This window comes from Rhodothermales bacterium (assembly GCA_041391505.1).
Lineage (GTDB): Bacteria > Bacteroidota > Rhodothermia > Rhodothermales > JAHQVL01 > JAWKNW01.
In genome coordinates, this window is sequence record JAWKNW010000012.1 from 1 (window position 1) to 115,343 (window position 115,343).

At 64.7% G+C, this 115,343-nt stretch carries 88 protein-coding genes and 1 pseudogene (1 of these 89 running past the window's edge); 50 read left to right on the top strand and 39 right to left on the bottom strand.

Annotated features, from left to right (window positions below):
- The 10 genes from R2834_12725 to R2834_12770 all read left to right on the top strand — a co-directional run.
- Positions 1-1,132, top strand: a 1,132-nt coding sequence (locus R2834_12725; protein MEZ4701193.1) for a hypothetical protein, incomplete at its 5' end; no start/stop codon positions are given.
- A gap of 258 nt (positions 1,133-1,390) precedes the next feature.
- Positions 1,391-1,666, top strand: coding sequence for an acyl carrier protein (locus R2834_12730; protein MEZ4701194.1), 276 nt, complete (start codon positions 1,391-1,393; stop codon positions 1,664-1,666).
- Positions 1,667-1,669: 3 nt separating this feature from the next.
- The gene (locus R2834_12735; GenBank protein ID MEZ4701195.1) at positions 1,670-3,226 is read left to right on the top strand and encodes an amino acid adenylation domain-containing protein; all 1,557 of its coding nucleotides are present in this window, start codon (positions 1,670-1,672) and stop codon (positions 3,224-3,226) included.
- Between the two features lie 2 nt (positions 3,227-3,228).
- Positions 3,229-4,380, top strand: a complete 1,152-nt coding sequence (locus tag R2834_12740) for an acyl-CoA dehydrogenase family protein (GenBank protein MEZ4701196.1) — start codon at positions 3,229-3,231, stop codon at positions 4,378-4,380.
- A gap of 205 nt (positions 4,381-4,585) precedes the next feature.
- Positions 4,586-5,398: a hypothetical protein gene (locus tag R2834_12745; GenBank protein ID MEZ4701197.1), complete on the top strand. Its 813-nt coding sequence runs from the start codon at positions 4,586-4,588 to the stop codon at positions 5,396-5,398.
- 216 nt (positions 5,399-5,614) lie between these two features.
- Entirely contained in the window at positions 5,615-5,755 is a 141-nt protein-coding gene (locus R2834_12750; protein ID MEZ4701198.1) for a hypothetical protein, read from the top strand.
- Positions 5,756-5,812: 57 nt separating this feature from the next.
- Positions 5,813-7,153, top strand: coding sequence for an SGNH/GDSL hydrolase family protein (locus R2834_12755; GenBank protein MEZ4701199.1), 1,341 nt, complete (start codon positions 5,813-5,815; stop codon positions 7,151-7,153).
- Positions 7,154-7,243: 90 nt separating this feature from the next.
- On the top strand, positions 7,244-7,660 hold the full coding sequence (locus R2834_12760; protein ID MEZ4701200.1) for a hypothetical protein: 417 nt from the start codon (positions 7,244-7,246) through the stop codon (positions 7,658-7,660).
- A 629-nt stretch (positions 7,661-8,289) separates the two neighbouring features.
- Positions 8,290-9,831, top strand: coding sequence for a hypothetical protein (locus tag R2834_12765; GenBank protein MEZ4701201.1), 1,542 nt, complete (start codon positions 8,290-8,292; stop codon positions 9,829-9,831).
- A gap of 71 nt (positions 9,832-9,902) precedes the next feature.
- Positions 9,903-12,515, top strand: coding sequence for a hypothetical protein (locus R2834_12770; protein MEZ4701202.1), 2,613 nt, complete (start codon positions 9,903-9,905; stop codon positions 12,513-12,515).
- A 41-nt stretch (positions 12,516-12,556) separates the two neighbouring features.
- Here the strand turns inward: R2834_12770 and R2834_12775 are convergent, their stop codons facing one another.
- On the bottom strand, positions 12,557-13,213 hold the full coding sequence (locus R2834_12775; GenBank protein ID MEZ4701203.1) for a class I SAM-dependent methyltransferase: 657 nt from the start codon (positions 13,211-13,213) through the stop codon (positions 12,557-12,559).
- Between the two features lie 527 nt (positions 13,214-13,740).
- Between R2834_12775 and tnpA the strand changes: the two genes are divergently transcribed.
- From tnpA to R2834_12805, 6 genes are all read left to right on the top strand, one after another.
- A complete protein-coding gene (gene tnpA / locus R2834_12780; GenBank protein ID MEZ4701204.1) occupies positions 13,741-14,196 on the top strand; it encodes an IS200/IS605 family transposase in 456 nt (151 codons plus the stop codon).
- A 163-nt stretch (positions 14,197-14,359) separates the two neighbouring features.
- Positions 14,360-16,345: an FG-GAP-like repeat-containing protein gene (locus R2834_12785; protein ID MEZ4701205.1), complete on the top strand. Its 1,986-nt coding sequence runs from the start codon at positions 14,360-14,362 to the stop codon at positions 16,343-16,345.
- Between the two features lie 69 nt (positions 16,346-16,414).
- Positions 16,415-17,461, top strand: a complete 1,047-nt coding sequence (locus R2834_12790) for a hypothetical protein (protein ID MEZ4701206.1) — start codon at positions 16,415-16,417, stop codon at positions 17,459-17,461.
- A gap of 12 nt (positions 17,462-17,473) precedes the next feature.
- Complete coding sequence (locus R2834_12795) at positions 17,474-18,319, top strand: HAD-IIA family hydrolase (GenBank protein MEZ4701207.1); 846 nt, start codon at positions 17,474-17,476, stop codon at positions 18,317-18,319.
- Positions 18,320-18,365: 46 nt separating this feature from the next.
- Positions 18,366-18,989, top strand: a complete 624-nt coding sequence (locus R2834_12800; GenBank protein MEZ4701208.1) for a methyltransferase domain-containing protein — start codon at positions 18,366-18,368, stop codon at positions 18,987-18,989.
- Between the two features lie 63 nt (positions 18,990-19,052).
- On the top strand, positions 19,053-20,012 hold the full coding sequence (locus tag R2834_12805) for an alpha/beta hydrolase (GenBank protein MEZ4701209.1): 960 nt from the start codon (positions 19,053-19,055) through the stop codon (positions 20,010-20,012).
- A 121-nt stretch (positions 20,013-20,133) separates the two neighbouring features.
- Here the strand turns inward: R2834_12805 and R2834_12810 are convergent, their stop codons facing one another.
- Positions 20,134-20,634, bottom strand: coding sequence for an SRPBCC domain-containing protein (locus tag R2834_12810; protein ID MEZ4701210.1), 501 nt, complete (start codon positions 20,632-20,634; stop codon positions 20,134-20,136).
- A 15-nt stretch (positions 20,635-20,649) separates the two neighbouring features.
- Entirely contained in the window at positions 20,650-21,009 is a 360-nt protein-coding gene (locus R2834_12815; protein ID MEZ4701211.1) for a metalloregulator ArsR/SmtB family transcription factor, read from the bottom strand.
- 391 nt (positions 21,010-21,400) lie between these two features.
- On the opposite strand from R2834_12815, the gene R2834_12820 reads away from it, so the two are divergent.
- Both R2834_12820 and R2834_12825 read left to right on the top strand, forming a co-directional pair.
- Positions 21,401-22,204, top strand: a complete 804-nt coding sequence (locus R2834_12820; GenBank protein ID MEZ4701212.1) for a ZIP family metal transporter — start codon at positions 21,401-21,403, stop codon at positions 22,202-22,204.
- Between the two features lie 123 nt (positions 22,205-22,327).
- The gene (locus R2834_12825) at positions 22,328-22,708 is read left to right on the top strand and encodes a VOC family protein (protein ID MEZ4701213.1); all 381 of its coding nucleotides are present in this window, start codon (positions 22,328-22,330) and stop codon (positions 22,706-22,708) included.
- Between the two features lie 29 nt (positions 22,709-22,737).
- On the opposite strand, the gene R2834_12830 is transcribed toward R2834_12825, so the two are convergent.
- Complete coding sequence (locus R2834_12830; GenBank protein ID MEZ4701214.1) at positions 22,738-23,598, bottom strand: hypothetical protein; 861 nt, start codon at positions 23,596-23,598, stop codon at positions 22,738-22,740.
- Positions 23,599-23,860: 262 nt separating this feature from the next.
- On the opposite strand from R2834_12830, the gene R2834_12835 reads away from it, so the two are divergent.
- From R2834_12835 to R2834_12860, 6 genes are all read left to right on the top strand, one after another.
- Positions 23,861-24,583, top strand: coding sequence for an alpha/beta hydrolase (locus R2834_12835; protein MEZ4701215.1), 723 nt, complete (start codon positions 23,861-23,863; stop codon positions 24,581-24,583).
- 84 nt (positions 24,584-24,667) lie between these two features.
- On the top strand, positions 24,668-24,817 hold the full coding sequence (locus tag R2834_12840; protein MEZ4701216.1) for a hypothetical protein: 150 nt from the start codon (positions 24,668-24,670) through the stop codon (positions 24,815-24,817).
- Positions 24,814-25,737 (top strand): NAD(P)/FAD-dependent oxidoreductase, encoded by a 924-nt coding sequence (locus R2834_12845; GenBank protein MEZ4701217.1) that lies wholly within the window; start codon positions 24,814-24,816, stop codon positions 25,735-25,737. Before R2834_12840 ends, R2834_12845 begins: the two co-directional genes overlap by 4 nt.
- Before the next feature lie 20 nt (positions 25,738-25,757).
- Entirely contained in the window at positions 25,758-26,681 is a 924-nt protein-coding gene (locus R2834_12850) for a T9SS type A sorting domain-containing protein (GenBank protein MEZ4701218.1), read from the top strand.
- A 151-nt stretch (positions 26,682-26,832) separates the two neighbouring features.
- Positions 26,833-27,045, top strand: coding sequence for a hypothetical protein (locus R2834_12855; GenBank protein ID MEZ4701219.1), 213 nt, complete (start codon positions 26,833-26,835; stop codon positions 27,043-27,045).
- Positions 27,046-27,088: 43 nt separating this feature from the next.
- A complete protein-coding gene (locus R2834_12860; GenBank protein MEZ4701220.1) occupies positions 27,089-27,298 on the top strand; it encodes a Txe/YoeB family addiction module toxin in 210 nt (69 codons plus the stop codon).
- Between the two features lie 409 nt (positions 27,299-27,707).
- On the opposite strand, the gene R2834_12865 is transcribed toward R2834_12860, so the two are convergent.
- On the bottom strand, positions 27,708-28,877 hold the full coding sequence (locus R2834_12865; GenBank protein MEZ4701221.1) for a hypothetical protein: 1,170 nt from the start codon (positions 28,875-28,877) through the stop codon (positions 27,708-27,710).
- A 62-nt stretch (positions 28,878-28,939) separates the two neighbouring features.
- Positions 28,940-30,100: a hypothetical protein gene (locus R2834_12870; protein ID MEZ4701222.1), complete on the bottom strand. Its 1,161-nt coding sequence runs from the start codon at positions 30,098-30,100 to the stop codon at positions 28,940-28,942.
- Positions 30,101-30,247: 147 nt separating this feature from the next.
- Here R2834_12870 and R2834_12875 point away from each other — a divergent pair, with 147 nt between their 5' ends.
- Together R2834_12875 and R2834_12880 are read left to right on the top strand one after the other, a co-directional pair.
- The gene (locus R2834_12875; GenBank protein ID MEZ4701223.1) at positions 30,248-31,564 is read left to right on the top strand and encodes a hypothetical protein; all 1,317 of its coding nucleotides are present in this window, start codon (positions 30,248-30,250) and stop codon (positions 31,562-31,564) included.
- 1,373 nt (positions 31,565-32,937) lie between these two features.
- Positions 32,938-34,326 carry a DUF4038 domain-containing protein gene (locus tag R2834_12880; GenBank protein MEZ4701224.1) on the top strand — a complete coding sequence of 463 codons (1,389 nt, stop codon included), beginning with the start codon at positions 32,938-32,940 and terminating at the stop codon, positions 34,324-34,326.
- 235 nt (positions 34,327-34,561) lie between these two features.
- Here the strand turns inward: R2834_12880 and R2834_12885 are convergent, their stop codons facing one another.
- Both R2834_12885 and accC read right to left on the bottom strand, forming a co-directional pair.
- A complete protein-coding gene (locus R2834_12885) occupies positions 34,562-36,859 on the bottom strand; it encodes a cation:proton antiporter (GenBank protein ID MEZ4701225.1) in 2,298 nt (765 codons plus the stop codon).
- Positions 36,860-37,178: 319 nt separating this feature from the next.
- Positions 37,179-38,678 carry an acetyl-CoA carboxylase biotin carboxylase subunit gene (gene accC, locus R2834_12890; protein MEZ4701226.1) on the bottom strand — a complete coding sequence of 500 codons (1,500 nt, stop codon included), beginning with the start codon at positions 38,676-38,678 and terminating at the stop codon, positions 37,179-37,181.
- A gap of 172 nt (positions 38,679-38,850) precedes the next feature.
- Between accC and R2834_12895 the strand changes: the two genes are divergently transcribed.
- From R2834_12895 to R2834_12905, 3 genes are all read left to right on the top strand, one after another.
- Complete coding sequence (locus R2834_12895; protein MEZ4701227.1) at positions 38,851-39,786, top strand: J domain-containing protein; 936 nt, start codon at positions 38,851-38,853, stop codon at positions 39,784-39,786.
- Between the two features lie 359 nt (positions 39,787-40,145).
- On the top strand, positions 40,146-41,294 hold the full coding sequence (locus R2834_12900; GenBank protein MEZ4701228.1) for a histidinol-phosphate transaminase: 1,149 nt from the start codon (positions 40,146-40,148) through the stop codon (positions 41,292-41,294).
- A 23-nt stretch (positions 41,295-41,317) separates the two neighbouring features.
- Positions 41,318-42,448, top strand: coding sequence for a hypothetical protein (locus tag R2834_12905; GenBank protein MEZ4701229.1), 1,131 nt, complete (start codon positions 41,318-41,320; stop codon positions 42,446-42,448).
- 9 nt (positions 42,449-42,457) lie between these two features.
- On the opposite strand, the gene typA is transcribed toward R2834_12905, so the two are convergent.
- Positions 42,458-44,272, bottom strand: a complete 1,815-nt coding sequence (gene typA / locus R2834_12910; protein MEZ4701230.1) for a translational GTPase TypA — start codon at positions 44,270-44,272, stop codon at positions 42,458-42,460.
- A 287-nt stretch (positions 44,273-44,559) separates the two neighbouring features.
- Between typA and R2834_12915 the strand changes: the two genes are divergently transcribed.
- The 8 genes from R2834_12915 to R2834_12950 all read left to right on the top strand — a co-directional run bounded on the left by R2834_12915 (position 44,560) and on the right by R2834_12950 (position 51,686).
- Positions 44,560-45,132, top strand: coding sequence for a hypothetical protein (locus R2834_12915; protein MEZ4701231.1), 573 nt, complete (start codon positions 44,560-44,562; stop codon positions 45,130-45,132).
- 14 nt (positions 45,133-45,146) lie between these two features.
- On the top strand, positions 45,147-45,578 hold the full coding sequence (locus R2834_12920) for a cytochrome c (GenBank protein ID MEZ4701232.1): 432 nt from the start codon (positions 45,147-45,149) through the stop codon (positions 45,576-45,578).
- The gene (locus R2834_12925; GenBank protein MEZ4701233.1) at positions 45,575-46,654 is read left to right on the top strand and encodes a cytochrome c peroxidase; all 1,080 of its coding nucleotides are present in this window, start codon (positions 45,575-45,577) and stop codon (positions 46,652-46,654) included. The genes R2834_12920 and R2834_12925 overlap by 4 nt, the downstream gene beginning before the upstream one ends.
- Complete coding sequence (locus tag R2834_12930; GenBank protein ID MEZ4701234.1) at positions 46,651-48,867, top strand: ATP-binding protein; 2,217 nt, start codon at positions 46,651-46,653, stop codon at positions 48,865-48,867. The genes R2834_12925 and R2834_12930 overlap by 4 nt, the downstream gene beginning before the upstream one ends.
- 97 nt (positions 48,868-48,964) lie before the next feature.
- On the top strand, positions 48,965-49,456 hold the full coding sequence (locus R2834_12935; protein ID MEZ4701235.1) for a hypothetical protein: 492 nt from the start codon (positions 48,965-48,967) through the stop codon (positions 49,454-49,456).
- A complete protein-coding gene (locus R2834_12940; protein MEZ4701236.1) occupies positions 49,456-49,890 on the top strand; it encodes a hypothetical protein in 435 nt (144 codons plus the stop codon). Before R2834_12935 ends, R2834_12940 begins: the two co-directional genes overlap by 1 nt.
- Positions 49,891-49,917: 27 nt before the next feature.
- On the top strand, positions 49,918-51,246 hold the full coding sequence (locus R2834_12945) for a sulfatase (protein ID MEZ4701237.1): 1,329 nt from the start codon (positions 49,918-49,920) through the stop codon (positions 51,244-51,246).
- Between the two features lie 146 nt (positions 51,247-51,392).
- Positions 51,393-51,686 (top strand): 4a-hydroxytetrahydrobiopterin dehydratase, encoded by a 294-nt coding sequence (locus R2834_12950; GenBank protein ID MEZ4701238.1) that lies wholly within the window; start codon positions 51,393-51,395, stop codon positions 51,684-51,686.
- Between the two features lie 362 nt (positions 51,687-52,048).
- Here R2834_12950 and ruvA read toward each other — a convergent pair whose 3' ends face one another.
- Together ruvA and R2834_12960 are read right to left on the bottom strand one after the other, a co-directional pair.
- Complete coding sequence (ruvA, locus tag R2834_12955) at positions 52,049-52,648, bottom strand: Holliday junction branch migration protein RuvA (protein ID MEZ4701239.1); 600 nt, start codon at positions 52,646-52,648, stop codon at positions 52,049-52,051.
- A 51-nt stretch (positions 52,649-52,699) separates the two neighbouring features.
- Complete coding sequence (locus R2834_12960; protein MEZ4701240.1) at positions 52,700-54,370, bottom strand: NAD+ synthase; 1,671 nt, start codon at positions 54,368-54,370, stop codon at positions 52,700-52,702.
- A 190-nt stretch (positions 54,371-54,560) separates the two neighbouring features.
- Between R2834_12960 and R2834_12965 the strand changes: the two genes are divergently transcribed.
- A complete protein-coding gene (locus tag R2834_12965; GenBank protein ID MEZ4701241.1) occupies positions 54,561-56,048 on the top strand; it encodes a Gfo/Idh/MocA family oxidoreductase in 1,488 nt (495 codons plus the stop codon).
- Positions 56,049-56,136: 88 nt separating this feature from the next.
- On the opposite strand, the gene R2834_12970 is transcribed toward R2834_12965, so the two are convergent.
- A complete protein-coding gene (locus R2834_12970) occupies positions 56,137-56,571 on the bottom strand; it encodes a hypothetical protein (protein MEZ4701242.1) in 435 nt (144 codons plus the stop codon).
- A 658-nt stretch (positions 56,572-57,229) separates the two neighbouring features.
- Here R2834_12970 and R2834_12975 point away from each other — a divergent pair.
- Positions 57,230-59,935 carry a discoidin domain-containing protein gene (locus tag R2834_12975; GenBank protein ID MEZ4701243.1) on the top strand — a complete coding sequence of 902 codons (2,706 nt, stop codon included), beginning with the start codon at positions 57,230-57,232 and terminating at the stop codon, positions 59,933-59,935.
- A 54-nt stretch (positions 59,936-59,989) separates the two neighbouring features.
- On the opposite strand, the gene R2834_12980 is transcribed toward R2834_12975, so the two are convergent.
- Both R2834_12980 and R2834_12985 read right to left on the bottom strand, forming a co-directional pair.
- Positions 59,990-60,859, bottom strand: coding sequence for a sugar phosphate isomerase/epimerase family protein (locus R2834_12980; GenBank protein ID MEZ4701244.1), 870 nt, complete (start codon positions 60,857-60,859; stop codon positions 59,990-59,992).
- Positions 60,860-60,883: 24 nt separating this feature from the next.
- A complete protein-coding gene (locus R2834_12985; protein ID MEZ4701245.1) occupies positions 60,884-63,529 on the bottom strand; it encodes a hypothetical protein in 2,646 nt (881 codons plus the stop codon).
- A gap of 234 nt (positions 63,530-63,763) precedes the next feature.
- Between R2834_12985 and R2834_12990 the strand changes: the two genes are divergently transcribed.
- Positions 63,764-64,891 (top strand): hypothetical protein, encoded by a 1,128-nt coding sequence (locus R2834_12990; protein MEZ4701246.1) that lies wholly within the window; start codon positions 63,764-63,766, stop codon positions 64,889-64,891.
- A 24-nt stretch (positions 64,892-64,915) separates the two neighbouring features.
- On the top strand, positions 64,916-66,142 hold the full coding sequence (locus R2834_12995; protein MEZ4701247.1) for a hypothetical protein: 1,227 nt from the start codon (positions 64,916-64,918) through the stop codon (positions 66,140-66,142).
- 12 nt (positions 66,143-66,154) lie between these two features.
- Here the strand turns inward: R2834_12995 and R2834_13000 are convergent, their stop codons facing one another.
- The 14 genes from R2834_13000 to R2834_13065 all read right to left on the bottom strand — a co-directional run bounded on the left by R2834_13000 (position 66,155) and on the right by R2834_13065 (position 81,232).
- Positions 66,155-68,347, bottom strand: coding sequence for a hypothetical protein (locus tag R2834_13000; GenBank protein MEZ4701248.1), 2,193 nt, complete (start codon positions 68,345-68,347; stop codon positions 66,155-66,157).
- Between the two features lie 177 nt (positions 68,348-68,524).
- Positions 68,525-69,574: an endonuclease/exonuclease/phosphatase family protein gene (locus R2834_13005; protein MEZ4701249.1), complete on the bottom strand. Its 1,050-nt coding sequence runs from the start codon at positions 69,572-69,574 to the stop codon at positions 68,525-68,527.
- Positions 69,575-69,824: 250 nt separating this feature from the next.
- Positions 69,825-71,048 (bottom strand): serine hydrolase domain-containing protein, encoded by a 1,224-nt coding sequence (locus tag R2834_13010; protein ID MEZ4701250.1) that lies wholly within the window; start codon positions 71,046-71,048, stop codon positions 69,825-69,827.
- A gap of 169 nt (positions 71,049-71,217) precedes the next feature.
- Positions 71,218-71,817 carry an FtsX-like permease family protein gene (locus R2834_13015; GenBank protein ID MEZ4701251.1) on the bottom strand — a complete coding sequence of 200 codons (600 nt, stop codon included), beginning with the start codon at positions 71,815-71,817 and terminating at the stop codon, positions 71,218-71,220.
- Positions 71,818-71,834: 17 nt separating this feature from the next.
- Complete coding sequence (locus R2834_13020) at positions 71,835-73,856, bottom strand: ABC transporter permease (GenBank protein MEZ4701252.1); 2,022 nt, start codon at positions 73,854-73,856, stop codon at positions 71,835-71,837.
- On the bottom strand, positions 73,849-76,485 hold the full coding sequence (locus R2834_13025; protein MEZ4701253.1) for an ABC transporter permease: 2,637 nt from the start codon (positions 76,483-76,485) through the stop codon (positions 73,849-73,851). The genes R2834_13020 and R2834_13025 overlap by 8 nt, the downstream gene beginning before the upstream one ends.
- Before the next feature lie 7 nt (positions 76,486-76,492).
- Entirely contained in the window at positions 76,493-76,834 is a 342-nt protein-coding gene (locus R2834_13030; GenBank protein MEZ4701254.1) for a PadR family transcriptional regulator, read from the bottom strand.
- Between the two features lie 159 nt (positions 76,835-76,993).
- Positions 76,994-77,482, bottom strand: a complete 489-nt coding sequence (locus R2834_13035) for a GNAT family N-acetyltransferase (GenBank protein MEZ4701255.1) — start codon at positions 77,480-77,482, stop codon at positions 76,994-76,996.
- 35 nt (positions 77,483-77,517) lie between these two features.
- Positions 77,518-77,907 carry a VOC family protein gene (locus R2834_13040; GenBank protein MEZ4701256.1) on the bottom strand — a complete coding sequence of 130 codons (390 nt, stop codon included), beginning with the start codon at positions 77,905-77,907 and terminating at the stop codon, positions 77,518-77,520.
- A gap of 54 nt (positions 77,908-77,961) precedes the next feature.
- Positions 77,962-78,456: a DUF1772 domain-containing protein gene (locus R2834_13045; GenBank protein MEZ4701257.1), complete on the bottom strand. Its 495-nt coding sequence runs from the start codon at positions 78,454-78,456 to the stop codon at positions 77,962-77,964.
- 75 nt (positions 78,457-78,531) lie between these two features.
- Positions 78,532-78,975, bottom strand: a complete 444-nt coding sequence (locus R2834_13050; protein ID MEZ4701258.1) for a DUF5990 family protein — start codon at positions 78,973-78,975, stop codon at positions 78,532-78,534.
- 321 nt (positions 78,976-79,296) lie between these two features.
- Positions 79,297-79,473 (bottom strand): hypothetical protein, encoded by a 177-nt coding sequence (locus R2834_13055; GenBank protein MEZ4701259.1) that lies wholly within the window; start codon positions 79,471-79,473, stop codon positions 79,297-79,299.
- 115 nt (positions 79,474-79,588) lie between these two features.
- Positions 79,589-80,185 carry a YdeI/OmpD-associated family protein gene (locus R2834_13060; protein ID MEZ4701260.1) on the bottom strand — a complete coding sequence of 199 codons (597 nt, stop codon included), beginning with the start codon at positions 80,183-80,185 and terminating at the stop codon, positions 79,589-79,591.
- Between the two features lie 237 nt (positions 80,186-80,422).
- Complete coding sequence (locus tag R2834_13065; protein ID MEZ4701261.1) at positions 80,423-81,232, bottom strand: DUF4097 family beta strand repeat-containing protein; 810 nt, start codon at positions 81,230-81,232, stop codon at positions 80,423-80,425.
- A gap of 320 nt (positions 81,233-81,552) precedes the next feature.
- On the opposite strand from R2834_13065, the gene R2834_13070 reads away from it, so the two are divergent.
- The gene (locus tag R2834_13070) at positions 81,553-84,234 is read left to right on the top strand and encodes an ABC transporter permease (GenBank protein ID MEZ4701262.1); all 2,682 of its coding nucleotides are present in this window, start codon (positions 81,553-81,555) and stop codon (positions 84,232-84,234) included.
- A gap of 53 nt (positions 84,235-84,287) precedes the next feature.
- Here the strand turns inward: R2834_13070 and R2834_13075 are convergent, their stop codons facing one another.
- From R2834_13075 to R2834_13085, 3 genes are read right to left on the bottom strand one after another with little or no spacing between them, the layout of a single operon-like run.
- Complete coding sequence (locus R2834_13075) at positions 84,288-85,073, bottom strand: hypothetical protein (protein ID MEZ4701263.1); 786 nt, start codon at positions 85,071-85,073, stop codon at positions 84,288-84,290.
- A gap of 57 nt (positions 85,074-85,130) precedes the next feature.
- Complete coding sequence (gene feoB, locus R2834_13080) at positions 85,131-87,359, bottom strand: ferrous iron transport protein B (protein ID MEZ4701264.1); 2,229 nt, start codon at positions 87,357-87,359, stop codon at positions 85,131-85,133.
- Positions 87,360-87,387: 28 nt separating this feature from the next.
- On the bottom strand, positions 87,388-87,606 hold the full coding sequence (locus tag R2834_13085; GenBank protein ID MEZ4701265.1) for a FeoA family protein: 219 nt from the start codon (positions 87,604-87,606) through the stop codon (positions 87,388-87,390).
- A gap of 373 nt (positions 87,607-87,979) precedes the next feature.
- On the opposite strand from R2834_13085, the gene R2834_13090 reads away from it, so the two are divergent.
- Positions 87,980-90,604 carry a DEAD/DEAH box helicase family protein gene (locus tag R2834_13090; protein ID MEZ4701266.1) on the top strand — a complete coding sequence of 875 codons (2,625 nt, stop codon included), beginning with the start codon at positions 87,980-87,982 and terminating at the stop codon, positions 90,602-90,604.
- A gap of 129 nt (positions 90,605-90,733) precedes the next feature.
- Here R2834_13090 and R2834_13095 read toward each other — a convergent pair whose 3' ends face one another.
- Positions 90,734-92,908: a hypothetical protein gene (locus R2834_13095; protein ID MEZ4701267.1), complete on the bottom strand. Its 2,175-nt coding sequence runs from the start codon at positions 92,906-92,908 to the stop codon at positions 90,734-90,736.
- Positions 92,909-93,308: 400 nt separating this feature from the next.
- On the opposite strand from R2834_13095, the gene R2834_13100 reads away from it, so the two are divergent.
- From R2834_13100 to R2834_13115, 4 genes and pseudogenes are all read left to right on the top strand, one after another.
- Positions 93,309-93,866 (top strand): hypothetical protein, encoded by a 558-nt coding sequence (locus R2834_13100; protein MEZ4701268.1) that lies wholly within the window; start codon positions 93,309-93,311, stop codon positions 93,864-93,866.
- A 56-nt stretch (positions 93,867-93,922) separates the two neighbouring features.
- A complete protein-coding gene (locus tag R2834_13105) occupies positions 93,923-94,693 on the top strand; it encodes an SDR family oxidoreductase (GenBank protein ID MEZ4701269.1) in 771 nt (256 codons plus the stop codon).
- Between the two features lie 103 nt (positions 94,694-94,796).
- Positions 94,797-94,913 (top strand): annotated as a pseudogene (locus R2834_13110) (transposase).
- Between the two features lie 16 nt (positions 94,914-94,929).
- Positions 94,930-95,649 (top strand): pseudouridine synthase, encoded by a 720-nt coding sequence (locus R2834_13115; GenBank protein ID MEZ4701270.1) that lies wholly within the window; start codon positions 94,930-94,932, stop codon positions 95,647-95,649.
- A gap of 101 nt (positions 95,650-95,750) precedes the next feature.
- Here the strand turns inward: R2834_13115 and R2834_13120 are convergent, their stop codons facing one another.
- From R2834_13120 to R2834_13140, 5 genes are all read right to left on the bottom strand, one after another.
- A complete protein-coding gene (locus R2834_13120) occupies positions 95,751-98,564 on the bottom strand; it encodes a PKD domain-containing protein (GenBank protein ID MEZ4701271.1) in 2,814 nt (937 codons plus the stop codon).
- 478 nt (positions 98,565-99,042) lie between these two features.
- The gene (locus R2834_13125) at positions 99,043-101,493 is read right to left on the bottom strand and encodes a PKD domain-containing protein (protein MEZ4701272.1); all 2,451 of its coding nucleotides are present in this window, start codon (positions 101,491-101,493) and stop codon (positions 99,043-99,045) included.
- Positions 101,494-101,974: 481 nt separating this feature from the next.
- Positions 101,975-104,476, bottom strand: coding sequence for a PKD domain-containing protein (locus R2834_13130; protein MEZ4701273.1), 2,502 nt, complete (start codon positions 104,474-104,476; stop codon positions 101,975-101,977).
- Positions 104,477-104,746: 270 nt separating this feature from the next.
- Positions 104,747-106,429, bottom strand: coding sequence for a CRTAC1 family protein (locus R2834_13135; GenBank protein ID MEZ4701274.1), 1,683 nt, complete (start codon positions 106,427-106,429; stop codon positions 104,747-104,749).
- Positions 106,430-106,442: 13 nt separating this feature from the next.
- Positions 106,443-107,879, bottom strand: coding sequence for a tetratricopeptide repeat protein (locus R2834_13140; GenBank protein ID MEZ4701275.1), 1,437 nt, complete (start codon positions 107,877-107,879; stop codon positions 106,443-106,445).
- Positions 107,880-108,007: 128 nt separating this feature from the next.
- On the opposite strand from R2834_13140, the gene R2834_13145 reads away from it, so the two are divergent.
- Positions 108,008-110,569, top strand: coding sequence for a M14 family metallopeptidase (locus tag R2834_13145; protein MEZ4701276.1), 2,562 nt, complete (start codon positions 108,008-108,010; stop codon positions 110,567-110,569).
- A gap of 88 nt (positions 110,570-110,657) precedes the next feature.
- Here the strand turns inward: R2834_13145 and R2834_13150 are convergent, their stop codons facing one another.
- Complete coding sequence (locus R2834_13150) at positions 110,658-111,653, bottom strand: tetratricopeptide repeat protein (protein MEZ4701277.1); 996 nt, start codon at positions 111,651-111,653, stop codon at positions 110,658-110,660.
- Positions 111,654-111,750: 97 nt separating this feature from the next.
- Complete coding sequence (locus R2834_13155) at positions 111,751-113,688, bottom strand: serine/threonine-protein kinase (GenBank protein ID MEZ4701278.1); 1,938 nt, start codon at positions 113,686-113,688, stop codon at positions 111,751-111,753.
- Between the two features lie 179 nt (positions 113,689-113,867).
- On the opposite strand from R2834_13155, the gene R2834_13160 reads away from it, so the two are divergent.
- Together R2834_13160 and R2834_13165 are read left to right on the top strand one after the other, a co-directional pair.
- Entirely contained in the window at positions 113,868-114,686 is an 819-nt protein-coding gene (locus R2834_13160; protein ID MEZ4701279.1) for a hypothetical protein, read from the top strand.
- A gap of 487 nt (positions 114,687-115,173) precedes the next feature.
- Positions 115,174-115,343, top strand: the start of a protein-coding gene (locus tag R2834_13165; GenBank protein ID MEZ4701280.1) for a 2-phosphosulfolactate phosphatase. Its footprint extends 514 nt past the window's final position; 170 of the gene's 684 nt are visible here — the first part of the coding sequence; the start codon lies at positions 115,174-115,176; the stop codon falls past the right edge of the window.

Sequence of the window (115,343 nt, forward strand, 5' to 3'; positions counted from 1 at the left end):
CTTCACGACGGTGGCGAGCCGAACGGGTTTGATGGCGCTGGTGCTGGTGGGCGTGGGCATGCCCCAGGTCTACGAGCGCGCCGGCGAGCAGGCGGCCGAAGTCGTGGTCTCGCTGCAGTCGACCCACCTCAACGCCCGCGACCAGGACATCGCCGACCGCGGGTACTACGAAGGCCTGATGGATGCGCGCGGCTACACGTCGCAGCTGGCCTGGGCCGCCGAAGTGCAGCGGCCGGACAACTGGAAGGCCACGATGAACTCCGAGGCCATCCGCCGCGGCGAAGGGCTCCTGGTGTACGAACTGATCCCGAACTACGACGGGATGGAGAAAGAGGCGCCGTTCCGCACCAACCAGTGGGGCATGCGCGACAAGGAGTACACGAAGGAGAAGCCGGAGGGCGTCTATCGGATCGCGATGCTGGGCGCCTCCTACGAGCAGGGTTCGGGCGTCACCGAGGAGGAGACCTACGAGGCCATCGTCGAAGCCCGCCTCAACCAGAATTTCGCCGGCGGCGCCTATGCCGGCTACGAGATCCTCAACTTCTCGGTCGGCGGCTACAGCCCCGTGCAGAATCTCGTGGTGGCCGAAAAGAAAGCGTTCGACTTCCAGCCGGACGCCGTCTACTACGCCATCCACTCCACCGAAAAACGGCGCATGCTGATGCAGATCGAGCGCATGATCAAGCAGAAGCGGGCCATCGAATACCCCTACCTGAGCGAGCTGTTCACCCGTCTCGGCGTCAAGCCGGACATGCAGCAGTCCGAACTGCGCCGGCTGCTCGATCCGCACGGTGAAGAGATCTTGAAATGGAGCCTCGAGGAGCTAAACCGGAAATGTATCGAGCGCGGTATTCCGCTGGTGGTCCTCTACGTTCCGACCACAGAAGAGATTAACGGACTCGATCCCGAGCGCGCACCCGATCTGATCCGCATTCTGGAGGAGACGGGCATCCCGACGCTCATGATCGACGAACCCTACCGGGGACGCACCGCCGATGAGGTGCAATTGCGACCCTGGGACACGCATCTGAGCAAAATCGGACATGAAGTGGTTGCCGATCGCCTGTACGACGTCCTTGTCGAGCACAGCGACGAATTGAAGCTCGGCGCATCTCCCCAGACCGCGCGCTGACGGGCCTCACGTTTTAAAGAAACGGTCATCGACCGATACTCACAACCAGTATGATCGGTCTACAATGCACGATACGGCGGCCTGTTTTGAACCTCGCTCTAACGTGAAATGATGGCTAAACCGGCGTACCGACACGTCGCGCCGGCGTCTCGATGACGTGATGCAAGGTCGTTTTTGCGCATCCTCTGACAGACACCAACCCTGACGAATCCCTGTTTTATTAGTTCACCATCACGCAATAACCATACGGAGTTTACCATGGCTGCAGCGAATATCCAGCAAGCGCATATCGACGAAATCACCGAGCCGGTGAAGCGTTTTATCCTCGATACGTTCTTGCCCGGCGAAGACCCGAGCGCGCTCGAATACGACACCCCGCTCATCTCCGGCGGCATCATTGATTCGATTTCCACCCTGAAGCTGGTAACGTTCCTCGAAGAAGAATTCGACATCCAGGTCCAGGCCAACGAGATGAACTCGGACAACCTCGACACCCTGGAAGAAATCACGTCGTTTGTTCTCTCGAAGAAGTAAGGCATGCAGACCCATCACGACACCCTGCACGGCCTGCTCGAGCGTTCGGCGGCTCGCCGGCCCGGGCACACGGCCGTGGAAGATCCCGAGCGGGATAACGCGGTCTCCTATGGCGATTTCAACGCCAACGCAGACCGCCTGAAAGAGGCGCTGGCCCGCATCGGCGTACAAAACGGCGACCGTGTAGGCATCTACGTGCCGAAGTCGATCGCGTCCATCACGGCGGTGTTCGGCATCCTGAAATCGGGGGGCGCCTACGTGCCCGTCGATCCCGGGGCGCCGCCACGCCGCAACGCGTTCATCTTCCAGGACTGCGCCGTCAAAGGCATCGTCGTGGCCAACGACCTCATCGAGGGGCTGAAGGCGGAGTTCGACGACAGCTACACCCTCACGGTCGAGCCGCTGTCTTTCCTGGATGGCTTCGCGCTTCCGGTGAGCCTGGTCGCGGTCGCGAAATCCGGCGACCAGCCGGCGCAGCCGTCCATCGAGAACCTGTCGTACATCCTGTACACGTCGGGCTCGACGGGCAAGCCGAAGGGCGTCATCCACACCCACGCCAGCGCGCTGAGCTTCGTGCGGTGGACGTCGGAAACGGTTGGCTTCACGGAAGACGACCGGTTTTCGTCGCACGCGCCGTTCCACTTCGACCTGTCGATCCTGGACATCTACGTGCCGATGCTGCACGCCGGCACGCTGATCCTCATCGGCGAGGAGCTGGGCAAGACGCCGGCGCGTCTCGGCCCGATGGCGGCGGAGCGCAAGATCTCGGTGTGGTATTCCACCCCGTCGATCCTGCGCCTCCTGGTGGAGTACGGCAACCTGGAGAGCCACGACTTCAGCGCGATGCGGGTCGTATTTTTTGCCGGCGAGGTCTTCCCGATCAAGCACCTGCGCGCCCTGCTCGAGCGGTGGCCGCATCCGGAGTACTACAACCTCTACGGGCCGACCGAGACGAACGTCTGCACCTACTACAAGCTGCCGGCGACGATTCCGGACACCCAGGTCGATCCCTTCCCGATCGGCCCCGTCTGCGAAAACGACCGGGCGATCGTCGTCGATACCGACAACACGATCGTGCCCGTGGGCGAGGAAGGCGAGCTGCTGATCACCGGCGGATCGGTGATGCAGGGCTACTGGAACCTGCCCGAGCGTTCGGCCGAGGCCTATTTCGTGGATGCGGAGGGTACGCGCTGGTACCGCACGGGCGACATCGTCCGCGAGGAGGAAGGCGGCGTGTTCATCTTTGTCGGCCGGCGCGACCGCATGGTCAAGCGCAACGGCTACCGCGTGGAACTCGGCGAAATCGAGGCCGCGCTGTATCGGCACCCGGCGGCCACCGAAGCGGCGGTCGTCGCATTGCCGAACGCCGAAAACGGCACCCTCATCAAGGCGTTTTTGAGCTGGTCGGACGGGAAGCCGCGCGGCATTATTGAAATGAAGCGATTCTGCGCGGAAAACCTGCCGAAGTATATGATTCCGGATCGATTCTCGTCGCTGCCGTCCCTGCCGAAGACGTCGACGGACAAGATTAATTATCAGGCACTCAAAGAGCTCGATTAATAATGGATGTAGCACCCACGAAGGAGCACAAGCAGCTTCAGAAGGAGATTGTAGCGTTTGCGAAACAGCAGCTGAAGGATGCCTCGTTTGCCGAACGCGACCGCGGGCACGTGTTTTCCCGCGCGCTGTGGCAGGCGTGCGGCGCGCAGCGCATCCCGGGGCTCGTCGTGCCGGAAGCCTATGGCGGCAAGGGGTATGACGCCCTCGGCACCGCCATGGCGCTGGAAGGGCTGGGCCTCGCCATCGAGGACCAGGGCCTGTTGATGGCGCTGAGCACGCATCTGCTTTCGTGCCAGGTGCCGCTCGTGGCGTTCGGGACGGAGGCGCAGAAGCAGCGCTTCCTGCCCGGGCTGAGCGACGGCAGCCGGATCGCCACGAGCGCGATGGCCGAGCCGGTGGGTTCGAGCTGGAGCGACCTGGCGACCACCGCCGTGGCCGACGGCGACGGCTACGTTATCACCGGTGAAAAGACGCTGCTGACGAATGCGCCGGTGGCCGATGTGGTGATCGTGTATGCCGTCACGGATGCTGAAAAAGGCGCGGAAGGCGGCATAACAGCCTTTGTGCTGGATGTCGAAACCGCCGGCATCCAGCGTGGGCCGGCGATGGACACGATGGGGCTGCACACCGCCGAGGTGGGGAGCCTGGTGTTCGACAACGTCCGCGTGGACGCCGGCGCCGTCCTCGGCCAGGTGGGCGGGGGCGTGGCCGTGTTCGACCACGCGATGACGTGGGAGCGGAGCCTGCTCTCGGCCGGCCAGGTCGGCCAGATGCAGACGATGCTCGATCAAACTATCGCCTATGCGCGCGCCCGGAAGGCCGACGGCAAGGCGATCAGCAAATATCAGTCGGTCTCCCACAAGATCACCGATATGAAAATGCGCGTCGAGGCCGCGCGGCTCCTCACGTACCGGGCCGCATGGACGCTCGACCAGCGCCCGAAAGAGGCGGCGCTTTCGGCGTCGGTCAACAAGGTTTTTGTGAGCGAAGCGTATGTAAAAGCCTCGCTCGATGCCGTCCAGATCATGGGCGGCAAAGGGTATCTGGCGGCTTCGAATATGGAGCGCCTGGTGCGGGACAGCATCGGGGGCACCTTCTATTCGGGCAGCAACGACGTCCAGCGGTCCGCCATCGCCGCCGAGCTGGGTCTTTAGGAGGGCCGGGCCGATCGTCGGTCACCCTCCATCTCCCATCGTTCCGCGCCAAAACCGCATCGCCCCTTGCGCCAATTGGCGACGGTACAGTTGGGTCGATATCCGTACGGCCGCGCTACGCGACGTGGCTATACTGGGATCTCGTCTTTTTTCCCATAGCGCAAGCCGCCTTCGCGTACTATCCCACGTCCAGGGCCCCTAAGCCATGATTGGAAAACTAGCAGATTCGACCGCCGCTCCGCTTGCCGGCGTCTCGTTTATCGAACAGGTCAAGGCCTCCGGGTTGAAGTTCGTGGTGGTTACCGCCCAGCTCGCGCTGGTGCTCTTCGCCATCCGGATTTTCGAGATTGAAAACGGATTCGGGTTTCAGCACCTCCTGCCGATCATCTTCGGCGGTTTCGTCATCCACGCCTGGCTGCCGGAGCGGTGGCGCCAGCCGTTTTTCGTCGGCCTCACGCTGGCCGGCATCTGGCTGCTTTTCGGGGTGATCGGCGGTTCGTGGCTGATCGTGATCGGGCTGCTGCTCATCGCGCTCGCCCACCTGCCGGCGCCGATGTGGATCCGGATCACGCTCATCGTCGGCGTCTCGGCGGTGCTGACGGCATTCCGGGCCGGCTGGGTCGAAACGACGTGGTCGGGCGGGATCATCGCCGTGCTGGGCTCGATGTTCATGTTCCGTATGGCGCTCTACCTCTACGACATGCGCAACGAGAAGAAGCCGGCGACGCTCTTCGAGCGGCTGAGCTACTTTTTCCAGCTTCCGAACATCGTGTTTCCCTTCTACCCGATCGTGGACTACATCACGTTCCGGCGGACGTACTACGACCGTGACGCGTACGAGATCTACCAGAAGGGGGTGTTGTGGATGCTCCGTGGCGTGATCCACCTGCTGATGTACCGGGTGGTGTACTACTACTTCACGCCGGCGGTGGAAGACATCCAGGGTCTGGGGGGCGTGGTGCTCTTCATCGTGAGCGCGTACCTGCTGTATCTGCGTGTTCGGGTCTGTTCCACCTGATCGTGGGGCTGATGTGCCTCTTCGGCTTCAACCTTCCGGAGACGCACAAGCGCGCTACTTTCTGGCCTCGAGCTTCAACGACTACTGGCGCCGGATCAACATCTACTGGAAGGACTTCATGATGAAGCTGTTCTTCTACCCGGTGTACATGCGGGTGAGGAACTGGGGCAACATCCCGGCGCTGGTGTTTTCGACGGTGGTGGTGTTCGCGTGCACGTGGCTGCTGCACTCGTACAGTGGTTCTGGCTTCAGGGACTTTCCGCTGACGACGGTGGACGGGTGTACTGGGGCGTTCTGGGCGTGCTGGTGGCGATCAACTCGGTGTGGGAGTCCGGTGAGCGGAACGAAGAAGGGTAAGAGCCTGAGCAGAAGGGGTGGACGCTGCGCGGAGCGCGGAAGCTGTCGCTGAAGACGGTGTCGACGTTCGTGTTTCTGGGATTGATGTGGTCGTTCTGGAGCAGCGACTCGAGCGAGTGGGTGAGCGTGATGAAGCAGGCGGGGACGAGCGGCGCGGGTGAGTGGCTGCTTCTGCTGGGCGGTCTGGCGGGTCTGTACGTGGTGCTGGTGGTGCTGGACGTGCTGGAGGCGAAGGGCTGGAGTCCGTTTTTCGAGGAGCGGGGGATGAGCTTCACGACGGTGGCGAGCCGTACGGGTTTGATGGCGCTGGTGCTGGTGGGCGTGGGCATGCCCCAGGTCTACGAGCGCGCCGGCGAGGACGCCGCGTCCGTGATCGCTTCGCTCCAGGGCAGCCGGCTCAACGCCCGGGATCAGGCCCAGCTGGAGCGGGGCTACTACGAGAACCTCATGTCGAACGACAGCTACACCTCGGGCCTGTTCGGCGCGCAGACGCAACAGGAGCAGGAAGGCTGGGAGGAGATCTACGAGACGGACGCCGTCGACCTGCGCGAGGACATCCGCCTTTGGTCGCTCCGGCCCAGCGTGCACATGCAGTTCAAGCATGCGAACCTGAGCACGAACCAGTGGGGCATGCGCGATCAGGACTATACCCGTGAGAAGCCGGAAGGCGCTTACCGGATGGCGTTGCTGGGCGCTTCCTACGTGATGGGCGCCGGCGTGGCCGACGGCGAGACGTTCGAGACGCTGGTGGAAGACCGCCTCAACGCCCGGACGGGTGCGGACTCGGCGGCGACGTATGAAATCCTCAACTTCTCGGTCGGCGGCTACGGCCTCGGGCAGCAGGTCGCCGTCCTCGAGAACGAAGTTTTTGCCTTCGCGCCCGACGCGGTGCTGTATGTGGTGCAGCCCGAAGAGGTGCGCCGCACGATCGAGCGGTTGCTGCCGGCGGTGCTGGACGGCAAGCAGATCGACGTCCCCTACATCCGCCAGATCCTGGACGAGCTGGGCGTCACCTCGCAGATGGATCGCCCCGAGGCGCGCCGGCTGCTCTTCACGCGCGGCGAGGAGATGGTCGAGAAGGGCTATGCCCGGATCGCCGAACTGAGCCGCGAGCATGGCGCGGTGCCGGTGCTGGTGTGCCTGCCGAACACGCGCCGGCCGTTCGAGGACAACGAGATCGTCTTCCTGCGCGGTCTCGCCGATCGCCTCGGTCTGCGGTTTGTCGATCTGCGGACGGCCTACGACGGGCACGACGTAGAAGGCCTGGTCGTCGCGCCGTGGGACGCCCACCCGAACCGCGAAGGCCACCGGTTGATCGCCGACGTGCTGTACGATCAGCTGCTCGCGCAACCCGATCTGCAGGCGGGCGCCCCGATGCAGACGAGCGCCGGCCAATAATGGAGGGCTCTGGCGTCCTGCGTCCGCGTTTCGCGCATACATCCCAGGCACGCCCATCCTGACCCGAACCCCTTATCGTCACGAACGATCATGTTGAAGTTAGCCAAAGCCGTAGTCGAAAGCATGGGCGGCGCGTCGCCGCGGGCCATGGCGCTGTCGCGCCAGGCGCCGGCGCTTGCGAGCGAGCTGCAGCTCGGCAAGATGGTGGTCGTCACCGTCCAGCTCGCCCTGGTGCTCTTCGCGATTCGGCTGTTCGGCGTCGAGGAGACGACCGGTTTCCACCGCATCCTGCCCGTTGTTCTGGGCGGCTTCGTCATCCATGCCTTTTTGCCGATCGGCTATCGCCAGCCGTTTTATGTGCTCCTCACGTGGGTGAGCATCGTGGCGGTATTCGGCGGTTTCAACGCGGTGTGGCTGATCGGCCTGTCGCTGGGCCTGATCCTTCTGGCGCACCTTCCGATCGACTACCAGGCGCGCATCGCGCTGATCGTGGTGGCCGGCACTTGAGGCTGACGGTGATGATGGCGGGCTACTACGACGTCGTGGTCGACGGCGATCCTGCCGATCCTGGGCTCGATGTTCATGTTCCGTATGGCGCTCTACCTCTACGACATGCGCAACGAAGAAGAAACCGGCGACGCTCTTCGAGCGGCTGGGCCTACTTTCAGCTTCCGGGCCCTCGTGTTTCCCTTCTACCCGATCGTGGACTACATCACGTTCCGAGCGGACGTACTACGACCGTGACGCGTACGAGATCTACCAGAAGGGGTGTTGTGGATGCTCCGTGGCGTGATCCACCTGCTGATGTACCGGGTGGTGTGCTACTACTTCACGCCGGCGGTGGAAGACATCCAGGGTCTGGGGGCGTGGTGCTCTTCATCGTGAGCGCGTACCTGCTGTACCTCTGCGTGTTTCGGGTCTGTTCCACCTGATCGTGGGGCTGATGTGCCTCTTCGGCTTCAACCTTCGGAGACGCACAAGCGCTGCCCTGCTGGCCTCGAAGCTCAGCGACTGCTGGCGCCGGATCAGCATCTACTGGAAGGACTTCATGGTGAGCTGTCTTCTACCCGGTGTACATGCGGGTGAGGAACTGGGGCAACATCGGCGCTGGTGTTTTCGACGGTGGTGGTGTTCGCGTGCGTGGCTGCACTCATTGCCAGTGGTTCTGGCTTCAGGGAGACTTTCCGCTGACGACGGTGGACGGGGTGTACTGGGGCGTTCTGGGCGTGCTGGTGGCGATCAACTCGGTGTGGGGAGTCGGTGAGCGGAACGAAGAAGGGGAAGAGCCTGAGCAGAAGGTGGACGCTGCGCGGTGCGCTGGAAAGCTGTCGCTGAAGACGGTGTCGACGTTTGTGTTTCTGGGGTTGATGTGGTCGTTCTGGAGCAGCGACTCGGTGAGCGAGTGGGTAGGCATGATGAAGCAGGCGGGGACGAGCGGCGCGGGCGAGTGGCTGCTGCTGCTGGGCGGTCTGGCGGGCCTGTACGTGGTGCTGGTGGTGCTGGACGTGCTGGAGGCGAAGGGCTGGAGTCCGTTTTTCGAGGAGCGGGGGATGAGCTTCACGACGGTGGCGAGCCGTACGGGTTTGATGGCGCTGGTGCTGGTGGGCGTGGGCATGCCCCAGGTCTACGAGCGCGCCGGCGAGGACGCCGCGTCGTTCATCGTATCGCTCCAGGAGTCGCGGCTCAACGCCCGCGACGCCGCGATCGAGGAGCGGGGCTATTATGAGGGGCTGATGGACAACCGCGGCTACACGTCGCAGCTGTCGTGGTCGCAGCAGCAGCAGGCGCCGGAAGAGTGGGCGCCGATCATGGAGTCGGATCTCGTCAAGCCGGGTGAGGGCGTGCTCATGTACGAGCTGCTTTCCGGGTACACGGGCGAGTTCAAGAACGCGCCGTTCGTCACCAACGAATGGGGGATGCGCGACCGGCCCTACCGGCTCGAGAAGCCCGAGGGCGTCTACCGCATCGCGCTGCTGGGCGCATCCTACGAGCAGGGCGCCGGCGTGGCGGACTCGAGCACCTACGAGAACGTGTTGGAAGACCTCCTGAACGCCGGCGAGCCCGGGCGTTACGAGGTGATGAACTTCGCCGTGGGCGGTTACAGCCCGCTGCAGAACGTGCCGGTGGCCGAAAACAAGGTCTTTGGCTTCCAGCCCGACGCCGTGATGTACGCGCTGTACTCGACCGAAGAGCGCCGGATGCTGATGCAGCTGGAAAACATCGTGCAGGAGGGCCGCGACACCGGCTATCCGTTCCTGCAGGAGCTGATCGTGAAGTCCGGCGCGAAGGCCGGCATGGAAGCGAGCGAGATCCGCGCCCGGCTCAAACCCTTTTCGCAGGACATCCTGCGCTGGAGCTTCGAGCGGATCGGCGAGGCCTGCCGGGCGCACGGCGTCACGCCGATCGCGCTCTTCGTGCCCACGACGCGGGAGACGGGCGGCATTGACCCCGAATGGTACGGCATCCTCAGCAAGATGGTGGAGGACGCCGGCTTCACGCTGATCAACATGGAAGGCGCGTACGGCAAACACAAGACCGATGCGGTGCAGCTCGCCTCGTACGACCAGCACCCGAACGTTCGCGGCCATCGCCTGATCGCCGAGCGGATCTACAACGAATTAAAAGCGCGCCCCACGCTGGTCCCCCTCGCGGCGGACACGCCCGTCGCGCAGGAATGATCTTTACCCCCCATGTGCGCCCATCGCACAGGAACTGAATAAGGCCGCGCAGGCCGTAACGAAATAGAGTCATGCTGAAGCAAGCAAAAACGGTAGCTGACAGCGCAAGCGGCGCCTCCGCCGGCAATGCCTCCTTCCTCGCCCAGCTCGCGGCGATGGCGCGGCCGATGAACCTGGTGCAGTTCGCCGTCGTGACGCTGCAACTGGGCCTGGTGTTGCTGGTCATCCGCCTGTTCAAGATCGAGGAAAGCAGCGGTCTGCAGGACCTGCTGACGCTCGTCTTCGGCGGCTTCGTCGTCCACGCCTGGCTGCCTCGCACCTGGCGGATGCCGTTTTTCTTCGGCCTGACCGTCGCGGCTATCGTCATGGTCTTCGGCGTGGCGAACGGCGCCTGGCTCGTCGGCATCTCGCTCGGCATGATCGGGCTCGCGCATCTGCCCATCCCCTACTGGATGCGCGTCACGCTGCTGAGCGCCGTCGGCGTCGTGCTCGTGCTCTTCCGAGGCGCGTGGCTGACCGCGCCCGAACCGATCGCCATCACGCTCGCGATCCTCGGGTCGATGTTCATGTTCCGCATGGCGCTGTACCTGTACGACATGCGCAATGAGAAGAAAAAGGTGTCCATCTGGGAGCGTCTGACGTATTTTTTCCAGATGCCGAACATCATCTTCCCCTTCTATCCGATCGTCGATTACATCACCTTCCGGCGGACCTACTACAACAAGGAAGACATCACGATCTACCAGAAAGGCGTGCTGTGGATGTTCCGCGGCGTCTTTCACCTGATCATGTACCGGATCGTCTACTACCACATGAGTCCGTCGGTAGCGAGCATCCAGGATCTGGGCGGCGTGCTGCTCTTTATCGTTTCAAGCTACCTGCTCTATCTCCGCATCTCGGGCCTCTTCCACCTCATCGTGGGGATGATGTGCCTCTTCGGCTTCAACCTGCCCGAGACGCACAAGCTGTATTTCCTCGCTTCCGGGTTCAACGACTACTGGCGGCGCATCAACATCTACTGGAAGGACTTCATGATGAAGATGTTCTTCTACCCGGTGTTTATGCGGGTGCGCCACTGGGGCGAGACGACCGCGCTGGTGTTCTCGACCATCGTGGTGTTCGCCTGCACCTGGCTGTTGCATTCGTACCAGTGGTTCTGGCTGCAGGGCGCGTTCCCGATCACGGTGGTGGACGGCGTCTACTGGGGCGTCCTCGGGGTGATGGTGGCCATCAACTCCGTCTGGGAAGCCAAGAGAGGCAAGAAGGGCAAATCGCTCAGCGCGAAGGGATGGGATTTCGGCGCGACGGCGCGGCTGGCGCTCCGCACGGTGTCGACGTTCGTGTTTCTCGGCCTTATGTGGTCGTTCTGGAGCAGCGACTCCGCCGGCGAGTGGTGGACGGTCATGAAGCAGGCCGCCAACAGCCCCGCCAGCGAGTTCGGCCTGCTCGGGCTGGCGCTGTTCGGACTGTTCGCCATCCTCGTGCTTTATTTCTACCTCGAGCATCGCGGCTGGAGCTTCGTGTTCGACGAGCGGAAGACGTCGTTCATGCGCACCGCCCTGTTCACGAGCGCCGGCATCATCGCGGTCTTCCTCGTCGGCCAGCCGACGGTGAACCACCAGCTGGGCCTGAAGCCGGCGGCGTTCATCGCATCGTTGCAGGCGGACCGCCTCAGCATCCACGACGACGAGGTCCAGGAACGCGGCTATTACGAGCAGTTGCTGGACAACCGCGTCCACATGTCCCGCCTCTGGGAGAGCCGCGACAAGCGTCCGGCCGACTGGAAGGGCATGGTGCCCGCCGGCGTGGCGCAGGAAACGAACACGCTGCTGTTCGAAGAGCTTTTCCCGTCGATCAAAACCGTCTTCAAGCGCGCGCCGCTTTCGACGAACCAGTGGCGGATGCGCGACCAGGAGTACACGCTGGAGAAGCCGGCGAACACGGTGCGCATGGCCATGCTCGGCAAGTCGTACGAAATGGGATGGGGCGTAAAGAACAACCAGGTGTTCGAGCAGGTGGCGGAGGATCATCTCAACGCCGAGTACAGCCCCGAGAGCGGACTGAAGTATGAGATGATGAACTTCTCGGTGGGCGGCTACACGGTGATCCAGTACGTGATGATCGCCGAGGAGAAAATGCCGAAGTTCGATATCGACTACGCGTTCATCACGACGCACGCCGGCGAAGGCAGCCGCACGGTCACCAACCTGTTGAAGATCTACAACGACGGGGTCGCGCTGCCTCCCGATCTCCAGAAGTTCATCGACGACGCCGGCGTGACGCGCGACATGGTGCATTCCGAGCAGCAGCGCCGGCTCGACCCGCTCGAGGATGCCCTCGTGCGCTGGGGCTACGACAGGATCCTCGCCTCCTTCCGCGAGCAGGGCACGACGCCGGTCTGGCTCTTTATCCCGCGTACGCTCGGTCACCGCGAAAACGGGAAGGAAAACAAGGAAGAATACCAGCGCTGGAGCCAGATCGCGCGCGATGCCGGCTTCGAGCACATGTGGTCGCTGATCGGCGTGTTCGACGAGTACACCGACGAGAGCCAGATCCAGCTCGCGCCGTGGGATACGCACCCGAACGCGCTGGGCCACAAGCTGCTCGGCCAGCGGTTCTTCGAGGAGCTGAAGGCGCACCCGGAGGTGCTGATGCCGGCACAGGCCGGCGAGGCGACCGAATGAACGGTTGAGACCTGGACGATAAAGGCGCGCCAGACGCGCCTTTATCGTTTCAGCGCCATGGTCATGCCATCGGCGATGGGGACGAGGCACAGATCGATGCGCTCGTCCCCTTTCAGTTTGCGGCTGAGGCGATCGATGGCGCGGGTGTCTTCATCTTGGATGTCCAGCACCCGTCCGCGGCGCAGCATGTTGTCGAGGGCGATCAGTCCGCCGGGGCGGAGGAGCTGGAGGCAGCGCTCGTAATAGGCGTCGTAGCCCGACTTGTCGGCGTCGATGAACGCGAAATCATACGTGCCGGCCTGGCCGGCGGCCAGGAGGGCATCGAGCGTGTCGACGGCCGGCGCGAGGTGGAGGTCGATTTTGTGCGCCACGCCGGCTTCTTCCCAGAAGGGGCGGCCGACGCTCGTGTACGTTTCGCTGACATCGCACGCCACGAGCCGGCCATCGTCGGGCAGCGCCAGGGCGACGCCTAGAGCGCTGTATCCTGTATAGACGCCGATCTCGAGCGTGCGTCGGGCCCCGAGCATTTTCACGAGCAGCTGCATGAACTGCACCTGCTCGGGGGCGGATTGCATCGCGGCGTCAGGTTGCGTGGCCGTGGCCTCGCGGAGCCGGCGCATGACATCCGGCTCGCGCAGGGAGACATCGAGCAGGTAGGCGTGGAGTGCTTCGGAGAGGTTGTGGGTGCGGTTGGACATGGCGTCGTCTGGATGGGTGGAGGGCGTTAAGATAGGGAATATCCGCCGGCCGCTCCCATGCTTCGCCTGGAGGCCTCGGCAATGCCCCCGGTGTGGCGTGCCATACTAGGTGCGCTGCCCCCCACGCTGAAGCGTGGGGAAACGACGCCCTCATCGATTGCGCGGGCGAAATGGTCTGCGCGGCAGCATAGCCGCACCGTTGAAGCATGCCTGAGCCCCCATGCTTCAGCGTGGGGGCGTCGTTTTCATTTCCACTAGCGACCAATCTTAGCCATGGAGGTCTCAGCGAGGCTTCTAGCGTTCCCGCTTCACCCAGGTGCCTCCTAGTCCTAGTCGCCCCGGTGTGGAGATCGCCCGACGAGTTGGGTTGCCTCCATGCTTCAGCGTGGGGGCGCTGTTTTCGCCCCGAGCACGCAATCTTTGTCATCGAGGCCTCGGCGCAAACGCCTCAAACGCATCCGACGAGGTATGCCGCGACCCCAAAATGTGTCTGGAAGGATAAAGCCGCACCCCATCCTCCCAACATCATGGCGCACGCCTATTCCTGCCTCTATTACCATGTCGTCTTCGCAACCAAATATCGGGAGCCGCGCATCTCGGCGCGCTTCGAAAGACACGTCTGGGCCCTGATCGCGGAGGCCGCTCGATCCAACGGACTCACGCCGATCAAAATCGGCGGCGTCGATGATCACGTCCATGTGCTGGTCCGTGCGCCGGCCCGGATGCCTCCCAGCGAGGTGGCCCGATTCGTCAAGGGAGGGTCGTCGATAACGATCAAACGCGTCATCCCGGAGTTGAGTGATTTCGCGTGGCAAAAGGGGTACAGCATCTTCTCTGTAGGCCGGCCCGGCCTGACGCGTCTCGTCCGATACATCGCCAACCAGCGTGCGCATCACGGGAAACGCCGCTTCGAACAGGAATACCTCGCCATCCTCGAAGCCAACGCCATCCGGCCCGACGATCCGGGGGCCGTTTTCGACTAGCGCACGGTGCGGCCTCATGCCGGCTCCAGACGACGTTGCGCCGGACGGTTATGCGAGAATGGCGGAATTGTTGTAGGTTCTACGCATTCCATCTTGCCCCCGCTCTCGTGCCCCGGTTCGGCCGGGGCCGCTCGCTATCGTTCACCAATCCCGACCGACGCCGATGAATCCCACGTGGCGCCTGATCTGTCTGTCCTTCCTCCTGTTGCCCCTCGCCGCGCATGCCCAGCAGTTCGAGCGCGCATTCCCCTCCGCCATAACGGATCCCGAAACCAGTTCCAGCGGCGGGAGCTGGGGCGACTACGACGGCAACGGCTACGAGGACCTCGTCGTCACCAACTGGTTTTCCCAGCAGAACATGCTGTTCGCCAACTTCGGGCAGGGCGAATTCAAATGGATCGAGGACGCCTTCCCGAAACAGGACGCCGGCGAATCCGCCAGCAGCCGGTGGTTCGACTCGGATAACGATGGGGATCTGGATCTGCTCATTACCAACCTCAACCAGCCCTCCTTCTTCTACCTCAACAAGGAAGGGACCCTCGTCAAGGTCACCGACAACGGGCTCATTTCCGAAAAGGACAACTACCGGTTTTCGGGGATCGCCGACTACGACAACGACACCGACCTCGACGTCTTCTTCAGCACACCGGGCGACTTCCCGAACGTGCTCATGCGCAACAACGGCCCCGGCGCGTTCAAAAGCTTTCAGGATGGCGTCGTCGTCAAGGATTTCGGCGACTCGGCCGCCGTCTGCTGGGGCGACGCCGACGACGATGGGGATCAGGACCTCTTCGTCGGCAACCTCATCAACCAGAACGACTACCTCTACTGGAACATCGGCAACCTCGAATTCGAGAAGGAACTCGAATCGCCCATCGTGAACAGCGGCGGCATCACGCTCAGTTGCGCATGGGTGGATGTGGATAACGACGGCGACCTCGACCTCTTCACCACCAACCAGGCCGGCAGCAACCGCCTCTTCATCAACAAGGGCGACCGCCAGTTCGAGCCGGTCCTTAACGACCCCCTCGTGTCGGATCGCATCGGCGGATACGGCTCGGCGTGGGCGGACGTCGAAAACGATGGCGATCAGGACGTGTTCGTCGCCGTTCGAGAAGGCACGAGCCGGCTCTACCTCAACCTGGGCGGCGCCTTCGAGCCGGCCCTCAAGGAGCCCATCTCGTTCGACAAGGGGACGTCGGTCTCCGGCGCCTGGGCGGACTACGACCGCGACGGCTATCAGGATCTCTTCGTCGCCAACGACGGCGAGGCGAACTTCATGTACCGCAATACCGGCGGCAAGAACAACTGGATCAGCCTCCGCCTCGTCGGCGACATCTCGAACGACTGGGGGATCGGCGCCCGCGTCACCGCCATCGCGACCATCAACGGCAAGGAGGTGCGGCAGCGCCGCGATGTGAGCAGTGGGTCGGACTACAGCCAGAGCAGTCTGCGCGTGCACTTCGGCCTGGGCGACGCGAAGGTGGTGTCGACGCTCGTCGTGGAGTGGCCGTCGGGGATCGTCAACAAATACGAGAACGTGCCCGTCAACCAGTATGTGGATGTGATCGAGGGCGACGACACGCCGCTCCCGGTGTCGCTCGTGGCGTTCCAGGCCCTGGCGGACGGCGAGGCGATTCTTCTGAGCTGGCGGACCGCCGGCGAGCAGAACAACGCCGGCTTCGAGGTCCAACTCGCCGGCACCGGCGCCTTCGAGGCCGCCGGCTTTGTCGCCGGCGCCGGGACCACCGCCGAACCCGCCGCCTACAGCTACCGGATCGACGGCCTGGCGCCGGGCCGGTATCGGGTGCGCCTGAAGCAGATCGACTTCGACGGGGCCTTCGCGTATTCCCCCGAACTCGGCGTCGACCTGGCTCCCGACGCGGCGCTCCGTGTGGAGCCGGCGTACCCCAATCCGTTCAACCCGTCGACCACGGTGCGTTTCGTCCTCCGCGAGGCGGGGCCGGTGCGCGCCGATCTCTACGATGCGACGGGCCGGCTGGTGCGCACGCTGTTCGACGGCGCTGCCTCCGCCGGCATCCAGCAGCAGCTGGAGGTGGACGGCAGCGCATTGCCCAGCGGCCTCTACCTCGTTCGCGTGGCCGGCGGCGGGCAGGCGACGTCCACGCCGATCCTGCTCGTCAAATAATCTTCCCCTCGATTGCAGACGGAAGGCCGGAGATTTCTTAATCTTCCCCTCCGCAAAAAGCAATCGAACATGTCTCAGATAGATTTTTTCAGCATCGTGCGCGAAGCCTGGAACGCGTACGATCCCGCGGCGCCGGCACTGACGATCGAAGACATCAGCGCGCAGGTCTCCACCAATCACGTCTACAAGGTCCAGCTCTCCAGCCGGCGTTTTGTCGTGGGCAAGGTGTCGTATTTCGGCAAATACGAGCACTTCCGCGAGGATCATACGATCATCAACCGCCTCGCCAAGACGATCGGCCCGCCCTATACCCGGCTCCTCGCGCGCGCGCTCCGGCGCAACGGCGAAGTGTTCACGTACCGGCACCGGGATGCCGAGCACGATGTGTGGGTCGTCTTCTACAATCCGGTCAGGATCCGGAAGCGGTTCCCGAGGCGGCTGGAGCCGGCGGAGATCGAGCAGTTCGCCCGCGAGATGGCCCAATTCCACCGGGCCTGCGCCGAGGCGACGCCCGAACTGCCCCCTTCGTCGAAAACGCTCGAATGGGATATCCGGGAACTCCTGGCGTTGGTGACGACAGAAGAGTGGGAGCACGCGTCCAGCGCCGACCTGGACACGATCAAGGAACAGTGCCGGCTTTTTCTTGGCAACGGCGAAGCCTGCCATGCCGATTCGTTCCTGAAGATGCCCGTGTTCGTCGACTGGAACATCGGCAATTTTTCGCTCGACCAGCATGGCCGGCTGTACAGCCGGTGGGATTACGACTGGTTTCGCATGGCCCCGCGGATGCTCGATTTTTACTTTTTCAGCCGCGTGGTCTCCGATATCGGCGACCGGACGACGTTCAGCTATGTGGTCGATACGTTGATGGAGCCGCGGTTCATGCTGTTTCTTCGGGCCTACCACCAGGTCTATCCGCTCACGGCAAACGAGGTTCGGTTCCTGAAAGAGGCATACCGCTTTTTCATTCTCAACTATGTCGTAAAATACGGCCGGCACTTTTTTAGGCCACGCTACGCCGAACAGCTCCAGAATGAAGCTTTTACACGTTATTTTCCTGAAGTCGATGTGCGATTCGACGCCGATCCCCTGCTAAAGGGTCTGTCTTTACTCTGACCTCATGTGCTCATGCAACGATGCGCGTTTAAAACGCTGGCGCTCGACTACAAGGTGATCTTTTTTGATGCCTACGGGGTGTTGAAAAACTATCGTGGGATGACGCCAGGGATCAAGGCCACGTTCGATTACCTCACCGAGCGCGACATCGAGTTCTTCGTCCTCACCAACGACGCCTCGCGCGGGCCGGCGGAGCTGGCCGAGGTCTACCAGCGCGCCGGCATCACGCAGATCGACGAACAGAAGGTGGTCTCCTCGGGCATGCTCGCGCGCGATTACCTGCGCTTCAAGGTGCGCACCGGCGTGATCGCGTATCTCGGCACGCCGGCGTCGGCCCACTACATCGAAACCATGGGCCTCGAGGCCATCTCCATCAAGGATCTGGATCTCAACGATGCCGACCAGATCAATGCCCTGGTGCTGCTCGACGATGAGGGGTTCGACTGGAATCATGACATCAACAAAGCCGTTAATCTGCTTCGACTCCGCAATATCCCGGTCATCGTCGCCAATACCGACGCCTCCTACCCGGTCGCCAGGGGCCAGATCGCCGTGTCGATCGGCGCCGTGGGCGACCTCCTGGAACGCGTCGTCCGGCGCACCTTCATTCGATTCGGTAAACCCGAGGCGCAGATGTTCAATTTTGCGTTCGAGCACGTGCAGAAATACCGTCAGGTCACCAAAAACGATATCCTGATGGTGGGCGATACGTTATCTACCGACATCATGGGCGGCAATCATTTCGGCATCGACACCGCGCTCGTTCTCACCGGCAATACACTGCCGCACATGGCCGATATCCTCATCGAGTCGACGGGCATCGTGCCGGATTTCATCTGCGACTCTGCGGTCATTTGAGCGGAAAGACGATGCGCAGCGAACGACATAGTGCGGGTGTTTGCCGATGATGTGGTACGATGTCTTCTCGCATGTCTACGACCTCGCGCTGGAGCCCCTCTACCGGGACGCCCGCCGGCAGATGGCGAACGCCCTCGGCCCGCGGCAGGGCGATACCGTCCTCGACCTCGCCTGCGGCACCGGGCAGAACTTCCCGTATATCGCGCCGTGGCTCGGCGCGCGCGGCCGCCTCATCGGGCTCGACGAATCGAAGGGCATGCTCCGCAAGGCCGCGCAGCGCGTCGAGCGGCACGGGTGGGGCAACGTGCTCCTGACCGAGCAGGACGCCCACCACGTCAGCCGGGGCGGCCTGCAGCTGGCCGTCGGCGATCAGTTCACCATCAACAGCGCCGTGTGCGCCCTCGGGTTCTCCACCTTCACCGATTGGGGGCACGTCCTGGAGCGCACCGTCGACCTTCTCCCCCCCGGCGGCCGCATCGTCTTGCTGGATGTGTACGCCGAGCGGCGCGTACCCCAGACCTGGCTCGTCGAACAGATCGCGCGGGCCGAGCTGAACCGGCAGGTGTGGATGGAGCTCAAAAAGATGGTCCGCGTCTTCGAATGGCGCTACCTGCAGGGCTCGCCGCACCTGTACGGCGGCCGGATCTATCTGGCGATCGGGGAAAAGTAAAAACATTACCTTACATTGCATCTGTAATCGTATCGTCAACCACTGCCTCCACCGGGCACCGTCATGAACCGGTCCTCCCAAAAATTCCTGGCCACACGGTTGGCCATGCTGGCCACCGCATTCCTGTTTGCTTCGTCCGCCGCCGCGCAGGACGGGACCATCTACCCGCTCGATGCGCCTCCCGAGCCCAACGCAATTCCGCTCGGTACGGGGGGTGTCGAGGGACAGACCGCGCCCGAGTCGTGGTTTCGTCAGTGGGGAGACCCGATGGCGCGCAACATCTCCGCGGCCACGTTGACGCCCTTTCTCCCCAAACCGGGTACGGCCAACGGGGCGGCCGTCATCGTGGCGCCCGGCGGGGGCTTCATGTGGCTTTCCATGGGCAATGAGGGCTGGGAAGTCGCGCAGGCACTGGCGGACCGCGGCGTGGCCGCCTTTGTGCTCAAATACCGGCTCCGGCCAACCGTGGCGTCGCTGGATGAGTTCAGCGCGTGGATGAACCGCCCCCGTCCGGCGCCGGCGGCGGATACGGCCGCCACGTCCGGACAGGAGGCGCCGCCGAGACCGCCTGCGGCCGATTTATCGGACCAGCTCGAGGATGCCGAGGCCGCCTACGCGATGCTTGTCGCACGGGCCGACGAATGGGGGGTCGACACCACCCGGATCGGCATGATCGGCTTTTCCGCCGGCGCCGGCCTCACCATGCACAGCACGCTCCACTCCAGGACCATGGACCTGGCGTTTATCGGCCCCATCTACGGCGGGATGGGCCCGGTCGATGTGCCGGCGGACGCCCCGCCCATGTTCTCGGTGATCGCTTCGGACGACTTCCTCTTCCGCGGCCAGTTCGGCGTGGTGAAATCCTGGTACGATGCCGGCCGGCCGGTCGAGTTTCACCTGTATCAGAATGGCGGCCACGGGTTTGGCCTCGGCAATCCGAATCGCACCAGCAACCGCTGGTTCGACGCCTTTACGCACTGGCTGGAGGTGAACGGTTTCCTGGCCGGCGGGTCGACGGAGTAAAGCGCGTAGGGGCGCAGCTGCGCTGCAAACGACAGCGTGAGGAGCCTTCTCCCTGATCCACAAAAATCAGGGCGACAGGGCTACTTGAACAAACACCCCTCGCGCTCCCCGCGTGCGCTCGTTATGCCTCATCTGCAACCTCAGCGAGCAGCGCATCGATCTGGTTGATCGCCAGGGTCGCGCCTTCCTCGACGCCCATCGCCAGCACCTTCTCCAGGTCCTCCAGCGCGGTGTACGTGCTGGTATACGTGGCGCGGGTGCCGGTTGGGATGGCCTCGAAGCGATAGGCGCACCGGGCACTCGGCATCGCCTGGATGTGGTTGAAGTCGGCATCCGCGAATCCGTCTTCGAAGCGGAAGCTATGAGGTTGGTCGACGTCCGTGATCACCCAGAAGCCGTGGAATTTCTGGCCTTCGGGGCCTGTCATGTAGTAGGTCGAGCGTTTCCCCGGTGTGAGATCGTGGTCGACAAACGTGGCCGGGTAGGTCGGCGGGCCCCAGACGCGCTCCAGCTGGCGCGCGTCCGCATACAGCGCCCAGATGCGCGCCGGCGGCGCGGCAAACTCGGCCACGATGGTGAGGGTGAGGTTTTCGACATCGCGGATGATGTTGACTACAGGCATAGCGGGTTTCCGGATCTAGGGGTTGGAAGATGGATTCTGCGTGTTTCGGGCTTCTTCCTCAAGCAGTTGATCGATGCGCATGACGCGGCCCACCCAGATGGCCTCCAACTCGCGCAGGAGGGACTCGGCGGAGCGGATGGCCTCCACGTTGCCGCTGGCGAAGGCTTCGCGCCCCTGCCTGCGCTTGGTGATGAGGCCGGCGCGGACGAGCACGTCCACGTGTTTCTGGACGGCCGCGAAGCTCATGTCGTAAGCGCCGGCGAGGGTGGTGATCGTGTGTTCACCCGACAGCGTGCGCCGCAGGATATCCCGGCGCGTCCTGTCCGACAGGGCGTGGAAAAGCCGGTCCGTGCGATCTTCGATGGAAGGAGTCATGCCTGTAATATACAACCATTTGGTTGTAAGTCAAGGGGCGATGGGAAAGAACGTGGGACGGCATGGTGGATTCCCGTCACACGCAGCAGGGCCATCGCATTCTCGTCGTGGCCGTGAGCGTACGGGAGTTTGGGTGCATGGGGGCATTTTTTACCGCAAAACCTCCCATACCCCCATACTTCCATACTCCCAGACCGGGCGATGCTCACGTTTGAAGAGCATGCGATGGCCCTTTCACACGCAGCGGTCGCCTTGCCCGGCTCTGCCCCTGGAGGTATTTTGACGGGATCGCCCACCAGATCGAGCAGCCGGCCTTCCCGGGGCATCTCGTGGAGCGTTGAACTCGCCGGGCGTGGCGCCACCGCGCCCCCTTGTACCCGTTATCGAATCCATGGACGCGCTGAGCCCCATCATGCAGGCTTTTCTGGCGACGTTGTTCACCTGGGGGGTGACGGCGGCGGGGGCGGCGCTCGTGGTGTTTACGCGGTCGGTAGATCGCAGGGTGATGGATGCGATGATGGGGTTCGCCGCCGGCGTGATGATCGCGGCCAGCTTCTGGTCGCTGCTCGCACCCGGCATCGAGATGGCCGAACACCTGGGCAGCACGCCGTGGCTGGTCGCCGCGGTCGGCTTCATGGGGGGCGGCATCTTTATGCGGCTGGTGGATGTGATCCTGCCGCACCTGCACCCCGGGAAGGATATGACGCATCCCGAGGGCATCAAGACCTCCTGGGAGCGAAGCACGCTGCTGGTGCTCGCGATCACGCTCCACAACATCCCGGAAGGGCTCGCGGTGGGCGTGGCCTTCGGCGCCGTCGCGGCCGGATTGCCCTCGGCGACGCTCGGCGGCGCCGTCGCGCTCGCCATCGGGATCGGACTCCAGAACTTCCCGGAAGGAGCGGCCGTGTCGTTGCCGTTGCGGCGGGAAGGGATGGGCCGGGCCAAGAGCTTCCTGTTCGGGCAGGCGTCCGGACTCGTCGAACCCATCGCCGGCGTTCTCGGGGCCGCGTTCGTCATGCGGATGCAGAACGTGCTGCCCTATGCGCTGTGCTTCGCCGCCGGCGCGATGATCTTCGTGGTCGTGGAGGAGCTGATCCCGGAATCCCAGCGGGTGGACGCCAACATCGACATCGTCACGATGGCGACGATGGCCGGCTTCGCGGTGATGATGGTGCTCGACCTGGCCCTGGGTTAAGAGCCGGGCGTCCTCGCCCGGCCCCCTCCTCGGACCTCCCGCACGTCGTTGGATCCGGAATCACGTTCAGGATACGGCCCTTTTCGAACGATTTTTCAGACAGAACCTGACCTACAGACAGCCATGGCATTCAAACCAGAAGGATACAACTCCGTCTCCCCGTACCTGACGGTGAACGGCGCGCAGCGTACCATCGACTTCCTCGTCCACGTGTTCGGAGCCGAGGCGCTACGAATGATCCCCGGCCAGGAGGGCAAAATCGGCCACGGCGAGGTCCGGATCGACGACACGGTGCTCATGTTCACGGATGCCGTCGAAGGCTGGCCGGCGAACCCGAGCCACGTGCACATTTATGTAGAGGATGTCGACGCGATTTTCGCGCGCGCCGTGGACGCCGGCGCCACGGTCGTGAAAGAACCGGTACAGGCCGGGGATATCGATAAACGCGGGGGATTTATGGATGCCGGCGGCACCACGTGGTGGGTAAGCACCCAGATGGAATGACCGGATGGCCGCAGATCCGGCCGGCGCGGCTATTCCCGGATGTACAGTTTCCCGCCGGCGTTGAGCCCGCCCCCCTGCATCGTGAAGTCGTAGATCGCCTTCCCCCGGTTGCTGTCCACGATCAGCGCGTTGCCGATGACGGTGTACGTCCCCTCCGCGTTGCCGCCGCCGAAGGATGACGCGGTGGTCGTCGAAGCGTCCGGGCTGTAGTGCGAGCTGCTGGCGGACACCTGTGAGGACGACGACATCTCGAACCGCCCCTGCCCGTCGAACCAGACGGTCTCCTCATAGGCAGACGAATACGACCCGCTGTTGGCGATGCTGGACGAGCGGTTGCTCGCGTAATACGTCCACCGGCCCGCGAGTTCGGTGATGGCGTTGCGGTTGACGGTGGGCGCATCGATGCGGGCCGTCGCCACCATGCCGTCAAGCGCGGCCCTGGCGCCGGCAAACGTGTTCGGGTAGGCCAGGACGAGCATCCCCAGCGTCGTGTTCTGGTCGCTCAGCACCGTGACGGAGCGCCCGAGGACGCGCTGCCGGGTGGAGGCGAGGAACAGGTCGTACTCGCCGGCCACGACTTGGCGTCCCGAAACAGCGGTTTGCTGCAGCAGCGACGTCGGCTGCCCCTGGAGCCCGAGCGCCGAGCCCAGCGCGATGAGGTCGTTCTGGATCTCCGCCGGCGTGGCGCTGATGCCCGGGGCGACGAAGAGGCGGGCGCTGGCGTCCGGGTTGACGAAGACCCGCAGCCGGCCCTCGGCCCGCTCGAGCGACCAGCCGGCGGGGATCTGGTACCGGACGTTCCAGCCGGCGACGTTTTGGGTTTCCTGGGCGAACACGGAGGTGGCGACGAGGCCGAGCGCGAGGAAGGCGTATGCGAAGCGGTAATACATGTTGGTATCCTGTTCGATGCGATGTGGGTGGCTGGTAAATGCAGAAGCCGGCTTGCCGCTCAAAAAGGATAATCGTCCCGAAAAGTAGGGCGTCGCGGGTGGGATGCGGGAATCATCAGGGCAGATCGGTACGTTTGCCCTGTGTGAAGGATTTGGAGTAGGGTGCGCCGTACTTCATTACACGTCTTAGAGAACACGCATGCCCACGCCGTATGCTCCAGCGCGAACGACCGTTTCGGGGCGGACCGTTCGCGTCGCCGACATGGATCTGTATTACGAGGAGTACGGCGTCGGTGAACCGCTGGTGCTCCTCCATGGGTTCGGCGGCTGCACCCAGAACTGGCATCCCTTCACGGCCGAGCTCTCGGCGCATCATCGCCTGATCGCGGTGGACCTGCGAGGGCATGGTTATTCCACGAATGCTGGGAATACGTTCACGCATCGCGAAGCGGCAAAAGACGTATTCATGCTGCTGGACACGTTGGGGATCGCGACCTGCTCGGCGATCGGTATGAGTACAGGCGGGATGATCCTGCTTCATATGGCAACGAGCCAGCCGGCGCGAATCGATGCGATGGTCCTGGTCAGTGCGACGACCCACTTTCCCGACCAGGCGCGGGCCATCATGCGCTCAGCCTCGTTCGACACCATGCCGCGCGACGTCCGGGAGATGTATCTGGAATGCGCGAAACGCGGTGATGACCAGGTGCGCCGGCTCATCGCGCAATTCAATGCCCTGGGCGATAATTATGATGACATGAATCTCACCGCGCATGACCTGTCGGCGGTCACGGCGCGCATACTGGTGGTGCACGGGGATCAGGACAGGTTCTTCTCCGTCGCTATCCCCGAGGCCCTGTGTAACGCTATCCGGGACGCCACGTTGTGGATGGTCCCCGGCGGCGAACACGCCCCCATCTATGACCCCGCGGTCCCGTTCACCGCGACCGTCCTGCGGTTCCTCGGTCGGACCGGCGGCACTTAGCCGGCAGTGGTCTAACCCACCTTCCGGAGCCGATGCCCGCACGTTCCGGGCACGCTGCCAGACATGCCAACACCCGTAATCACCATGCCAACACCTCGTGAATCCCCGGTCAAGGACGGCGACGCCTGCCGCGTGATCGCCGGCACCCACGCCGGCAAGTCGGGCATCGCGCGCGACATCAACACGAGCAAAACCAGCGCGGTGACGATCACCGCCGTCCTGACCTATCCATGACCACCGATCCATCCCTCTTCGACGCCATCGTCATCGGTGGCGGACCCGCTGGCCTCAGCGCCGCGCTGACGCTCGGGCGGTCGCGCCGCCGGGTGCTGGTCGCGGCGAGCGGACCGGCCCGCAACGCGCCGGCGGAGGCCTCCCACAACGTCTTCACCCGCGACGGGACGCCCCCTGCCGAACTGCTCCGCATCGGCCGCGAGCAGCTCGCGCCGTACGATGTCGTCCTTCGCGACGAGTGGGCGGTCCGCGCCGTGCGGATGCGGGACGTGTTTGTAGTGGCGTTCGCCGGCGGCGCCCGGTTCGAGGCGCGGGGACTCGTGCTGGCCACGGGCGTGCGCGACATCCTCCCCGCGGTGCCGGGACTGTCGGAGCTGTGGGGCCGCGGCGTGTTCCATTGCCCGTATTGCCACGGCTGGGAGGTCGCCGGCCGGCCGCTCGGAGTCTACGCCAGGGGGATGGATGTCGCCCGTACGCTTCACCTCTGCATGCTCGCCCGCGGGTGGTCCGGCGACATCGCCCTGTTCGCCGACGGCCCGGCGGGGCTGCCGGCCGAGGAGCGGGCGCTTATCGAGCGGAACGGGATCGTCGTGCGCGAGGAGCGTGTCGAGCGGTTGATCGGCCGGGGCGGCGAGCTCGAAGCGGTGGTGCTGGAAGGCGGCGTGGCGGTGCCCCGGGGCGGACTCCTCGTGGCGCCGGCGCAGGAGCTGCGGAGCGACATCCCCTACCAGCTCGGGTGCCAGATGACGGCCGATGCCCGGGTGGAGGCCGAGCATGGCGTCCAGACCGGCGTGCCGGGCGTGTTCGTCGCCGGCGACATCGCTCCGGGGATGCAGTCGGTAGTCGCGGCGATGGCGAGTGGGACGTTGGCCGGCGCGATGCTGAACCACTATCTCCTGGAGAAGGAGTTCGCTGGGTAGGCGGACGCACGACCAACGCTATGCGACATCTTCTCATCCATACCCTGCTCCTGCTGTTCGCCCTCCCGCTCGCGGCGCAGGACACGATTCAGCCTGACACGCTCGACTGGCACGGCTACTACCCGCTCGAAATCGGAAATGTCTGGGAGCTGCGCTTCGATGGGGCCTTTCTCAATCTCGTGCGGCGGCAACGCATCGAGGCCGACACGCTGGTGGCCGGCCACCGGTGGTTCGTTCAAACCGAGTTCGTTGGGGGCGTTGAGTTCGGTCAGGATGTCGCCCGATACGACACACTCCTCCTGCGCTACGACGAGCCGTACGGCCGCGTCCTGGCGCGGCGGCCGGCCAACGGCGAAGAGTGGGATTACACGTGTGACCTCTCCGGCGACTTCGGGGCCGAGGTCTCGTGCGGGGCGGACCTGGACGAGTATGTGTATTCCGTTCCCTTCGAGGGAGGATATGTCACTGATCCGAACTACGATTATCCCCTGGTTGTTGGAGACGACACGATCGCATTTGCAGCGGTCAAAGGTAGTCGGGTCACGGGTGGATCGGGCCTCATCGGCTACTATCACGGCGTGGGGCCTCTGCCGACGTGGGGCGATGACGGGTACGGCGGTACGATCGCGTTCAGCTATCTTCGCCTGGGCGGCGTGGAGTATGGCAAAGCTACCGCATTTGTTGGCATCGAGGAGGTCCCGGAACGTGTGCCGCCCCACGTGTCTGTATACCCCAATCCGGCGCGCGAGAAGCTGTGGATTGAAGCCGGCGAAGGGGTGCGATCGATATCCCTGTACGACAGCCAGGGCCGGCTGGGGTTGCGGCGTGGTGCGTGCGGGAGTCCGTGTAAAGTTGACCTCGGGGCGTTGGCGCCGGGGGTATATGGGGTGGAGGTGGAGTTGGAGTCCGGGGAGTTGGTGAGGCGGGGCGTGGTGGTGCGGTGAGGGATCGAACGGGTGCCGGCGGCGTCTCTCAGGGTCGCGACCCGACCGACCATGCAAGATGGAATCGTCCCCAGCGGCCCGTCCGTGACCAAACTTTCCAGGAGGGTGATCGTTCACCCGAAAAACTCCTCTTATGAGGGCCTCAACCGCCATGAGCACAGCCGACGTTCAATACATATCCGACGAGCATGGTGACCTGAAGGGCGTCATCTTGCCGATTGCGCTCTGGAGAGAAATTCTCGCTGAAATCGAGACCCATCACCTGCTTAAGAGTGATGCCATGAGGAAACGGCTTCTTGAAGCGCGGGAGCGGCAGGAAGGAGTTCCGTTTGAAACGGTCCTCGTTCAACTCGGGCTAAAATGAGAAGCGTCGAGTTTGATGCGAATGGATTTGAGGATCTTGCGGGGTGGATACAACAGGATCGATAAACGGCTCTCCGAATCGTAAGCTGATTACGGAAATCCAGCGTACCCCGTTTGAAGGTACCGGAAAGCCGGAGCCGTTAAAATTCGAGTTAAAAGGATGTTGGTCAAGGCGCATCACACATGAGCACCGTCTGGTGGATGAGGTGATTGATGATCGCATCCGGATACTGGCGTGTCGTTTCCATTATTGACTGGCGGGAGGATAGTCCTCTATTTCCGAATATATCGATCCAACGCTACCCATCGCCGGCAATGATTGGCGATAATTCAAGACGAGCATCTTACCGAGCCCTCACCGTAGTCGTTCTACTCCTAACATTGGCTACCACCCTTTCGGCCAAGGCGCAGACCTCATCCGTCCAGTTCCCCCTCTGCCTCAGCGAAACCTGACGCTACCTCGTCGACGCCGCCGGCGAGGTCGTGCTCGACAGCCTACCCATTTTCCCCGGGCCTTGAGGCGCTCGGCGTGCCTCGGTTGGGAGCCAGGCCGTGTCTGTAAATGTGTTAGGGTATACCTGTGCGTTGAATGAACCCTCCAAAAGCGTAGGATTACGCATCAAGTTCGGGATACGGCTCGGTCTGAGGCATTTCAGGCGGAGCCTAGAACGACAAGGCCACCGTATCATCGAGCCGCGCGATGATACCCCAGCCGTAAAATGAATTGGCCAGGGCGATCATCACCTCGTTTTCTCCGACCTGTAAAGGCAACATGACGGACGTGTTCTCGATCGTACACCGCCCACGCGGCTCCTTCATGCCGGGCAAGCCATAATAATTGGTGTCGACATGGAGCAGCCGGCCGTTGATAAATACCCAGACCTCGTCGCTGAAGCCGAGGTCGAGCCGGCGCTGCTGGATAGTGTCGGAGGTGAGCGTGGTTTTTAGCCACACGAGGCGCCGGCTCTTACCGATCGGTGCGCCAAACGGCCGGCTCAGATTGACCAGCGCGCGATGTTCGGCCTCGATGGGAGTCCAGCGGGCCGAGCTATCCGGCAGGTCGGAAATCAGGGGACTCCCGATCATGCGCGGCACATCCAGCACGAGGTTGCGCTCGATCGGAAAATCCCGCGGCTCAGACACCAGCCAGTCGCGCAGATACCGTGGATCGTTTATCGTGGGGTCATAACCGGCCATGGCCGGCAGGCCTTCGGTGGCTCCCGGCCGAATCACCATATTGGCAAAGATGGCATTTCCGCTCAGCGAAATACGCCCGGAATCTCGCACGCCCTCCAGGATAGGTACGTGAAGGGCCGGCTTGGTGAGATCGTTGACATAAACGACCATCTGCTTTCCGGAGATCACCAGCTTCACGTGATTCCACCCTTCGCGCGTAATCGTCGCGGCCGCCTGGTAATCGTCGGTCAAATCCCACAGGCTCATCGAATCCACGACCGTGGCGTATTGCAGCGTCGTGCGCGACTGCGGGCTCACGGGCCAGAAGGCGCGGATATAGAAGTGCTCCGACTCCGAGCGGTCCTCGGACTCCCTGAAGTTGATGCCGACGAACCCACGGTCGTTTAATTCCACATCGAACGCGATCGTGCCATCCGAGAAATGGACATCTTTCAGAAACAGCTGTGCGCTCCCGTCTGCGCCACGCGCCGCCGGCATCGACCGGTGCGTGATAAACGCGACGCGTTCGGGCTCGGCATCCCAATAGGCGGAGGTCAAGGGTATCCTTATCTCACCCTCCTGGGCATAGAGGGGGGCAGCCTGATAAACCAGAACAATCAGAAAGGCAACGTTCTGTATGATGCGACGGTGTTGCATGGTGATTGGTGGAAATCGAGTTCTGAAGTAGACGGAGTATCGCTAACCGCTTGGCCCGGCGCTTAATCGGCCGTTATGCCGTCCATATTGTCCAGCCTGGCCATAATCGCCCATCCGAAGAAGCTGTTGGCCACGCCAATAAGGAGTTCGTTTTCGCCCGCCGACAGCGGCAGCGTAAACGTCGTGTCATCTATCGATATCTGTCCGAATGGGTCTTTCATGATGGGGTGGCCGTAGAGGTTTTTGTCGACATATACCAGGCGCCCGTTCACCAGGACCCATACCTCATCACTAAAACCGAGGCTCATCTGCCGCGATTGATCGGCCCGAGAGGTAATCGTTTTTTTGAGCCAGACAACACGTCGCGCCTCGTTTCCACCAAAACGTCGACTCAGGTTGACCAGGCCATCACGCTCGGCGTTTATGGTCTCCCACACGGTCTCGTCGGAGGGTAAGTGTTCGCTATAGATGCTTGCCCCCGATGCGCTCACCAGTTCGCGGCCCGGCGGCAATGCGACGGGCTGCGTCACTTCCCACGAATGCAAATAGCGGTGATCGTACCGGGTCGGATCGAACCCGGCCTCCGGCGACACGTCCGGCGTGTCACCGGGCTCAATCACAAGATTGGCGAAAATGCCGCCGCCTTCGAACGCAATACGTCCAGCCGAGGCTTCGCCGGCGAGTTGAGGGACAACGAGGGTGGGGTCCGTCTCGCTGTTTACAAAGACCTGCATGTGCCGGTCTGCGACGACCAGTTTGATGTGATTCCACCCCTCCTTGTGCAATACCGCCGGGCCCTGATAGCGAGGATGTAAATCCCATAACGCTACCCCTTTGGTGAGGGCGGTATATTGGACCGCATCGGGGCCGGTTGGGTCATCGGCGCGATAGGTACGGAGATAAAAGAGGTCTGAATGCTGTGCATCCGCGCGCCTGAAATGGATGGCGGACAGGAAAAAGTCGGTGAGTTCGACGTCAAAATGGATCGTTCCATTCGTGAATTCGACGTCTTTCAGAACGACCTGCGCACGGTTCGTGAACAGTTCGCCGGCCCCGCCTCCTCGGATTTTAATGGCGGGAACAGCATTGTGCGTAATAAACTCGGCCCTTCCCGGCTCAGCGTCCCAGTACGCAGCGGTCATGGGGACCTTCGTTACACGGTCTTGTCCGAACAGGATGGAAGCCGGCATCAACAAGACGGCGAAAACGATGACTGTTTTCATGGGATATCGGTTTGTGTTCAATGAAACGTTCCACACCTTTTTTGTGTACGCCTCGTAAGGAACTGCCAGCCACGTGAGCGATGCCAGCCAGGTCGTGTACAAGTTGGTGCAAGTTGGTTCAAACCGGCCTTTTAACGCGGAAATCCTATGAGACAGGATGCATTCGTCGAACAGGAGCGAGCGCTCGAATGCTGCAAGGCGCAGGTTGAACAACGGCTGGGTTGGGGCGATTCGGCCCGGTGGACGTCCCACGAATTCGAAGAGCTGAGCGTCCGCATCCAGGACCAAACCGGCCGCGTCATCAGCGCGACGACGCTGAAGCGGCTCTGGGGAAGGGTGACGTACACCAGCCGCCCGAGCCGGCATTCGCTGGATACCCTCGCGATTTTTCTGGGGCACAGCGCTTGGCGCGGTTTTGCCGACACCCTCGTGCCGGCGGCCACGGCACCGGCATCGCCAAGCGCCCCGATCCCCTCACGCTTCGAACCATCCTCTCCGGCTCACCGCCTGCCCAGAACGGCGCTGTATCTTTTCGGCTCGATAGCCCTGCTGGGGGCGGCGGTGGTTGCCTGGTCCGGGTTGGCCGGGTCTCCCGAGAAACCCCGGGCCGTAGACCCATCCGAGGTCGTTTTTAGCAGCCGGCCCGTGACGCAGGGTCTCCCCAATACCGTGATTTTTGAATACGACGTGCAGGGCGTCCGGGCGGACAGCTTCTTCATCCAGCAGTCCTGGGACAATCGCAGGCGCGCCCGGGTATCGCCTGAGGGCCAGACCTTTACCTCTACCTATTACGAGCCGGGCTATTTTAACGCGAAGCTTCTCGCCGACAGCGTCGTGCTTGCAGAACATGGGTTGCATATCACTACCGACGGCTGGATGGCCCTCGTCGAGGTCGAACCGGTGCCCATCTACGTACAGGAAGCCTTTACACCCGGTGAGGATTATCTGTCGGTATCCTCCGACTGGCTGCGCGAACGGGGGATTGATGCCGGCGAAAAACGCCTCACGGTCAGCTACTACAACGTGCGATCGTTCGGTCCCCTGCACATGGATCGGTTCTCGCTGACGACGACATTGCGCCACGGCATGGAAGACGGCCGATATCCCTGCAAACACACTCAGATCGTGGTTATCGGGGAAAGAGGGGCTCTGATGATTCCCTTGAGCATCCCGGGTTGTGTCGGCGACCTGGGCCTCATGCTCGGGGACGTGTATCTGGACGGCTCGACAAACGACCTCTCCGCGCTGGGTGCCGACCTGTCCACCTGGCAACGGACGCGTATCGATGTTTCCGGGCGGGACGTGCGTATCCAGGTCGGCGCCAATCCCCCCTTTAACGCGCGCTTCTCGATGGACGCGGGGCGTGTGGTCGGGCTCCGCATCCGCTTCGAGGGCACGGGAGCAATCGACGAGGTGACGCTGCAAGACCCGGAAGGACGGGTCGTTTACGAAGAATCGTTTTGATAGCGTAAGTGCCTGGTAAAGTCCATCACGCCCTCATCGGCCGCGTGATTTCATCGCGTTCGAACCGGAACGTGATGCACCGAGCTAGACGAAGCACGCAGCAGCGATCGCCGGGTGGTTGCAGGATTTTTAGCACGCTACCGCGCATACCCTTCGGAGGCGACTCCTTGAGGCCCCCTTTTCGAAGTCGCGCGTTGGACCGTATCCTTCAGACGCCCGCAGGGGTGCCCCTAAGGAACGCGTACAAATCCTCGCTGCGATGAACCCATTCGCCATTCTCTCCGCACTTATCCTCCTGGCTACCTCAACGCCAGCGATTGCTCAGTCACCGGCGCAATTCCCCCTCCGCCTCAGCGATACCGGACGCTACCTCGTCGACGCCGCCGGCGCGATGCGTGAGAAGAAGGGGTTATCACTTGCAGAACCGCTTTGAACCAACTTGCGTTACACTCAGACTTCAACGAATGTCCTCTGCGATCATGGAAAAGGTAAACGTCACCGTAGCGCAAGCCCGTCTTTCGGAGCTCATCGAGCAGGCCGCTCGCGGAGAGGAAGTAGTCATTTTGCGAGGTGACGGGGCTTCCTTCCGGATTGTCCCCGTGGTAGAGGTGAAGCCGCGACCGCGCTTCGGGAGCGCCAGGGGACGCATCGTGATGGCCGATGACTTCGATGCGCCACTCGAAGACTTTGACGCGTACGCTCCATGAAGTTGCTGCTCGATACGCACAGCTTTTAATGGTTTGTAGAAGGCAGTAACAGGTTAAGTTCTACTGCGCGTTCGCATATCGAGAACCCCGACAACGAGCAATTTCTGAGCATAGGCAGTCTCTGGGAGATCGCCATCAAGGCTGGTCTGGGCAGGATAGCGGTGTCGATGACGATGAGCGAGTTGATCGAGGAAGAGGTCCTCGGCAATGCGATTTCTATCTTGCACGTAGAGGGACGTCACCTGGACGTATTGAGGCACCTACCCTTTCATCATCGGGACCCTTTCGACCGCCTTCTCATCGCCCAGAGCCTCAGCGAGGGTATGCCCATTGTGGGTAAGGATGCAGAATTTGGGAGATATCCGGTTTCTTTGTTGTGGTGAGAACCAAGGCGCGAGGCGTCACCTGCACCACACATCTCTGAGCCTTCCGCAAAAGATGGGACGCCGGCAAGTCCGGCTCCGAGCGTTACGTCCAAGCGAGTCGAGGCGGACGCGATGCCCTCCAAGATGCTCGAGAGAAACGTGTCTGTTGTGACAGACGGGAAGGGAATAGCCATCCTGAAACGGTTTCGGGTTACGCTGCGCTAACCCGACCTACGGATTGGCGCTGGAATCGGGGGATGCTGTGCGGTACTTTCTGGCGAATCGCATAACCCCGCTCGCCATGCTTCCACTCCGTTCGATTCGCCGGCTGTCCGCCGCGCTCGTTTGCACCCTCGTCTTCGCCTCCGCCGCGCCGGCGCAGACGCCCTTCCCCCTCCGCCTCAGCGACACCGGACGCTACCTCGTCGACGCCGCCGGCGCGCCGTTTCTCATCAAGGAGTTCTCCGCCTGGGGCCTCCTCCAGGCGATCTCCGAGGAAGAGGAAGCCGCCTACCTCGACAGCCTAAAGGCAGAGGGCTTCAATGCGGTCATGACCAGCGTTGTCAGCAATGCGCCGAGCCAGATGGGGGGCAACCCGCCGTACTGGCAGGGTGTGCCGCCGTTCACGGTCGAGTGGGACTTCTCCACGCCCAACGAGGCCTATTTCGCGCACGTCGACCGCTTCCTCCGCATGGCCGAGGAGAAGGGCTTTTTCGTGATGCTGGTGCCCTGTTACCTCGGGTACCCCGGCGATGCCTCGCAGGGGTGGTGGAACGAGATCCGTGGGCCGGCGAACACGCCGGAGAAGCTGCGCCGCTACGGCGAGTTCCTCGGGAAACGCTACGCCGGCACGCCCAACATCCTCTGGATCCTCGGCGGCGACAACGATGCGAAGGGCGAGGACGAGCCGTACATGCGCGCGATGGTCGCCGGCATCCAGGCGCACGACCCCGACCACCTCTGGACGGGCCACTTCGACAGCACGTCCGGCACCCCCTGGAGCACCGACAACCCGCTCTATGCGGAGATGATGGACATCGACGCGTTCTATGTCTGGAAAGAGATCTCCCTGGGCGATCGCGGGCCGCAGTACGTGAGCGAGCTGGACCGGTACCGGCGCGGCAAGATGATCATCCAGATGGACCAGAGCTACGAGCACGACGTCCCTCACTACGCCGACAACGAGAACCCCCAGTGGATCCGGCGCAAGATGTACGGCGGCCTCCTCAGCGGCGCCGCCGGCACGTCGTTCAGCTCCGGGACGCTCGACAACCAGGCCTACTGGTTCAAGAACTGGCAGGACGTCATGGACACGCCGGGCATGAAACGGGTGGCGGACGTCTTCCGGCTGTTCGACCGACTGCCCTGGCACGACCTCGTCCCCGATCGCACCACCGACGTCATCGTCGAGGGCCGCGGCACGTTCGGGAGCCTAGACTACGTACCCGCCGCCGGCACGCCCGACGGGCGGTTCTACGTCCTGTACCTCCCCTCCGGCCGCACCTTCTACGTCAACATCCAGGCGATGAGCGGCAAAACCATGCGCGTGCACTGGTACAACCCGCGCACCGGCCGCTCCATCCGCATCGGCCACGTCGGCGCCGGCGACACCCGCTTCGGCATCGTCGCGCCCGACGATCAGGACTGGGTGATGGTGTTCGACAGCGTCGAGTCGTTTCAGATGCCCTGAAGGATTAGCGATTAGCGATCAAGGATAAAGGATTTGGGAGGGCTTTTCCTGGCCCCAAACGCCGCCAAAAATCCTTGATCGCTAATCCATATGAGCAAATCGCTAAGCCCCCAATCGAGTTGGGTGCCTGCCCCCGGCTTGACCGGAGGATGACGTGGAAGGTGCATCCGTCAGTTCCCCGCTGTCTTTAAACATTAAACCTCGATCATTGAACACTGAACCTGCATGCGCAGGTTCAGCCCGCCGTGACTCGTTCGCTGGACGGCGCCTCCGAGGCAAACCGCCGGCGCGGGGCGGACAGCACGAGCATCCGGAGCGCCTCGGAGTCCGCGGCGGCCTTCCAGTCGGCCTCGAAGCCCGCGCGCTGGACGATCTGCGCGATGGCGGACAGGGCGCGTAGGTGGGTCGTCCGCATGTCCGGCGGGCCGGCGAGGACGAACACCGTGTGCACCGGCTCCGGGTCGCCCGGAAACAGGATGCCCTTGTGCGAGCGGGCGATCACGATCTCGAACGTCGGCGCGTGGTCGATCATGATGTGCGGGATGGCGAGGCCCGGCAGCAGCACCGACGGGTGATGCTGCTCGCGCTGATGCAGCCAGGCGGTTACGGCCTCGGGCGTCGCGCCGAGGCGCGGTGCGAGCACGCCGCCGACCATCGAAAAGAACCCGTCGAGGTCGATCTCGTGGACGATGTCCAGCACCGGGCAGTCGATCGCGAGCCGGTCGAACCGGTCGCTTTCGGCCGCCGTCGATTCGTCGTGGAGCAGCGTCATGATCCGGTCGCCGGCCTCGAGGGCGATGCCGCTGTGGAACGGCATCACGGCCGCGCCGCGCTCGACAGCCAGCGGCAGATAGGTGTCCTCGGGCAGCACGGCCTGCACCAGCGCATCGCCGGCGATCGGCCGTTCCAGCATGACGGGCGAGGTACGGACCATGCCCTGGTCGATCCGGTAATCCCACCGGGTCAGGTCGCGCGGCCCGCCGAAGAGGGACTGGATGCCCAGGTGATCGGTCAGGGCGACGTGCCCGTCCGCGTCGCCGCTGCCGACGATGCTGACCTCCGGGATGCGGAACACCTCGCGCGCCATGCGGGCCACGAGGGCGTTGACTTCGGGGTTGGCGGTCATGACGAGGCAGCCGCGCGCGCCGCCCGCGCCGGCCTCGCTCAGGACGTCCTCATCCAGCGCATTGCCCTGTATCGCCAGCAGGCCGTCCGCGCCGGCGGCGTCGCAGTGCGCCGGGTTCCGGTCGATGAGGCGGACGGGGTGGGAGCGGGCCAGCAGCTTGCCCAGCGCGCGGGCGGAGGGGCCGGCGCTGACGATGATGTAGCCGCTCCGCTCCCCGCTCGTGCGGACGAGTTCGCCGCGGCGCTGCAGCCAGTCGGTGCCCCACTTCAGGAAGACGGGCACGGTGGCGGTGGTAAAGATGGCCATGAACACGAGGATGGAGAAAATCTCCTGGCTGATGAGGCCTGCCGCGAGGCCGATCTGGGCGACGATGATCTCGACCGCGCCACGCCCGTTCATGCCGGCTCCGATGGTCAGCCCCTCCCGCCAGCCGTGGCCCGTCGGCAGGTAGAACAGCGCGGTGCCGGCGATCTTGCCCACCGTGGCGAGCACAACGATGATGGCCAGCAGGCCGAGGTTCGTCGTGAAGACCTCCAGCGAGACCGCAAAGCCGGCCGTGACGAAGAAGATGGGCGCCAGGAGCCCCAGCGACACGACGCGCACGCGATCCACCAGATCCTTCGCCATGGCGCGCCCGAGCGCCTGCTCGCGCAAAAAGAGGCCGGCCATGAAGGCGCCGAGGATGCCGTGCATGCCGGCGACTTCCGCCAGCTCCGCAAACAGCAGGACCACCAGTACGAAGAACATAAACAGCGCCGGGCCTTCCATCGATTTGAATCGCCGGAGCTGCGCCCCCACCCACGGAAAGACCTTCAGGCCCGCCAGGATCACGACGGCGAAGAAGACCACCGCCTTGAGCACGACGATCGACAGCGCCCCCACGCTGAGCGCGTTCGTGTCCGCCACCCCCATCAGGCCGGCGAACAGGATCAGCGACAGCGTGTCGGCGATGAGCGCGCCCGCCATCATCACATGCGCGATGCGGGTGTCGAGCAGCTGGAGGTCGACGAGGATGCGCGATTTGGTCGCGAGGGAGGTCACCCCGGCCGCGATGCCGACAAAGACGCCGGCCATCGCCGTCCCCCCCGCCCATACCACCGCCAGGTAGGCCAGCACGAAGGGCGTGATGAAGCCGCCTATCGCCGCCAGAAAGCCCCCCATGGAGGCCTTCTTCAACTCGCGCGGATCGATCTCCATCCCGATGTAAAACATCATAAGCAGGATGCCGACCTCGGCCAGTACCGCGAGCGCCGGGCCGCCGTCGAGCCACCCGAGGAGGGGCGGGCCGAGGACGATGCCGGCCAGCAGTTCGCCCAGGACGGACGGGTAGCCGAAGCGCGACGCCAGGATGCCGGCCAGCCAGGCGGCGAGGAGGACGAACAGCAGGTTGAGAATCGAAAATTCCACAGGCGTTTCGGGTAGGGCGCGCGCCGGGCGTCTGCCGGCGGTTCACATGGAGATACGTATCCCATGCGTCCCGGGGCGGTCGTGGTGACCAGGCGCTTGCGCGTTCAGGGGAAAGGCGAACGAAAAGAAGCGGGTGGGGCGTCGGCGTGGAGCGTCAGCCCCTGCGTTCGTACACCTGCAGAAGCCCGAGCCATCCCGCGTGGCGGCAGTGGATGGCGTAGATGTGCGATGGCGTTATCCGGCGCGTGCTGATCATGAAGGGGTCGGTGCGTTGGACACGTCAGGTAGCCAGAAGGTATGCCACCGCCCCGCAAAGGTTTCAGGTTCGGCCGCGGCGCGTCCAGGGGGATGGGGCCTCCGATGCCGGCGCGGACCGGGGCGCCGGCTTCTTCCGATGCGCCAGCGCCGCCGCCGCCAGCGCCGCCACGTCGTCCGGCACGCGGTCTATGGTCGCGAGCGCCTCGGGCGTAAAATGATCCGGGACGAAGTGCGTCGAGAAGCGGCCCGAGCGGAAGGCGTCGTGCTGCATCACGTAGCGGCAAAACGGGATGGTGGTCTCGACGCCGGCGATGCGGTACTCCGCGAGCGCCGCGTCCATGCGCGCGATCGCCACGGCGCGCGTCGGGCCGTAGGTGATCAGCTTGGCGATCATCGGGTCGTAGTAGATCGGCACCTCGCCACCCTCCTCCACGCCGGCGTCGACCCGCACTCCCGGGCCCGAGGGGGGGCGATGCACGCGGAGCGGGCCGGGGTCCGGCAGGAACTGCTGCGCGGGGTCTTCGGCGTAGATCCGGCACTCGACGGCATGGCCGTCGATCGCGAGGTCGTCCTGCGTGTATCCGAGCGGTTCGCCCTCGGCGATGCGGATTTGCTCGGCGACGAGGTCCAGCCCGGTGATGCATTCGGTGACCGGGTGTTCGACCTGGAGCCGCGTGTTCATCTCCATGAAGTAGAAGTTGAGGTCGCGGTCCACCAGAAACTCCACCGTGCCGGCGCTGACGTAGTCCACCGCCTGCGCCGCCCGAACGGCCGCCTCGCCCATGCGGGCGCGGACGTCGGGGGTGAGGATGGCCGACGGGGCTTCCTCGATGACTTTCTGGTGCCGGCGCTGGATCGAGCACTCGCGCTCGAAGAGGTGGACGGTGTTGCCGTGCGCGTCCGCCAGCACCTGGATTTCGATGTGGCGCGGCTCGACGATGTACTTCTCGATAAAGACGCGCGGGTCGCCGAAGGCCGAGCCGGCCTCGCGCTGGGCCGTCTCCAGGGCGGCGCGAAATTCCCCGGACGCCGTCACCAGGCGCATCCCTTTTCCGCCGCCGCCGGCCGCCGCTTTGATCAATACAGGATAGCCGATGCGTTCGGCGAGGTCTTCCGCCTCGGCGGGGTCCGCGATGGCGTCCGGACTGCCCGGGGCCATCGGAACGCCGGCCTCCTGCATCAGCGCTCGGGCGGCCGTTTTGTCGCCCATGGCCCGGATCGCCGGCGGCCGTGGACCGATGAAGCGGATGCCGGCGTTTTCGCACGCCTCGGCAAAAGCAGCCCGCTCCGAAAGGAAACCATAGCCGGGGTGGATGGCGTCCGCGCCGCTGGCCCCGGCAGCCGCGATAATTTTTTCGATGACCAGATACGACGCCGCGGAGGGGGCGGGGCCAATGCCATAGGCTTCGTCGGCGAGCTGGACGTGCGGGGCCATTCGATCGGGTTCGCTGTACAGCGCAACGGTTCGAATGCCGAGCTGCCGGCAGGTGCGCAGAATCCGTACGGCGATCTCGCCTCGGTTGGCGATGAGCAGCTTCCGGATTTTTTGATGATGCGCCAAAGTTCGGATTTCTTTTTGCTGGAAGTTAGCCGATGAACACCTGATCAGACGGTACGCTCGAGGATGCGTTGTCCGATAGGTCGGTCCGTCCAGATTTTTGCTCCCCTCTGGATCGAAAGCAAGGCTGAAAGGTAAGCGTTCAACTAAAGATATGGCGACTTGGGCACCGACAATGTCGGAGAAAAAGGATTACTATAAAATTCTCGGGGTACACGAGCGAGCCGCGCCTGAAGAGATCAAGAAAATGTACCGGCAGCTGGCTCGTGAGTACCATCCGGACCGTAATCAAGGGCGGTCCGATGCCGAGGAACGCTTCAAAGCGGTCCAGGAAGCCTATGATATCCTGTCCGACCCGCGCAAGCGCCGCATGTACGACCACCAGCGGCGCGAACCGATCGAGTCCTTCGAGGCGCCGAACGGCGACTCGTTCTACCGCCAGGCCGACGGGTCGTACGTCCGGCGCGAACGCCGCCGGCCCGCCCAGCCGCCGCAGGAATCGCAACCCTACACGAACGGCGCCCGTCCTTCGGGCGGCGTGAGCGGTTTTTTCAGCCGGCTCTTCGGCGGCGGCGAAGAGGAAGCTCCCCCGGGCGACAAACGGGGTAAACTGGATCTCGACACGCGACTTCGACTCTCCTTTACCCAGGCCCTCAAGGGCGGCAAGACCGAAGTCACGCTTCCGCATGGCGAAACCGTGCGCATCAAGATTCCCCGCGGCGTCCAGTCGGGTTTCAAGATTCGCCTCAAGGAGCGCGGTCGCGTCGGGTCGACGGCCATCGGCGACCTCTACGTCACCTTCGAGGTCGAACCGCACCACTTCTTTCGCCGCATCGGCGACGATCTGCACATCATCTGCACGATCAATCCCATCGAGGCCATGCTCGGCATCACCCGCAACATGGTGAACGCCTACGGCTCGCAGATCAAGCTCAAGATTCCCCCGGGCGCGCAGCCCGGCTCCAAGCTGCGCCTGAAAGGCCAGGGCGTGAAGACGGAACAGGAGACGGGGGATATGTACGTGCAGATCGATATCCGCGTGCCGGAGAACCTCTCCGTGCAGGAGCGCGAAATCCTTCGCGAGGCGGCGCGGAAGGTCAACCTGATCTGAGCCGGCGATCCGCTCGCGCGTGCGGCTCGGGATGGGGGAGACTGGGATGCAGCATGCGGGATGCAGGTTCACCGATTGAGGGCACGATTTTCTGGAAAAATCCTGCATCTTGCATCCTGCATCCCAAGAGCGTCCCGCCAATGTTGGGATGCAGGATCACGGATCAAGGGCACGATTTTCTGGAAAAATCCTGCATCTTGCATCCTGCATCCCAATAACGCCTCGCCAATGTCGGTACTATAAAAATATTTAGGACAAAAAGCGCTTTCATGTAATTTGTTTAATATGATCGCCTTTTATCTGTAAAATAGTGCCATTATATTGCGCAATGCCCTGTGTGATCAACAGCCCATTGCGCCATGGAAACGCCCCACAGCTCGTACGCCGCCCTGCTCTCCCGTCGTCAGTGGTTTCGCCGCGCCGGCGGCACCGCCATGGCGCTCGCCGTCGCGCCGCAGGTCTCCCTGTCTCGCGAAGCATCGCCAACACGCGCCCTGCGTGACGCCGGCCCCGTACGCCTCAGCTCGAACGAAAACCCGTTCGGTCCCTCGCCCAGCGCGCGGGAGGCCATGTCGGCCGCGTTCGATGAGGCCTGCCGATACCCCTACGCCGGCGCCACGGAGGACCTCATCGCCTGCATCGCCGAGCGCGAGGGCGTCACGCCGGACCATATCCTGATCGGGTGCGGCTCCAGCGAGATCCTGGCGACCACGGGCATGACCTACGGACTCAACGGCGGCGAACTCGTGGCCGCCGATCCAACCTACCAGGGGATGCTTACCTATGCGGAGAGCGTCGGCGCCTACGTGCACCGCGTGCCGCTGGACGCCGATCTGGTGCACGACCTGCCCGCCATGGAGCAGCGCGTCACGCCGGCCACGCGGCTCGTGTTCGTCTGCAATCCGAACAACCCCACGGCCACGATCGCCCCGACCTCTGCCCTGCGCGACTTCTGCGACACGGTATCCCGGCGCGCCGTCGTGTTCGTGGATGAAGCCTACATCGACCTGCTCGACGACCCGGCCGCGCACACGCTGGTCGATCTCGTCCACCAGGATCACAACGTGATCGTCGGCCGGACATTTTCCAAGATCCACGGCCTGGCCGGCATGCGCATCGGGTATGCGATAGCCCGACCGGACATCATCAAACGTATCGGCGCCCACCGGATGGGGAGTCCGAACGTGCTCGGCCTCCGCGCCGCGATCGCCAGCCTGGAAGACACCACGTTCCAGACCTACAGTCGCGAACGCATCGCGGAAGGCCGGGCCTTCGTTACCGGCGTGCTCGACGAACTGGGGTACCGCTACGCCGCGTCACACGCCAACTTCGTCTTCTACCACACCGGCATCCCGATCCAGCAGTACCAGAAGATGATGCGGGATCGCGGCGTGCTGGTCGCGCGGCCATTCCCTCCGTACCTCGACTGGTGCCGCGTGAGCATCGGCACGATGGATGAACTGGCCGTCTTCGCCGACGCGGCGCGCGACATCAAGGCGATGGGCTGAACAGGTATCGGGGACGTACGACGATGGATCTGGCGCTACAAAAAACGCTCGCGCTCGTCGCGATGATGGGGATCGGGCTGCTGCTGCGCGGCAAGGTCAACGAGCCGCAGCTCGGCGGGTTGAAGCTGCTCATCCTCAGCGTCGCGCTCCCGGCCACGATCTTCCTCGCCCTCCTCAAGATCGACGTCGGCGCCGGCCTGTGGTCGTTGCCGCTGCTGGCGATCGGCTTCAACCTGTTCCTGCTGGGCGCGACGCGCCTCTTCATTTCGCTCGCCGGCATCGGCGTCCGCAGCCGCGAGGCCCGCACCCTGCTGCTGCTGGCCCCGTCGCTCGCGCCCGGGCTCTCGTCGTTTCCCTATATCAGCGAGTACCTTGGCAATACGCCCCTGGCCTGGGCGGCCATCGCGGATGTGGGCAACAAGGCGTTCGTGCTTATCGGCCTCTACCTGCTGGCGCTGCACTGGCACGGCCGCTGGCGCGCCAGCGGCCGGGATGCCTCGGGCATCCGGCGCGTTCGGACGCTCGTCCGGTCCCTCGTGAGCGAGCCGGTGAACGCGGCCATCGTCGCCGGCCTGATGCTCGCCGGCTTCGGGGTGCGGCTGGACAGCCTGCCGCTGTTCGTTCAGGACGTGGCGGGGCGTCTGTCGGGCGTCATGACCCCGCTCATCCTCATGTTTATCGGGCTGGCCGTCCGCATCGACTGGCACCGGGCGCGCGGCATCGCCCTCCTGCTGTTCTGGCGAGCCGGCTTCTCCCTCCTGTTCGCCGCCCTGCTGCTGACGTGGCTTCCCATCCCGTCGATCGAGCTGCGGCTGCTGGCGGTGGTCTTCTCCCTGAGCGCATGCAGCTTCTGGCCGTTCGCCCACATGAGCGCCATCGACGCGATGGAGCATGGGCGGCCGGATGTCGCGCGTACGGCGGACACCGGGCTGGCGCTGGGCGTCCTCGCCCTCTCGCTGCCCTTCAGCACCCTGCTCGTCCTGGGCGTGTGCGCCGCCGGCGATTTCTTCGCCACGTCCGGCCACGTGCTCGGCGCCGCGTGCATCTGCCTCGCCGTAGCCTGCGGGCCGCTGGCGTGGCGGCATCTCGGGATCCTGCGCGCCGTCAAGCGCTCGGCGCCCGCCGACGCACACGTCGAGCCGGTTTCGGCCTGAAGCCGGGCGTCAGGCCGGCAGGCTCTTGCGCTTCCGCTCGTTGGGATCCAGGTACCGCTTGCGCAGGCGGATGCTCTTCGGCGTGACTTCGATCAGCTCATCCTCGCGCGTGAACTCGATCGCTTCTTCGAGCGACATCACACGGGGCGGAACGAGCTTCTCGAACGAGTCGGCCGAGGCGGCGCGCATGTTGGTCAGCTTCTTCTCCTTCGTGATATTGACGTCGAGGTCGACGTCGCGGCTGTTTTCGCCCACGATCATGCCGCGGTAGACCGGGTCCTGCGGCCCCACGAAGAGGACGCCGCGCTCCTGGATGTTGATGATCGCGTAGCCGGTGACCTTGCCCGGCCGGTCGGAGACCAGCGCGCCCGTGGTGCGGTGCACGATCGGGCCGGCCCACGGCTTGTAGCCTTCGAAGATGTGCGTCAGCAGACCGGTACCCTTGGTATCCGTCAGGAACTCGGTCCGGTACCCGATGAGCCCGCGGCTCGGGATCAGGAACTCGAGGCGAACACGGCCCGAGCCGTGGTTCGTCATGTGCGTCAGCTGTCCCTTTCTGGGCCCGAGCTTCTGGACGACGATACCCATGTGCTCTTCCGGCACGTCGATCAGCACCTTTTCGTACGGTTCGTTTTTGTGCCCGTCGATGATCTGGGTGATGACCTGCGGCATGCCCACGGCGAACTCGAAGCCTTCGCGGCGCATCTGTTCGATCAGGATGGCCATCTGGAGCTCGCCGCGCCCGAAGACGAGGAAAGAGTCCGACGTCTCCGTCGTCTCGATCCGCATGGCGAGGTTGGTCTCCGCCTCCTTCATCAGGCGGTCGCGCAGGTTTCGGGAGGTGACGTACTGCCCTTCCATCCCGCTAAACGGCGAGTCGTTGATGCGGAACTCCATCGACATGGTCGGTTCGTCGACATGGAGCGGCGGCAGGGGCGACGGGTTTTCGGCGTCGGTGATGCTTTCGCCGAGGCCGATGCCGGCCACGCCGCCGAGGGCGATGATGTCTCCCGGGCCGGCTTCAGGGGTTTCGACCCGCTGCAGGCCCTGGTAGCCGAAGAGCGCCGTGACGGACATCTCGGTCGTCGTGTCGTCGCGGTGGTAGATGACGACGCGCTGCCGGTTCTTGACGGTGCCCTGCATGACGCGGCCGATGGCGAGCGGACCGAGGTAGGGGTCGGGGACGACGTTGGTGACCAGCACCTGGAGCGGCTTGTCGGGGTCGCCTTCGGGCGCCGGCAGCCGGTTGACGATCGTTTCGAACAGCGGCCGCAGGTCCGTCAGCGGTTCCGTCAGCGACGTGGTGCACTGCCCGTCGCGGGCGACGGCGTAGAGGACGGGAAACTCGATCTGGTCCTCGTTGGCGTCGAGATCGATGAAGAGGTCATAGATCTCGTTGAGCACTTCCTGGGGACGGGCGTCCTGCCGGTCGATCTTGTTGATGACGACGATGGCCGGCAGCTTGAGTTCGAGGGCCTTGTTGAGCACGAAGCGCGTCTGTGGCAGGGGGCCTTCCGCGGCGTCGACGAGGAGCATGATGCCGTCCACCATGCGGAGCGTGCGCTCCACCTCGCCGCCGAAGTCGGCGTGGCCCGGCGTGTCGACGATGTTGATCTTGGTGCCTTCGTACAGGATGGCCGTATTTTTGGCCATGATCGTGATGCCCTTCTCGCGCTCCAGATCCATCGAATCCATCACGCGCTCCTGTACCTCCTGGTTGTCGCGGAAGGTGCCGCTCTGCCAGAGCATGGCGTCGACCAGTGTGGTTTTTCCGTGGTCGACGTGCGCCACGATGGCAATATTTCGAAGATGGGAAGAGGTCATGGGAATATGAAAAGGGGCGAACCGATGCTTCGGATCGCCCTGTCCGGTCGGAAATCTGGAATGTACCGGCCCTCTTTCTCCCAGCCGGCTTGTATTGTTCCGTTTATATCCTCCCCGGAAGGCGAATCGTTAGTGAAAGCGGGTTCGGGCAGGCTTTAGCCGGCGAGGTCTGAAGCCGATTAACTACCCATCTCTGCGCCTGAATCGCGAAGCGCATCTCCCATTTTTGCATGCCAGGGGCTTATCCGCACCCCTCGGTGGGTCTACCAACGTCTATGGAAACGACGGTGCGTCATCCGAAACGATCGATACGGCTGCTCGGCCTGATGGCGGTTCTTTGCCTCGGCACGGCGGGACGGGCTGCAGCGCAGCACGCGGGCGTGATCGAAGGGCGCGTCGACGCGAAGGGTCCGGTGGCGGTGTATCTCACCGGGGCCGGCACGGCACCGGAAGCCGGCGCGCAGGTGGCGATCCGCCAGCTCAACAAAGCCTTTTTGCCCGCGCACCTCAGCGCCCCCCAGGGCGCGGAGCTGTTGCTGCCGAACGAGGATCCGGTCATGCACAACGTGTACAGCCCCTCGGGTGTCCTGGGTTTCAAGGATATGGGGGTGGCGAACAGGACGAAGGCCGATCAATCCAACCTCCTTCGCCAGCCGCTCGCCGAAACCGGGATCGTGCATCTGGCCTGCGCCATCCATCCGGCGATGGAAGGGCTTGTCTTCGTCGTGCCGAGCCGGTTCCACCAGGTATCGGAAGACGGAACGTACCGGTTTGAACAGCTGCCCCCGGGCCAGTATGCGTTGTGGATGATGGACCGCGAAGGCCATGCCCACTCCCTGGGCCCGGTCGAGGCCTTTTGAACCGGAGCGTCCCGATGCATGTGCTGTTCCTGACGCGTTCCGCCCTGTTTATCCTGGTCGCGTTTGTCGCCCTGGTGAGCCTTTTCTTTTCCCGAGAGCCCGACCCGGTGGATCTGGGCGAATACGAGGCCGGCCGCCTGGTCTATCTCGCACGGTGCCAGCTCTGCCATGGCGAGCAGGCCGACGGCAAAGGATCGCTCACGCGCAGTGTGCCGGGGCTGTACCCGAGGAATTTTACCGACCCGAAGGTCGCGGACCGCGATCCGGAACAGCTCAGGGCCGTCGTGCGCCATGGAGGCGGCGCATTTCAGCTCGACCCCATGATGCCGGCGTGGGAAAACATCCTGAGCAGCGACGACATCGACGCCGTGGTGTATTTCGTTCAATCGGTGAGCCGCGAGGGCTTCGTACGCCCCTCTCCGGATCCGCTTCCCCCGTTGCGATGAGCTATTCGCTCGCCCTGCCGGCGGTGACCGGCATCTTCCTCGTTGCGATGTGCGCAGGGCCGTCCGCGGCCCAGGACGCCGGGCGCGACCCCATGGCGGGATGGGCCATTCAGGCGGTGCGCCTGGACGACATCCCCGCGCCGTCGGACAACCCGCTCACGCGCGGCAAGGCGGCGCTCGGCGAGCGATTGTTTTACGAGCCTCTGCTTTCGGCCTCGAATACCATGCGTTGCGCCACGTGCCACGTCCCGGAGTACGGCTTTAGCGAGGTGGAGCGGCGCGCCGCCGAAGGTGCGACGATGCCGGCCCCGCGCCGCGCGCCGGCGCTGAACAACCTGGCCCGGCATCCGGCGCTGATGTGGGACGGACGGTCTCCGAGCCTGGAAGACCAGGCGCTGTTGCCGCTCCGCGCGCACCACGAAATGAACCAGCCGGTGGACGAACTCCTCACCGAACTCGACGCCGCCGGCTATGCGCCGCTGTTCCGGGAGGTCTTCGGGGACTCCGTCGGGCTCAGCGAGGCCACGCTGGCGATGGCGCTCGCGGCCTACGAGCGGACGATCGTGTCGTACGACGCTCCGTTCGATCGGTACATGGCCGGCGACACCGGGGCGCTCAGTCCGGCGCAGCGCCGGGGCAAGGCGCTTTTCGAAACCCGAGCCGGCTGCATCACCTGCCACGACGGTCCCGATTTCACCGACTACGGCTTCCACAACATCGGGGTGGACACCCTGGACGCCGGCCGGTTCGCGCAGGTGCCGCTCCCTTCCATGAAATATGCCTTCAAGACGCCCGGCCTGCGCGATGCGGCCCGGCGCAGCTCGTTTTTCCACGACGGCTCGGCGGCTACGCTGCATGACGTCATGGCGTTCTACAACCGGGGAGGGCGGTTCGACCCGCTCGAAGTCCCCAACGTCGCCATCGAACCGCTGGGGTTGAGCGAGGCGGAGATCGACGACCTGGTGGCCTTCATCGAGGCGCTCGTCGGGACGCGCGTCGGCATCCCGCTGCAGCAGGCCGAATCCGTCGTCATCGGCCATTCCGACGCCGAACTACCTGGCCCGGGGGGTCCATGATGCGTTTATTGGAAAAACCGTCCCGAATCACGGCCGGCATTGAAACTGTGGTCCGCCGGCGCTACCTGACGGCGCTGGGCGTAATCGCCATGATCGGCTTTATCGGCGAGTTAACGATTCAATACGGGATTGTACGACAGACTGACGATGCGCGCTTGATCAACATGGTCGGCCGGCAGCGCATGTACAATCAGATGATCGCGAAGAACGCCGTTGCCGCGTCCATCACCAGAGACCCCGCGATCCAGCGCGAGCGCATTGGAGAGATGCGGCGCATCGCGCACGAATTCAGGGTAACCAAGGATGCGCTGCTTTACGGGAATGACTCGCTCCGTATTGAGGCGATTGGCTCGCCGGAGATCGTCGCCCGCCTGAACGATATCGAGGCGCACTTTGCCCGGATCGAGGAGTCGACGGTCGTGCTCACGTTGCTGCTGTCCGCGCAGGAAGGCATCGGCGCGCTGCACCAGAGCATTCAGGACGTGCTTGCGATCATGCTGGAAGAAAGCCAGGAGATGACGCCGTTCCTGGAGGAGGTCGTTTCCCTCTACGAGACGAACTCCGTTCAGGCGATGAAGGACCTGAGCGGCATCCTGTGGTTTCTTGGGGTCGTGTTTGTCCTGGTGCTGGTCGGGGAAAGTCTGTTCATCTTCGATCCGCTCGTCCACGCCGTTCGCGACACGATGCGGGATCTGGTCGTCCAGCGAGAACGCGCGGAGACCGCGCTGGAAGCCAAGAGCAGCTTTCTGGCCACCATGAGCCACGAAATCCGGACGCCGATGAATGGGGTTATCGGGATGACGAGCCTGCTCGAGCAGACCCGGCTGGACGAGGAGCAGACGGAATATGTGGATACGATCCGCTCGTCCGGGAACGCGCTGCTGACCATCATCAACGACATCCTCGATTTTTCCAAGATCGAAGCCGGCAAGGTCGACCTCGAAGCGGTCCCGTTCGACGTGTATGCCCGCATGGCGGCCAGCATGGATGTCGTGGGACTGAAAGCGAGGGAAAGCGGGATCGAACTGGGTTGTACGATCGATCCGAATGTGCCCCGATGGCAGGTCGGAGACCCGACGCGAGTCAGCCAGATCGTCGTCAACCTGCTGTCGAACGCCGTCAAATTTACGCGAGACGGCGCGGTCGATGTGCACGTGGGCGGCGCCAGGCTGCCGGACGGCGCCTTCATGCTCGAGGTGTCGGTGAGCGACACCGGGATCGGCATCCCGGAAGAGAAGATGAATCTGCTCTTCCAGTCGTTTTCGCAGGTCGACAGCTCGACCACGCGCCGTTTCGGCGGCACCGGTCTGGGGCTATCGATCAGCAAGCAGCTCGCGGAGTTGATGGGGGGATCGATGGGGGTCGAGAGCACGCTCGGGAAGGGGTCGCGGTTCTTTTTCTCCGTGCGGCTTGCGCCGGCGGACCCGCCGGCGGAGGCGTGCTCCATGCCCCGGGACGTCGAGGGCATGAAGGTAGGTCTGATCGGCTCGCCCACGCCGCGGATGGCGTCGTTGCTGCGCCAGTGCGGGTTGTGGGGGATCGCATCCCGCTGGATCGCCGGCGAGGATGCTGGGGCCGATGCGCTCCTCGACATCGAGGCGGTCGTGATCGACCTCTCGGGGCCGGACGTCTTGACCGACGAACCGTGCGACGCTCTGCGGCACGCGCTCAACCGCAGCGGGATTCCGTGCATCGGATTGCTCGATCTGGGGGCCTCGACACCGGGCTGGGTGGGCGGCCTGCGCTATTTCCACCAGATCCACCGGCCGCTCCATCCCGGGGTGCTGCTCGACCGGTTGGCCGAGGCGCGGGCCGTGGCCGGCTCGGCTGAAGCCGTTCCGTTCGTGGTGCTGGCCACGGCGAACCGGGCGGCGCAACACATCCTCGCGCGGCTGTTTGCGCAAAAGGGGTATGAGACCGTGATCGCGGAGGGCTTCGAGGACCTCGCCGAGGCCTGCGCGGCCGCCGACGGGATGGCGCTGATCGGCTGCATCGACGCGCTCGTCGCCCGGAACGACGCCTTTGGTTCGCTGCGGGAGGCCTGGGCGGCGAATCCGGCCGCGACCTTCATCGGTCTATGCACCGATGGGTCCGACGCCGCGTTTTTTGCCGCCGCCGGCATCGATCATATCCTCAGCCAGCCCTTTTCCCCGGCCGCCCTCGATCGGCTGCTCGCGCGGGCGTTCGACGCCGCGACGGGCGTCGCCGCCTGACCCGGGGGTGGAATCCATCCCCCCGTTCGTTCGTCTACGGAGTGTGCCTCTCCCCGGAGCGGCGCCCGTTTCCCCATCACACACTCCATGAGAACGTATGACTTTTCCGACCATATCGCGGCGCGCCCTGGCGTCGATCGCGCTCGTTGCCTTCGCGCTCGCAACCGCTCCTTCGCTGTATGCCCAGGATGCGCCGGCCGTCCCTCAGATGAAACCGGGCGACGCGCGGCTCAACCTCAACACGACCCCGATGGACGCCTTCATGGCGGTGCCGAACGTCGGCCGGCGCATGGCGCGGGAGTTCGACGAATACCGGCCGTACATCAGCATTCTGCAGTTCCGGAAGGAGATCGGCAAGTACGTCGATGCCGACCAGGTGGCGGCGTTCGAGCAATTCGTCTTTGTCCCCATCAAGGCGGACGCCAGCGATGCGGCGACGTTGCAGCAGATTCCCGGCGTCGATGAGACCCTCGCGAAGACGCTCATCGACGGCCGTCCTTACGGTTCGAACGAGGCCTTTCTGAAGGCGCTGGCCGGCCACGTGCCGGCGGATGCGGTAGACGTCGCCAAATCGTATCTGGAAAACTGATGTCCCTCTCTGTCGAAGCGCACCTGCGGCGGTTTCAGTTCGCGCTGGCCGCCGCAGTGTGCCTCGGGGTCGTGGCCGAGCTCGTCCTGATCGGGCACACGGAGGGCCTCGTGCAATGGATACCGATCGCCCTGTCGCTGGCGGCCACGCCGCTGTTCGCGCTGGGTTACTGGCGACCCACCCGCGCCGTCATTCGCGTCATCCGGTTCGGCGTGGTTATATTGATCGCCGCCGGCGTCTTCGGGCTGTACGAACACTACGAGCATAATCTGGCGTTCGAGCTGGAGATTCGCCCGAATGCCACCCTGTCGGATGTCTGGATGGAGGCCCTCAAAGGGGCGAGCCCCGCGCTCGCTCCGGGCGCCCTCGCCCTGGCGGGCCTGCTCGCCCTGGCCGCCACCTACAAACATCCGGCGACGCAGACGCCGGCGTGAAGGCTGCCATCCATCGTCGACCTGTCCATGAAGAGACTGCTCCCTCCGGTGCTGCTCGCGGCGCTGTGTCTGTTTTCCGGCGCCGGCACGGCATCGTTGCCCGCCGACCGGCCCAACATCCTGTTCGTCCTGGCGGATGACTGGAGCTGGCCCCATGCCGGCGCGTACGGGGATCCGGTGATCCGCACGCCCCACTTCGACCGGGTCGCGCGGGAAGGCGTTCTGTTCGAACAGGCCTATGTGTCCTCGCCGTCTTGCACGCCCTCCCGGGCGTCGATCCTGACCGGACAGCATTTCTGGCGTCTCGGCCCCGGCGCGAACCTGTACGGCCCCCTCCCCGCCGAACAGCCTACCTATACGGCGTTGCTCGAGCAGGCCGGCTATCAGGTTGGCTACACGCGCAAGGGGTGGGCTCCCGGCGAACTCGGCGAACGGACGGCCAATCCCGCCGGCGCCTCGTACGCGTCGTTCGACGCCTTTCTGGCCGCTCGCGCGGAAGGACGCCCCTTCTGTTTCTGGTTCGGGACGACCGATCCGCACCGGCCGTACGACGAGGGGGCCGGCGCCGAGGCCGGCATTCCGCTCGACGCCATCCGGTTGCCGGCCGCGTTTCCGGACATTCCGGAAGTACGCGGCGATGTGGCAGATTATTTCTTCGAGGTGCAGCGGCTCGACCGCGAGCTGGGCGACATGCTGGCGCGGCTGGAAGCGATGGGCGAGCTGGAACGAACGATCGTCGTGGTGACGGGCGACAACGGCATGCCGTTTCCCCGCGCGAAAAGCCACGTCTACGATCCGGGTGTGCGCGTCCCGCTGGCGATCCGCTGGGCGGAGGCCGTCCCCGCCGGCCGCGTGGTGCACGGCTTCGTCAGCCTGACGGATCTGGCGCCGACGTTTCTGGAAGCCGCCGGCCTCGCCGTGCCGGAGGTCATGACCGGCACGAGCCTCCTGCCGGCCCTGACGACCGCGGCGCCGGCTCGCGAGCGCGTCTTTTTCGGCAAGGAACGCCACGTGCCGTCGCAAGAGTCGCCCGACGGCGGCGGCTACCCGATGCGGGCGGTTCGCACGGCAGACTATCTCTACATCCGCAACTTCGCGCCGGAGCGCTACCCCTCCGGCACGCCAAACTACGAGCGCGCCTTCATCTACCCGGCCTGGTATGCCGACACCGACGCCGGCCCGACCAAACACTACATGGTCGAGCACCGCTACGACAGTCCCCTTCACGAGCGCCTGTTCGAGCTGGCGTTTGCGCGCCGGCCGGCCGAGGAGCTGTATGACCTCCGGAAGGATCCGGATCAGCTGCACAACGTAGCGGCCGATCCGGCGTACGCCGTGATCTGTGGGATCAGCTGATGGGCGAATTGCAACGCACCGCCGATCCCCGCGTCCGCGGACAGGGCGACCTGTTCGATATGCAGCCGTATACCGGTGGCGTCGTCAAGCCACCGGGCCTATAAGCCGGCCGCTCCCCTCATCCACCCCGATTGTCCTTCCTTCCCATGCAGCACCCACGCAAACTATCCAGCGACGAGATCGCCGCGCACCTCGAGACCCTCGACGGCTGGCGTCTCGTCGACGGCAAACTCCACCGCGAATACCGGTTCGCCGACTTCGTCGCCGCCTTCGGCTTCATGACCTCCGCCGCCCTCGTCGCCGAACAGATGAACCACCATCCCGAGTGGTTCAACGTCTATAACAAAGTCATCGTCGACCTCACCACCCACGACGTAGGCGGTCTTAGCGAGCTCGACGTCAAGCTGGCCGCGAGGATGGATGGGTTGGCCGCGACGTAACGATCTTTAGCTGCAGGGGACCTTTGGGTGCGGTCGTGTGCGTGCTTCGCACGCGGTCATGTGCGTGCTTCGCACGCGGTCATGTGCGTGCTTTGCACGCGGTCACTGGTCATGAACGGCCGGAGGCCGTTTGGGCGCGGTCATGTGCGTGCTTCGCACGCGGTCACTGGTCATGAACGGCCGGAGGCCGTGTCATGCGCGCCCTTCGGGCGCGGTCATTGGATGGCGGTCACCAGAATCCAGTCACCAATGACCGCTCGCGCAGCGAGCAATGACCAGTGACCGCTCGCGCAGCGAGCACCCGACCGCTCGCGTAGCGAGCACCCGACCGCTCGCGCAGCGAGCAATGACCAGTGACTACTTCACTGCTCCCGTAGCGCCAGCCGGATGAGGTCCTGGGCGGACTGGATGCCGGGGTTGTTGCGGAGGACGAGGCGGAGGCTGCGCTCGGCGTTGGCGCGGCTGAGCCCGAGGGCTTCGAGGGCGGCGAGGGCGTCGGAACGGGCTTCGGCGCGGGTGTCGTTGGCGTCGGTGAGGGCGCCGCCGCCGGGGAGGTCGAGTTTGACGAGGCGGTCCTTGAGTTCGACCACCATGCGCTCTGCCGTCTTTTTGCCGACGCCGGGAATTTTGGTGATCATCCCCACCTGGCCTTCGACGATGTAGTCGCGCAGCTCCGCCGGCCGCATCGCCGACAGCGCCGCCAGCGCGAGCCGGGGGCCGATGCCGGAGACCGACAGCATGGCCTCGAACAGGGTACGTTCGGCCGGCGTGGCGAAGCCGAACAACAGGTGCGCATCCTCGCGGACGTGGTAATGCGTGACGAGCCGCGCCGGCTTGCCGGTTTCCGGCAGCGCCTCGTAGGTCGAGGTGGGAATCAGCACGCTGTACCCGATGCCGTTGACATCGATGAGGGCCTCGGTGGGCTTCTTATCTACCAGGGTGCCGGAGACGTAGGCGATCATGCCGCGAGTCGAAGGTTGATGGGGATGGATGGAGATCGCGTCGATCGTCGCTCATCCATGCTCAAATCGCGTATCCCAGTTCCACCGCATCACGATCGGCAGCCGGCGTCCGACGCCGAAGGCCTTTTTGCTCACGCGGAGGCCGGGAGCGGCCTGCCGGCGTTTGTATTCGTTCCGGTCGACCATCCGCAAGATACGGTGGACGAACTCACGGTCCAGCCCGGTCTCGTCGACGATGGTGTCCAGGTCCTGAATTTCCTCGATGTAGCGGCGCAGCACATCGTCGAGCACGGGATAGGGCGGCAGCGAGTCGGCGTCCTTCTGGTCGGGTCGCAGCTCGGCGGAAGGGGGCTTGGTGATCGTATTGCGCGGGATGACGTCGCGGCCGGCGCGCGCGTTGATGTATTCCGCCAGGGCGTACACATCCATCTTGAACACGTCCGCGAGCACGGCGAGGCCGCCGTTCATGTCGCCGTACAGCGTCGCATAGCCGACCGACATCTCGCTCTTGTTGCCGGTCGTCAGGAGCAGGTGGTTGAACTTGTTGGAGACGGCCATCAGGGTCAGCCCGCGCGTTCGCGCCTGGATGTTTTCCTCGGCGATGCCGGGCTCGGTGCCGGCGAACAGGTCGGCCAGCATCCCCTCGAACGCCTCGACGGCCGGCGCGATCGGGATGCGGTGGCACGCGATGCCCAGGTGTTCGGCAAGCGCGACCGAGTCGTCCACGGAGCCCGTCGACGAATACCGCGACGGCATGGTGATGCCGACGACGCGGTCGGGCCCCAGCGCGGCCACGGCGAGCGCGCAGGTGACGGCGGAGTCGATGCCGCCGGACAGGCCGAGCAAGGCCTTCGAGAAGGCGCCCGTCTTGCCGGCGTAATCCCGGATCCCCAGCACCAGCGCGTCGTGCAGGTCGGCGATGCGGTCGTGCACCGCCGGCGCGGCCGGCGTGCCGGCCTCCATGTCCCAGATATACAGGTCCTCGGTGAAGGAGGCGCAGACGTGGAGCGGCCGGCCCTGGGCATCGTGCACGCGGCTGTCGCCATCGAACACGATCTCGGTGTTGGCGCCCACCTGGTTGACGTACACGAAGGGGATGCCGTGCTCGCGGCAGTTCTCCTCGATGAGCCGGTTGCGGACGTCGTGTTTGCCCGGGTAGAACGGCGACGCGCTGATGTTGATAAACAGGTCGGCGCCGGCGGCGGCCAGCTCGTCGATCGGGTTGGCCTCGTAGAGGGAGTAGGGCGCCTGCTCCTCGTTATTCCACATGTCCTCGCAGACGTGCAGCGCGAGGCGGAGGCCCCGCCACGCGACCGGCGCACACGAGCGCGCCGGCTCGAAGTAGCGGTTTTCGTCGAACACGTCGTACGTGGGCAGCAGCGCCTTGCGCGCCGTCGCGACGACCTGCCCGCCGTCCAGGAGGAGGGCGGCGTTGAAGAGGCGTTTTCCTCTGGTCGACGGATTGCGGACCGGTGCGCCGAGGATGACGCCGAGGCCGGCCGGCACGCGCTGCGCGATCCACTGCACGGCGCGCTCGACGGAAGCGATGAAAAAGGGGCGGTCCAGCAGGTCCTGCGGCGGGTACCCGCAGACGCTCAGCTCCGGGAAGACGACCAGCTCCGCCCCGCGCTCGTGCGCGCGCTGGGCGTAGTCGACGATGAGCCGGCTGTTTCCCGTGAGGTCGCCAACGGTCGGGTTGATCTGGGCGAGCGCGATCTTCATGCGGACGGGCGAAAGTTCTGGATGACGATCAGGCGGCGGAGCAAAACGCCGGCTCTGGGACCCCCGTTGCGCCGGGACGTTCCAGCCGGCCGCGCCACGAATGGGCTCGACAGGTGAATGGCCAGCATGTATATTCCGGGAAGCGCTTCTCCGGCGTATCCTACCCTATTCACGTTGAGCGGATTGTCCCATGAGCACCAAACCCGTTACCCGTCGCGACTTCGTCAAAACCACGGCCGCAGCCGGCTTCGCCGCCACGATCCTGCCGCGCCATGTGCTCGGGAAGGGCTTCAAGGCGCCCAGCGACACGCTCAACGTGGCCGGCGTCGGCGTCGGGGGCATGGGCGCGAGCAACATGAACGCGCTGACGAGCGAAAACATCGTCGCGATCTGCGACGTGGATTTCGACTTTGTCCACAACGCGGTCTACGCCGACGGCAAGCCGCGCGAAGGGCGCGAGGCGCTCGCCCAGGCCTTCGACCGGGCGAAGCGCTATGCGGATTTCCGCGAGATGCTCGACAAACAGAAAGACATCGACGCCGTCGTGGTGGCGACGCCCGACCACACCCACGCCACCGTGGCCGCCACGGCGATGCGGATGGGCAAACACGTGTACGTCCAGAAACCGCTCACCTGGTCGGTCCACGAGGCCCGCGTCCTCCGGCAGCTCGCGAAGGATACCGGCGTCGTGACGCAGATGGGCAACCAGGGGCACTCCACCGAGTCCGCCCGGCGGGTGAACGAATACATCCAGGCCGGCGCGATCGGGCCCGTCCGCGAGGTGTATATCTGGACGAACCGTCCCGTGTGGCCGCAGGGCGTGCCCCGCCCCAAGCGGATGAAAATGGACAAGCACACCGGCTGGGGGATGGACGAAACCCAGCAGCGTATCGCCTACGGCTTCCGCGGCCGCAAGGCGCCCCGGATCCCGAAAAGCCTCAACTGGGACCTCTTCATCGGGCCGGCGCCCTACGTGGATTACCACCCGATCTACCAGCCCTTCACGTGGCGCGGCTGGCTCGACTACGGCACCGGCGCCCTGGGCGACATGGGCGCGCACCTGATGGATCACCCGTTCTGGGCCCTCGGGCTCGAAGCGCCCACGGGGATCGAGGCCACCTCCACGCCGTGGGGCGCCGACAACCTCAGCCCCTGGGGCGGGCCGCAGCGGGACATCGCGTCGTTCCCGCTGTCGATGACCGTGCACTACGACTTCCCCGCGAGCGGCCTCAAGCCGGCGCTCAAAATGCACTGGTACGACGGCGGCATCATGGCGCCCCGCCCCGAGGCGCTGCCCGACGAGGTGCCGCTGCCGCGCGATGGCGGCGTTATCTATGTGGGCGACAAGGGGGTGCTCCTCCACAAGGACTGGGGCGCCGAAGCCCGCATCTACCCGGATCGCCTCTGGGAACAGTACAAGGATACGCCGAAGACGTACGAGCGCGTCGAGACCACGCACGAGATGAACTGGGCCAACGCCTGCAAGGGCATCGGCAAGACCGTTTCGCCGTTCGACTACGCCGGCCCGCTCACGGAAACCATGCTGCTCGGCGTGGTGGCGCTCCGCGCCGGCCAGGGCGTCAAGATCCGGTGGGACAGCAAGAAAGGCGAGATCACCAACAATCCCGAAGCCAACGCTTTCCTGCACCGGCAGTACCGGGAAGGGTTTTCGTTGTAAATGCAAATTGAAAAAGGCAACATGCAAAACGGGTCGACAAGGAGGAGTTGCCGGCCCGTTTTGCATTTCATTTTTTAATGCACCTTTTTCATTTTGCATGCAGCGCGCGCAGCGCGCTGTGGTACCGCTGCAACCGCTCGATATCCTTCGGGCCCAGCTCGTCCAGCCGGCGCAGATCCAGGTTGTGTTCGATGTCCACCTGCTTGACGCGCCGCGCGAGGGGATCGCCGCCGGCGCGCGCCACGAACGCCTCGTAGGATTCGTGCGGCCGCCGCGTCATCGCGTCGACGGCCTCGACGATGTGCGACGGAAAGCCGTCGACCCGGAGATCGTCGAGGGTGAGCGGCGAGTCTTCCACCGTGTCGTGCAGCAGGGCGACCACCATGGCGTCGGGGTCGTCGAGGCACTGGAACATGAGGTGGAGCGGGTGGAGGATGTACGGCGCGCCGGCGCGATCGCGCTGCCCAAGATGGGCGTCAAGCGCCCGCTGGAGCGCCCGTTCGATTTGCTCTTGGCTGGTCATCTGGTGGGGCGGGATGGGGGGCGATACGGGATTCGGGATACGTGATGCTCGATGTTCCGCAATGTCGTATCGATCTGGCCATGATATCAAGCATCCCGAATCGCCCATCCCGCATCCTGCATACCCGCATCCTGCCACTCCGCCCCACTCACTGTCCATCGACCGCATCCTGCCATCATCTGCGATTCCCCACTGCATCACGCGAGGCATGGCCAGCATGTGATCCCCGAACCGTACGCTGGGATCCCCGGTCCGCCCATCGCATCCCATCCCATTTGCTGAAACCGCGACGGTAGCACGTAACCGATCGTAAATGACGCGGGCGTCCCCTGCTGCGGTGTGCGGCCTAGCTCGTGGGTCCGTTTCGTGTTCAATGCCAGCGAAAGTATGTAAAAGCGTGCTCCGCTCGACACGGCGCGTGCAAATGGGCGATCTATCGGAAACGGGGTGGAGGACTCGTGGGGAGATTCCCCACAAAACCTTGTATACCTAGCAGCACGCTATTGGTGCCTGCAAGACAAAAAAAATTCCGGGTTCGAGCGAAGCCGACGTCCGCACGCGCGGCTCGGCATTCGGAACCGCTTCCCGCTTGCATGTAGGGCAAAATGATATTGCCGATCGTTTCCATGCCGTTGATCACTGATGGTTCCGTTGATTCATGATGTTTCGTCGCCAGATCCTCTTCGCCGCCACGCTCAGCCTGGTGGCCGCCGCCTGCTCATCAACCCCGCGCGCGATGCCGGAAGCCGCGCCGATGGCGGCATCGGAAGCCGGCCCCCGCATCGTGGGCGGCGTGGCGGGGCTCGCCATTCCCCCGGAAGACACCGTTACGGCGGGCCCGGCCATCGTCCAGGCCTCGGTCGACCAGGAGCTGCGGCGCTTCAGGCTTCCGCCGGGCTACCGGCTCGAGCCGGTGCTCACCGAGCCGGCGATCAAGGAGCCGGCGGCCATCGCGTTCGACGGCAACGGCCGCCTCTTCGTCCTCGAACTCCGCGGCTACATGCAGGACGCGGACGCGACGGGCGAGCTGGATCCGGTCGGACAAATCTCGATGCACGAGGATGTCGACAACGACGGCGTCTACGAGACGCACCACGTTTTTGTCGACGGCCTCGTCTTCCCCCGCTTCGTGATGCCGTTCGGCGCCAACAGCATCCTCACCATGGAGTCGAACGAGGACGAGGTCTACCGTTTCACGGACACCGACGGCGACGGGCGGGCGGATAAAAAAGAGCTGTTCACGACCCACTACGGGCGGTCGGGCAACGTCGAGCACCAGCAGGCCTTCCTCTACTGGGGGATGGATAACTGGATGTACAGCACGTACAACGCCTTCCGCATCCGCTGGACGCCCGACGGGATCCTGCGCGAACCGACCGGCTCGAACCGGGCGCAGTGGGGCGTGACCCAGGATAACGAGGGCAAGATCTGGTTTCAGGGCGGGGCGAGCGGGTTGCCGTCGTACTTCCAGTTTCCGATCCATTACGGCAACTACGACGTCGACCAGCCCTACGCGGATGGGTTCAAGGTGCCGTACGGTCTCGCCGGCGTGGGCGACTTCCAGCCGGGTCCCGGGGCCTCCCGCCCGAACGGCACGCTCAACGAGGTGACCGGCTCGGCCGGCAACGACATCTTCCGCGGTCACCGCCTGCCGGCGGACCTCGTGGGTCATTATTTCTACGGCGAACCCGTCGCCCGCATCGTCCGCCGCGTCGAGCCCGTCGTCACCGAAGGGCTCACCCGGCTCCACAACGTCTATCAGGCGGATTCGTCGGAGTTCATCCGCTCCACCGATCCCCTCTTCCGTCCGGTCGACCTCGCCACGGCCCCCGACGGCACGCTCTACATCACGGACATGTACCGCGGCATCATCCAGGAGGGCAACTGGACCCGCAAGGGCAGCTTCCTCCGTGCCAAGATCGAGCAGTACAGCCTGGACAAGAACATCGGCCACGGACGCATCTGGCGGGTGACGTATGACGGGATGCCCCGCGATACGGAGCGGCCAAGGATGCTGGACGAAACGCCGGCGCAGCTCGTCCGCCACCTCGCGCACCCCAACGGCTGGTGGCGCGACACCGCGCAGCAGCTGCTCGTGTTGCAGCAGGACCGGTCGGTCGTGCCGGCGCTCGTCGACCTGGCCCGGCAAAAGGAAAACCTGCTCGCCCGGTATCACGCGCTGTGGACGCTCGAAGGACTCGGCGCGCTCGACAAGAGCCTGGCCCGCGAACTCATGCAGGACGCCGAACCCGGCATGCGCATCCAGGCGCTCCGCGCGAGCGAAACGCTGTACAAGGCCGGCGCCACGGCGCTCGGGGCCGACTTTCGCCGGCTCTCGCTGGACAAAAACCCCGACGTCGCCATCCAGGCGATGCTGACGATGGACGTGCTCGGCGCCCCCGAAACCGAGGCCGCCGTCAAACAGGCGATGGCTTCGTCGCCGGCCGAGGGCGTGCAGTTCGTGGCCGCGAAGATCCTGGAAAAACCGGAATCGCCCTGGCCCGGGTTCACGGGCAGTACATTCCGGCTGACGGACGCGCAAAAGGAGCTGCTCACGAAGGGCGTGGAAATCTATGGCGAGCTGTGCGCCCAGTGCCACGGCGAGACGGGGCGCGGCACGCCGTTCGGCGGCAGCGGGCAGACGCTCGCGCCGGCCCTCGCCGCGTCGCCCCGGCTGTCGGGCCACCGCGACTACGTGATCAAGACGCTGCTGTACGGACAGACCGGCCCCATCGAGGGTAAATCGTATCCCGGCGACCTGATGGTGGCGATGGGCGAAAACGATGACACGTGGATCGCCTCGGTTGCGTCGTATGTCGGCAACAGTTTCTCGAACGAAGGCGGCTGGGTCACGCCCGAGGACGTCGCCCGCGTGCGGGCAGCCAACGCCGGCCGCACCGCGCCCTGGAAGCACGACGAACTGATGGCGTCGCTGCCGCGGCTCATCGAACCCCGAGCGCTGAAAGCCACCGCCAGCCACAACGCCGCCGGCGGATCCGGCGCGTTCAACTTCGCGGGGTGGTCGACCCAGGCGCCCCAGGAGCCGGGCATGTGGTTCCAGATCGAACTGCCCGAGCCGGCGCCGGTGGCGGAGATCCAGTACACGGCCAACATGCAGCGTTTCGGCCGGCCGCCGGACGCGCCGCCGCCGCAGTTCACGTCGCCGCGCGGCTACGAGGTGCGCGTCTCGATGGACGGCACGACCTGGAGCGAGCCCGTCGCGGCCGGAAGTGCGGATGGATGGGGTGGATCGATCGTCTTCGAACCCGTGCAGGCCCGCTTCATCCGCATCACCCAGACGGCGACGCTCGCCGAGCCCCGGCCGGCGTGGACGATGCAGGAAGTTCGGGTGTATGCGCGCTGAGACCGGGGGTCAGACGCGGGTGCATGAACGCGGCATGCGCTTAGGATGAAATGATCAGCGCTCGAACCTGGAGAACAGCTCCCGGGCCCGCACCATGTCCGCCACGAGCGTCTCAGGATTCAAGGGCGGAGCCTGCTCGATGAGGAGGTAGCCGGAATAGCCGTGCGCCAGGTTGGCGCGGACGATGCCGGAGACGTCCGTCGCCCCGGTGCCGTAGTTGACCGTCTTGTAGGTCCCGAACGCGATCGTGTCCTTGAGGTCGATGTGGAGGATGCGCTCATGGAAGCGCTCGACGACCTCGAAATTGTTTACACGCGCCCCGTCGAAGTGCCCGGTATCCTGGCACATGCCCACGTGGCGCGAGGGGACGGCGTCGAAGATGCGGGCGTAGTCGTCGATGTTTTCGAGGACGTTGTTGGCGTGATTCTCGACCAGAACGAGCACGTCGAGGTCCTCCGCCGCCGGCGCCAGTTCCTTCAGCGTGGCGATCACCTGATCGAGCGCTTTCGTGTTGTCGTCGGGTCGTCGCTCGCCCGTGAATTTGACGCGCCGGCACCCGAGGGCGCGCGCCTGCTCCATCAGCCAGAGCTTGTGCGTCACGTCGCGCACCCCGTTGCCGCCGAAGGCCGTACCCTGCAGGCAGATCGGCTTGAGTCCGTTTGTATAGCAGCGCTCGCGGATGCGGTCGATCCCGGTCGGGGTCAGGTTGCGGGGATACCAGACGTTGAATTCGACGTTGCGCACACCGATCTGCGGCACGAGGCGGAAGGCCGGCGCGAAGTCCTCATCCCCGAACCCATCCAGGCAGATGGTGGCGATGGCCAGCGCCACCCCGTTTCGGGCGTCGATGTCGTCGAGCGGCGCCGTGGCGCCGGTCAGGGTGGCGGCGAAGCCGGTTTTCAGGAAGTCGCGGCGATTGGGCATGGCAGGGAGAGGCTCAATAAGGATTCAGCGGGTGAGGAACGCCATCAGGTCCCGCAGGTCGTCGACGGTCAGGTTGGCTTCGAGGTCTTCGGGCATGAGCGAGGCCTCGGCGATGCCGTAGGAAGCCACGTCGCGGTAGGTCTCGAAGGTGCCGTCCGGCAGCATGAGTTCGATGGACGATTCCCCGATGTCGATCTGTCGGCCGTAGTGCGTCCGCCCGTCCGTCGTCGTGACATACCAGCCCTGGTACTCGGGCGAAATCTCGTCTGACGGACGGAGGATGGCGTTGACGATCTGCTCGCGGGTTTTCGAGCGCCCCACATTCGTCAGATCCGGACCGATGACGCCGCCGCGGCCCTCGTAGCGATGGCAGAGGCTGCACTGCGCGAGCGGCGAAAAGAAGACGCGCCGGCCACTGTCCGCGTCGCCTCCCGTGGCGACCGCGGCCTGCCAGGCGGCCTCCGTGTCGGGGCGATCGGACGGGGCGCCCAGCGCCATCGCGATCTGCGCATGCAGCGCCTCGCGGATCGGATGATGCTCCGCGAGGAGCAGGTCGACGGATGCAAGGACCTGACGGACGGTGTCGGCCAGGGGCCGGCCGCGCAGGAGGCGCAGGCTTTCGCGCTGCACCGCCGGCGGGCCGTCGACCAGCGCCTGCATCGCATCGACCGTCGCGTCGCCGGGCTGGCGGGCCAGGGCGCTCATCGCTTCGGCGCGCAGCGCCTCCGCGGCGCTATCGTCGCCGGCCAGGTCGCGCAGCGCCCTCGCGACGCCCGCGTCAGGCACGTCGCCGAGGGTGCGGACGGCTTCCAGCGCGAGATCCGGGCCGCCGGTCTTGGTCAGGGAGATCAGCACATCGACGTGGTCGGCCGGGTGCTCCAGATACCGCAACGCGATGGCGCGCGTCGCTTCCGGCAGCGCGGGATCGCCGACGAGCGCGGCAAGGTAGCCGGCCGGCAGCACGCGCTTGAGCTGCTTGGCCGTCGGTGCGGCCTTCGCGCGGTAGGCGGTGAGGAAGTCCGGCTGGAGATGGCGGACCGTCGCCAGATACGTCTCGAACAGTTCGGGATGCTGCTCCGACCGGAGGCCGCGTTCGACATCGGGCAGCACCTCCGTCATCCCGGCGCGTCCCACCCATGCGAGTGCGGCGCGGCGGACGCGGGCGTCCCCATCGGTCAGCAACCGCCGGGCGATGCCGGGATCCGACAGGCCGGCGCGGCGCATGGCCACGATCGCGCCGACCCGTAGCCTCGGATCGCTGTCGTTTGTCAGGGCGTGGAGCGCGTCCCGAAACGCCGGCTGCGCGAGCGCCGACTGGGCCGCCTGCTGTTGAAACGGATCGTCCGAGGCGAGGGCGTCCTTGAGGGCCTCGAGGTCGTCCGGGTTGCGGGTGGCCCGCAGGACGTCCAGCCAGCCGTTGTTGGTGTCGTTCTCGGGCTCCTCGCGCGGCGAACGCGGCGCCAGCCGCTCGACGTTCGGTTTTGTGTCGATCCGCCAGAGCCGGCCTCGGCCGTGGTTCGGGTACTGGCGCATCACCCAGTCCGTGACATAGATGCGCCCCTTGCTGTCGGTGGCGAGGGCCACCGGGCGAAAGTCCGGTCCGCCTTGCAGGATCGTCTCGCTCTCGCCCTGCAGCGACATCCCGCGGGGGGTCATCCGGATGCGCACGATCCGGCTTTCTTCCCAGATGGTCGCCAGCGCGTTGCCGGCATAATCCGCCGGCAGCGCCGCGAGATCGGCGTTAAGCAGACCGGACGGGGCCTCTCCGAGGCTGGCGATAAACGGCAGGGTGCCGGGGAGTTCGCCGTTCCATGCGAGATACGGATGGATGCCGCTGCCGCCATAGAGCGACTGGTAGCCGTAGTCGCCGCCGGCCACGACGTGTACCAGGCGGTTGGGGCCCCGGCTGTCGGGGTCGTTGTCGATCGCGAGGAGCCGGCCGAAGGTGTCGAACGTCAGGTCGAACGGATTCCAGAACCCCGTCGCCACCTCGGAGAGCCCGGCGCCGTCGGGCCGGCTGCGGACGATGTCGCCGCCGTCTCCGTAGCCGCTCAGCGTACGGCCATCCGACCCGCGCAGCGTCCAGGGTTGTCCGCCCACGTTGCCGCGGGAAACGTACATCCACCCGTCGTGCGAAAAGGCGATGCCCAGCAGCGCGGCGTGGTCGTACACGCTTTCGGGCTCGACGAGGGCGAGCACCGTGTCGCGGGCCTCGCTCTTCCCGTCGCGGTCGCGATCGTAGAGCCGGATGACGGCCTTGCTGGTGACCACGAACAGGTCGCCGTCGGGGGAGAACCCGAGGTTCATACCGTCCTGGAAGCCGTCGGCGAAGAGGGCCGGCTCGGCCTCGTCGCCTTCCACAAACCGCTTGATCCGGTCGCTCGTGGGGCCGGCATAGTCGGCCGGCTGCGTGTGGGTATGCGATTCGAGGACGTAGAGGCGGTCTTCCCCGTCGATCGCCAGCCCGATCGGGGTGACGAGATCCGGGTCGGAGGCGACGAGCGTGAGGACCAGCCGCTCGTCGACCGCGATCGGCGTTTCGCCGTCGACCGAACGGTCAGGGCCACAGGCCGGCAGCTGGAGCAGGGTGGCGAAGAGCAGGAACCTGCTCACGCGCAGGGCATGAGGGGCGATGTGCGTCGATGCGGACATGAAGCGGTTTGATGGCATGGCGCCGGGGATGCGGGCGCCGCCAAGATCCGAAGAAAGTGACGCCTGAGGCAACTTTTTCGTTGTCTAACTATCTACTACAAGGTAAGTCGCGCCTGAAAGAGGCCCGCTTCCGGCACGAATCCGCTTTTCCCCAACCCGCCAGCCAGGCCGCGCGTCGCGCCACGGCGCGGACTAAAAGCGCTTCCGTTGTGCGTGCATCTCCGCTGCAATCACCCTAGAACGAACACGATGATGACAAAGCATACTCGAGGACTCGGCTGGGCCGGCGCCATCACGCTGGCGCTGGTCGTCGCATGGGCGATGCCCGAACGGTCCGTGGTATCGACGCTGACGCTCGGCGATCCCGCGATCCAATCGATCGGGGCGCTGACGTTCGGTCCCGAAAACATCCTGATCGTCGGCGATTCGAAATCCGCCTCCGTGGTCGCGCTCGACGTGATGGATACGGACGCGCCGGGCGATGCCCAGATCAACGTCGGCAAGATCGACGCGAAGATCGCCGGCCTGCTGGGCGTTGAGCCGTCCGCCGTGACGGTGCACGACATGGCGGTGCATCCGGCCACGCACAACGTCTACCTGTCGGTCAGCCGGGGCCAGGGGCCCGAGGCGCAGCCGGTGCTGCTCAAGGTCGGTAAAGACGGCGCCCTGTCGGAAATCGATCTGAAGGCCATCCGATTCTCGAAGGCCGCGCTCGCGAATGCGCCGGCGGCTGACGCCACCGACAACCGGGGCCGCAGCCTGCGCACGAATGCGATCACCGACCTGGCGTACCGCGACGGCAAGGTCTATGTCGCGGGTCTCTCGAACGAGGAGTTCGCATCCAGCCTGCGCCAGCTCGACTTCCCGTTCAAGGCGTCGATGACGTCCAGCAGCCTCGAGATCTTCCATGTCGCTCACGGGCAGTATGAAACGCACGCCCCTGTCCGCACCTTCATGCCGTACGATCTCGGCGGCCAGGCCCATATCCTCGCGGCCTACACCTGCACGCCGCTCGTGGCGTTCCAGGTGAGCGGCCTTCAGGACGGCGCGCATGTGAAGGGGACGACGGTGGCGGAACTCGGCTATGGCAATACGCCGCTCGACATCGTATCGTACACCCGCGACGGCCAGGATTACCTCCTGCTTGCGAATACCAACCGCACCGTCATGAAGATCAAAGCCAGCGACCTGGTGGGCGCGGCGAGCCTCACGGAGCCGCTCCAGGGCGATGCGATCACCGCCGGCGTGGCGTACACCGCGCTGCCCCGGGTGGGCGTGCTGCAGCTGGACACGATGGGCGACGAGGCCGTCGTGATGCTCCAGCGCGAGGTAGCCGACGGCTCGCTATCGCTCCGCTCGTACGGCACCGACTGGTTCTGAGCCCGATCCGTTTTCCTGGTTCTGATGACGCGTTCCATCGCTCTGATGCTGGTCGTACTGTGCGGGTTGTCGTCCGCGTGTAGACCGGGTTCTTCGACAGACAAAACGGCCGGCGATCCTGCGTTGTTGGGGTCGCCGGCGTTGCTTTCGGCGACGATGCACCTCGTCGAGGACGGCGGCCAGATCGTAGTCGAGTTGCAGGACATCCCCCTGCGCACACTCGAACTCCTGCGCGCGAATCCCTTGCCGCAGGAGGCATGGGAGGCGCTGTTTTCGATCTACGCCCACGACGCCCTCACCGCCGACGCGGACGTGCACCCCGTGCGCGGACGGTACCGGATCACGGGCTACGCCGTCCGGTTCGAACCCCGCTACCCGTTTGCGCCGGGTACCTCCTACCTGGCGCGCCTCGAGCGCGGCAGCGACCGGGAAGAGATGGTCTTCGTCATGCCCAGGGCCGAGCCGGGCGAGCCGGCGCGGGTCATCTCCGTCTTTCCCGGCGCGGATACGCTGCCGGCGAACCTGCTCAAGTTCTACATCCAGTTCTCCCGCCCCATGCAGGCCGGCCAGGCCTACGAACGGCTTTCGCTGGTCGATCTCGCCACGGGCGAGCCGGTCTACGGGCCATTCGTCGTCCTCGATCCCGAGTTGTGGGATCCGGATCAGCGCCGCCTCACCGTCCTCTTCGACCCCGGCCGCATCAAGCGGGACGTAGGCATCAACCTGGAACTCGGGCCGCCGCTGGAGGCCGGGAAATCCTACCGGCTGGTGGTCGACCCGGCCTGGCCCGATGCCGTGGGGCGCCCGATGGGCGAGGGGTACACGCGCACCTTCCATGTCGTCGCCGCCGATCGCGTGCAACCCGACGTCGCCACCTGGCAGTTCGATCCGCCGGCCGCCGGCACGCGCGATCCACTCGCGATCCGTTTCCCCGAACCCCTCGATTACGCCTTGCTGCAACGCCTCCTCCGGGTGCGCGACGCGACGGAGCGGGCGGTGCGGGGCGACATCGCGCTGACGGACCGTGAGAGGGGCTGGGCGTTCACCCCGGAGACGCCCTGGCGCGCCGGCCGGTATACGCTCGAGGTGGAGACGATTCTGGAGGATCTCGCCGGCAATACCCTGCGCAGCGTGTTCGATGTCGACCTCCGCGACGCGCCTCCGTCCGAGGAGCGCGAGGCGGAAACGGTCCGCCGCCTCACCTTCGAGATCGCGCCGGTCCCTGACCCGGCATCACCAGCTTCCGAATAGGCGCGCAGGGCGTCACAGCCGAAGCGGTTCGAACGGAGTAAGCTGGATCTGCCTGTCCCCGACCTGCGCCGACACGGCGCGGTCCGCCTCGACCGCCGTCATGACCCCACCGGTGTGCTGTACAACGAAACCGCACCGTTCGGCGAAGACGATGTCGGGCGCTCCGTCTCCCGTCAGGTCGAGGCGGTCGCCGAAGCCGCCGGCGGCGTACCGGCCCACGTACACTTCGCCTTCGACGCGGCCGAGCGGCGACATGAAGCCGGTGTCGGTGAGGCGAAACCCCGCCTGCACGGCGTCCGCCGGCGGGTCGTCCGGACTCCTTGGATAGACGAACACCGTCACCGGCCCCTCGGCCGCGGTGGCGCGCACCGGGCGCAGCCATCCGTACGTCCCCTGCACCGATTCCTCCGCCTCCAGCTGTACGTCGCCGGGGTTGACGAGCAGGAAGTGCTGCTCATCGCCGTTCTCGATGCCCGCCGGCCACGCCACGCTCGCGCGGCGGTCTGCCAGGGTCACCGCCAGCTCCCGCCCGTCGTCCTCCAGCAGCGGCAGCGTGAGGCCATAGGTCGCGTCGTTGGGCGATCGGACGGTCGCCAGCACGCCGTCGGGCGTGACGATGAGGTCGATGAAAAAGCTCGGGCCGCCGACGCCGGTCACCGGTGCGAAGAGCAGGCTGCAGCGGACGAGCAGCGGGTGCACGCTTTCGGTATACAGGGTGCCCTCGACATGTTCGGCCGCCGCGGCGAGCCGGATCCAGCGGTCGCCCATCTTCCAGGTGGGGCCGAAGGTCACGGCTTCGTCGAGCAAGGCGTCGCGGGCGCCGTCGCCGGGGCCGAGCCGGCCGTCCCAGCCGGCGCGCCCGAAGCGGACGATGCCCAGCGGCGTCCAGAACGTGTCGTATTTGGCGACCGTGTCGCCGCGCAGGTTGGCGAAGACCTGCATCCCGCCGGCGTTGATCGAGGCGCTGCCAAACCGCTCGTCGGTGGCGAAGGCGTACCCGCCGACCTCGGCCGGGCAGGGCTGCTCGTCGACCGCCTTCATCGCGTGCGCCGCCTCCGCCAGATGGTACATCACCGCCCCGCTGTAATTGCTGTACTGGCTCGCCGGCTGGTACCCGACGCGGTCTCGCGGGTCGAAATGATTCTTGGTGATCGCGTAGGATCCGGCGAGATCCCCGTCGGTCTGCCGCCAGCGGGCGATGCTGCGGAAGGCCAGCGCGGCGGCGCGCTGATAGGCGCCGGCGGTCCGAGCATCCCGCGTGTCGGCCGCCATCGCGGTGAAGATCAGCTGGTAGAGGACGTCGTTGAACACATGGTCGTCCGTGCGGCCGTTCGGGGGGCACTGCCCGTCGGGCGCCTGCAGGCGGAGCGTTACGGCGGTCCCCCGGCGCACCGCGGCGTCCATCTCTCCGGCGGAAGGGCCGTCGTAGCCCGCCAGCACCAGCGCCAGCAGGTTGCCGCGCCCGACGGCCTCGACAGCGTGCGACTGCGGGTGGCCGTTCCAGTCCTGATACTGATTCAAGGCGTCCGGCACGATGCGCTCCCGCTGGGTCCGGCGCGTCCAGGCATCCTCGATGAAGGCGACGGCGGCGTCGCGGTCGACGAGGCCGGCGCGGTAACGCACCCATTCGCCCTTCATGGCGTAGGTCCGCCAGTTGTTCGTCTTGGCCTGGATGCTTTCGATGATGGATGCGATGGGGGCGCCGAGGCGTTCGCGCCAGAGGCCGAGCGTCTCCGCCGGCACGTGGCGTTCGTAAAGCGCCAGGGCCTGGGTCAGCGGGGCGATGAAAAACTCGCCGTGCTGGTCGGGGATGGCCGCGTTTCCGCCGGCCACCGCCCGCGTCGCGTGGTCCATCGCCCGGATGCCGTTGTCGAGCAGGTCGTCGGCGCGGCCGGCATCGATCAGGGCGCCGAGGGCGAACGCCAGGTACGGCGTGGCATACTGGTGCTCGCGATGGATGAACGGATCGATGAAGGCGCCCTGCTCATCCTGGTGCCGGACGGCGAACCGGCAGAGGGCTTCGACGGCCGCGAGCACGTCTTCCGGGCGCACGCCAAGGGGCGTCCAGGGCCGGGCCGTCAGGTGGAAGCCGGCGTCGAGGAGGTCGCGCGCCGGAAAAGCGAAGGCGGGAAACGGCAGCCACAGCGCGCCGGCGGCGGCGAGGCTCTGCGCGATGAATTGCCGGCGGGATGGGGTGTAGGGCATGGCGTTGAAAGGCTGGTGTTCTTTCGTTCAACGGGCGAGCCGCCCGACGTTCCAGCATCCCGCATCATCCAGCATCTCACATCCTGCATCCTGCATCCCGCATCCTGCAACCCACATCCCGCAACCCACATCCCGCAACCCACATCCCGCATCCTGCATCCCGCATCCCGCCCCCAACTAGATAAACGCCTCCCGGATGAGCCGCTTGGCCTCCACGACATCCTCCTCGGAGGCGTCCGGGGCGTCCCCGGCAGGATCGTGCGTCAGGTTCAGGACCGTGAAGATCGGAAAGTGGTCGGAGCCGACATGCCCGAGCCGCTCCAGGTGTTCGAGCTGGAAGTGCGGCGAATGGAAGACGTGGTCGAGGGGATAGCGGAAGAACGGGTAGTCTGCGTGGAAGGTGCTGAACAGACCGCGGCCGCGCCGGGGGTCGAGGAGGCCGCCGATGCGCTGGAAGAGGCGCGTCGTGTGCGACCATGCGACGTCGTTGAAGTCGCCGAGGACGATCACGGGTAGCTCCTGATGCTCCGCATAGCGGGCGACGATCAGCAGCTCGGCGTCGCGGTAGGTGGAGTCCTGCAGGATGTCCGGCCGGGGCGGGCGCGGGTGCATGCCGACGAGCCGGATGCGCGCGCCGGCCGGCAGCACCACCGTCGCGAAGATGGAGGGCACGTCGTCCTCGACGAGGAAACGAACCTCCTCGTCCTCGATGGGCAGGCGCGAGAAGCAGAGCATCCCGTAGGTGTTGTCCAGCGGATGCAGGATCCGGTGCGGATAGGTGGCGTCCAGCTCGCCGAGCGCCTCGCGCCACCAGGTGTCGGTCTCGACGACCAGGACGAGGTCCGGCTGCTTCGCGTGGATCAGCGCCAGCAGCTTTTCGGCCTCGCGGTTCGATTGGAGCACGTTCGAACAGAGCAGACGGATGCGCGTGCCGGGGTCCGGGTTGGTGCAGGTGAGCGTCTGGTACGGCGCGATCCGGGTATAGGGGAGGATGCGGTAGATCAGAAACGCGACGCTGACGCCGAGGGCGGCGAGCACGATCTGGTCGCCGGTTTCCAGCGGGTCGATCAGGAGATAGTAGCCCAGCGCGACGGCCAGACCCAGGACGGCGAGCTGCCCGCGCGGGAAGTCGAAGATGCGCACCCACCACGCGCCCGTGCGCACGAGCGGCAAGACGGAGCCGAGGATGACGAAGCCGGCGAGGATATCGAGGAAGAGCGGGATCACGGGGGTGTCGCGATGTGGTTCGCGCCTAACATACGAAATCAGAGGCCGGCGTGCCGGATAACGCCAGTACGGCACAGGGCCAGCGCATTCTTTTCAAACGTGAGCATATCCTGGTATGGGAGTGCGGGAGTATGGGGGTCAGGGAGTGCGGGAGTACGGGAGTGTGTGGGGTTTTGCGGTAAAAAATGCCCCATGCACCCAGACTCCCAGACGCTTCTCACTGCCGCGACGAGCATGCGATGGCCCTGCCTCACGGAAGGGTGGACGCCAGCTGTTGAAACGTATCGATGGCGCCGTACACGCCGAAACCGATGCCCTCCGCCAGCTGATCCAGTCGCACCATGTTGTGGGTCAGAAAAATCATGACGGTACGGTCGGTGGGATCCGCTCGCCACCATCCGCCATACGCGCCCGGCCATCCGACCGCTCCACGTCCGCCGCCGCACGGGGTGGAGGGCGCCTGGTCCGGTTCGACCACGACCGCCACGCCGAGCCCGAACCCGTGACCGGTTGCAAATATCGGCATTCCCAGCATGTCCGAACCGGCGCGTTGCGGCGCTGTCAGCCAGTTTGTGGTCATCTGCCGCAGGGTCTCCGGTTTGAGCAGCTGCACGCCGTTGGCCATGCCTCCGTTGACAAACAGGGTTGCAAAGGCGAGGTAGTCGTCCAGCGTGGACCACAGGCCCTGGCCGCCGGAAACGTAGGTCATGTCGCCGGGGCGTTCGTCGACGGCGGCGCCGGCCGGCGGTGCGGGCAGCACCGTCAACGATCCCGCCTCGTCGAAGCCGTGCGATGCGGCCCGTCGGCTGCGCTTCGACGGGGGTACGGTAAACCCCGTATCCGCCATGCCCAGGGGATCGAAGAGGCGCGCGCGGAGCACGTCCTCGAGGGGAGCCTCTTCGATGCGGGCGATGAGAAAGCCGAGCAGGTCCGTCGATCGGCCATAGTGGAACGCGGCTCCCGGCTGGTCGATAAGCGGGAGGCGGGCGAGCGCCTCGATCCACGCATCCGGCGAACAAGGACTGTCGATATCGCCGCCCAGGGCTTCTGCATAGGCGTGGGCGATCGGGCCGGTGTGAAAATCGGCGTACGTGAACCCCGCACGGTGCGTGAGGAGGTCGCCGACGGTGATCGGGCGTTCCGCCGGCGTCGTGTCGTCCAGGAGGCCGTCGGGCGATCGAAGGACGCGCATGTCCGCAAACTCCGGCGCCCAGCGCACGATCGGATCGTCCAGCGCCATGCGCCCCTCCTCGACCAGCATCAGGGCGGCTACCGAGGTAATCGGTTTGGTCATGGACGCGATCCGGAAAAGCGTGTCGCGCTCCACGAGCTGCGCGGTCGCCATGTCGCGCCAGCCGACGGCGGCGTGCTGGATGACCTCCCCGTCGCGCCAGACGAGCGTGGCAGCGCCGGCCAGCTCGTCGGCGTCGACCAACGCTTCGAGCGCCGGGGCGATCTTGTCCAAGTGATCCATGTATGTTTTCCGGTTCGTCACGTGCAGGTAGGAGCTCCTCGTCGGCGCTCCCTCATGCGCAGCACCGGACGCCGCTCGGCGATGTGCGGGGCACGCCGGTGGAATCGACCACGCCGGCCGGCCGCAGTTCCCGCGGCCGAGGAGCGGCGTTTTCGGCGCGCGGAAGCGCCTACTCATACCGAAGGCTTTCCACCGGATCAGCGAGGGCGGCTAGAATGGCTTGATAGATCACGCTCGCAAGCGCGATGATCAGTGTGATCGCCATTGTGCCCAGGAACAGCCACGGTCGCACGGGGATGTGGTACGCGAACTGATCCAACCAAGATTGGATCGCTAGATAGGCTATCGGTGTCGATGCCAGAACAGCAAAGAGGACCAGAAGCGTATATTCCTTGGTAAAAAGGCCTGCGATCTGGGCCACACCAGCTCCAAGCACTTTGCGGATTCCAATTTCCTTCGTGCGTTGCTCTGCTGAGAAAGAAGCCAGACCAAATAATCCCAGGCATGCGATGAAGATCGCGATGCTCGAGAAGAGCGTGAACAGCCGCCCCAGTCGTTTGTCTGATGTGTATTGAGCTGCTATTTGATCATCGACTAGAGAATACTTAAAAGGGCGTGCCGATACGAAGTCATTCCACACTGAAGACAATGCTTCGATACCTTCCGAAATGGCGCCCGCACGCAATCGGACAAGCATCAATGGTATGTGCTGCGTACGAAGACCTATGGCCATGGTGTGCGTAGCTTGACGCAGGCTTGCGTTGTTCATGTCTTCGAATACCCCGATTACTTCAGGTTCTTCAGCGCTTTGATGGGAAGGTAACGTCCGAGGGGGTTCTCTTGTAGACCGAGGCGTTCCACGGTTGACCGCGAGAGTAAGACCGTATGCCCGTCATCGCGATCTGGGTCGAACGTACGGCCCTGGAGCAACGTAATCCCCAGGGTTTCCAGGTAAGCATGATCGCCTTCAATGAAATCGATGGGCCAGCGCTCGCCCGATTCGGGATCTGCCAGCTCGACCATCATGCTTCTCCACCCTATTCCAGGCGGTACGCCGCGAGTCGCTGAGACGACTGCGGGCAATGAGGCCAGCTTCGCGGCAAATGCATCGTAATGGTCTACAATGGCGGGGTCGAGGTTGAACGAGATTAGATGCTCAGGGATGTAACCTAGCTGTTTGGTACGAATGTACTCAAGCTGATTGCCAATGGCCATCGCAACGGCGACAAGGGCAGAAGCTACTGAGAATTGGAGAACGACGAGTGTTCGGCGCACCCATTTTCCTCTGCGAGCTGGGGTGCGTCCACGAGAAACCAATACGACGGCAGGCTTCGGTTGCGTAAGCGCCACAGCCGGGTAAAGCCCTGAGAAGATGCCGAGGACGAGCGTGATGCCGGCGGTCTGCAGTAGAAGAACCGGATCATGTGCAATCAGCAATGGCAGGGATTGGCCGGTCACCGAATTGATGAATGGCAGCGCACATACCGCGAGCACGAGCGTAAGCGGCCACGCTAGGCAGGCCATGAGGGTGGATTCGCTGAGAAACTGGATGATGAGCCGGTGTCTGTCTGCTCCCACAACCTTGCGTACCCCGATTTCCTTTGCTCGGCCGACCGAACGAGCTGTCGCCAGATTGACATAATTGACGCAAGCGATCAACAGGATCAAGATGCCGATCACGGCGAAGAGGTACACATTTTCTATGTCTCCCTGCGGCGCAATATCCTGGTTTAGAGCGCTGGCATAAAGATGGATATCAGTGAGTGGTTGCAAGTGCAACTGGGCTTCGCGTGCGCCTTCGGGTTCACCGGCCCTACTTGCGACCTCGAAATCGTGTATTCTGGCCTCAACCGAGTTCGCGTCCGTGCCTTCGCGTAGCAGCAGGTATAAAAAGCTACCCACAAAGCGCGTCCACTTCAGCTCTTCTTCATATCGCTGCTTGCGACCGGCTTCATGCAGAGATAGTAGTGCGTTGAAACTGAAATGAGTATTCGAGGGTGGGTCGGCAAGGATACCAACGATCTGACACGGCTCGCTCGTTTCGACCCATATCGTTTTTCCAATCGGATCTTCGTCGCCAAACAGGCGCTTTGCTGTCGATTCTGTAACGAGCATGCGGCCTGGGGCATGGAGCGCCTGTTCCCCCTGACCGCGGACCACTTTAAAGGGAAACACTGTGAGGAATGTACTATCTACACGCAGCACGCCCTCAAGGTACTGTTTCTGGTCGTCATACGTGAGCAAGTATTCCCAGGGACGGGGCACTAGGGTAGCGTACTCGATTTCTGGGAAGCGGTTTTCGATGGTACCGGCAAGCCCCATGATCGATGAGGCTAGTTCCGTTTGGTGAAGCCGGTACACCCGGTTTGCTGTAGAGAAATGACGGTCGTACGACAACTCATGTCGCACAAACAGCGCAATTATAAGGCATGTCGCCAACCCGATTGCGAGGCCGACAATCATGATGCTGGTATACATCCGATGCGCCCATAGATGGCGGCGTGCGATCTTGAAGTAGTTTGCAAAAAGGGCGATCCGCCAACGCGCCTCGTCGGCTATTGCATGGTGCCTCCAAAGCTTGGTCATAAGGACTTTTCTGTATTCGATTTCACCTTCTTCAAAGTCACCTAGCATTGTAGAAGCCTCACGGAATGCGGTCTCCAAATTGTTGCCGTTGGATACCAGTTCAGCCGTGTGATCTCTCAGGTGACGTTCGAGTTCGTCCAGGTCTTCCTTAAGGAAAGCTCTGCGAAGTGCGAGTGCATGCCGCCAGGTTGCGATGGCGGTTTCGAGGTCGAAGCTACTCATACCGCAGGCTGTCCACGGGATCCGCCAGGGCGGCTTTCAGGGACTGGTAGCTCACGGTGAGCCACGCGATCAGCAGCGCGCTGGCGCCGGCCAGCACGAACAACCCGGGGCCGATATCGATGTGCGATTGGAATTGCGCGAGCCATCGGTCGACCACGAGATAGGCGACCGGGATGGCCACGGCGATGCCGATCACCACGAGCCGGGTCATCTCGCCCGTCAGCATACCCACCAGGTTGGGCACGGTGGCGCCGAGGACCTTCCGCACGCCCATTTCTTTCCTGCGCAACTGTGCGGTGAACGAGATCAGCCCGAACAGACCGAGGCAGGAGATGAAGATCGCGATGACGGAAAACAGGTTGGCGAGCGTCCCGAGCACCGTCTCGCTGTGATAGGTCGCCTCGAAGTCCTCATCCATGAAGCGGTACTCGAACGGGTATTCCGGATTGAACGCCGTTACCACGGCTTCCAGACTGGCGATCGCCTCCTGCGTGCGGCCGGCCTCGGTACGCACGTATACTACGTTCGTCGCCTCGGGATTGAAGAAGAACACGACGGGTTCCGCCGGATCGTAGAGCGAGTTCATCTCGAAGTCCTTCACCACGCCCACGATCGGCCCGGTCACCGCCCAGAAGCGAAACGTGGTCCCCAGCACGTCATCCCGGATGAGCCGGGCGGCCTCTTCGTTGACCAGTACGCTGACGCTGTCGGCGCCGAAGGCGGGGTCAAACGAACGACCGGCAACGATCTCCATCTGCATCGTTTCGAGGAAGTCGTAGTCCACCCCGAGGAAATAGAACTCGCGCTGCAGATCCGGATCCTTGCCTTCCCACGTGGCGCCGCCGGTGCTGCTGCCGATCGACAACGGCTGCGACGAGGCCGCGGAGACGCCGGCGATGCCCGGGCGGTCCAGCAGCGCCGCCTTGAAGGCGTCGTATTGCGTGCGCAGCGCCCCCTCCTGGGGCAGATACAGGACGTTCTCCCGCGCCAACCCGATGTCGTGCGTGCGGATGAACTGGATCTGCCGGTAGATGGCGATGGTGGCGACGATGAGGACGACGGAGAGCGCGAACTGCAGCACGACCAGTCCTTTTCGCAACCACGTCGTACCCACGCGATGCCTGAACGTCCCGCGCAATACGACGAGCGGGTTGAACGCCGAGAGATACAGCGCCGGGTAGCTGCCGGCCAACAGCCCCACCAGACACGCGATGCCGAACATCCCGGCGACAAAACCGACGCCGAGGTCGCCTCGGGAAAACGCTTTCCCGCTGACGGTATTGAACAGCGGGAGCAGGGCGTAGACGAGCCCGAGGGCGAGGACGAACGCGACAGTCGTGAGGAGAACCGACTCGGTCAGAAACTGCTGGATGAGCGAACGCTGGTTGGCGCCGATCGCTTTGCGCACGCCGATCTCGCGCGCCCGTTGTCCACCACGTGCTGTGGCGAGGTTCATGAAATTGATCGAAGCGATGAGCAGCAGAAAAATCGCCACCACGGTGAGGATGTGCACGTAATCGATGCGGCCGCCGACGAGGGCTCCGTTCTCGAAGGAGCCGTAGAGATACGTGTCCTCGAACGGCTGGAAAAACAACGTCTCGTCGGCGCCTTCTTCGTTATCGTTCACGATGCCGGCAATCTTTGCGTTCACCGCCGGCAAGACCGCGTCCGCGTGGAGGGTCGCGTACAACTGGAAGCCGTTGTTTCCCCATTCGTGTACCCAGTCGCGCCCGACGTAAAAGTCGGTGATATGCACGAAGAGGTCGGCCTGCATCGAGGTATTGTCGGGCACATCGGCGATGACGCCGGTGACCGTGAAGTCGCGCCGGTGGTCGAGCGTGATGCGCCGACCTACGGCCCCGTCCTGCGCGCGCCAGTCCTCGCCGAACAGCTTGCGCGCCAGGCGATCGGTGATCACGACGTCGTCCTCCGCCTGAAAGGCCTTGTCCGGCGCGCCCTCGATGAACGGGAACGTGAAGACGTCGAAGAAGGCCGCGCCGACGTGGATGCGCATCTCCCGGTACGAGCGCCCGTCCGACGTCACGACGACGGATTCCGGCCAGCGAGTGAGCGCTACGTGCTCGATCTCGGGGTAGTCGCGCGCCAGGACGTCGGCGAGCGGCTTGGCGGCCCCGCTCCACGTATAGATGCGGTCTTCCATCCGCACGTTGCGTCGTAGCTGATGGATGCGGTCGCCGTCTTCGAGGAACCGGTCGTACGCGTATTCGCTCCGCACCCACAGCAGGATGAAGAAACTGCAGGCGAACCCGACCGCGAGCCCGGTGATGTTGATCAGGGCGTAGCCCCTGTGTTTGCGCAGGGTGCGAATGGCGATTGTCAGGTAGTTTTTTAGCATGGTGCTTCTCCAGCGGAGTTCGGAAACGACGGCGTGCCGGCGGTGGAGCTTGCCCCAGAATACCTTTTCGTATTCAGCCGCGCCGCTATCCAGATCGCCCAGCCCCTCGACCGCCCTGCGGAACGCCGCCTCCGTCGAGACACCGCTCCGGATCAGCGCGGCGGTATGGTCGCGCAGGTGGCGTTCGAGCTCGTCGAGATCCTCTGCAAGAAAAGCCCGGCGGCGGCTGTGCGTATGCCGCCAGGTGGCGATGGCGGTTTCGAGATCGAACATGCGCGTCTCAGAGTGCGGTGGCGGGCTCGGGGCCCCAGAGTTTGGCGAGAACGGCGTTCAAGTCCAGCCAGTCGCGCTTCGCGCTGGCGAGCGCCTGCTCGCCCTTCGTAGTGAGCCTGTAGTACTTCCTTCCCGGACCGGGTTCGTCGTGCCGCCAGGTCGAGGAAACGAGTCGGCGGTTCTCGAGGTCGTGGAGCAACGGATACAGACGATTCGCCGTCCAGGTGATGCGCCCGTCGGAAAGGGACTGTACCTCCTGGATGATCTCGTATCCGTAGGTTTCACCCCTCCCCAGCAAGGCGAGGACGAGCGGTTCGAACGACGCGGCGAGTAACGGCTTTGGAAACATCAGACGGGCGGGAATAGGGAAAAGTTATATCGTTAATGAGAAATATATCCAGATCTTGATATAGATGCAAGAACACAAAACCGCCGGACTGCGCGCCCGGCGTGTGTAACCCCCGAACGGGGTATCGGGGTTGGGCCAGTTCGTCGCGGAGCCGTCCTGTTACAACGTTTTGAACATGACGTAGGCGTCTACAAATCCCTCTTTGGCGTGATGGAACGCGCCCGGAAGCGTACCGACGATAGCGTAGCCGAGCTTTTTCCACAGACGAACCGCCACGTCGTTGGTGGAGACGACGAGGTTGTACTGCATGGCCCGGTAACCGAGACGCCGCGCCTCTGCCTGCGAATGTTCGCAGAGCTGTGTGGCGAGTCCCTGCCCTCTCGCCGATTCGGCGACGATATAGCCGCAGTTGCAGACATGGCTGCCGAGCCCCGGCTGGTTTGCTCGTATGAAATAGGTTCCGAGTACCGTGCCGTCGTCGGCAACGATGACGTAGGAGGCCTGCGGCCCCTCGATCCAGATCCGGTGTATGTCAGCCTCGGTGCTGTCCGGCGAGAACGCATAGGTATCGCCGGCCGCGAACGTGGCACGCAGGATGGGCAACAATTCCTGCCAGTCCCGCGATTCGTATGTGCGAATGAACGCCATATGGCCGTACGGTGTGTTTCTGTGTGAGGGGGCACTCAGTCGTGCGCAACCCCCGGCCGGCGCTCGGCGACGTGCCAGAGCACGCCGGAGGGATCTACCACATAGGCCACACGCAGTCCCCAGGGCTGGAGTTTGGGAGCCTTCGGCGCGCTTACGCCGAACCGGGCCGGCAGGTCGAGCGCCTCGATATGGCGCCACCAGGCGTCGAGGTCATCGACCATGAGCTGCATCATCAGGTTTTCGGCCAGATCCTTCTGGTAAAACCGCTGCAGGATGAAGCCACCGGAGCCGGCGGCGAAAATCGCGACCTCGCCATCCAGCAGTTTATCGAAGCCGAGCGCCTCGTAGAACTCCCGGGAGCGGTTGAAGTCTTTCGCCGGCACGAAGGGCCGCGCCAGTTCGGTGCCGGCAGGAATCGTGTTCATCGTTCGAGAACCGTTGAAAAAACGAGAGGACCCCGCGCCGTTCGGCGTCGCGGATCACATCCAGAAAAATCGCCCGGTCAATACCAGCGCGACCAGACATGCCACCACCGTGCGGAACCGATTCGATCGATTCCAGCGCCCCTCGAAGGCCGCGCGTGCGGCGGCGCGCGACGACGCATCCAGGGCGTCGACGTCGAGCGATTGCAGGCGGTTGTTCAGCGGAACGTTGATGAGGACGGTAGGCGCCTGGACCCCTCCGAGATAGACGAGCGCCGTACCGATCAGCCCCCAACGTGCCATGCCTTCCAGATGCCCGAATCCGGTCACGGCGGCCGCGATCAGGGCGACGACGGATCCGAGCCAGACGACCATGAAGAGCGGCTGGTTGTTCTGGATGACGCCGTCCATCGCCTGGAAGGCCCGGATGAACGCCCCGTCGTCGAGCGTTTTGATGCCAGGCATCGCCACGACCGCGAAGGCGAAGAGAAAGCCCGCCACGAGCGAACACAGAAATGCGGCCAGTACCAGGGCTATCGCATGCAGCTCCATCGGGTATCCTCCAAAAGATCGCTTCGCAGCGTGTGGGGTTCGGGGGGATGTATCGGTCGGACGATCGGGGGCCGATCAGGCACCGGGTACGATCGACCACGCCGCCAGCAACGGGACGGTGGCGCACGCCGGCCCGCCGTCCTTGGCTACGCCGTGTATGCGCGCCTCCAGCATCAGGTTCTCTTGCGCGGCCATCAGTTCGGCCAGCATCGCTCGCTGGATCCCGTAGAGGGGCACCTTCGCGCGGCGTCTCCACGGAGAAGCGAACTGGCCGGCAATGGTGCCGGTGTTCACGTACACGAAGCGTTTATCGGCCGGCCCCTGCGCGAACTCGCCCGTCAGGCGCGGCGGGTCAGCATCGATATCCACCAGCGTGAGCGGAAACTCGAAGACGAGCGCTTCCGGAGTCGACCGGGCCGGCGGATGCAGGGCGGTCTTGCCACGTTGCATGGCGTACGTTACGCCGGCGAGCGGCGAATCGACGACGATTCGGCAGTTAAAGAGACGTTTTTCGGGCATACGGAGCTGGATCTGGAAACATGAACGGAGGCAGGACGCTCGCCGCCGCAAGGGTGTCCCGGCGAACCGTTGAGAAACTGTTGAGAAATAAGAATGGGTTGTCTTCCTGAGCCCCCGGCGCTTGCGACGGGGTTGTCGAAAGCCCGCACCCGCGAACGCGGGGGGACCTCCCGAATCACTCGCGCATGGCTCCAATGAGCGTCTCACGTGGTTCGAGAGGTCTCCCCGCGTTCGCGCGGACTGGCATTCATCACGCCAACCGCAAGCGGCGGGCGGTTCAGGATGGCGGACCGAAAAGATTTTTGAAAATCCCAACCGTTTCTAAACGAGCCGCTCGAGGGCGCCTTTTCGGCGGACGATGTTCTTGTAATCCCACTGGATCTCTCGCGCTTTCGAAAGCCAGCGGCCGAGGTCCGCCGGGTTGACCTGGCCGGCGTCGGTATACCGCGTCAGGTACAGGCCAGGCGCCACTGGCCGGCCCGCACGGAAACGCGTCATTCGTGGGCGGGTGCCCCTCCACTGGACCCCTTTTTCGTCAAGTCCGGCAAGGGACTCGGCGGTTATCTTGCCCGGCTTCAGGAACAGCGCCTCGCCCATCCCCTCGAACTGGAAGTTAGGTCGCCTTCTTGGGGCGCCACTGATTGGCGCGCTCGTTGGCGTTCGCCAGGCGAGCGGTTTCGGCGATGCGCGCGGCTCTCGTCTCGGGCTTCTTCGCCGTGTGAATCCACTCCAGGATACCTCGTTTCGCCGACCTTGGAAACGCCATGAAGTTTTCTTCCGCCAGCGGATAGGCTGCAAGGGCCTCGGCAAGGTCCGCCGGCACATGAAGTTCCTCGATCGCATCCAGCAGCGTCCATGAACCGTCCGCCCAGGCCTGCTCAATCCTGGCCAGGCCGCTAGGGTGCATGAGGCCCGTGCGCAGCATGTGCTCGATACGCTCTTTGTTCAACCTCGACCACCCGGTCCCGGCTTTGCGCGGGGCGAACCAGCGCATGGAGCGCTCGTCATCCAGTTTGTTTGGCTTGCTGTCAATCCAGCCGAAGCACAGGGCTTCCTCGACGGACGCTCCGTACTCGAGGTGTGGCTGGCCGGTGCCCTTCTTGAACGTGACCAGCCAGACGCCTTCTGCGCGCCGGTGATGCTCAAGCAACCAGGACCGCCATTCGGCCCGCGATAGCGGATGGACGGCGTTGGGAGGTAGCTTCGCCATGATGGATACGAGGGGTCCGACGAACACAGGGCTATACGGTCAGCATAACCCTCAAGCTGGAGACGAGTTGCGTGCCGAGCCGGCCTGATCCACGGCATTCGCGCGTACCGTCAGGTCGTCGGAGTGCTTACCGGCTTTGTGCGCCTGGCTGCGCCATCCGGATAGAGACGAACAGCGGCCAGGGATGCGGACCCTGGTATCGTAAAAGGGGTGCGGACGCGAGATTTGCCGGCAGCCTCAGCTTCGCCGCACCCGCACTCCGCCGTTCGTGGTGACGGCACGCACTGTGTTGCCGCCGTCGCCAAGATCGATCGAGATCCGTTTGTTCAGCTGGCCCTGCACCATGACCGGGAAATCGAACCGGATGCCGCCGTTGGTGGTGCCGGCTTCGAGGCGCGCCGAGTAGTCTTCCGGCACGCGAATCTCAACACCGCCGTTTGTGGTCTCGACATCGAGCGCCTCGCCCTTCCAGGCCGACCCGGTCAGTTCGATATCGACGCCGCCGTTGGTCGTATGGCCGCGGATGTCGCCGGCGAGATCGATCAGCTTCACGCCACCGTTGGTCGTTTCGAACCGCACGTCACCGTCGATGTTGGCGATGTGGATGCCGCCGTTGCTGGCGTCGAGCGAGAGGTTGGAGGTGCGCGGCACAAAAATCTCGAAGCTCACGGAGGTCCAGTATTTCCCGCGGGAGCGGTTTTCGGGGAGATCGGCTTCGATCGTGCCGTTCGTCTTGATGTCGATCTCGTCGACCCGTTCGCGAGCCGCGTCTTCCGTGCGGTCCGTCGCCGTCACGATGGCGCGGATCAGCATCTCCTTGCGGTTCCAGCCCTCCACGCGGATGCCCCCGTTCTTGCCGCCATCCACCCTGATGAGATCCCGGTTGGCCGGCAGCGTGATTTCACGTACCTCGCAATACCGCTCCGTGTTGCGGTCTCCCCACCCGCTCCTGTCGCACGCTTCGTCGTCGGCAAGGACGCGCACGTTCTGCGCCGCGGCGGGCAAGGTTATCAGGGAAAGGACGAGCAGGCTAAATAGGGCGCGCATGGGATCGTGGCGTTGGGTTCAAAAGGGCGTGGCTTCCCGCAGGACGCGTCGATGAAGCGGATCGTTTACATCGTCCATCCAATACGTTCCGCCGCATGCTGAGGTTACAGACCGTGCCGGCGGGAAACCCGGCCCTGTCGAGAAGCGCGTTTCGGAAGGCGTACGGCGCGTTGTCTGTAAAAACCCGGTCGACGGCTGTAACTCCGCCGGGGTCTACGTCGTAGTTCGACACAGTCTATGTCCTGGCCCGACATACTGCACTGCCGGCCACGGGACGTTGCCGTCCACCCTGAATCCCGCACCGAACGAGAGGCTCCACCATGTTCGATCTGGAAAAAGCGATCGCTACCTGGCGCGGGTTTCACCTCTACCGGCGCGCCATCTCGGGCGACGACCTCGACGAGCTGGAGCAACATCTGCGCGATCAGGTGGCGGCGCTCGTGGCGGAGGGGCACGGCGTCGAGGCGGCCTATCGCCGGGCTCTCGGGGAGATGGGGGACGGATTCACGGCGGAAACGGAATACCGCAAAGTCTACTGGGGAAAGGTTCGCCGCCGGCACGGCCTGGCCCAGGAAATCATCGGGAGGATGCTCATGGTTCGGAACTGGTTCAAGCTCGCGCTACGGAATGCGAAACGGCATCCGGGTTATACGCTCATCAATGTCGGCGGTCTGGCCCTCGGGCTCAGCTGTTGTTTTCTGATCGTGCTGTTCGTCCAGCACGAACTGAGCTACGACCGCTACCACGCGAAGGCGGACCGCATCGTGCGTCTCATCTACGGCTCGGATTCCGGCGACGACGCCGGCGAGTGGGCGGCGAATTCGGCCGCGGGCTACGCGCCGTTCCTGACGGCCAACCTCCCGGAGATCGAAGCAGCGGTACGCATCGAGAATTTCCGCTCGCCCTATGTCGCTCTCGAAGACGGCCAGCGCCGGCGGCTCGAGGGGCTGGCGCTCGCCGACCCGACGTTGTTCGAGGTGTTCGATTTCACGTTTCTCCGGGGCGACCCGGCGACCGCCCTGCAGGACAACCATGCGGTTGTGCTCACGCAGCACGCCGCGGAGGCGCTCTTTGGCCGGCAGGACCCCATCGGCCGTTCGATCCGGTATGGGGATCGGTATGACCTCACGGTGTCGGCCGTTATCGCGGACATGCCCGACGCGTCCCATTTCCACTTCAATGCCGTGGCGTCATTTCGCCTGCTGGAGGATCTGGTCGGGCCCACGGAGCTCGAGGGGTTCACCAATTACAACTACAACACCTACTTCCTGCTGCGCCCCGACGTCGATCGCCAGGCGCTCGAAGCGAAGATCACGGCGGCGATGCGCGAGCGTTTTAACGCCGACCGCGCCCCGGACGATGAGGGGAGCCGGTACGTCGCCGGCCTCCAGCCGCTCACGGCCATCCACCTGACGAACGACCTGGCGTTCGACTACGCCGGCCACCGCGACGTGCGCTATCTGATCGTCTTTGGAATCATCGGGGCGCTCATCCTGCTCATCGCTTGCGTCAATTTCATGAATCTGGCCACGGCGCGGGCTGTGCAGCGCGCCTCGGAGGTGGGCGTCCGCAAGGCCGTCGGGGCCGTCCGGTCGCAGATCGTGGGGCAGTTCATCGGGGAGTCCGTGCTGATGAGCGTGCTCGCCATCGGGATCGGGATGGTGCTCGCCGCGCTGGCGCTGCCGGTGTTCAACGAAGCCGTCAACGGTACGGCCTCGTTCTCGCTGGCCCGGCTCGGGACCATCGGGCTGCTGGTGACGATCGGGCTCGCCGCCGGCGTGCTCGCCGGCAGCTACCCGGCGTTTTATCTCTCGGCCTTCCTGCCGGCGCGCGTCCTCAAGGGCGATCTCGCGCGGGGCGGCGGCGCCACGCTGCTGCGCAAGGGGCTGATCGTCTTCCAGTTCGCCACCTCGGTGTTCCTCATGGTCGCCACGGCCACCGTCTACCGGCAGCTCAACTACATGCAGGAGCGCGATCTCGGCTTCTCCAAGGAGCAGGTCGTATTTCTCTCGCCGCCCGGCGCGGTCATCGAGAGCTACGAGACGTTCCGCCAGGAGCTGTTGTCCGACCCGAGCATCGAGCAGGTCGCCCTCACGGGGGGCTTGCCGGGGCGGGTGAATACAAATCGTGGCTATAACTGGCCCGGACAGACGCAGGAAGGTGACCAGGAAGGCGCCAGCTTCTGGACCGGCTTCGCCGATCCCGACTATTTCGATGTACTGGGGATGACGCTCGTCGCCGGCCGCACGTTCTCCCGCGAGGTGCCTACGGATACAAACGACACGTATGTGCTCAACGAGACGGCGGTGCGCCAGCTGGGGTGGTCGCCTGAAGAGGCCGTCGGACAGCCGTTCCGCGCCTGGGACCGGCCGATGGGCACCGTGATCGGGGTGGTAAAGGATTTCCACTTCCAATCGCTGCACCAGCCCGTCGAGTCGCTCGTGCTGAACTACAAGCCGACGTGGATGGGCACCGTGGCGCTGCGCACGAAGGCCGGCGCGCTGCCGGCGGCGATCGCACACCTGCAAACGACGTGGAACGCGTTTTCAGGTGGTTTCCCGCTCGAATACCGCTTTCTGGATGAGGACTTCGACCGGCTCTACCAGAACGAGGCACGCCTCGGATCGCTGTTTGCCTTTTTTGCCGCCATCGCGGTCTTTATCGCGTGCCTCGGCCTGTTCGGGCTCGCCGCCTATGCGGCGCAGCAGCGGACGAAAGAGATCGGCGTCCGCAAGGTGCTCGGCGCCTCCGTGCGGAGCCTCGTGCTGCTGCTGAGCAAGGAGTTCGTGGGCCTGGTCGCCGTGGCGCTCGTCGTGGCCGTGCCGGCTTCGTACCTCGCGATGCAGCGCTGGCTCGACGGGTTCGCCTATCATACCGGCATCGGCGTGTGGATCTACCTGGCAGCCGGCGCGGTGGCGCTGGGTATCGCCTTCGCGACCGTCAGCACCCAGGCCATGCGCGTCGCCCAGGCCGATCCGGTGAAGAGCCTGCGGTATGAGTAGCTTAGCAAACCCGAACCCGTCGGTGCGCGATTCGGCGCTACAGCCGGCGGCGATCAGTTGCCGAGCGTCGCGAGGTCGATCCGGTTCGGGTCCGTGAACACGCGCTCCGGCACGCTGCTGTAGGCGCCGACGTGTGGCAGGATGAACGGCTGACCGTTCCGGCCTTCGCCGCGGTTGTCCGACAGCATGATGTTGCCGTACTTCTTCCAGTTGGCCATCGGACGGGTGAAGCCCGGTTCGGCGTCCGTGGATTTGGGGAAATACTGCCACTGGGTGACCAGCATGCTTTCCTTGTCGACGAATACGTGGTATTTGTTCTGGGGCGTGAGGCCGACGTTGTCGAACGTGAGCTCGAGCATTTCGGCCGGCCGGCCGTCGGCCGTGGTGCCTTCGCCCAGGTACTTCAGGGTCACGCCCGAGTCCTTGAGCTTGTAGGGCATGATGAACCAGTAGCCGCTGTTCACCCATGCGCGGTAGGCGTTGGTGAGGAGTTCGTCCGGGTTGGCGATCTCCTTGCCGTCGGCGAAGGCGCGCCCCTTCTTTGTGTTGATATTCATCAGGACGACGAGGCTGTCGCGCTGGTAGCGGAAGTCGCCCGACCACTTGTCCCACACCTGCTCGTCGCCTCCGAAGCCCCAGGACAGGAAGTGGGTGTTATCCCAGTTTTTGCGGCCGCCCATGCTTTCCATGACGGCATCGGCGATTTCGATGGCCCGGGCGTCCGAGCCGGCGGTATTAAAGCCTTCCATGGGGGGATTGTCCGCCGCATGCTGGGCGTTGGACGGGACGGCGAGAGCCAGGGCGGCCAGGAGACCGAGGAGGAATGCGGAGCGTTTCATGGGATGCGGGATGATTGGGGTTGGACCCAAGATAACCAATTTCTATCGGATGCGCACTCAGCCGAGGCCGAGCGCGCGACCGCCCTGGTACACGATGAGGGCGGCGAGGTAGGCGAGGCCGGTCATGTAGAGCCACATGACGATCGGCCACTTCCAGGAGTTCAGCTCCCGGCGCGTGATGGCGACGGTGCTGGTGCACTGGAGCGCCAGCACGAAGAAGACGAGGAGGCTGACGGCGACGAGGGTCGTGTAGAGCGGTTCGCCCGTCTTCGGGTTGCGCGCATTGCGGAGGTGGTCGCGCAGGGCGACGCTGTTCTCGTCGGCGTCGGCGACGCTGAAGATGGTGCCGAGCGCCCCGATGATGACCTCACGCGCGGCGAAGGCGGAGAGGATGCCGGCGCTCAGCTTCCAGTCGAAGCCCAGCGGCCGCATGACCGGCTCGATGAAACGCCCCAGCCGGCCGATGTAACTCTGCTCCATCTGGTAGGCGGCTTCGTCGTTGGCGACCTGGCCGAGCCGGGCTTCCAGATCGGCCTGCTGCGCCGGCGTGGCGCCATCCAGCTGCTGCTCCAGCGCGATGCGTTGTGCCTCCAGGCCGGCATCGGGCTCCACCTTCGGGTACGAGGCCGCGAACCAGAGCAGGATGCTGAAGAGGAAGATCACCCGGCCGGCGCGCCAGACGAACATCTTCGCGCGCTCGTACATCCGCCAGAAGATCATCTTCCACTGCGGCGCCCGGTAGGGCGGGAGTTCGAGCATGAAAAACGAATCCGGCCCCTTGAGGATTTTTTTGAGCGCCCAGGCTCCTCCGAAGGCCGTCACGAGCCCGAAGACATAGAGCAGCAGCATCGTCAGGCCCTGGTAACCGATCGGTCCGAACAGGGTTTTCGCCGGGATGAAGGCCGAGATGAACAGCGTGTAGACCGGCAGACGCGCCGAGCAGCTGAGGAGCGGAAGCACCATGATCGTGAGGAGGCGCTCGCGCTGGTTCTCCATGGTTCGGGTGGCCATGATGGCCGGCACCGCGCAGGCGAAGGCGCTCATCATCGGCATCACGGATCCGCCCGAAAGCCCGAATCGCCGCATCACCCGGTCCATGATAAACGCCGACCGCGCCATGTACCCCGTGCTCTCCATCAGGCTGAGGAAGAAGAACAGGAACAGGATCTGGGGCAGAAAGACGATGACGTTGCCCACGCCGGCCAGCACGCCGTCGACGAGCAGGTCGGACGCGATGCCGGCCGGCACCACCGAACGCACCAGGCCGCCGAGCGCCATCATCCCCTGCTCGATCGCATCCATGAACGGCGTCGCCCAGGTGAAGATGGCCTGGAAGACGACGAGGAGGATGCCGGCGAAGATGAGCGGGCCGAATGCGCGATGGACCAGGATGCCGTCCAGCCGGTCGGTGAACTTCCGGGCGTCGACTTCATGCTGCTTCTTCACCACCCGCGCCGCCACGCGAGCGAGCCACGCGTACCGGCCGGTGATCTCGGCCTGGGCATAAGGCACGGCCTGCCCGTCGAGGGCCGCGCGCGTCGCGAGGACCGCCTCGTGAAAGACCGGAGCGCGTTCCTTGCACGCCGCGAGCAGCCGGTCGCTGTTCAGGATGCGCAGCGATTCGGCCTGGCTTCGCGCCTCGCTCAGATCGGGGCGCTCGCGCCGCAGCGTTTCCGAAAGCGAGGCCACGGCCGTGCGGACTTCCTCCTGGAGCCGCCAGTACGTCTTGCCCGGCGCCGGCAGCGAGGCGGTCAGCGCTTTTTTCAGGTCATCGAGCCCTTCCTTGCGGGTAGCCACCATCGGGATCACCGGGAGGCCCAGCATCTCGGAGAGGGTGCGCGTATCGATCACCAGGCCGTCTTTCTCCACCTCGTCCATCATATTGAGGGCGATCACGGTCGGCACGCCGAGGTCGATGATCTGCGTCGCGAGGTAGAGGTTGCGCTCGAGGTTGGTGGCGTTGACCACACACAGCACGAGATCCGGCGGCGATTCGCCGGCCAGCTGGTGCGTGATGGTGTCGTAGGCGATCTGCTCGTCGAGCGACTTGGGGTTGAGGCTGTAAGTGCCCGGGAGGTCGAGCAGTTCGATCTGTTCGGCGCCGAGAAGGCGGCCCGACTTCCGTTCTACGGTGACGCCCGGGTAGTTGCCCACCCGCTGGCGCATGCCCGTGAGCAGGTTGAATACGGTCGATTTGCCGGCGTTCGGATTGCCGGCTACCGCCACGCGGCGTGTACTTCGGGCCTCCAGAACAGCGCTGTCGGATGTGGGACGGCGAGAGGCCATGGATATGCCGGGTTCAATCGGGGTGGGTTCAGAGCGCGTCTACGGTGATACGCGTCGCATCAGCCCGGCGGATGGCGATCTGGGAATCCTTGATCTTGAGCGCGATGGGATCGCCAAAGGGGGCTACCCGGACTACCTCCACCAGGGTGCCAGGCAATACGCCCAGCTCCCACAGACGATCCGACAATCCCTCGCACCAGCAGGTAATGCGGCCGCAGCATCCTGGCTTCAGTTCGTTTAACGTCATGGCCGTCTCGTTCAGATCGTGTTTTTGATGGTGATTTAGACTTATTCTAAATAAAACCCATTCCGTTCCCAAAGATACGGCGAAGTTCGATTTTCCAAACAACCCGGCCAAGATCCGCAAGAAATCCGGGCAACGCCAGTGTCGGCAACCGGATAGCGCTGTAGTGTATCCCCTCACGTAACGGGTTTCGAACGCGCGCCACGGGGGTGAGCGGCGCCTGGGCTGTTGCCAAATACATGCCATTTACCGCGCTCCGTCCCGCGATAGTGTGGGCTGACCCGAAGAACAGAGCCTCAGGACGGTCGTATCAGGCGGCAGCCTCTTCATTAAGGGATCGACGATTCAGGCAATGCGCTCAAACCCGACCGCCGGCATGTACTTCCGCTGGGCATGGCGTCCGTATCAGGAGCGCGTTCTGGGTGTAGTCGATCGGCACCTCTCCGACCGCCGGCTACACCTGGTGGCGGCGCCGGGCGCCGGCAAGACGGTACTGGGCATCGAAATTTTTCGCCGGCTCGGGCACCCGGCCGTCGTGCTTTCGCCGACGCGCACGGTACGCGAACAGTGGATCGAACGATTGGCGGATTTTCTGCCGGAGCAGATGTCGGCAAGGCCTGATTGGGCGGGCAGCGATCTGCATACGCCGGGCTGGTTCACGTCGGTGACCTACCAGGCGCTCCACGTGCGGTATCGTGCGTCGGAGAATGCCACAGAATCCGGAGAGACAGAAAGGAGCCTGAAGGCGCCCGACGCGGCGGAGGTGGACGACGTTGCGGCACGGTTGCGATCCGCCGGCGTCCGCACGGTCATCCTCGACGAAGCGCATCATCTGCGCGCCGAATGGTGGCGGGTGCTCCGCCAGCTCTGCGACGCGCTCGAATCGCCCACGATCGTGGCCCTGACCGCTACTCCGCCCTACGATGTGAAAGGCAGGGAATGGAAGCGTTATGAAGCGCTCTGCGGTCCGATTGATGAGGAGATCGGCGTCCCGGAACTGGTCAAAACCGGCTCACTTTGCCCGCATCAGGATCTCGTCTGGGCCGTGTTGCCCGAACAGGACGCGCGCGACCGCATAGGCCGGCACGAGGAAGCGGTCTACGCGACAGTCGACCGCCTGCTCCAGGATGAAACGTTGCGCGAGGTGATCCGCGCGCACCCGCTGCTGCACGCAGAAGAATTGGCCCCCGACACCGTGCTCGAACGACCGGAGCGCGCGATCGCGCTGATGGTCTACCTGCGCGCCTGCGGCGAACCCGCGCCCCGATGGTTGCTAGCGCTCTTTGGCGCGGACGAGGAAGACATGCCCGCGTTCGACCGTTACTGGGCTGGTGTGCTCCTTCAGCATGTCTTGTTCGAAATGGACGGTCAGGAGCCCGAACCCGTCGCCTCGTGGAAAGAGTCGATGATCGCCTCCCTTCGCGCGCGAGGGTTGATTCACGGCCGGCAGCTTCGGTTCGATGCGAGTCCGCTGATCGAGCGATCGCTTGGCCTCTCCGACGCGAAGGTGGACGCCTGCATCCGGATAAATCGAGAAGAGCGATCGGTCCGGGGCGCGGCGCTCCGTCAGGTGATCCTGACCGACTATATCCGATTTGGTGAGACCGAGCGCCTCGGGGCCTGGCCGGTTTTCGTGCGATTGCTGGAGGATGACGCCACGCATGCGAAGACATGCGCCCTGCTCACCGGTCAGTACGTTGCATTGCCCGGGCATCTGCTCCCCGCACTCGAGGCGTGGACGGGGCCGCTGGATGCGAAGCCGGCCGGACTGCCCGCGGATCATCTAGTCGTGCCGGCCGGGAAGGCAAACGATCGGACGGTCGCCGGCATGACGGATCTGCTGTTTCGGGGGCAAATTCATACCCTCGTGGGCACTCGTTCGCTGCTGGGCGAGGGTTGGAACGCGCCTGCGGTGAATTCGCTCGTTATTGCCAGCCATGCAGGGTCGTATGTCTATACCAATCAGATCCGCGGTCGCGCGATCCGCTCGGACGCCGGCACACCTGACAAGATGTCGAGCATCTGGCATCTGGTCGCGCTGGAGCCGGGTTCGCCCAGCGGGTACGCTGATTGGGATCGACTGGTGGACCGCTTTGACGCGTTTGTCGGGTTGTCCGCTGCCGGGACGCGTATCGAAAGCGGATTCGAACGTCTAGCGGTTTCGCGCCCTGCGAGTTCGTCGGATGTGGCGGCATCGAATGCCGAGTCGGTCCGGCGCCTCCAGGCACTTGGCGACGAGCGCGCGCGTTGGGCCGCATCGATCGAAGGCGCTATCGAGGGCCGTGTAGGGCCGACGCTGGACATCCGCCGTACGCCGCCCAGCTTCCGCTCGTACCATTTCGCGCGGACGCTTCGATTCCTCGTGTATCTGAGTACCAGCGTTATCTGGACGGTCCTGAATTACGGATACGACCTTGCCCGCACCGTGCGTGTCTTCGCGGACATGCGCTGGGTATTGATCGGCGCCGGCCTGCTGGGAGTGGGCTTTTCGGCGCCGGCGCTATGGAAAGCCGCTCAGATCGCCTGGAAACACGCCCCGCTTGGAGGCACGCTCGGGCAGATGGCGCTGGCGCTTCAGCGGGCGCTCTCCGACGCCGGCGTATTCGAGACCCCCGCCGGCCAGCTGGCTGTCGAGGCGACCGAAATGTATCCCGGCGACTGGTCGGTTCGCCTCCTAGGCGGGACGTATTACGAACAGTCGCTGTTCACGGAAGCGCTGGCCGAGGTGCTGGACCCCATCCAGAATCCTCGCTACCTCCTCGTCCGGCGCGGCACGGGGGCGTGGAAAAGGCGAAAGGATTATCACGCCGTGCCGGCGGTGCTTGGCGCCAACCGCGCCGACGCTGAACAGTTTGCCCGGCACTGGCACGACCTCGTCGGGCCCGGCGAACTGGTCTACCTGCGCAATCGCGCCGGCCGGCAGCACCTTCTCTACGCCCGTGCCGCCGCCCTGGCACGCGTCTTCGAACTGCCTGCGCAACGCCGCGACCGCTGGCACTGAGAAGGGTCTAAGGTGGTAGGTTTGGGGTTCAAGGCGTGGAGCGATCGCATGCGCTCGATCGATTCGCCTTGGTCTATAATCCTTGGTCTATAATCCTTGATCTTTAATCTTTGAGCCTCAAACCCCGCCTCACGGCAGCGCCAGGTTGAACGTCCCCCCGATCACCATGAAGCCGCGGCGTTCGAAGAGTGTCCCCTCGGCGGCTTTTGCCCCCGGTCCGAACAGGTTCCATCCCATGCCCAGCGTGAGGCGCTTGAAAAACGTGACGGAGCCCGTCATCCCGAAATCCACCACCCGGCTTTCGTAGCCGATGAAGAGGCCGCCGATGTTGAGGCCCAGGTCGTCCTTCTCGTCCAGCGCATAGGTGGCGCCGATGCCGACGCTGTTGAGCACCTGCACGTCGCCGTTGAACGAGACGCGGACGACGGAGGCGCCGGCGGTGACGTCCCACTTCTCGCGCGGCGACCGGACGACGCGCACCAGGTTGAAGTTCGTCGAGTCCTGCGGCGTGGTGAGGCCGACCTTCAGGATGTGTTCGGGCTCTACCTTGCCATCCAGGTTCACGAGCACGGTCTCCTGCATGCCCCGGGTGATCCGGTACTTCTGGGCGTGGAGGACCGTGTTGATGTTGTTGTCCCGCACCTCGAGACGGATGTCCTGCGCCTCGGCATCCGCCGGCAGCAGGTCGCCGCTGAGCGAGAACACGATCTGGCCGTTGGAAGGCGCCGAGAGGAAACCGTTCGACTCCGACCAGTAGGGCATGTCGCGCCGGGTCTTTTTATCGTATCCCCAGCGCACATAGGTCGCCGGCTCGGCCCAGGTCACGATGCGGGCCGGGATGGTCTGGAACCGGATGTTGTCGCGGATGAGGTACAGTTCGATCGGCCCGGGCACGGCGTCGGTGCTCGCGCGAAGGGTGATTTCCAGCGTTTCGTCGGTCAGCACCGTGTTGCCGCGGATCACGCCGGCGTCGGAGACGACGGTCGACTCGGTCAGGTACCGGCCCGAAAGCGCGATCTTCCGCTGCTCGCCCGGCCGGATGACGATGGGCTTGCGCTCGGCGATGCGGGGCGACAGGTAGACGTCGAGCACGCCGGACCATTCCCGGAAGCCGTCAGCCGAGCGGATGGTGAAAAACCGTTCCAGCCGGCCGGACACGTCGTAGGCGCCTTCGTCCTCGGGCAGGTTCAGCTCCGCCTGGATCACGCCGGCGCTCCGCGGCTGGAGCGGCATCGGATCGAGTCCCTCCACCTGCAGGATGTAGCGCTCGCGGATATCGAACGGCCGCTCGCTCTCGGAGCGGAACTCGACGCGTTGTTTCTGGCCGAAGTACAGCTTGCCGGATCGGCTGCGCACGGTGGCCTTCGCCGGCTGGACGTCCCGCGAGACCGTGGCCTCGCGCTCGGCGATCTGTCCGTCCATGTTCTCCACCACCACCGTCAGCCGCTCGGTGCCGCTCGGGATGCGCGCATCGAACTGGATCATGTCCGGCTGGACGGTCGGGCGGCTCACGTCGTCGAGCGGGCGTTCTTTCAGGTAGGCGCGCGCGCCGTCGGCGAACCCGTCGCCCAGGACCGTGATGCGTTCGCGGGTGTTGCCGGCCTGGAAACGCGCCGGCTGGATCGCGGCGATGCGCGGCGGCCGGGCGCGGACGGGCAGCTCGCGCTCGTAAAGCGTGGGGGTAAACGGATGGACGACGTCGAACCGCAACGGCCTCGCGTGCGGTCTCGGGTTTTGCATGTGGACGTGGACGACGAGGCTGTCCGACCGGTCTTCCCATGTCACGCGTTCCATCGTGAAGGCCGAGTCCTCGAAGACGATCCGCGTCCCCCTGTAGAAATGGTCGCCGGCCAGCATCAGATCGAAATCCGTGAGATCGCGCAACCGGAGATCGAGCGTGTCTTCCACCGCATGGTTGGCCCGGACATGGACGCGCCGCACCGTGGGCCGCGCCCCGAGCACGGTGAGCTGGCCCTCCCGGATGGGCTGGTCGGCCGCGCCGGTGAAGAGGAAAAACGGATGCCGGCCGAGCGCGCGCAGGTTGCCGGTGGCAACCACCGTGAACTGGAGCCGGTCCGGACCGAGCCGGCGGATGTCTTCGATCTGCAGCTCCGACGAGTCGGGGAGAAAAATCCGGCTGTTTTCGGTCAGCGAGCCGCGCACGTCGAGCAGCGTGACCTCGTACCGGCAGGGCGAGCCGGGGGTGTGCGTCAGGGCATCCGGAATGAGGATGAGGTCGCGCCCGGATTGGGCCTGCGCGACGCCGGCGACGAGCAGCGCCAGGAGGATGGGGAGCCGTTTCAAGATATCGTGCAAAAAGGTCATCGGGTGGAGATGCGTAAATATATAAAGGTCTTCCCGGAGGGGCGAGTCCTCGGAAGCGAGGGAGGGCCGGGATGTGAGGATTTGGGGGAAGATGAAGAAAGTTTGCCGGCGGGCTGTCGGGTTCTGAACGCCGCTTGCGCATCGTTTAGTGTTCGGGATGCACCGGTCACGTGGTTCACCGGCATCCCGACCGGTCCGCCGAATCCGACAGGGTTCGGGTGGACGCACAGGAAACCCGTCGTCGTCGGTTTGACGGTGACGAGTACACGCCTGAGGGGGGCGTGTCCGGCGCAGGCGCCGTCGCTTGAGGAGGAAGCGGCGGCGCCGGCCGGGCGATCCGCCTCGCCCCGCCCCATCCCCATCCAGAACGGATACGTCCATGATGTGCCTGTCTCCCCTTTCCGTAGCGCCGCCCGAGACGGATTTCGGCGCGCTCGTGCAGATGATCGATGAGCCGTTGAGCGATGTGCATTACTGGTGCCTCAAGCATGAGGCGAGCGCGGATGACATCCAGAATCCGTACTTCTATCTGGGCGGCCCCATCCGGCTCACGTTCGGGAACGGCCGGCAGGTCTTCCTCGTGTGCGAAGAGCGGCCGAAAGGGCCCTCGCGCCATGTCGTCCTCGCGCGCCGGGAGCGGGAATGGCTCCCCGATTATTACCGCGACTTCAACGCGACGGGTGCGCCGGTCTGGAAGCACATACTCGGCAGCCGGCTCCGGCAGATCGACGTGATGGGATGGAAGGGCGCCCCGAACGTCGCGGCGCTGACGTTCGAACGCGGGACGGTGTACGTCGGGACCGGCTACGCCGGCACCTTCGGCGATGGCGACGACGTCATGGTCCGCGGCCACCATGCATTCTGGACGGCGCCCGAAGTGCAGAGCCTGCGCATCCTCGCCAGCCTGTACACGACGTCCTACCCGGTCGCAGCCTGAGGAACGATCGAACGTTGAAACGTAAAATCGTTTCTCGTTCATCAACCTCGACTGGCATGCGATTACAGAACAAAACCGCCCTGGTGACGGGTGGCGGCACGGGCATTGGGCGCGCCATCGCCGAGCGTTTCGTCGGCGAAGGCGCGCGTGTGGCGATCAGCGGGCGCCGGCAGGAACAGATCGACGAAACGGTCGCCGCGCTCCGCCGCGCCGGCGGCGACGCGATCGGCATCCAGGGAGACGTTTCGGTCGAGGCCGACGCCGCGCGGATGGTCGAGACCGTGATCGAGCACTGGGGCCGGCTCGACGTGCTCGTGAACAATGCGGCGACCATCGTGAGCCGCACGCCCCTCGGCGACACCCCCGTCGAGGCCTGGGATCGCATGATGGACATCAACGTGCGCGGCGTCTTTCTGGTCTGCCGCGCGGCGCTGCCGGCGATGACGCAGGCCGGAGGCGGCGCGATCGTCAACATCGCCTCGGTGGCCGGCCACCGGGGACAACCCACCAACGCCGCGTACAGCACCACCAAGGGAGCCGTCCTGAATCTCACCCGGTCCCTCGCCGCCGATTACGGGCCGCACGGGGTACGGGTAAACTCCGTGTCGCCGGCGCTCGTCGAGACCGAGATGGCGCGAACCCGCCTGAAGCCGGGCGAGAGTTGGGACGAGCGCGCCGTCCGGGAATGGGTGCCCAACTACCCCATCGGGCGGCTTGGCAGGCCGGAGGATATCGCAAACGGCGTCCTGTTTCTGGCGTCCGACGAGGCGTCGTGGATTACGGGCATCGACCTGCTGATCGACGGCGGATACATGGCGAAACTATAGCGCGATGCGTTGTGCCCTACGATCCGACCAGGCATCGCAGGCGCTCTATCCGGTTGAAGGGCTATGATTACAGCCAGGCTGGAGCGTACTTTGCCACGGGCGGGTCTGGCAACGTAATTATTACGAACACATCATCCGACACGACGCCGCTATGGAACGCATCAGGCAGTACATCGCCGAGAATCCACTACGGTGGAAGCAGCGGAACACGCACCGGTAGCGGTCCGCCTACGCCCATGGTCCTACCCGTGCTCTATCACGACGCGCATTACGTCGCGATCGACAAGCCCTCCGGGCTGCTCGTGCACCGGACGTATCTCGACCAGCGCGAACGCCGTTTTGCGCTCCAGTGTCTGCGCGATCAACTCGGGCGCCTCGTCTACCCGATCCACCGGCTCGACAAGCCGGCATCCGGCGTGCTGCTTTTTGCCCTGCACCCGGAAGCCGCTCAGCGTATGACGTCGGCTTTCGCTGAAAAAGCGGTCGAAAAGCGGTACCTGGCCATCGTGCGCGGGCATCCGGACGACGCCGGCGTCATCGATCATCCCCTGAAGGCGCTGCGCGACAAACGCTTCGAGTCCCCGGTGGCGGCCGGGACGCCGCCGGCGCCCGCCCTCACCCGCTACCGCACCCTGGCGCGGAGCGAGTGCCCCTTCGCCATCAGCAAGTACCCGACCTCGCGCTACGCCCTCGTCGAGGCCGAGACAGAGACCGGGCGCTATCACCAGGTGCGCCGGCATTTCAACCACATCCACCACCCCCTCATCGGCGACCAGAAACACGGGGATTACCGGCACAACCGGTTCTTCCGGGAGCAACTCGGTTGCGACCGGCTGTTGCTGCACGCCGCGTGGATGCGCGTAGCCCATCCCTTCGAGGAACGAACGATCGAGGTGGCGGCCCCCATGCCGGCGGACTTCGCGGCGATCGCCAGCCGGATCGGGTTGATCGCATAAAAAAAGGGCGGACGCCGTCGGCGTCCGCCCCTTTTGATCAGGTCGCAGTTCGGTTAGAGACCCACCGAATGGCGTCTCGACTCCGTCCTCGCGGGATCTGATTACTTCAACAACGTCATCCGCTTGGTGATGGCGACGCTGCCGGCTTTGATCGTGTAGAGGTAGATGCCGGCGCTGAGGTTGCTCGCGTTGAAGGAGACCTGGTAGCGGCCGGCCTCATGGTGACCGGTAGCCAGCGTGGCCACTTCCTGTCCGAGCATGTTGAACACCTTGACCGTCACGTCCGACGCCTCAGGCACCGCGTAGGCGATGATGGTCGTCGGGTTGAACGGGTTCGGGTAGTTCTGCGCCAGGTCGAAGTCGACCGGCAGATCGGACTGCAGGTTCAACACGTCCTTGCCGATGGCGATCGATTTCGCGGCAGGGGCGGCGCCGGCGCAATCCCATGCGGCGTTTTCGTTCTGGCCGGCGTCGTAGGTGAGCGCACCCGTTACGTCGTCGACGCAGAAGTTAACCACCGCATTCTTGGACAGCCCGGTGCCCGCCTGGATGATGGCGACACCGTTCGCATCCGTGACCGCGCTACCCGTGGCGACGAGATCGCCCGAGAACGTACCCGCTACGGTCGCGTTGGCGACAGGCACTTCGTTTTCATCATAGACGGTGATCGTCGCCTGGCCGACGCGATTGCGGTTGGCATCGCGCGTGACCGTCGTCACGAGATCGTGGACGTGCATGAAGTCGCCCGGGGGAGGCGGTTCACCACAGGCAAATGCTGCGGACTCGTTCTGGGCCGGATCGTACGTAAGCGAACCCGCCACAGTATCCACGCAGAAGTTGACGACCGAATTCCTGTTCACGGCGCCGCCCAACTGAATCACGGCAACACCGCTCGAGTTGGTGACAGCGCTGCTGCTGCCGGATAGATCGCCCGAGAACGTTCCATTGACGGTCGCATTGGCGACAGGGCTTTCGTTCTCATCAAAGATGGTTACCGTAGCCTGTCCGACGGGAGCGCCACCCGATTTGACAACCGCCGTAACGATCGTTTCGACGTGCATCGTTCCCGTCGTGGTGCCGTCGTTTACGGTAACCGTCTTGCTCGTCGTACCCGTGGCGCCCTGATCGTCCGTCACCGTGAGGCCGACCGTGTAGGTGCCGTTGGCTCCGTACGCGTGGCTCGGGTTCTGGGCCGTTGAGGTGCCGCCGTCGCCGAACGTCCAGCTCCAGGACACGACGCTGCCGTCGGCGTCCGAGCTGGTGTCGGTGAAGTCGCAGCTCAGCAGCGTACAGGACGACGTGAAGCTCGCAACCGGATTGATGTTACCCGTGCCCCCACCGCCGAGGTTGAACGACGCGATGCGGGTGTTGAAGTCGAAGCTTCCCGTGGCCGCATAATATTCGGTCGTAAACCAGAACGAGTTGTTATCGCTCGGGTCGACGGACATCATGCTGTAGTCGCCCCAGCGGCTGGAGGAGCCCGTCTGTACGCCGCCGCCGGCGTGCAGCAAGGTTTCGGCCACGTTCATGACACCGGTGCCGCTCTGGTCAGCCGTCTGCCCCGTCATGTAGATGGACGGAAACATCGAGCTGCCGGAGCGCGAATAGCCGAGCGCGATATCGCCGGCGGCGTTGATCGCGATCGAACCCATCCAGCGGTCGTCGGAGTCCGGGCTGTAGGTGCCGGACTGGTAAAGCGTCCAGTTGCCGGTGGTTTTACGGAACTCGTACCAGCGAACACCGAGAACGCCGGGGCTCACTTCCACCGTATGGTTGGATACCATCGACAGGTGCGTGCCAAAATCACGCACATTGAGGCGGTGCATGGTGAAGAAGGGCAGTGCGGCCAGCGTTTCACCAGGAGAAGGCTGCGTAGCGTTCGGTGTAACACCGTCGAACGCAGGGACGGAAACGCCGGCGATGCTGTTGAGAGTAGCCGCACCAGGGTTGTTCCAGTCAACATTCAGCTCCCAGAGTTCGAAGGTCGAGTTGCCATCGTCGCCGTGTCCGCCGAAGATCACCGGGCCGGAAATGGGCGCATCGGAATCACCGGCGAGGCGACCATCCGCGCTCAAACCGAACGCGTTGGCGAAGCGGACCATGGTGGCCGGCTGACCGTTGAGCATCGCGTCGCGATCCATGACGACGGCGCTCTGGCCGGCGAAGGAGGCGCCATTCGCGAAGTCGCGCGTGGTCATGGTATAACTGTCGCCCCAGATGCCGAGCTTCGGATAGTCGGGGAAATCCGTTCCGAAATTGAACTCGTACTGGTTGTAGGCGCCCGTGGGGTCGGCGGTCTGCGAGATGGCGATACACATGGAGTAGGGAGAAGCCGTGACCGCGAACTGGCTGACGAGCCAGCGATCGGCGCTTTCGTCGTAAAGGACGACGGGGTCGCCATCGTTGTTGGCTTCGCAGTCGCCGCCCAGGCCCTGGAAATACAGGTTGCCGGCGAACGGTCCCATGATCGTGTTGCCGTTTTTGTCGAAGATCTCCGACACCAGGTTGATCCACTGAACGTAGTGGTTCGGGCCTACGTCGCCGTCGGTATCCGGGGGAACGATACGAAAGCCCAGGAGGGCGGAGTTATCGTCGTCGTTCGAGCCGTCGAAGCTGACGCCCAGGGTGGGAGCCAGCGGGCCGGCTTGCGTTTGCAGCACCGGATCAAGGAATCCAGCAGACTGGTCGCTCGCATTCGTGCGTGGGGTGCCGAACTTGGTAAATTTGTTCGGAATCGCGAACGGGACCCGTCCAGACAGGGACGCGTCAGGTACGCGCATTTCGCGCAGGGGTATAGACGAATGGTGACGGGAAGACTGGACGACGGTCGGTCCTTCCTGGGCCATCGCATCGGTACCCACCACCATGAAGGCCGCTATCAAGAAGCCCAGAATAATCGTAGAGAATCGATTCATGTAGATCTCTTCGTTGGATGAATAAAATGAATGCAGGTTGCACAGGGCTAATAAATAGCCCTGCTGAAGCCCGGCATACGAATAAAGGGGGGAAGACCTCGTCTGAACGAAGACGAGTCCGAAGGGGAGTGGCTAAGAAATGATTGGGGCTGACAGAATCGCGAAGGTCATGGACCTCACAGATGCTATTCCTAGCGCAAAACATTGTAAAGAAATGTTTAAGACAAGACAACAGACCGGCCAAATTTGGCGGCGTTTCACAGGAGGCTCCCCGATGAAAGCGCCAAACTGGCCATTCGTCGCACACCATATGGAAGCATTCCGTGCGCCTTGGAGTGCGTCGCCTGGCGCATGCTCTTGCGCCATACGCTAAAGCCAGAAAGGGCGGACGCCATTGGCGCCCGCCCTTCTAAACCATGTCATGGTCGGCATCGAGAGGCAAGATGTTGCGTCTCCACGCCGTCCGCGCAGGATCCGGTTACTTCAGCAGCGTCATCCGCTTGGTGATGGCGACGTTGCCCGCTTTGATCGTGTAGATGTAGATGCCTGCACTGAGGTTGTTCGCGTTGAACGCGACCTCGTAGTGGCCGGCATTGTGGTAGCCCGACGCCAGGGTAGCGACTTCCTGACCGAGCATGTTGAACACCTGGACCGTTACGTCCGACGCTTCAGGCACCGAGTAGCCGATGATCGTCGTCGGGTTGAACGGGTTCGGGTAGTTCTGCGCGAGGTCGAAGTCGACCGGCAGGTCGGACTGGAGCTTCAGGTTGTCCTGGGCATCCGCGAAGGAGCCGGCGATCGGAGCCACGCCGCCGCAATCCCACGAGGGGTTGCCGTTCGCGTTCGGATCGTAGGTATAACCCGTCGCAACGACGTTGCTGACGCAGAACTGCAGCGAGCTGAGCTGCGCTTTCGGGAACGAGCTGGACGAGATGATCGTCGCGCGGCCTTTGTTGTTGGTCGTCGCCGATTTCGTCTCCGAGATCGGGCCCGAGAACACGCCCGTCACCGTAGCGCTGCCGACCGTCTGGCCGTTTTCGTTCACGACGGTCACGTTGGCTTTACCGAAGTAGTTGCCGCCGCCGGCATTCTGCTTGCCCAGGGTGAGGGCCGAGATGTGTACCGTCGGGCCGCCCGTGCCGCCGCCCGTCACCGTCACGCTCTGCGAGGTCGAGCCGGTAGCGCCTTCGTTGTCCGTCACCGTGAGGCCGACGGTGTAGGTGCCGGCCGCCGCGTAGGTGTGGCTCGGGTTCTGCGCCGTCGAGGTGCCGCCGTCGCCGAACGTCCAGCTGCGGGACGCGATGCTGCCATCGGAGTCCGAGCTGGTGTCGGTGAAGTTGCAGACGAGGTCGGTGCAGGATGTCGTGAAGCTGGCGACCGGCGGGTTGTTGCCGGTGCCGCCGCCGCCGCCGAGGTTGAACGACGTGATGCGGGTGTTGAAGTCGAAGCTGCCCGTGGCCGCGTAGTACTCGGTCGTGTACCAGAACGACGCGTTGTCGGTCGGGTCGACGGACATCATGCTGTAGTCGCCCCAGCGGCTGGCGCCGCTCTGTGCGCCGGTGCCGGCGTGCAGGAGGGTTTCAGCCACGTTCATGACGCCCGTGCCGCTCTGATCGGCCGTCTGGCCGGTCATGTAGATCGACGGGAACATCGTGCTGCTCGAACGGGAGTAGCCGAGGGCGATGTCGCCGTTGGCGTTGATCGCGATCGAGCCCATCCAGCGGTCGTCCGAGTCGGGGCTGTAGGTGCCCGACTGGTAGAGCGTCCAGTTGCCGCCCGTGTTGCGGAACTCGTACCAGCGGACGCCGATGACGCCGGTGGTGACTTCAACAGAGTGGTTGGCGACCATCGATTTGTGCGTGCCGAAGTCGCGCACGTTGAGGCGGTGCATCGTGAAGTTCGACAGGTCGTCGAGCACCTGGCCGTTCGGCTGGTTGGCCGAGGGAACGATGTCGTCGAATGCCGGAACGGTCACGCCCGGGATGCTGGCGAAGGTCGCCGCGCCGGGGTTGTTCCAGTCGATCGTGAGCTGCCAGAGTTCGATGGTCGTGTTGCCATCGGCGCCGTGGCCGCCGAAGATGACCGGGCCGCTGATCGGCGCGTCGGAGTCTCCCGAGAGGTAGCCGTCTTTCGTGATGCCGAAGGCGTTCTTGAAGCGAACCATGGTAGCCGGGTTGCCGGCGAGCATGGCGGTACGATCGAGGACGATGGCGCTCTGACCACCGAACGAGGCGCCGTTGGTGAAGTCACGCGTGGTCATCGTGTAGCTGTCGCCCCAGATGCCGAGCTTCGGGTAGTCCGGGAAGTCCGTCCCGAAACCGAATTCATAGCGGTTGTAGGAGCCGGTCGGATCCGGGGTCGTCGAGATGGCGATACACATCGAGTACGGCGAGGCGCTCACGGAGAACTGGCTGACGAGCCAGCGGTCGGCGGCTTCGTCGTACAGCACCACCGGGTCGCCGTCGTTGTCCGCCTCGCAGTCGCCACCCATACCCTGGAAGTAGATGTTGCCGGCTACGGGGCCGAGCAGGGTGTTGCCGTTGCGGTCGAAGATCTCGGTCACCGAGTTGATCCACTGGACGTAGTGGTTCGGCCCTACGTCGCCGTCGGTATCCGGCGGAACGACGCGGAAGCCGAGGATGGCCGAGTTGTCGTCGTCGCTGGAGCCGTCGAAGCTGACGCCGAGGGTCGGCGCGAGCGTGCCGGCCTGCGTTTGCAGCATGGGGTCGACAAAGTCGCTGGCCTTGTCAACCAGGTTGCCGGCCGGCCGGCCGAACTTGGTCAGCTTGTTCGGGATGGCGAAGGGAGCGCGGCCGGACTGGGCGGCCACGGGCGCGCGCATTTCGCGCAGGGGTATGGAGGTGTCGTGACGGACGGCCTGGACGATTTCCGGGGCGTCCTGTCCCAGCGCTTCTGTGCCGGTTACCATGAAGGCAACTATCAAGAAGCCCAAAACAGCTGTAGAGAATCGATTCATACAGATCTCGTTTATGGATGGAGTAAACCCCTGAAGGCCGGAAACGCCAAAAAATAGGAAGCACTGCCGCTACCGGCATCCAAAGAACGGGGGGAGAAGAACCCGAATAACGAAGCGAGTGCGAGGGGCTGCTCGGCTGAGAATTGACTGGGGCAGAGCCGATTGGTCAAAGACCTCGCATGGGGTATTCCGGGCGGATCAGATTGTAAAGAAAAGTTTAAGTCAAGGCAATAGAGCCGCCCCACATAAAAAGCGCTTTTCTGCCGGCGCATATCCGAAAGCGCTTTTCTTTCCCGGGTCGCGCGCCAGATCGGAAGCGTCCGATGAGCCACGGATTGCGTCGGATGGCGCATGCCCATGCGCCGGCGCTAAACGCACGAAGGGGCGGACGCCGTCGGCGCCCGCCCCTTCCACAGATCGTTCGATCCGTCGGTTATTTCAACAGCGTCATCCGCTTGGTGATGGCGATGTTGCCCGTCTTGATCGTGTAGATATAGATGCCCGCGCTGAGGTTGTTCGCGTTGAACGCGACCTCGTAGCGGCCAGCCGTGTGGTAGCCCGATGCCAGGGTAGCGACTTCCTGGCCGAGCATGTTGAACACCTGGACCGTCACGTCCGACGCCTCAGGCACCGAGTAGCCGATGATCGTCGTCGGGTTGAACGGGTTCGGGTAGTTCTGCGCGAGGTCGAAGTCGGCCGGCGTCTCGTCGAGCGCGTCGAAACGGTCGCTGGCGGCGATGCCCGGGGCAGCCGTCACGCCGGAGCAATCGAACGCCGCATCCGGGTTGTCGGCCGGCTCGTACGTGAGCCCGCCGCCGGTGACGTCCGTCACGCAGAAGAACGTTTCGTTGAGGATGCGGCGGCGGCTGCCGTTGGTATCCGACACGAATACCGCGTCGCCGTTGCCGTCGGTGAGTTCGGGGCCCTTGCCGGTTTCGGTGATGAACCCGTAGAACTCGCCCGTAACCGATACGCCGGGAACGACGTTGCCGTCGGCGTCGACGACGTTCACCGTCGCTTCAGCGAAGCGGCCGCGTTCGCCCGTCTTGCGGATGGCGTCGATCAGGATGCTCGCGATGTGCATCGTCGCCGTGACGGTGCCGTCGTTGACGGTGACCGACTGGCTGGTCGAGGCCGTGGCGCCCAGGTCGTCCGTCACCGTGAGGCCCACCGTGTACGTGCCGTTGGCCGCGTAGGCGTGGGTCGGGTTCTGGGCCGTCGAGGTGCCGCCGTCGCCGAAGGTCCAGCTCCAGGAGACGATGCTGCCGTCGGCATCCGCGCTGGCGTCGGTGAAGTCGCAGCTCAGGAGCGTACAGGACGACGTGAAGCTGGCCACCGGCGGGATGTTGCCCGTGCCGCCGCCGCCGAGATCGAACGACGCAATGCGCGTGTTGAAGTCGAAGCTGCCCGTGGCCGCGTAGTACTCGGTCGTGTACCAGAACCGACCGTCGACCGGGTCGACCGACATCATGCTGTAGTCGCCCCAGCGGCTGGCGCCGCTCTGCGAGCCGCCGCCGGCGTGCAGGAGGGTTTCTTCGACGTTCATGATGCCCGTGCCGCTCTGATCGGCCGTCTGGCCGGTCATGTAGATCGACGGGAACATGGCGCTGCTCGAACGGGAGTAGCCGAGGGCGATGTCGCCGTTGGCGTTGATCGCGATCGAGCCCATCCAGCGGTCGTCCGTGTCCGGGCTGTAGGTGCCCGACTGGTGCAGCGTCCAGTTGCCGCCCGTGTTGCGGAACTCGTACCAGCGGATGCCGGCCGTGTTGGCAGTCGTTTCCACGGTGTGGTTCGAGACCATCGACGTGTGACCGCCGAAGTCGCGCACCTGGAGGCGGTGCATCGTGAAGAACGAGTGGTCGTCGAGCACCTGGCCGTTCGGCTGGTTGACCGACGGCACGACGCCGTCGTACGTCGGGATGGTCACGCCCGGGATGCTGGCGAAGGTCGCCGCGCCGGGGTTGTTCCAGTCGACATCGAGCTGCCACAGTTCGAACGTGGTATTGCCGTCGTCGCCATGGCCGCCGAAGATCGCCGGGCCGGAGACGGCGCCGTCGGCATCGGCCGGCAGGTAGCCGTCGATCGAGGTGCCGCCAAAGGCGTTCGGGAACCGCACCATGGTGGCCGGCTGGCCGTTCAGCATGGCGCTACGATCCATCGCCACCGCGCTCAGGCCCGAGAAGAAGGCGCCGTTGCCGCCGAAGTCGCGCGTGGTCATCGTGTAGCTGTCGCCCCAGATGCCGAGCTTCGGGTAGTCCGGGAAGTCGGTTCCGAAGTTGAATTCGTACTGGTTGTACGAACCCGTCGGATCCGGCGACGTCGAGACGGCCACGCACATCGAGAACGGGGACGCGGTCACGGAGAACTGCGCGACGAGCCAGCGGTCCGCGGATTCGTCGTAGAGGACGATCGGGTCGCCGTCGTTGTCCGCCTCGCAGTCGCCGCCGAGGCCCTGGAAGTAGATGTTGCCCGCGACGGGGCCGAGCAGCGTGTTGCCGTTTTTGTCGAAGATCTCCGTGACGGAGTTGATCCACTGAACGTAGTGGTTCGGGCCAACGTCTCCGTCGGTATCCGGCGGAACGACGCGGAAGCCGAGAACGGCCGAGTTATCGTCGTCGCTGGAGCCGTCGAAGCTGGCGAAGAGATTGGGCGCGAGCGTCCCTCCCTGAACCTGCAGCACGGGATCCGTGAAGCCGGTCTTGTCCAACGCGTCGTTGCCCTTGACATCGATCTTGAAGCCCTTGTTGGGGATGGCGAACGGCGCCCGCACCGCCTTGGCGGCGGACGGCATGTTCACCTGCCCGAGCGGGACCGATGTATTGTGGCGGGAAGCCTGGATCACTTCTCGGGGACCATCCTGGGCCAGGGCCTTGGAGCCCGGGACCATGGCCGTGGCTATGAGAAAGCCCAGCACAGCAGTAGAGAATCGATTCATAAACGTGTCTCCGTTAATGAGAATGGAAAAAGATCCCCTTGGAGCGCCCGGCGACAGGCCTTCCTGGAGGAGGATCTTTAGCGGTACACGGACGGGGGAGGGAGTGGGGGAGGGAGTGGGGGATTTAGGAGGGGCTAATCAATAAACATTCCATAAAGCTAGGCCTGCTTATGGGGCAACAGAGGCGCCAATAGCGCCCCAGTCGATGGAACTATGGCGCAGATTACCCGGGGTCGATACGTAAAACCCCGACTCGAAATGAGACACGTGTCAGCGCGTGCCTTCGCGCAGCACCGTGTAGGCGCCGAGGACCGGCGGCGGGAAGGGTTCGCGATGGCCATCGGGCCAGAGGACGGAGACGCTGTCGATCGCGGTCGATGCGCCGAGGCCAAAGAGCACGCGGGGGTCGTTGCTCGCCTGGTAACTGCCGGCCCGCTGGACGAGCCGCCAGCGCGCCACGCCGCCGGCCTGCACCCGCACTCTGGCCCCGATCGCCGGCTGCCCGTCCGCGCGGCGAACATCGAAACCGACCCAGTTGCCGGCGGGAGCCGTCACGTTGCGGAGCAGATGAAACGGCCCCTGGTTGTTGACGATGGCGAGGTCGAGGTCGCCGTCGTTGTCGTAGTCGGCCATGGCCACGGCGCGCGTGGTGGCGACGAGCGGCGGCGCCACGCCGCCTTCCGGCTGCAGTTCCTCGAAGCGGCCGGGGCCGATGCCGCGAAAGAGCTGGTTGGGTTCGGCGAAAGGATCCTCGCGCCCCACGGCGCCGGCCCGGCCGACGCGCCCGTTGCCCACGAAGAGATCGAGCCATCCATCGCGATCGAAATCGCCCATCGCAAGGCCGAAGCCGGTATAGGGCAGGCTGGGCGAGGCGAGTCCCGTCGAGACCGAGACATCCTCGAAGAAGCCGCCGTCGTTCCGGTAGAGGGTGTTGGACTCGTCGCGCAGGTGGGTGACGAAGAGGTCGAGGTCGCCGTCGGCTTCGATGTCCACCGCCACCACGCCCATGCCGGCTTCCGACATGCCCTGCCGGTTTACGGCCGCCCCGGCGCGCAGCGCGCGGTCGACGAAGGTGCCATCCCCCTGGTTGATCCACAGCTGGTTCGGGTTGCCGTCGTTGGCGACATAAAAATCGATGCGGCCGTCGTCGTTGAAGTCGCCCGGGGCAACGCCCAGGCCGTTCGCCGCCACGGTCCCGATGCCCGACGCCGGGGTGGCGTCCTCGAAGCGGCCTTTTCCGATATTCCGGTAGAGGACGTCGGTGGCCGGCGCGCGGTAGTTTTCGGGATGGCAGTAGTCGCGCCCCGCGCCCCCGCTCGCGCATTCGAGTTCCTGCCCGGTGGACCAGTGGATGTAGTTGACCACGTAGAGATCGAGGCGTCCGTCCTCGTCGTAGTCGACGAACGCCGCGCTGGCGCCCCAGCCCGGATGTCCCACGCCGGCTTCGGCCGTCGCGTCGGTAAAACGGCCGTCGCCCTCGTTGCGATAGAGGACGTTGGGGCCGACGTTCGTGACGTACAGGTCGTCGTCGCCATCCCCGTCGTAATCGCCGACGGCGGCGCCCATGCCGTAGCCGGTGTCGCCTACGCCGGCCTCGGTGGTGACGTCTGCAAAACCGGCGGCACCGTCGTTGCGGAAGAGCCGGTTGCCGGGGCCGCGGGGTCGCGCGGCGTCCGGTTCGCCTCCCTGCACCAGATAGAGGTCGAGGTCGCCGTCGCGGTCGTAGTCGATCCATGCCGCCCCGCCCGACATGATCTCGGGGAACAGAAAGCGCGGCTGCACCGCCCGCACATGATCGAACGCGATGCCGCTCGGACGCGCTACGTCCTCGAACCAGGGCCGGGAAGGGGCCGCGGCCTGCGTGGGCGACTCCGGGGGGGATCCGCAGCCGGCACGCCCGAACAGGATGAGCATGCAGAGGAGGGCGGTAAGCGAGGCGATGTGCATCTCCATGTGGCGCCGGCCCCTAGCGGGCGGCGAAGCGGGCCGTCAGTTCGTCGACCAGGCGGTGGTTGGGGGCGAGCCGGTGGGCCTCGGCCAGCGCCGCGCGGGCCGCTTCGGGGTCTCCCAGCTCCCAGTTGGACTGCGCGAGGCCGATCCAGACCGGAAAGAGCCCGGGCTCCAGGGCTACCGCCCGGCTGAAGTGGGCGCGCGCCTCCTCGTACCGTTTCAGCTTATAGCAGATGTCGCCCGAAAGGCCATGATTCTGGGCCGTCCCCGGGGCGAGTTCGCGCGCGCGGTCGGCGCTGGCGAGCGCTTCGTCGAGGCGTCCGAGCTCGGTCAGCGCCTGCGCCCGGGCCAGGTGGGTGTTGTCGCGCTCCGGCGCGCGCGCGACGGCCATGTCGGCATACCGTAGCGCCTCGGCCGGCCGGCCCTGGTACAGGGCCCAGTTGTACAGGTTGAGCGGCGTCACGAAGGTGGTGGTGTCGAGCGGCATGGCGCGTTTCAGGAGGCGCTCCGCGTCGTCGAACCGGCGCATGCGGAGGTAGCCCGACCCCAGCGTGTTGAGGAGCATCACGTTCGATGCGTTCGTCCGGTAGGTTTCTTCCAGGAGGCGCACGGCTTCCGAGGGGTTGCCGCCATCGAGGTAGGCCCCGGCGAGCGTGAGCCGGCCGGTGAGGTTCACCGTGTAGGCGGTGATCTGCGGCTTGAGTTCGTCGGGCTGGTACGCCGGGACGGCGCCGACGCCGCGCTGCAATTCGATGTCGCCCTCGGCTTCGCGACCGAGGCGCGTGTAGGCGGTGCCGAGCAGGAAGTGCGCCCGGCGGTAATCGTCTTCGAGTCGGATCGCCTGTTCCAGCACCTGCGCGGCGTCTGCATGGCGACCGCGCTGGATGAGTACGTCGCCGAGGCCCACGTAGGCATACGGCTGGCTCGGCGTGAGCGCGATGCCGCTTCGGAAGGCGGCCTCGGCGCCGTCGAGGTCGCCGGCCTCGAGCAGCGCCTCCCCGAGGTACTGCTGCGCCGGCGCGTATTCGGGGGCGTCCGCCGCGAGGTCGCGCAGCGTTTCGAGCGCGGCGTCGGCGTCGCCGGCCTGCCGGGAGGTGATGGCGAGATGGAGTCGCCAGGCCGGACGGGCATCGAGGTCCACCGCTTGCGCATAGCTGGCGCGCGCCTCGGGCCAGAGGCCATTCGCTTCGTAGGCCATGCCCAGGTCGGCATGGACCGCGGCATCCCGGGGCGTGGCCGCCGCCGCAGCGAGGCGCGGCGTGAGGAGCGCCTCGACGGCCGGTTCCAGATCGCCCGTGGGCCGTACGACCTCGGGAGCCGGATTGACATAGGGCCACGCCAGCGTCGCGGCGATGCCGGCGGCGAGTACGAGCAGGATCGGGATCCAGGGCGTCTTTCGGGCCGGCTTGCGAGACGCTCCCCTGGCGGGGCGTCGGGTCTTTGAAGCGGTCAAAATGGATGACGGATGGAGATTCGGGATGGAGTGGGGGGCGGAGGAAGGCCCTGTTCGGGGCGTTGCTTGGCCCTGCCGGCGGCGTTACTTTGCAGCCGCCATAGTCACGATACGACGACAGTCAATATATGAATCGATACGGCATTCGTCCGCTGGGCCTCCTCTATGCCCTTCTTCTCGTTGCGGCGCTCCGTCCGTCCGTATATGCCCAGGGCCGGCTGGAGTCGCCGGCCGAATTCCTCGGGTATGAACTGGGCGATCGCTTCACCCCGCATCACCGTATGGTGGCGTATTTCGAGCATGTGGCGGCGCATTCGCCGCGGGTGACGGTGGAATCCTACGGGGAGACCTACGAGGGCCGGCCACTCATCGCCGCCTTCGTGACCGCCCCGGAACGGCTGCCGGATCTGGAATCGGTCCGCATGAACCACCTCCGGCGGACCGGGGAGTACGGACCCAACGAAGGGCCCCCGGAAGGTACCCCGGCAAGTACTGAGCCGGCCATCGTCTGGCTCGGGTACAACGTGCATGGCAACGAGGCCGTGAGCATGGAAGCCGCCATGCAGACGCTTTACGAACTCGCCGACCCGTCGAATGCCCGGACGGGCGCCTGGCTCCGGGAGGCCGTCGTCGTCATCGATCCCTGCCTCAACCCGGACGGGCGCGACCGGTACGCGACCTGGTACAACCAGCGGGTCGGCCGTTTCCCCAACGCCGCGCCGGAAGCCTGGGAGCATGAGGAGCCGTGGCCGGGCGGGCGCACGAACCACTATTATTTCGATCTGAACCGTGACTGGTCGTGGACGACGCAGCAGGAGGTCCTGGCGCGGGTCGCGAATTACAACCGATGGATGCCGCACGTCCACGTCGATTTTCACGAGCAGGGGGTCGATCAGCCGTACTATTTCGCGCCGGCGGCCGAGCCCTACCACGAGGTGATCACGCCCTGGCAGCGGGCCTTTCAGGATACGATCGGCCGAAACAATGCCCGGTATTTCGACGAAAACGGCTGGCTCTATTTCACGGGGCAGGTCTACGACCTGCTCTATCCGGGGTATGGCGACTCGTGGCCGACGTACAACGGCTCGATCGGCATGACCTACGAGCAGGGCGGGAGCGGGCGCGCCGGCCTCGCCATCGTCACGGCCGAGGGCGACACGCTGACGCTGCGTGACCGCATCGACCACCACTATACGACGGGCATGGCTACGATCGAGGCGACCGTCGAAAACCGCGAGCAGGTGCTCGCCGAGTTCGGGGCGTTCTTCGATCGCGCCGTCGCGGCGCCGGCGGGACCGTATCGCACGTACGTGCTCAAGAACATGGAGCGCGCCGACACCCGCCACGCCATCGAGGCGCATCTCGAGCGCCAGGGCATCCGGTTCGGCTATGCGGATCGAAGCCGGAGCGCGTCCGGCTACCGGTACAGCGACGGGGCGACGGGCCGTTTCGCCATCGAGCCCGGCGACATGATCCTGACCGCGTTTCAGCCCAGATCGTCGTTGCTGAAGGTCCTGTTCGAGCCGAGGACGGCGTTGTCGGACACGCTCACCTACGACATGACCGCCTGGGCGCTGCCTTATGTCTACGGGGTGGAGGCCTATGCCACGACGGACCGGATCGAACCCGCCGCGTCCTCGCCGGCGACGACTGCTCCACCGGCGGTCCGGATCGACCGCCCCTACGCCTATCTCCTTCCCTGGCAGGGTTTTGACGATGCCCGCTTCCTGGCGGACATCACGCGCCGGGGTGTCAGGATGCGGTATGCCGAGAAGTCGTTTTCAATGGACGGACAGACCTTTGCTCCCGGGACGCTGATCCTGACGCGCGCGGGCAACCGGCACCTCGGCGACCGGTTCGATGCGATCGTCCGCACGGCATCCCGCGCGTTTGAGCGGACGATTGTCCCGGTGGCGTCGGGTCTGGCGACCGACGGGGCGGATTTAGGCTCCGCCGATGTCATCTTTGCCGAACCGCCCCGCGTCGCGGTGCTCATGGGCGAACCGACGCGTTCCAATGCCGCCGGCGAAGTATGGCACTATTTCGATCAGCAGCTCGGTTATCCCGTCACGCTGCTCGATGCCGGCGATTTCAACGGCGGCGAACTCAGCGGCTACAACGTGCTCGTGATGCCCTCGGGGTCGTATGGATCGGCGTTGCCGGCGGCCACGATGGAGCGGGTGCGGGAATGGGTCGAGCGCGGCGGCCGGCTCATCGCGATGGAGGGCGCCGTGCGTTTCCTCGCCGGCCAGGAAGGCTTCCGCATCCGCCGCGTCGCGACGGACGAGGCGCCGGCCGACTCCGCCGCGCTCGACGCGCGCCGGTACGGAAACCGGGAACGGGACGCCCTCAGCGACGAGATCCAGGGCGCCATCTTTCGGGTTTCGCTGGATACCAGCCATCCGCTTGCGTTCGGTTACAGCGATACCTATTTCACCCTCAAGTTCGGCGACGCGCTGTACGAGCGGCTGACCGATACCTCCGACTGGAACGTGGGGGTCCTGGCGAGCCCCGAGCCCGTGAGCGGTTTCGTCGGCGCCGACGTGCAGAAGCGCATCGGCCGGCACCTCGCCATCGGCACCCAATCGATCGGGCGCGGCGATGTCGTTTATATCGCGGATAATCCGCTGTTCCGGGGCTTCTGGTACAACGGCCGGCTGCTCGTCGCCAACGCCGTATTCTTTCGGTAAGGGGGGGGGTGAGGTTCCAGGATCGAGGTTCAAGGTTCAAGGGATTGCGTTTTCCTTGAACCTTGAACCTCGATCCTGGAACCCTTCTCTAGAACCAGCTCGCGGCGAGCCCGATCTGGGCGAAACCGGGGTCCTGGGGGCCGGTGACGCTGATGCCGGCGACGCGGGTCTGGCCGCCTTCGGCGCGGATGCCGATGACGTTAAGGAAAGGCGTGAGGGCAAAGCGTTTGCCGGCGCCGAGACGGATGTCGTAGCCCAGTCCCAGCTGCAGGCTGATGCCGCCGTTGTCGATCTTGACGGCATCGCCTTCCAGGCTGAGCCCGCCGACGCCGAGTCCACCCTTGAGGAAAAAATCGGTGCCGGACGTCGGGTAGAAGCGCACGATGGCGGTCAGGGTGCTGATCGAAGCCTTGTGTGGATTGTCTTCGATGGACCGCGTCCAGTGATTAAATTCGCCACCGATGAGCAGCCTGTCGTTCACGGCGCCCCCCATCGCGATCGCGAGGCTGCCCCCGCTGCCGCCGCGCCAGGGATCTTCGTCCGGCAGCAGGTCGCAGGCGCGGCAGGTCAGTTCGCTTCCCCCCGGCCCGAGCCCTACGCTGACCCAGAAGCCGGACCGTTTCGGGCCGGCCTTGATGGGGGCGGGGATGGGCGGAGGCAGCGGCGAGGGCTGCAATTCGCTCCGGACTTCGCTGAAGAGGTCGACAAATCCCGGCTTGTACTGACTGCCTTCGAGTTCGACCGACGGGTCGCGCTCCAGCAGGTTTCGCAGCGAGTCGCGGGCCTGGTCGATCTGCAGGTTGGAATAATAGATCATGCCCAGCAGCAGATACGCCTGGCGCTCCTCATCCACTGTGAACGCCTTGCGTTCCAGGCATACGGAGAGGCGCTGGCTGGAGCGGTCGAACAAGCCGGATTCGAATTCGGTGCGCGCCATGTCGAGGGCGCGGGCGCAAATGGATGCCTCCTGCGCCTGGGCGGGCCGCGTAAGGCCGGCCGCACCGAGCAGGAGGACGATGCCGCAGAGGCGGAGCAGGCGCGGAAGGGCGATGAGGCGAGGCAGGGCGGTCATCATGCGTTTCATAGGAGAAGGTGGTACATGCCGGGGCGGCCGGCGTCGTCGTTGGGTTCACGGGTGACTACATGGACATGCGCAAGCCGGCGGCGAAACTACCCCGTCATCACTCCACTTTTTTCAGCTGCGCCACGACGCGGGTGCGTTCGCCGATGGCGGTGCGGTCGAAATTGATCCGGTCCGGCCCCAGCTTCTGATAACAGCCGTCGGCGTCGTCGGGCAGGAGATCGATCTGGCGGTAGCCTTCGCTGCGCACCACGATGCGGCGCACGCCGCCCTGCAGCCGCACCGTCTGGGGCGTGACGGAGGACGCTTTTCCGTCGATAAAGATTTCGGCGTTCGGGATCGGGTCGTTCGTGTCCACATCCTCGGCCGCCACCGTGACGAGGATGGGCGTCAGGAAATCCACGGCGAGCGGCAGCGGCACGCCGGCTTCGATGGCGATCTCGCAGCGCCACTCCCCGTAGGTGTCGTTGACCACCCGCGCGGCGTACAGGCCGGCGTCGACGGGCACGTCCTCCAGCACCACCCCCGAACGCGTCGCCGCTTCGTTGAGATAGAGATCGCCGATCGGGCTGACGGCGAGTTGGAGGAAGGACGGAGCGGGAAGGGCCGGCGGGTCGTCGACGGCGGCGGTCGTATCGTCGGGCGCCTCCTCGGTCGAGGTCGAGGCGGACGCGACGGGGGGCGGGTCGATCGAGACGACGGGCTCGTCGCGGGGGTCGGGCGGAGGCGGGGATGACGTCGAGGGCGACCCCGTCGTCTCCGCCGGGGTCTCCGGCGGCGGCTGTTGCGCGAGGGTATCGGCTGGAAGGAGCGCCGGGGCGGCGACAGCCAGGGTTTCTTCGCCTACCGGCTCCCGAGGGTCCGGATCGACGGACGCCGGGCTTCGGGCGAACAGGTAGCCGATGCCGACGACGCACGCCAGCGCGAGGACGCCCGACACCCATGCCAGCGGACGGCGTTTTTTGACCGACGCGGTCGGCGGGATGGCTGGCTGGCGCTGCTGCTGCTCGAACGTCTGCATCGCGCGCAGCATGTCTTCCGCCGTGGCATACCGGTCGGCCGGCGTTTTGGCGAGCGCGCGTTCGACGATGGCGGAGAGCCCGCCCGGCACGTCGGGCGCGCGCCGGTGCAGGGGTTCGACGGGGCCTTCGACGATCTGCCGCCGAAGCGAGTATTCGTCGACCTGGCGGTCGTAGGGGAGTTCGCCCGCGAGCATTTCGTAGAGCATCACGCCCAGCGCATACAGATCCGCCCGGCCATCGATGTCCTGTGCGCCGCGGACCTGCTCGGGCGCCATGTACAGAAGGGTGCCGATGGCGCCGTGGGTGAGGGTCTGCGCGGTGGCTCCGAGCTGTTTGGCGATGCCGAAGTCGAGCACCTTCACGAGGGGCCGTCCCTCGTCGTCCCGGGCGAGCATCACGTTCGCCGGCTTCAGATCCCGGTGCACGATGCCGAGCCGGTGCGCCTTGCTGAGCGCGGTGAGCAGCTGGCGGGTGAGGAACAGCGTCTCCCTGGCGTTGAGCCGGCCCCGGCGACGCAGATAGTCCGCCAGCGTGGGGCCCTGCACGTACTCCATGACGATGAAGGTGTCCGGGCCTTCGTCCTGCAGCGCATGGATGCGCACGACGTGGGGATCCTCGAGCCGCGCCAGTGTGCGGGCTTCCTGCTCGAAGCGCTGGCGGATCTTCGGATCGCGCGCCAGCATCGGGTTCATGGTCTTGAGCGCGACCACCTTGTCGAGCCGGACATCGCGTGCCTCGTAGACGACGCCCATGCCGCCCCGGGCGATGACGCGGACGACGGCGTAGGGGCCGATGCGCCGGCCTTCGAGGGGGTCGGTCGGTTCGGACGCCGGGGCGATAGCCGGCGCGTCCAGGAAGTCGTCTTCGCGATCCTGCCCCCGCAGCATCTCCAGCACGCGTTCGCGCAACGGGGCGTCGTCCGGGCATGCCGAGGCGAGATAGGATTCCCATCGGGAAGCATCCAGCTCGTTGGCGGCCCGGAACAGTTCTCGGATGCGTGTCCAGCGTTCGTCCATGCTGACGGAGTGTGCGACATGCGGCCAGATCGACAGATCGGGCCTTTTTGAATCTACGGCAGGTTCTCGATACCGATCCAGGGAAGTTTCGTTTCGGTTCTGCGCATTGGGTTATGAGCGAAGGAATCGGGTGTCCATCCGATCCTATCCGAACTTCGGACAATCAGACCTATACCGCTATGAAATCGACTTCTTACACCTTTCGTACCGTCCTCCTGGCCGCCCTGTTACTGTTCGTCGCGGCCTGCGACACCGTGGAATCCGAGCCGGAGCCTGTCGCGCCGGAGGCCCTTCCCGAGGCGGCTTTTTCGATGGACCTCAGCCTGTTCAACGGCGGGCCGAACAAAACGAGCGCCCAGGGCACGAACTTTCTCGCCGCCGCGATCCGGGTGCTGGTCGTGAACACCGGCATATACGGCGTGCTCTACGTGCCGGCGCAGGTCACCCACGCCGCCCAACTCGTCGATCCTGTCTGGAACGGCGAAGCCTTCGTCTGGGCCGCCGATACGCTCGTGAACGGTCAGTCGGACGGGTTCGAACTGACCGCCCGCCCCGACGGCAACGCGATCACCTGGGAGATGCGCGTGTCCGGCTACGACGAACATAACAACCTGCGCTTCGACGACTTCCTGTTGTACGAGGCGCGCACGGGCCTGTCCTCGAACGAAGGCACGCTCGCAATCATCTATCCGACCCAGGAAGGCCCGATTCGCGTACTCGACGCCTCCTATACCATCGTCGATGAGGCCGACGACAACACGGTCCGCTTCTCGATCCCGGTCGAGGTGCCCGAAGTCGGCGGCATGAAAGCGACCTATCGCCAGGAAGGCGCCTGGTTCACGCTGGATGTGACCGAGCCCGACCCCGCGAAGCGCCACATCATGCGCTGGAACAGCGAGACGAACGAGGGCTCGATCCAGGCCTATGATTTCAACAACGGCGAAGAAGCCTGCTGGGACGCTTCGCTGCAGAACGTGGCGTGCCCGGTGGGGGTTTGACCACGTTACGCGTGGGGACATGAGTTCGCTGCGCGAACGGTCATAGCCATGCTTCGCATGGGGACATGAGTTCGCTGCGCGAACGGTCATAGCCATGCTTCGCATGGGGTCATGAGTACGCTGCGCGAACGGTCGTAGCCATGCTTCGCATGGGGACATGAGTTCGCTGCGCGAAGGGTCATAGCCATGCTTCGCATGGGGACATGAGTTCGCTGCGCGAACGGTCGTAGCCATGCTTCGCATGGGGACATGAGTACGCTGCGCGAACGGTCATAGCCATGCTTCGCATGGGGTCATTGGTCACGGGTCATCGGTTCTGGGGAGCTGGTGGCCTTGACCTTTTTGGGGCGGGGATACGTGGAAACCTGCGAACGCATTCCATGTAGGTTGCATCCTGCATCCTGCATCCTGCGTCTTGCATCCTGCATCCCGCATCCTGCATCCCGTATTCCGCATCCCGTATCCCGCATCAAATCCCTACCCACACATGGAAATCCGCATTGAAAGCCTGCTCGACGGCGCGCGGCGCGCTGAGGGGGTCGTTGTCGTCATCGATGTGTTTCGCGCGTTCACCACGGCGTCGGTCGCTTTTTCGCGCGGCGTGGAGAAGATCGTGATGGTGGCGGAGCCGCCGGAGGCGCTGGAACTGCGGTCGCG

Coding starts and splice junctions, on each gene's coding strand:
- R2834_13105 (MEZ4701269.1), top strand. CDS start 93,923: ATGCGATTACAGAACAAAACCGCCCTGGTGACGGGTGGCGGCACGGGC.
- R2834_12995 (MEZ4701247.1), top strand. CDS start 64,916: ATGACGCGTTCCATCGCTCTGATGCTGGTCGTACTGTGCGGGTTGTCG.
- R2834_13100 (MEZ4701268.1), top strand. CDS start 93,309: ATGATGTGCCTGTCTCCCCTTTCCGTAGCGCCGCCCGAGACGGATTTC.
- R2834_13150 (MEZ4701277.1), bottom strand. CDS start 111,653: ATGAAACGCATGATGACCGCCCTGCCTCGCCTCATCGCCCTTCCGCGC.
- R2834_12855 (MEZ4701219.1), top strand. CDS start 26,833: ATGAGCACAGCCGACGTTCAATACATATCCGACGAGCATGGTGACCTG.
- R2834_13135 (MEZ4701274.1), bottom strand. CDS start 106,429: ATGGAGATGCACATCGCCTCGCTTACCGCCCTCCTCTGCATGCTCATC.
- R2834_12905 (MEZ4701229.1), top strand. CDS start 41,318: ATGGATCTGGCGCTACAAAAAACGCTCGCGCTCGTCGCGATGATGGGG.
- ruvA (MEZ4701239.1), bottom strand. CDS start 52,648: ATGATCGCCTACGTCTCCGGCACCCTGGTAGATAAGAAGCCCACCGAG.
- R2834_12990 (MEZ4701246.1), top strand. CDS start 63,764: ATGACAAAGCATACTCGAGGACTCGGCTGGGCCGGCGCCATCACGCTG.
- R2834_12920 (MEZ4701232.1), top strand. CDS start 45,147: ATGCATGTGCTGTTCCTGACGCGTTCCGCCCTGTTTATCCTGGTCGCG.
- R2834_13025 (MEZ4701253.1), bottom strand. CDS start 76,485: ATGTTCGATCTCGAAACCGCCATCGCCACCTGGCGGCATACGCACAGC.
- R2834_12825 (MEZ4701213.1), top strand. CDS start 22,328: ATGGCATTCAAACCAGAAGGATACAACTCCGTCTCCCCGTACCTGACG.
- R2834_12810 (MEZ4701210.1), bottom strand. CDS start 20,634: ATGCCTGTAGTCAACATCATCCGCGATGTCGAAAACCTCACCCTCACC.
- R2834_13040 (MEZ4701256.1), bottom strand. CDS start 77,907: ATGAACACGATTCCTGCCGGCACCGAACTGGCGCGGCCCTTCGTGCCG.
- feoB (MEZ4701264.1), bottom strand. CDS start 87,359: ATGGCCTCTCGCCGTCCCACATCCGACAGCGCTGTTCTGGAGGCCCGA.
- R2834_13160 (MEZ4701279.1), top strand. CDS start 113,868: ATGAAATCGACTTCTTACACCTTTCGTACCGTCCTCCTGGCCGCCCTG.
- R2834_13115 (MEZ4701270.1), top strand. CDS start 94,930: ATGGTCCTACCCGTGCTCTATCACGACGCGCATTACGTCGCGATCGAC.
- typA (MEZ4701230.1), bottom strand. CDS start 44,272: ATGACCTCTTCCCATCTTCGAAATATTGCCATCGTGGCGCACGTCGAC.
- R2834_13085 (MEZ4701265.1), bottom strand. CDS start 87,606: ATGACGTTAAACGAACTGAAGCCAGGATGCTGCGGCCGCATTACCTGC.
- R2834_12775 (MEZ4701203.1), bottom strand. CDS start 13,213: ATGTCCAACCGCACCCACAACCTCTCCGAAGCACTCCACGCCTACCTG.
- R2834_12975 (MEZ4701243.1), top strand. CDS start 57,230: ATGATGTTTCGTCGCCAGATCCTCTTCGCCGCCACGCTCAGCCTGGTG.
- R2834_12895 (MEZ4701227.1), top strand. CDS start 38,851: ATGTCGGAGAAAAAGGATTACTATAAAATTCTCGGGGTACACGAGCGA.
- R2834_13030 (MEZ4701254.1), bottom strand. CDS start 76,834: ATGTTTCCAAAGCCGTTACTCGCCGCGTCGTTCGAACCGCTCGTCCTC.
- R2834_12760 (MEZ4701200.1), top strand. CDS start 7,244: ATGTTGAAGTTAGCCAAAGCCGTAGTCGAAAGCATGGGCGGCGCGTCG.
- R2834_13120 (MEZ4701271.1), bottom strand. CDS start 98,564: ATGAATCGATTCTCTACGATTATTCTGGGCTTCTTGATAGCGGCCTTC.
- R2834_13055 (MEZ4701259.1), bottom strand. CDS start 79,473: ATGACGCGTTTCCGTGCGGGCCGGCCAGTGGCGCCTGGCCTGTACCTG.
- R2834_12985 (MEZ4701245.1), bottom strand. CDS start 63,529: ATGCCATCAAACCGCTTCATGTCCGCATCGACGCACATCGCCCCTCAT.
- R2834_12800 (MEZ4701208.1), top strand. CDS start 18,366: ATGATGTGGTACGATGTCTTCTCGCATGTCTACGACCTCGCGCTGGAG.
- R2834_12745 (MEZ4701197.1), top strand. CDS start 4,586: ATGATTGGAAAACTAGCAGATTCGACCGCCGCTCCGCTTGCCGGCGTC.
- R2834_12840 (MEZ4701216.1), top strand. CDS start 24,668: ATGCCAACACCTCGTGAATCCCCGGTCAAGGACGGCGACGCCTGCCGC.
- R2834_12880 (MEZ4701224.1), top strand. CDS start 32,938: ATGCTTCCACTCCGTTCGATTCGCCGGCTGTCCGCCGCGCTCGTTTGC.
- R2834_13065 (MEZ4701261.1), bottom strand. CDS start 81,232: ATGCGCGCCCTATTTAGCCTGCTCGTCCTTTCCCTGATAACCTTGCCC.
- R2834_12970 (MEZ4701242.1), bottom strand. CDS start 56,571: ATGACCAGCCAAGAGCAAATCGAACGGGCGCTCCAGCGGGCGCTTGAC.
- R2834_13155 (MEZ4701278.1), bottom strand. CDS start 113,688: ATGGACGAACGCTGGACACGCATCCGAGAACTGTTCCGGGCCGCCAAC.
- R2834_12740 (MEZ4701196.1), top strand. CDS start 3,229: ATGGATGTAGCACCCACGAAGGAGCACAAGCAGCTTCAGAAGGAGATT.
- R2834_12785 (MEZ4701205.1), top strand. CDS start 14,360: ATGAATCCCACGTGGCGCCTGATCTGTCTGTCCTTCCTCCTGTTGCCC.
- R2834_13035 (MEZ4701255.1), bottom strand. CDS start 77,482: ATGGCGTTCATTCGCACATACGAATCGCGGGACTGGCAGGAATTGTTG.
- R2834_13090 (MEZ4701266.1), top strand. CDS start 87,980: ATGTACTTCCGCTGGGCATGGCGTCCGTATCAGGAGCGCGTTCTGGGT.
- R2834_12795 (MEZ4701207.1), top strand. CDS start 17,474: ATGCAACGATGCGCGTTTAAAACGCTGGCGCTCGACTACAAGGTGATC.
- R2834_12945 (MEZ4701237.1), top strand. CDS start 49,918: ATGAAGAGACTGCTCCCTCCGGTGCTGCTCGCGGCGCTGTGTCTGTTT.
- R2834_12940 (MEZ4701236.1), top strand. CDS start 49,456: ATGTCCCTCTCTGTCGAAGCGCACCTGCGGCGGTTTCAGTTCGCGCTG.
- R2834_12770 (MEZ4701202.1), top strand. CDS start 9,903: ATGCTGAAGCAAGCAAAAACGGTAGCTGACAGCGCAAGCGGCGCCTCC.
- R2834_12950 (MEZ4701238.1), top strand. CDS start 51,393: ATGCAGCACCCACGCAAACTATCCAGCGACGAGATCGCCGCGCACCTC.
- R2834_12935 (MEZ4701235.1), top strand. CDS start 48,965: ATGACTTTTCCGACCATATCGCGGCGCGCCCTGGCGTCGATCGCGCTC.
- R2834_12925 (MEZ4701233.1), top strand. CDS start 45,575: ATGAGCTATTCGCTCGCCCTGCCGGCGGTGACCGGCATCTTCCTCGTT.
- R2834_12870 (MEZ4701222.1), bottom strand. CDS start 30,100: ATGAAAACAGTCATCGTTTTCGCCGTCTTGTTGATGCCGGCTTCCATC.
- R2834_13015 (MEZ4701251.1), bottom strand. CDS start 71,817: ATGAACAACGCAAGCCTGCGTCAAGCTACGCACACCATGGCCATAGGT.
- R2834_13070 (MEZ4701262.1), top strand. CDS start 81,553: ATGTTCGATCTGGAAAAAGCGATCGCTACCTGGCGCGGGTTTCACCTC.
- R2834_13050 (MEZ4701258.1), bottom strand. CDS start 78,975: ATGCCCGAAAAACGTCTCTTTAACTGCCGAATCGTCGTCGATTCGCCG.
- R2834_12835 (MEZ4701215.1), top strand. CDS start 23,861: ATGGATCTGTATTACGAGGAGTACGGCGTCGGTGAACCGCTGGTGCTC.
- R2834_12790 (MEZ4701206.1), top strand. CDS start 16,415: ATGTCTCAGATAGATTTTTTCAGCATCGTGCGCGAAGCCTGGAACGCG.
- R2834_12735 (MEZ4701195.1), top strand. CDS start 1,670: ATGCAGACCCATCACGACACCCTGCACGGCCTGCTCGAGCGTTCGGCG.
- R2834_13020 (MEZ4701252.1), bottom strand. CDS start 73,856: ATGAGTAGCTTCGACCTCGAAACCGCCATCGCAACCTGGCGGCATGCA.
- R2834_13010 (MEZ4701250.1), bottom strand. CDS start 71,048: ATGGATCACTTGGACAAGATCGCCCCGGCGCTCGAAGCGTTGGTCGAC.
- R2834_12845 (MEZ4701217.1), top strand. CDS start 24,814: ATGACCACCGATCCATCCCTCTTCGACGCCATCGTCATCGGTGGCGGA.
- R2834_13075 (MEZ4701263.1), bottom strand. CDS start 85,073: ATGAAACGCTCCGCATTCCTCCTCGGTCTCCTGGCCGCCCTGGCTCTC.
- R2834_12980 (MEZ4701244.1), bottom strand. CDS start 60,859: ATGCCCAATCGCCGCGACTTCCTGAAAACCGGCTTCGCCGCCACCCTG.
- R2834_12830 (MEZ4701214.1), bottom strand. CDS start 23,598: ATGTATTACCGCTTCGCATACGCCTTCCTCGCGCTCGGCCTCGTCGCC.
- R2834_13060 (MEZ4701260.1), bottom strand. CDS start 80,185: ATGGCGAAGCTACCTCCCAACGCCGTCCATCCGCTATCGCGGGCCGAA.
- R2834_12805 (MEZ4701209.1), top strand. CDS start 19,053: ATGAACCGGTCCTCCCAAAAATTCCTGGCCACACGGTTGGCCATGCTG.
- R2834_13145 (MEZ4701276.1), top strand. CDS start 108,008: ATGAATCGATACGGCATTCGTCCGCTGGGCCTCCTCTATGCCCTTCTT.
- tnpA (MEZ4701204.1), top strand. CDS start 13,741: ATGGCGCACGCCTATTCCTGCCTCTATTACCATGTCGTCTTCGCAACC.
- R2834_12820 (MEZ4701212.1), top strand. CDS start 21,401: ATGGACGCGCTGAGCCCCATCATGCAGGCTTTTCTGGCGACGTTGTTC.
- R2834_13045 (MEZ4701257.1), bottom strand. CDS start 78,456: ATGGAGCTGCATGCGATAGCCCTGGTACTGGCCGCATTTCTGTGTTCG.
- R2834_12730 (MEZ4701194.1), top strand. CDS start 1,391: ATGGCTGCAGCGAATATCCAGCAAGCGCATATCGACGAAATCACCGAG.
- R2834_12815 (MEZ4701211.1), bottom strand. CDS start 21,009: ATGACTCCTTCCATCGAAGATCGCACGGACCGGCTTTTCCACGCCCTG.
- R2834_12960 (MEZ4701240.1), bottom strand. CDS start 54,370: ATGAAGATCGCGCTCGCCCAGATCAACCCGACCGTTGGCGACCTCACG.
- R2834_12900 (MEZ4701228.1), top strand. CDS start 40,146: ATGGAAACGCCCCACAGCTCGTACGCCGCCCTGCTCTCCCGTCGTCAG.
- R2834_12865 (MEZ4701221.1), bottom strand. CDS start 28,877: ATGCAACACCGTCGCATCATACAGAACGTTGCCTTTCTGATTGTTCTG.
- R2834_13130 (MEZ4701273.1), bottom strand. CDS start 104,476: ATGAATCGATTCTCTACTGCTGTGCTGGGCTTTCTCATAGCCACGGCC.
- R2834_12850 (MEZ4701218.1), top strand. CDS start 25,758: ATGCGACATCTTCTCATCCATACCCTGCTCCTGCTGTTCGCCCTCCCG.
- R2834_13000 (MEZ4701248.1), bottom strand. CDS start 68,347: ATGCCCTACACCCCATCCCGCCGGCAATTCATCGCGCAGAGCCTCGCC.
- R2834_13125 (MEZ4701272.1), bottom strand. CDS start 101,493: ATGGTAACCGGCACAGAAGCGCTGGGACAGGACGCCCCGGAAATCGTC.
- R2834_12930 (MEZ4701234.1), top strand. CDS start 46,651: ATGATGCGTTTATTGGAAAAACCGTCCCGAATCACGGCCGGCATTGAA.
- R2834_12965 (MEZ4701241.1), top strand. CDS start 54,561: ATGAGCACCAAACCCGTTACCCGTCGCGACTTCGTCAAAACCACGGCC.
- R2834_12875 (MEZ4701223.1), top strand. CDS start 30,248: ATGAGACAGGATGCATTCGTCGAACAGGAGCGAGCGCTCGAATGCTGC.